The sequence below is a fragment of the Klebsiella sp. JN_Kp121 genome (assembly GCF_040062145.1).
GTDB classification, from domain to species: Bacteria; Pseudomonadota; Gammaproteobacteria; order Enterobacterales; family Enterobacteriaceae; genus Klebsiella; species Klebsiella aerogenes.
On the sequence record NZ_JBEAHX010000002.1, the window covers coordinates 398,278 to 513,620 of the forward strand.

The following is a 115,343-nucleotide window of genomic DNA, read 5'->3' on the forward strand; positions in this document are numbered from 1 at the left end:
CAGATCGAAGCGGCCAAACGTTTCGGCTTCAGCGCCCAGAACGTGCTGGATATCTGCCAGAAGCTGTATGAGACCCACAAACTGATTACCTATCCGCGCTCGGATAGCCGCTACCTGCCGGAGGAACATTTTGCCGGCCGCCATGCGGTACTGAATGCGATTAGCGTCCATGCGCCGGATCTGCTGCCGCAGCCGGTGATGGATCCGGAGATCCGCAACCGTTGTTGGGATGATAAAAAGGTCGATGCGCACCACGCCATTATCCCGACCGCGCGCAGCAGTCAGGTCAAACTCAACGATAACGAAGAGAAGGTATACAACCTGATCGCTCGTCAGTATCTGATGCAGTTCTGCCCGGATGCGGTGTTCCGCAAGTGCCAGATTGACCTGGATATTGCTAACGGCAAATTTGTCGCCAAGGCGCGCTTCCTCGCCGAAGCGGGCTGGCGCGCGCTGCTTGGTAACAAAGAGCGCGACGAAGAGAACGACGGTACGCCGCTGCCGGTGGTCGCCAAAGGCGATGAGCTATTGTGCGAAAAAGGTGAAGTGGTGGAGCGACAAACCCAGCCGCCGCGCCACTTTACCGACGCGACGTTACTGTCGGCGATGACCGGTATTGCCCGCTTCGTGCAGGATAAAGAACTGAAAAAGATCCTCCGCGCAACCGACGGTCTGGGGACGGAAGCGACCCGCGCCGGGATTATTGAGCTGCTGTTTAAGCGCGGTTTCCTGAATAAAAAGGGGCGCTATATCCACTCATCGGATGCCGGTCGGGCGCTAATCCATTCTCTGCCGGAAATGGCCGCGCGCCCGGATATGACCGCCCACTGGGAATCGGTATTGACGCAAATCAGCGAAAAACAGTGCCGCTATCAGGACTTTATGCAGCCGCTGGTGGGGACGCTGTTCCAGCTTATCGATCAGGCGCGGAGCACGCCGGTGCGCCAGTTCCGCGGGCTGGTCGCGCCAGGCGGAGCGAAAAAGTCGTTTAGTAAAGGGAAAGGCAAGCCGAAAGGGAAAAAGCCGGAGGCGGACATCGCGCCGGAAAGTCCGCAATAATTTTCTTCGCCCCTCGCCACGAGGGGCTTAGCTAAAACGCACTTCCGCCTGAGGGCGCTTAACCCGGATGAGGGTTTTCCCACATATCATTTCTGCCTCCCTGCTCTAAAATAGGGTTATTGATGTTAAAGAAGGGATAAAAAGGAAAAGATGATGAGCGAACAAATCAGTAAACAACCGCAAGTTGACCACGCTGAAGAGAATGCTTTTTTCCCTTCAGCCTACTCCCTTAGTCAGTTTACCAGCCCGGTGTCCGATCTCAGCGGCGCTGATTATGCATCAGGGTATCGCGGGCGGCGGAAAGTGCTGGTTATCGCCGCCGATGAACGTTACCTGCCTACCGATAACGGCACGCTCTTTTCGACCGGTAATCATCCGGTAGAGACGCTGCTGCCGATGTACCATCTGCACGCCGCAGGTTTCGATTTTGATATTGCGACGCTCTCCGGGCAAATGGTCAAGTTCGAATACTGGGCGATGCCGCGCGAAGACCAAAAGATTATGCCGTTCTTCGAGCGTTATCTGCCGCAGTTCCGCCAGCCGCTGGCGCTTTCAGATGTTGTGGGGCAACTGGGGGCTGATAGCGACTATGCGGCGGTATTTATTCCCGGCGGCCACGGTGCGCTTATCGGCCTGCCGGAGAGCGAAGCCGTCGCCGAAACGCTGCGCTGGGCGCTGCGGCACGATCGGTTTGTGATTTCGCTCTGTCACGGCCCGGCGGCGTTTCTCGCATTACGTCATGGGGAGAATCCGTTAAACGGTTATGCCATTTGCGCGTTTCCGGATGCTGCCGATAAACAAACGCCGGATATCGGCTATATGCCCGGTCACCTGACCTGGTATTTTGGCGAAGCGCTGAAAGCGATGGGGCTGGAAATCGTAAACAGCGATATTAAAGGTCGTGTGCATCAGGATCGTAAAGTGCTGACCGGGGACAGTCCTTTTGCGGCAAATGCGCTCGGTCAACTGGCGGCAAAAGCGTTGCTCGACGAATATGCAAAGTAACAGCAATCTGATGAGGGGGAGCAGTGAAATATATCTCAATTAGTCACCCGGGCGGCCCGGAGGTTCTTCAGATTGGTGAAGGCGACATCCCTTCGGTTGGTGATAACGACGTCCTGATCCAGGTGAAAGCCGCTGGCGTCAATCGGCCGGATATCTTACAGCGGCAGGGCGTTTATCCGATGCCGGAAGGAGTAACGCCGATACCCGGGCTGGAAGTCGCTGGAGTGGTCGCGGCGGTAGGAGCGCAGGTGACGGATTTTCATCCCGGCGATAAAGTTTGCGCTCTGACCAACGGCGGAGGCTATGCGGAGTATTGCGCGGTACCGGCGGGGCAAACGTTGCCAATACCGCCTGGGCTGAGTTTTAGCGAAGCGGCGGCGATACCTGAAACTTTCTTTACCGTGTGGGCCAACCTGTTTCAGATGGGCAGGGCGCAACCTCATGAAAGCGTACTGATTCACGGCGGGGCCAGCGGCATCGGGACAACGGCGATCCTGCTGTGTCATGAGTTAGGTATGAAAGTCTATACCACCGTTGGGCAGGAAGAAAAAGTGGCGGCGTTGCGTCCTTATGCCACGGCTATCAATTACAAAACCGATGATTTCGCTGAGAAAATCAATCAGCTGACCGATGGTAAAGGCGTCGACGTTATTCTCGATATCGTGGGTGGCCCCTATTTTAATCGTAATCTGGAACTGCTGAAGCGAGATGGGCGGCTGGTGATTATTGGCTTTATGGGCGGGCGAATCGCCCATGATGTTGATATTCAAACCTTGATGCTCAAGCGCGCGACCGTGACCGGTTCAACGATGCGCGGACGAAGCGCGGAAGAAAAAAGGCAGATCGCTCAGGCGCTACAGCACCATGTCTGGCCGCTGCTGTCGCAGGGTAAATGTAAACCGCTGATTTACGCCAGCTATCCGATGGCTGAAATCGCGCAGGCGCATGCCTGCCTCGATAGCGGTAATCACCTGGGGAAAGTGGTGATTACCATGGAGTAGCGTTGATATCCCCGACGCCGGGCGTCGGGGATAAAGACACAGATTAAATCACACCCTGCGCCAGCATGGCGTCAGCGACCTTGACGAAGCCGGCGATATTGGCGCCGCGGACGTAGTTGATCTGCTTCTCTTCACCGCCGTATTCGACGCAGGCGTGGTGAATATCCAACATGATGTGATGCAAACGCGCATCCACTTTCTCCGCTTTCCAGCCCATACGCGCGGCGTTCTGCGCCATTTCAAGGCCGGATGTGGCGACGCCGCCGGCGTTGGCAGCTTTGCCCGGCGCGAACAGCACGCCAGCATCGAGGAATAGATCGGTGGCGGCAATGGTGGTGGGCATGTTAGCGCCTTCGGCAACCGCTTTAACGCCATTGGCGATCAGCATTTGCGCGGCATCGACATCCAGTTCGTTCTGGGTCGCGCACGGCAGCGCGATATCTACCGGCACTGACCACGGCTGCTGGCCTTCGAGGTAGGTCAGACCGAATTCGCGCGCGTAATCGGCAACGCGACCGTGGCTGCGCTCTTTAATGTCGATCAGACGGGCCAGTTTTTCTTTAGTGAAGCCGGCTTCGTCTACCACCGTACCGTTGGAATCGGAAGCGGTAATGACGCGCGCGCCGAATTCCATGGCTTTCTCAATGGCGAACTGCGCCACGTTGCCGGATCCGGATACCGCGACGCGCATCCCTTCGAAGCCCAGGCCGTGGCGCTTGAGCATCGCTTCTGTAAAGTAAACCAGACCGTAACCGGTAGCCTCCGGGCGGATGAGACTGCCGCCGAAGGAGAGACCTTTGCCGGTGAAGACGCAGGCGCTATTGTTGGAAAGCTTGCGCATCATGCCGGCCATAAAGCCGACTTCGCGGCCGCCAACGCCGATGTCGCCCGCGGGTACGTCGGTGTCCGGGCCGAGGTGACGATACAGTTCCGTCATCAAGGCCTGGCAGAAGCGCATCACTTCGCCGTCGCTTTTACCTTTCGGGTCGAAATCGCTGCCGCCTTTACCGCCGCCCATCGGCAGCGTGGTGAGGGCGTTTTTGAAGGTCTGTTCGAAGCCCAGGAACTTAAGGATCGACAGGTTGACCGACGGGTGGAAGCGCATGCCGCCTTTGTATGGGCCAATCGCGGAGTTAAACTGCACGCGCCAGGCGCGGTTAACCTGCACCTGATTGCGATCGTCAACCCAGACGACGCGGAACTGGATGACGCGCTCCGGTTCGACCAGGCGTTCCAGCAAATTGAGCTGACGATAGCGCGGATTCTGTTCAAGGAACGGCCACAGAGTGGTCATCACTTCGCGGACGGCTTGGGCGAATTCAGTTTGATGCGGGTCGCGCTGTTGAACGCGGGCGAGAAAACTTTCCAGAGTACACGCCTGATCCATAGATGTAATTTCCCCTTACGGTTGTGGTTGCTTGTTATTTTTTATACACGGCCTTGAAAAAGCCAATTTTCCGACTATAACACCGGAAATAGTTAGGCTGACAAGGAAAAATTGAGCGCGGAGAAAAATTTATAATCCGACAAGGGTCATAACTAAAAACGATGACCCAGGCCGAAGATGGGAGGAGAAACTAACCTGCCTGTTGAGCGATAAAGGCATTCAGCAGAGGAATATCCGCCGGCGCCAGATCAAATTCTAATGCTTGCGACGGCGTACACCAGCGCAGTTCGCTATGGTAATGAGCGACCGGTTCACCGCTAAACTCGCCAATCCACCAGGCATGCAGGTGGATCAAACGTCCGGAGACTTCCCGTTGATGGCTGGCGATATAGCGGGTTGGCCTCGCAACGATAGCCAACTCCTCTTCCAGTTCGCGCGCTAACGCCTGCGGCTGGCTTTCGCCATGTTCGACTTTGCCGCCGGCGAACTCCCACAGCCCAGGCTGATCGGCATGCGGCGGGCGCTGCGCCAGCAGGATTTTACCGTCGCGTTCGATAATCGCGGCGACAACATCAATGATTTTTTGCATAGTTGTCCTGAATCATTCAAATACCGGCCTTGCTTATAATGGCGTATTATCTCCGTCTTTCCCCTGTACCGACAACCTTTTAGCCTGATGGAGCGTCACCGTGCTTGATAGCCGCCTGCATCCCCGATTGAAGCCCGTCCTGAATGCCATCGCCCGCGGGCTCGATCGTCCGGGGATCTCCCCTGACGGCCTGACGCTTTTCGGTTTTGCTATCGGCGTGCTGGCGCTGCCGTTTCTGGCGCTCGGCTGGTACGGCGCCGCGCTGGCGGCCATTGTGCTGAACCGGTTGCTGGATGGCCTGGATGGCGCGCTGGCGCGGCGGCGTGGTCTCACCGACGCCGGCGGATTTCTGGATATCTCGCTCGATTTTTTGTTTTACGCGCTGGTGCCGTTCGGTTTTATTGTTGCCGACCCGGCGCAAAATGCGCTGGCGGGCGGCTGGCTGCTGTTTGCGTTTATCGGCACCGGCAGCAGTTTCCTGGCGTTTGCGACACTCGCGGCAAAGCATCAAATTGCCAATCCGGGCTATGCGCATAAATCATTTTATTATCTTGGCGGGTTGACTGAAGGAACGGAGACAATCCTGCTATTTGTGCTGTGTTGCCTGTTTCCGGCGCACTTCACCTGGCTGGCGTGGTGTTTCGGCGCGTTATGCTGGCTGACGACCTTCACCCGTATCTGGAGCGGCTACCTGACGCTGAGGGAGGCGCAAAGCCACAACCTCCCTCAGTAGGCGGATTATTTGCTGCTGTCCGGGCCGCGTTCGCCGGTGGCTACCGGATTTTGCGGATTAGCGCTCCATTCGTACCAGCCGCCGTCGTAAACGGAGACGTTTTTCCAGCCCATCGCTCTGGCGTACATGAAGGTCTCTGAGGCGCGCCAGCCTGTGCCACAGTAAAACGAGACCTGCTGGTTGGGCAGAATGTTCCACTGTTTCCACATCGCCGCGATATCGTCGGCGCTGCGCATCGTGCCGTCCGGATTATGGAAGTCTTCCATATGGGTGGAATCGCTGCCGGCATGGCCCCAGCGGGCGCCGGCAATATCGCCCTTCGGCTTGATGTAGCTGTAGCCGCTGGTGGTGCCGATAAATTCCGGCCACGAACGGACGCTGACCAGCGACGCATCCTGGCGGTGTAGTAACCCACGCGCCTGTTCGGTATTGAGCATTAACTGCGGCTGACCGGGGATCGGCGCGCCGAAATCGGTCACCGCTTTTTCTGCGTCTGGCATACCGCGCTCGACCGGCAGATTCGCGTCGGACCAGCTTTTCCAACCGCCGTCGAGCAGGCGGACATCTTTCACCCCGGCATACAGCATGATCTGCGCGACGCGCGCGGCGGCGTAGACGTCGCGGCCGTACAGAATCACCGTGGTGTCATGGCGAATACCGTGTTTAGCCAGCATCGCTTTTAGCTGTTCATCGGACACTTTGTTCCACAGCGGCTCGCTTTCCACTTCATTGGTATCGATATAACCGGCGCCGGGAATGTGATTCAGCAGATAAAATTTCGGCGCGCCCCAGGCCACTTCAAACAGTTTCCAGTCGCCCTGCGGGGCGGCGGTAACGGTTTTACCTTGCTGTAAATCGTGGATCCACTGCGGATAGACCAGCTGCTCAAAGTGCGGCAGCTTCTGCAGGCGCTCGCCCTGACTGAAAGCGTCGCTAAGCGTGCTGAGTTTGGTGAATCCGGCTTCTTTCAGGCGCGCCGCAACCCTGGCGTTATCGTCAGCGCCGCCATATAACGCGATTGGCGTATCGGCCTGCAGCCGGTGCTGAGTAGCCCAAGCACGCAGTTGTTCGTCGCTCATTGCGCCAAGCCAGGTAGCGGAGAGGTTTAGCGCCTGCGGTTCATGGCCCTGTGGGCCGTTGGCGCTTTGCGGCCAACCGTTATAGAAAGCGCTGAAGCGGGTGTCTATCGCTACGCCGTGCAGCTGTTGCAGCGTTGAAAAGTCCAGCGTTGGCATGGTATCAGCAGCGAAAGTAGAGGAAGCAGCAAGCCCCATGAGCAGGGCGAGTGCGGTCAATTGAGAAACACGTTTCATCGAAATGCCCGACGGTAGAAAGAGGAGGGCTCATTCTCTGCTCCTGATAAGGGAATTTCTTTGCGATAACGCAGGTTAGGCGGAATTTGCCTGCCAGGCGGCAATATTAATACAGCGTCCGCCCGGTGGGAGATCCTGGCTGTCGTGAGTCACCAGCACCGCCGGGATTGCCAGCCGGTCAATTTCCGCAAACACCCACTGGCGAAAATCGGCGCGAAGTTCTGCATCCAGGCGATTAAAAGGCTCATCCAGCAGCAGCGCTTGCGGCCTCGCCAGCAGGGCGCGCAGCAGGCTGACGCGCGCGCGCTGTCCGCCGGAGAGCGTGGCCGGATCGCGCGAGGCGAACCCCGGCATGCCAGCGCGCGCCAGCGCTTGCTCAACTTCGCTCTGGCGCGCCGCGCCGCGGATCTCAGCGGGCAGGGCGAGCTGTAAATTGTGCCCCACGCTGAAGTGGTCAAACAGTAGCGCATCCTGAAACAGGATGCCAATGCGTCGCGCTTCAGTGGCGAGCCCGTCGCAGCGGCGTTTGTTGAGCCATAATTCACCTTCGGCGCGAAAGGTGTCGGCAAGCGCGCCGATCATCCAGGCGAAAAGGGTTGATTTACCGCTGCCGGAAGGGCCCATCAGCGCCAACACCTCGCCGGGGGCGACAGAAAAATTTACCCCACACAACAGCGGTTGGCGGTGGAGGGTTAATGTCAGATTGTGAACGGTTAGCATTAGCGTAATCCCCGGCGGCGACGGCCTATAAACCAGGCTATCAGCGCAGTAACCATAAAACAGATCGCCGGTAGCAGCAATTGCCACAGCGCTTGTGCGGCAAGCCGCGTACTGTCGCCGCCGCTGCTCAGCGCGACCGCTTCGCTGGTCAACGTCGGCGTCCGTCCGCCGCCGAGCCACACGGTCGGCAGATATTGCGCGATACTCACCGAAAACCCGACCGCCAGCGCGGTAAGCAGCGGTCGCGCCATTGACGGCAGTTTGACCCACCAGAACAGGCGTCCGCGCCGCCAGCCAAGCGTACGGGCAATCAATAGCAACCGTGGATCCAGATTACGCCACGCCGGGGAGAGGATAAACAGCATCCATGGCACGACCCATAACAGATGCCCCCATAATACCGTCATCAATTGACCATCGAGCCAGCCCACAAGCGCTAATTGATATTGACCATCGGCAAGCGGCAGCGACGGCACGATTAATGGCAGCCATAGTCCGTTATATCTGACGGGACCGAACTCCAGCCACAGCAGGCACAGCGCGGCCCCCAGTATCGCCGCGCCTAACGCCAGCCAGAGGCTGTTGCCGATCGCCTCAGCCGTTGGCTGCGTCCATTGTGAAATGCCAGCCAACAACAACGCGCAAACCAGACCGCAGGCGGGTACCGCCTGCGCCAGAATACGTCCGGTCGCAGCGTTGGCGGGGGCGGCGCGCTTGCCGCATAGTGCGGGAATAGTTTGCCGCCAGCGGCGCCAGCCTACCGAGGCGATGGCCGCGAAGATTAACGTGAACGCCAGCAGCAGCAGGCTGGCCAGCGCGCCTTTCGCCTGTTGCAGCGGATCGCCCTGATTAAGCCATTGCCACGCCAGTACCGCCAGCGTTGGCGGATTTCCCGGACCGATCACCAAAGCGACATCCACCGCCGACAAACTCCAGGCGACGGTGGCCAGCAGAACAAGGCTCATCGATGGCAGCAGTGCCGGCACAATAATCCACTGCAGACATTGCCAGCGGTTGTAGCCGAGGGTTTTCATCACTACGCTTTGGGCCGCCAGCTGTTTTTCACCCAGTACGCCATACGCCACCCACAGTAAAAAAGCGCTCTCTTTAACCGCCATTGTCAGGCCCAGCCCGATACCGTAGCGATCGACCGGTGGGCTCAACGCGGGAAACAGACGATACAGCCAGCCGCCTTCGGCAAATAGCAGCAAGGCGGCGGTGGCGAAGGCGACATGGGGTACCGCCAGCAGCAGCGGTAATCTTCTCGCCAGGCGCTGCCAGCCAGTAGCTGGCCATAATGCGCCAATCACCATCAGGGTGATGAACAGCGCGCCGCCCACCGCCAACAGCGTAGAGACTAGCGTCGCCGCCAGCGCCTGCGGCAACTGCGGATCGCTAAATAGCGCCCGCCAGGCCGCGGCGTCGACGGCAGGTATCGCCATCAGCGCGGCGGCGGGAAGCAGGGGGAGGTAGATAAGCGCTATCGCTCCCCATGTCAGCGCAATTAGTGGGTACCGTAGCGGCGCAACCATTCCTGCTCCAGCGCGTCAACCCAGGCGGCGTGCGGTTCAGCCAGCATTGGCGGCGTCGCTTTCGGCTGCACGGCGTAAAATGCGGCGCGCTGAGCGTCGTTGAGTTTTTCGGGATCGAGTACGCTGGGATCGCCCCAGATCTGCGGATCGGCTTTGCGTAGCTGAGCCTGCGGCGACAGCAGGAAGTTAGCCACCACCTGTGCGCCCGCCGTCGCGCGGGCGTTGGCGGGGATGGCGACAAAATGCACGTTGCCGAGCATCCCTTGTTTAAAACCGAAGCTATAACTGTCTGGCGGAAGTTCGCCGCTGGCGGCTTTTTGCTGCCCATGCAGCGGATTGAAGGTCAGCGATAGTTGTAGCGTGCCTTGCGCCAGCATCGCGTCCATCCGCGCCGGCGACAGCGGAAAATCGCGGCCCTGGCGCCAGAGCAGCGGGTGTAGCCTGTCGAGATAGGCCCAAAGCGGAGCGGTCACCGCGGCGAAACTTGTCTCCTGCGGCGGCTGGCGCAGGGCCTCTGGCCGATCGGTCAACGCAACCAGCAACTGCTCAAGGAAAGCGGTGCCGGTAAAATCCGGCGGCCGCGGATAGGTGACGCTGCCTGGATGTGCTGTGGCGAAAGCCAGTAGCGCTTGTGCGCTGTCCGGTGGTTGAGCCAGCTGCGATCGGCGGGCGATAAAAGTCAGCTGCGCGCTGCCCCACGGGGATTCCGCTCCGTCGGTGGCGATGGAGAAATCTTCCCGAACCGGTTTTCGCGTATCGACGTAGCGCCAGTTAGGCAGCTTCTCGGCCCAGTCGCTGCGCAGTAAATTCGCCTGCTTCAATGTGCGGAAATTCTCGCCATTAATCCACAATAAATCGATTGAACCGCCGCGGGAACGCCCGGCACGCGCCTCGGTCTGAATACGCTTGACCGCATCGGCGGCATCGGCGATATGTACAATACGCAGATCGACGGCGTAATCCCGTTTCACTTCGGCGCAGACCCAGTCGAGGTAACGGTTAACCGCCGGGTCTCCGCCCCAGGCGTTGAACCACACCGTCTGGCCGCGTGCCTGCTGGCTGATGCTCTGCCAGTTCTCGTCGGCGTTGGCGAGAGTCGGGGCCAGCAGCAGTGCGGCAAGCCAAATTAAACAATAACGCAGACTGCGCATATTGACTCCTTAGGGATGAGTGTCGGAAACATCGGGCTTCGGGATTTGGCACAGGCCCTGCGCCGGGATCGCCAGCGCGGAATTAAAGCGTGCGGATAAATTTTGCAGGCCGATCAGTGCGGTTAGCTCGGTTAACGCCTGGGCATCGAACTGCTGCGCTAGCCGGGCGCGCAGCGCATCATCGACGGCGGGCGGCGTCATGCTCGCCGCTTCGGCATATTCCAGCGCCAACCGTTCGCTATCGCTGAATAATCCGCTATTGCGCCAGTCGTTAACCGCCAATAGTTTTTCGCTGCCGCCTGCGCGCTGCGCCAGTTTCATGCTGGTGATATCAATGCAAAATTCACAGTGACACAGCTGGGCGATACGGGCGCTCACCAACGAGCGTAGCAGCGGATCGAGCGGCGAGCGTCGGCGTTCCAGATATCCGACAAACATGGAGACCAGATAAAACGCCAGCGGGATGCGCCCCCACCAGCGGATAGGGCTGAGCACCGCGCCATAATGGCGACGGTGTAGCCACGCCTGCGGGCGCAGGATCAATGGAATCGACGTTAACGGCGGTAGATTCATGGCGATTTCCTGTTGTGATGCGCAACGTATTGCGCTTTGACTATCGCGACTACGATAGCTAAAGCGAACAAAATAGATAAACCGCTGAGCAGCCAGAACAGCCCCCCCGTCAGCAGGCTTCCGGCCCACGAGTAGACGATAGTCGCCGGTAATTGGCCGACGCCGGTGGCAAACATAAAATGGCGAAAGCGGATTGAGGTTAGCCCAGCGGCGTAACTCACCGGATCGAAAGGGACGAAGGGCAGCAGGCGGCAAACCAGGATGGTGTGCTTGCCGTAGCGCCTAAAAAAACCATCTACGCTCTGTAATACCGCCTTGCCGGTTAGTTTTTCTACCACTTCACGGCCCAGTACGCGGGCAATAAAAAAGCACAACGCCGCGCCAGCCATCGCGCTGACCCATGACAATACACCGCCCCACAGTGCGCCGAACAGCGAAGCGTTGGCAAAGGTAATTAAAAATGCCGGCAGCGGCGCGACAATCGCCTGCAGGATCATCAGCCCGAAAGAGACCAGGGCTGCCAGCGGACCATAAGCGTGAATAAAACGCTCCAGCGCTTGCTGATCGAGGGTGGCAAACGCGCTGAAGCTATGTTGCACAAAGGAGCGTACGCCCGGTATTAACCACCAGCCGACGAGCGCTGCCAGTGCCAGCAGGATGATAGCGCCGCGTAAGAGCCACAGCCGTTTTCTGTTATCCATTTTTATCGCTTACCGCGGATGTTGCGACACTAATGCGTTTATAGCGGCCATAACGTCTGGCGGCCTGAGTTAATACAAAGAGCATCAGGCCGGCAATGCTGAGTTTGCCAATAAAAGCCAGGGTGATGCCATCGCGGGCCAGTTCGCTAGCCATAAAAGTATAAATAAACAATCCCGGTAGGGTGGCGATGGTGGAGATAAACGTAAAGGACCAGAAGGGGATCGCCGTCAGCCCATAAGCATAATTCTGCAGATTATAAGGGAACAGCGGCACCAGCCTGGTGAAAATCAGAAAATCGCAGCCGCTGTGGGCAATACCGCGCTCGAACGCCTGAAAAACGGCGTGGTGACCGCAATAGCGCTGTAGCGCTTCGCGACCCAGCCAGCGGGCCAGCAGGAACGACAGCGATGAGGCGACAGTCGCGGCGATAAGCGAGAGTAGCGTGCCCAACCAGGGGCCGAATATCATACCGCCGACGATGACTAACGCGCTGCCTGGCATCAGACACAAGGTGGCGATGATAAACAGCAGGATATAAAGCGCATAACCTGCGCTACCGCTGTGCAGAATAAGCAATTGAAGATCGTGAAGGTGGCTGAACAGTCTCGTCAGCCCGGCGTGCTGAACAAGCCATGCCAGTAGGGCAAACAGGAGTACGGCAAACAGCAGTTTATAGCGTGTCGGGTAACGGCTTCTTTTGCATGAGGGTCTCCTGTCTTCGTTTTGTCCGGCAGGAAACGCCGGGTGCGCGCGACAGTATAGTAAATTGCCGCGAGCGACAATGTATACCGTTCACTTTATTGATTTTGCTCAGGATAGCGGGGCTCCGCGCCGGAGCCCCAAAGAAGAGTTATGGTTTAAAGGTTGCCCATACCGGCGCATGATCGGAAGGCTTTTCCATCCCGCGGATGTCGTAATCGATGCCGGTTTCGACGCAGCGCTGAGCCAGCGGCGAGCTTGCCAGCAGCAGGTCGATACGCAGACCGCGGTTGTCATCAAAACCTTTAGAGCGGTAATCGAACCATGAAAAGCGGTCATGATTATCGGGGTTGGCGTGACGCCAGGTATCGACCAGGCCCCAGCCCAGCAGGCGATCCATCCATTCACGCTCTTCCGGCAGGAAGGAACATTTACCGGTGCGCAGCCAGCGCTTACGGTTCTCTTCGCCAATGCCGATATCAAGATCGGTAGGGCTAATGTTCATATCGCCCATGATAAGCACCGGATTTTCTTTGTTCAACTCGGTATCGAGGTAGTTCTGCAGATTCTGATAAAACGCCGCTTTCGCCGGAAATTTAGTCTCGTGGTCACGGCTCTCTCCTTGCGGGAAATAGCCGTTAATTACCGTGACATTACCAAACGGCGAGGGAATTTCCGCCATGATGATGCGGCGTTGCGCATCTTCGCCGTCGCCCGGGAAGCCGCGACGCACGGCTATCGGAGTCTCTTTGGTCAGCAGCGCGACGCCGTAATGGCCTTTTTGCCCATGGTAAAAGACGTTGTAACCCAGCTTTGCCACCTCTTCGAGAGGAAACATATCGTCGTGTACTTTGGTTTCCTGGAGGCCGATAACATCGGGCTGATGTTTATCGACGATGGCGGCCAGTTGATGGGGGCGGGCACGCAGGCCGTTGATATTAAAAGAGATGAATTTCATAGTCGCTGCCACTGTGCAAGGTGAATAGTGCAAGGATGTTAGCAGAATTTCATCATGGTGGCTGCCGACAGGTGGTTAATTCTACCGATTACTGCGGTTGGCGAGCGAATCGCACAAATTATGCACCGTTTTGGCGCATGTCGCGCCAAAAAAGCGCAGATATCTACGATAAATTTCGTAGAGGATCACAATTACAGAATTATATCTTATCGCTGCATAACTTCTCGTCGTTTTCCTCTATCCAGCGCCGTTTATTTGATGATTATTCACTAATTATGCATTTTTATTGAATAGTTAGTATCTGTAACTCATTGATATCGCGTGATTGAGCTCAATTTATGCATTTTTGCCTCTGGCTGGCACGATGCGTGCAATCTACATTTACAGCGTAATAACTCATAAATTTTAACATTGTGCTTACTTTTAATTTACCGGAAGAGGTCGATATGTCTCAGTCAATTACGCGTAGCAATTTTGATCAATGGATGATGCCGGTATATGCGCCGGCGGCTTTTATTCCGGTACGCGGCGAAGGTTCACGGTTGTGGGATCAGCAGGGGAAAGAGTATATCGATTTTGCCGGCGGTATCGCGGTGAATGCGCTGGGACACGCTAATCCACAGCTAGTAAAAGCGCTGACCGAGCAGGCGGGAAAATTCTGGCATACCGGTAACGGCTATACCAACGAACCGGCGCTGCGCCTTGCCAAAAAGCTTATCGACGCCACTTTTGCCGACCGCGTTTTCTTTTGTAACTCCGGCGCCGAAGCCAACGAAGCGGCGCTGAAACTGGCGCGTAAATACGCCCACGATCATTACGGCAGCCACAAAAGCGGCATTGTCGCGTTCAAAAACGCCTTCCACGGACGCACGTTGTTCACCGTATCTGCAGGTGGCCAACCTTCCTATTCGCAGGATTTTGCGCCGCTGCCGCCGCAGATCCAACATGCTACCTATAACGACCTCGACTCGGCGCGGGCGCTGATTAATGACGACACCTGCGCGGTGATCGTCGAGCCGATGCAGGGCGAGGGCGGCGTGGTGCCGGCGAAAGCGGAATTTTTGCGCGGCCTGCGTGAACTGTGCGATCAGCACAACGCGCTACTGATTTTTGATGAGGTTCAAACTGGCGTCGGTCGTACCGGCGAATTGTATGCCTATATGCACTACGGGGTGACGCCGGATGTCCTGTCGACGGCGAAAGCGCTGGGCGGCGGCTTCCCGATCGGCGCGCTGTTGGCGACGGAAAAATGCGCCAGCGTGATGACCGTCGGCACCCATGGCACGACCTACGGTGGTAACCCACTCGCCACCGCTGTTGCCGGGGAGTTACTGTCTATCGTCAATACCCCGACGCTTTTGAACGGCGTTAAACAGCGTCACCAGTGGTTTAGCGAACGCCTGAGCGCGATTAACGCCAAATACGGCCTGTTCAAGGAAATTCGCGGACTGGGGCTGCTGATTGGCTGTGTACTGAACGACGAATATGCCGGGAAAGCTAAAGCCATTAGTACCCAGGCGGCGGAAGACGGGCTGATGGTACTGATTGCCGGGGCAAACGTCGTTCGCTTCGCTCCGGCCCTTAACGTGAGCGAGGAAGAGGTGAACACCGGTCTCGATCGCTTTGAGCTGGCCTGCCGTCACTTCCTTGCGGGAGTTTCATCATGATGGTGATCCGACCGGTTGAAAAAGCCGATTTGCCGGGGCTGATGGCCCTGGCGGGAGAAACCGGCGGCGGCCTGACGTCGCTGCCGGCGGACGAACCCACGTTGGCTGCCCGCATTGAACGCTCCCAGCGGACCTGGCGCGGCGAACTGCCGAAAAGCGAACAGGGCTATGTCTTTGTGCTGGAAGATAGCGTCAGCGGCGCGGTCGTTGGGATCTGCGCGATTGAAGTCGCCGTTGGCCTCAACGATCCCTGGTACAACTATCGGGTCGGCACGCAGGTACATGCATCAAAAGAGCTCAACGTTTATCACGCGCTGCCGACGCTGTTCCTTAGCAACGATCACACCGGCTGTAGCGAACTCTGCACGCTGTTTCTCGATCCGGCATGGCGTAAAGAGGGTAACGGCTACCTGTTGTCGAAATCGCGACTGCTGTTTATGGCCGGTTTCCGCGACCGCTTTAATGACAAAGTGGTTGCCGAGATGCGCGGCGTGATTGATGAGCATGGCTATTCGCCGTTCTGGGAAAGCCTCGGCAAGCGCTTCTTCGCGATTGAATTTTCCCGCGCCGACTATCTCTCCGGCACCGGTAAAAAAGCGTTTATCGCCGCACTAATGCCAAAACATCCGTTATATATCGACTTTCTCTCCGATGAAGCGCGGGCGGTCATCGGCCAGGTTCATCCGCAAACGGCGCCTGCGCGTGCGGTACTGGAAAAAGAAGGCTTCCGTTTTAACAACTACATCGACATTTTCGACGGCGGCCCGACGCTGGAGTGCGAAATCGACCGGGTGCGGGCGATACGCAAAAGCCGCCTGCTGACGGTGGAAGAAGGGCAGCCTGCGCCTGGAGAGTGGCCGCAGTGTCTGGTCACCAACGAGCAGTATCAGCAGTTCCGCGCCATCCTGGTCCATGCCGACCCGGATAGCGAAACGTTGCTGCTGAGCGCGCGTGAGCTGGATACGCTGAAATGCCATCCAGGCGACCGCGTACGGATGGTCCGCCTGATCCCGGAGGAGAAAGCATCATGAGTTTATGGATTAACGGCGAATGGCAAAGCGGGCGTGGCCCGCAGCGCAGTAAATATAACCCGGTCAACCAGGCGCTGCTGTGGCAGGGAAATGACGCCGACGCCGGGCAGGTCGCGCTGGCGGTTAGCGCCGCGCGTCAGGCTTTTCCCGCCTGGGCCCGCCTGCCATTTAGCGCGCGTCAGGGGATCGTCGAGAAGTTTGCGGCGCTGCTGGAAGCGAACAAAAGCCAGCTGACGGCGATTATTGCCGCTGAGACCGGTAAACCACGCTGGGAGGCGGCCACGGAAATTACCGCCATGATAAATAAGGTGGCAATCTCAGTGCGCGCCTACCATAGCCGCACCGGCGAGAGCGAGACGGCGATGGCCGACGGCGCCGCCACCCTGCGCCACCGTCCCCACGGGGTACTGGCGGTGTTCGGGCCGTATAACTTCCCGGGCCATTTACCTAACGGACACATCGTACCGGCGCTACTCGCCGGTAATACCATCGTCTTTAAACCCAGCGAGCTTACGCCGCAAAGTGGCGAAGCGGTGGTTAAACTGTGGGCTGAGGCGGGCTTACCCGCTGGAGTCGTGAATCTACTGCAGGGCGGCCGGGAGACCGGCGAGGCGCTGAGCGGGCAGGCGGATATCGACGGTCTCTTGTTCACCGGCAGCTCCGCGACCGGTTTCCAACTGCATCGTCAACTGGCCGGGCAGCCGCAAAAAATCCTCGCCCTTGAAATGGGCGGCAATAACCCGCTGATTGTTGACGAGCCGCAGGATATTGACGCAGCGGTTCACCTGACTATCCAGTCGGCATTTATCACCGCCGGGCAGCGTTGTACCTGCGCGCGCCGCCTATTGGTCAAGCGCGGCACGACGGGCGATGCGTTTTTGCAGCGTTTAGTGACGGTGTCACAACGTCTTATTCCCGGCGAGTGGGATGCGCAGCCGCAGCCGTTCCTGGGCGGGCTGGTATCGCCGCAGGCCGCGCAAAAGGTGCATCAGGCCTGGCTTGGGCACGTGGCGAGCGGCGGACAGACGTTACTGGAGCCGCGTCTGTTGCGCGACGGCACTTCGCTGCTGACGCCGGGGATCATCGACATGAGCAACGTGCAGCAGGTGGCGGATGAAGAAGTCTTTGGCCCGCTGTTGTGCGTGTGGCGCTATGACGATTTCGCGCAAGCGATCGCGATGGCTAACGCCACCCGTTTTGGTCTCTCCTGCGGATTGATTTCCGCCGAGCGCGATAAGTTCGAGCGCCTGTTGCTGGAAGCCCGCGCCGGGATAGTCAACTGGAACAAGCCGCTGACCGGCGCCGCCAGTACCGCGCCGTTTGGCGGAACCGGCGCCTCGGGAAATCATCGTCCAGGCGCCTGGTACGCCGCCGATTATTGCGCCTGGCCGATGGCCAGCCTGGAATCTGCCGAACTGGCGCTACCGGAGACGCTCAGTCCGGGTCTGGATTTTTCATCGCAGGCAAGTTGATGAAAGTTCGCGGGGCCGGGATTCTCGGCCCTGCGAGTTTTCCTCGATCCGTTTCAGTAATAGAGGAGGCGTCGTGGACGACTTTCTGGCACTAACTCTGGCGGGGCGCTGGCCGCATCATTTTCATGGCGAAACCGCCCATTTTCGTTGGCACTGGATCGATTGCGGCATCCTGCTGCTGACCCCGCATGCGCGCTGCGAACGTTCACTGGTACTCTCCTGCGGTATTCACGGCAATGAAACCGCGCCGGTGGAGATAGTCAACGCTTTGCTTCAGCAGTTGTTTAGCGGCGAACTCCCGCTGCGCTGGCGTGTGTTGGTGATATTCGGCAACCCGCCGGCGCTGCGGCAAAATAAACGCTATCTCGATAGCGATATGAACCGCATGTTCGGCGAACGCTGGCGCAAGTTCGCGCCCAGTGGGGAAACGGTGCGGGCGCGGCAGTTAGAAAGCGCTGTGACGCGTTTCTTTAGCGATAGCCATGGCGCGCGCTGGCATCTGGATATGCATACCGCTATTCGCGGCTCGCTGCATCCGCGCTTTGGGGTGTTGCCGGCACGCGAGGAGCCGTGGAGCGAAGATTTTCTCAGCTGGCTTGGCGCGGCCGGGCTGGAGGCGCTGGTGTTCCATCAACAACCGGCGGGAACCTTTACCCACTTTAGTTGCGAACGTTTTGCCGCGCTGGCCTGTACGCTGGAGTTGGGCAAAGCGCTGCCTTTTGGCGACAACGATTTAACCCAGTTCTCAGCGACGCAGCGGGCGTTAAGCAGGCTGTTGGTGGGCGATTTGGCGGTGGAAGAAGCGACTGCGCCGCTGCGCTACCGGGTGGTGCAGCAGATCACGCGCCACAGTGACCAGTTCCAGTTGCATATGTCGGGGGAGACGCTCAATTTTACGCCGTTCAGCGCCGGGACGCTGCTGGCGGAGGATGGCGAAACGCGCTATGTCGTCGAAAAGGCGCAAGAGTACGTGCTGTTTCCCAACCCCGGCGTGGCGCCAGGGCTACGGGCTGGGCTGATGCTGGAGCGGTTGTAATTTCCTTTCTTAACTATTCACAGCCGTTGCAGTTCGCGGTTGTGAATATCGAGTGAAATATCACTGCGCGCCAATCTTATTTATTTGTGCCATTGATATGGTTTGCAGATTATTCCTGGTTAAATGCTTTGTTTTTAATCTCCACTGTTTTATAATCTTCACAGTTTCCTTATAAAACAGCCTGTTATTTATTTTTTGTTGCATATCCCTCCTCATTTTCCTTATTTTCTCCACAATTGGTGAGAAAATGTTTTTTACACTTTCATTGTTTTACGCTTGCACTGACTAATTGACGATAAAGCGCGTAAAGTTAATCTCGTCAACACGGCAATGCGCCGTCAGAATAACTGATAGTAAGGACATAACCATGAAGAAGATTACTGCTCTGTTTGTTGCCTCTACGCTGGCTCTGGGTGCTGCTAACCTGGCTCACGCAGCCGATACTACCGCTACCACCCAAACCGACAGCAAACCGATGATGCACCATAAAGGTATGCCGGGTCATCACGATATGATGTTCAAAGACTTGAACCTGACCGATGCGCAAAAGCAGCAGGTTCGCGACATCATGAAAAGCCAACGCCAGAACATGAAACGTCCGTCCCTTGACGAACGTCGCGCCATGCACGATCTGATCGCCAGCGATACTTTCGACAAAGCGAAAGCCAGCGCGCAGATTGATAAGATGGAAGCACAGCATAAAGAGATGATGCTTTCCCGCATGGAAACCCAGAACAAGATTTACAACATCCTGACGCCAGAACAGAAAAAACAGTTCAATGCGAATTTTGAGAAGCATCTGACAGAACGTAAAGCGCCGGAAGGTAAAATGCCTGCACCTGCTGAGTAACTCAGCGCGCGGAATGAAGACCGCCGGTCTTGCCCAATCATTGCCATTAGGCTTTGGGCAGGGCCGGCGGTTTTTTACGTTTGCGAAATCATTAGCCAAGAAGGTGCAGCGGATACTCACCGCTGAGCAATGGCTTACAAAGAATCTTGTAGCCATCGTGATCGAAACCGGCAGGCAGTGTGGTGAGTTTAGCGGCTTGCGCCAGTGAATCTACCGCGCCCAGCCACAGCCAGTTATGAATGATATGGTACTGAACCATATCCGGGCCGCGCTCTTCCAACGCCACCGGACCCGCCCACGGCCAGCACACCAGCCGAAGCTTACTCATTTGCGCCAGCAGCCGCTGGTTATGATCTTCGACGCTCTCTTTACCACAGCAGGCGCCGGCGCAGCGCCCCAGTGCGGAACGAAAACAGGCGCGCCCGCGACTCAGCGGCTCCAGCCCCAGAATGCCATAACACAGACGGTGCTCATCGGCGATGGTTTGTAGCGCCTGTAATGCCGCGCGGCGGTTAGCGAACAGGCCGTACAGGTGCTGCTGATGGGAGAAATCGACTTCTCGCGCATACACAACTTGCGGTTTACCCGACTCCAGCAGCCAGGAGCAGAGCTGTTTATTACGCCGCAGTCGTTTATTAAACAGCGGCTGCTGTTCTTTAATTAACCGCGCTTCAAGTAACAGCGCGCCTAATTCACCGGCGGTGCGTTGCCAACTGATGCGTCGCGCCTGGCGCAACATGGAGGCCTCATCAGCGGTACGCAAATGCGACAGCACCCGGCTGCGGATATTCACGCTCTTACCGATATAAAGCGGCAGCGTCTCGCTTTCACCATGGAACTGATACACCCCAGGCAGCTTTGGCAAGGCCTCCAGCCATGGGCGCAAATGTTCGGGATACTCATAGATTGCCGCCGCTTCAAACTCCAGACGCGGGGCAGATTGTTTTCTGGCCACAACAACTCCTGATACTGTGCATGCATCCAGTATAGCAGGCGAGTTTTGCGGCGAAAAGGACAAAAAATAACCCCGGCGCTGGCCGGGGTGTCGGGAAGCCGTTACTTCTTCCAGAAATCGTCGAAGACGGTGATTGGCGGGCGGCGCTTATGCTCGGTTTTCAGATACCAGCCTTCGATGGTTTTGGCGATGTTCTCATCCAGCGTTTTGCCTTCCAGATAGTCATCAATATTTTCGTAGGTTACGCCCAGCGCGACTTCATCCGGCAGAGAAGGGCGGTCATCTTCGAGGTCGGCGGTCGGCTGCTTCATATAAAGGTGCTCAGGACAGCCCAACTGCGCCAGTAGTTGTTTGCCCTGACGTTTATTGAGACGGAAGATCGGGTTAATGTCGGTACCGCCATCGCCGTATTTGGTAAAGAAGCCGGTGATCGCTTCTGCGGCATGGTCTGTTCCCACGACCACGCCTTTGGTCATGCCGGCGATACTGTATTGCGCTTTCATTCGCTCACGGGCTTTCTCGTTGCCGCGAACAAAGTCGCTCAGCTCAATACCCGCTTCACGCAACGCCTGCTCGCTGGCCAGCACCGCGCCTTTGATATTGACGGTCAGCACACGGTCAGGCTGGATAAATTCGATGGCATCCTGGCAATCCTGCTCATCGGCCTGGATGCCATAGGGCAGGCGTACGGCGATAAATTGCAGGCTCCGATCGCCGCTTTCAGCCCGCAGCTCATCGATCGCCATCTGGCATAGTTTGCCGGTAAGGGTGGAATCCTGGCCGCCGCTAATGCCGAGCACCAGTGATTTAATGAACGGATAGGTCTGCAGATAGGATTTCAGGAAATCCACGCTGCGTCGAATTTCGCCTTCGACATCAATCTGCGGCTTCGCGCCCAGCGCCTGGATAATTTGTTGTTGAAGCGTCATTACGCCCTCCGGAAAGTGAGCCTGTATGGCAACCAGCATGGTCTAAAACTACCTCTTTGCTGCCGAAACGACAAGGCTGGTACCGCTGACTGACGGAAAAGAAGGCAACCAATGGCATAGCATTTATTTATGGTGCGGGAAAACATCGGTAGTGGAGTACGTTCCGTCGCTGATTTTTTGCTCACATCTGGTTACCAGAAAAGTTCTGAATTTACATGAATTCGACGTTTGGCTTGAAAAATAACGCTTTTTATTCCAGGCTTAAAACACGCCGATTACATAATGAGGACGGAATATGAACAAAAAATTAGCAGGATTGATGGGCGCAGCAGCAGTATTAACCATGCTGGCAGGGTGTACGGCCTATGACCGCACCAAAGACCAGTTCACACAGCCAGTTGTTAAGGATGTCAAAAAAGGCATGACCCGTAGCCAGGTTATGCAGATTGCCGGTAAACCGTCGTCTGAAGTCACCATGATTCACGCGCGCGGAACCTGCCAGACTTATATCCTGGGTCAACGGGATGGTAAAATTGAAACCTACTTTGTCGCGCTGGACGAGACCGGCCACGTGATGAACTCCGGCTACCAGACCTGCGCCGAGTACGACACCGATCCGCGTAACAACAAATAACTACGCGTCACAAGCTGAGAGCTACGAAAGCCCGACTATTGGTCGGGCTTTTTTATGGCGGCTAATGCTTATTTAATTGCGCGAATTATTTGGGGGAAATGTGAGGGTAGTCAAAACGCGAGGTCAATGAGAGACAATTCTGTTCAACAGGGAATTATCCTGCCGCCAAATGTTGCCGTATACTCAATGCATAAACAAAACTAACCGCAAGTTACCAGTCTTACCGGCTCTCAGCCATTGCTGAAGCCCAGGTCCTACACATTGAGGAAGCGTTCATGGAAAAGAAACATATCTATCTGTTCTGCTCGGCTGGCATGTCCACTTCATTACTGGTCTCCAAAATGCGCGCCCAGGCGGAAAAGTATGAAGTCCCGGTAATTATTGAAGCGTATCCTGAAACGCTGGCCGGTGAAAAAGGACCGGAAGCTGATGTTGTATTATTAGGACCCCAAATCGCTTATATGCTGCCGGAAATTCAACGTCTGCTGCCAAACAAGCCGGTAGAGGTCATTGATTCCATTCTGTACGGTAAAGTCGATGGTTTAGGTGTATTGAAGGCGGCCGTCGCGGCCATTAAGAAAGCTGCAGCACAATAATTTTATTTTTTAAACTCGCGATATGTTGGCGTCTGGTCGTTAATTAATACTAGCCGCCACTATATTCAACAGTTTATTTTCCCGTCAAAGAGTAATTTCATACATCATCGCCGTAATATTTTATTGCGGCTTTTAAGGGTATTGACTATGAGTAAAGTGATCGATTCGCTTGAAAAGGTACTCCTTCCTTTTGCAGTTAAAATAGGAAAGCAACCGCACATTAATGCGATTAAAAACGGCTTTATTAAATTAATGCCGCTGACCCTCGCCGGGGCCATGTTCGTATTAATCAACAACGTTTTTCTGAGCTTTGGTGAAGGTTCTTTCTTTTATTCAATGGGGATTCGCCTGGATGCCTCCACCATTGAAACCTTAAACGGCTTTAAAGCCATCGGCGGTAATGTTTACAACGGTACGTTGGGCATTATGTCGCTGATGGCGCCGTTCTTTATCGGCGCCGCGCTGGCCGAAGAGCGTAAAGTCGACCCTATGGCAGCTGGTCTGCTGGCGGTCGCCGCCTTTATGACCGTCACGCCTTATAGCGTGGGTGAAGCCTATGCCGTCGGCGCCAACTGGCTCGGCGGGCAGAACATCATCTCCGGGATGATTATCGGCCTGGTGGTGGCGGAACTGTTCACCTTTGTCATTCGCCGCAACTGGGTCATCAAACTGCCGGATAGCGTGCCGTCATCGGTATCGCGCTCCTTCTCGGCGCTGATCCCGGGCTTCCTGATTTTGTCGGTCTTCGGCATTATTTCGTGGATTCTGTCAAACTACGGCAGCAACTTCCATCAGATCATCATGGACTCCATCTCCACGCCGCTGGCGGCGATGGGCAGCGTCGTTGGCTGGGCGTACGTTATCTTTAACTCCCTGCTGTGGTTCTTCGGGGTGCACGGTTCGCTGGCGCTGACGGCGCTGGATAACGGCATTATGACGCCGTGGGCGCTGGAAAACATCGCGCTGTATAACCAGTATGGCTCTGTCGACGCGGCCATTGAAGCCGGAAAACAGTTCCACTTCTGGGCGAAGCCGATGCTCGACTCCTACATCCTGCTGGGTGGTTCCGGTGCGACGCTGGGTCTGATTATCGCCATCTTCATCGCTTCTCGCCGTGCCGATCATCGTCAGGTGGCTAAACTGGCGCTGCCGTCAGGCATCTTCCAGATTAACGAACCGATTCTGTTCGGCCTGCCGATCATCATGAACCCGGTCATGTTCATCCCGTTCGTGCTGGTACAACCGATTCTGGCCGCGATTACGCTGGCCGCTTACAGCCTGGGCATTATCCCACCAGTGACCAACCTGGCGCCGTGGACGATGCCAACCGGTTTGGGGGCCTTCTTTAACAGTAACGGTAGCGTTGCTGCCCTGTTGGTCGCGCTCTTCAACCTTTGTGTCGCTACTGCCGTGTACCTGCCGTTCGTCATCCTGTCGAACAAAGCGCAGAGCACCATCGAGCAGGAAGAAAGCGAAGAAGATATTGCTAACGCACTGAAATTCTGATGTCGAGCGGTACGGGCTCTCCCCGTACCGCCTGAGAAACGAGGGAAATATTATGTTTGATCTGGATAACATCGACGCGGTAGAAACCCCGGAAAATGACCTCGAAGAGGTGGTGATGGGGCTGATTATCAACTCCGGACAGGCGCGTAGCCTGGCCTATGCGGCGCTGAAGCAGGCGAAGCAGGGAGATTTTGCCGCCGCGAAATCGATGATGGAGCAATCGCGAATGGCGCTGAGTGAAGCGCATCGCGTCCAGACCCAGCTTATTGAAAGCGATGAAGGCGAGGGCAAGATGAAGGTGAGTCTGGTGCTGGTTCATGCGCAGGATCATCTGATGACCTCAATGCTGGCCCGTGAACTGGTGGCCGAATTGATCGAGCTGCACGAGAAGGTACAATAGGCTATCCGAACGATGAGGCAGCCGAAAATGATGACCACAGAGATCAGTACCGCCAGGGAACAACAGCTCTTCAACGGGAAAAACTTTCATGTGGTCATCTATAACAAAACGGAGAGCGTGAGCGGGCTTCACCAGCATGATTACTACGAGTTCACTATCGTTTTAACCGGGCGCTATTATCAGGAAATTAATGGCAAACGGGTGCTGCTGGAGCGCGGGGATTTTGTTTTCATCCCAATGGGGTCGCACCATCAGAGCTTTTATGAATTTGGTGCGACGCGCATTCTTAACGTTGGCATCAGCAGACGCTTCTTTGAGAAACATTATCTGCCGCTGCTGCCGTTCGGGCTGGTCGCCTCTCAGGTCTATGCGGTGCAAAGCGCCTTTCTCAGCTATATCGAGTCGGTTATTGCTTCACTGAATTTTCGCGAGACTGAATTTGACGAATTTATTGAACTGGTCTCGTTTTACACCATTAACCGCTTGCGTCATTATCGTGAAGAGCCCGTTGAAGATGTGATCCCTCACTGGCTGAAAAATACCGTAGAGGATATGCACGATAAAAATAAATTTGGCGAAAGCGCGCTGGAAAATATGGTGCAATTGTCCGGGAAAACGCAAGAATATTTAACCCGGGCGACCCAGCGCTATTATGGTAAGACGCCGATGCAGATCATTAATGATATCCGCATCAATTTCGCGAAAAAACAGCTGGAAATCACCAACTATTCGGTCACTGATATTGCGTATGAATCAGGATATAGCAGCCCAAGTCTGTTTATTAAAACGTTCAAAAGGCTGACTTCATTTACGCCAAGCAGTTATCGCAAACAACTGACCAATATTAATTAACTCGCAGCGGTATTTACCGCGCGGTTTATTCATTCAAGTTAACTGTCCGCATTTATGCGGAGAGCGGTCTACGTCTACGCGTAGCGCCTAAGGGAGAGAGATATGAGCCAGAAATTAAAAGTCGTGACTATTGGCGGCGGCAGCAGCTATACCCCGGAATTACTGGAAGGTTTCCTCAAACGCTATCACGAGCTGCCGGTAACGGAACTGTGGCTGGTGGACGTGGAAGAAGGGCAGGAAAAGCTCGATATCATCCATGCGCTGTGCCAGCGGATGGTGGAAAAAGCCGGCGTGCCGATGAAAGTCTACAAAACTCTCGATCGCCGCGCGGCGCTGGAAGGGGCGGATTTCGTCACCACGCAGCTGCGCGTTGGCCAGCTGAAAGCGCGTGAAAAAGATGAACGTATCCCGCTAAGCCATGGCTATCTTGGCCAGGAAACCAACGGTGCGGGCGGTCTGTTTAAAGGTCTGCGTACCATCCCGGTGATTTTCGATATCGTCAAAGATGTGCAGGAAATTTGCCCCGATGCGTGGATCATTAACTTTACCAACCCGGCGGGTATGGTCACCGAGGCGGTATACCGCCATACCAATTTCAAACGCTTTATCGGCGTGTGCAACATTCCAATCGGTATGAAGATGTTTATTACCGATGTGCTGCAACTGAGCCCGAGCGATGAGTTGAATATCGATCTGTTCGGCCTTAACCACCTGGTGTTCGTTCGCGATGTGCTGGTCAATGGCGTGTCGCGCTTCGATGAACTACTGGACGGCGTGGCTTCTGGCCGTCTGACCGCGAACTCGGTGAAAAATATCTTCGACCTGCCGTTTAGCGAAGGGCTGATTCGCTCACTGCGCCTGATCCCATGCTCATATCTGCTTTATTACTTCAAGCCGAAAGAGATGCTGGCGATTGAGATGGGCGAGTACTACAAAGGCGGCGCGCGCGCTCAGGTCGTACAGAAGGTTGAAAAGCAGCTGTTCGAACTGTACAAAAATCCGGATCTGAACATTAAGCCGAAGGAGCTTGAGCAGCGCGGCGGGGCTTACTACTCTGATGCCGCCTGCGAGGTGATTAATGCCATCTACAATGATAAGCAGGCCGAGCACTATGTGAATATTCCGCACCATGGCCATGTTGATAATATTCCGGCCGACTGGGCGGTAGAAATGACCTGCACGCTGGGCCGCGACGGCGCGAAGCCCACGCCGCGAATCACGCATTTTGATGAAAAAGTGTTGGGGCTGATTTATACCATCAAAGGCTTTGAAGTGGCGGCCAGCCAGGCGGCAATGAGCGGTGAGCTCAATGATGTGCTGCTGGCGCTCAATTTAAGCCCGCTGATTCATTCGGATCGTGATGCCGAACAGTTGGCGCGGGAGATGATCCTCGCCCATGAGAAGTGGCTGCCGAACTTTGCAGCGACTATCGAAAAACTGAAACAGTAACGGGAGCGGCCGATGGAACGCGTATTGATCGTTAACGCCGATGATTATGGCCTGAGCAAAGGGCAGAATTACGGCATTATCGAAGCCTGCAAGAATGGACTGGTGACATCGACTACGGCGTTGGTCAACGGCGCGGCTATCGGCCACGCCGCCCAATTAAGCCGTAGCCTGCCTGAGCTGGCGGTAGGCATGCACTTTGTGTTGACGCTGGGCGAGCCATTATCGGCGATGCCGGGGTTAACCCGCGACGGGCGGTTGGGCAAATGGATTTGGCAGATGGCGGAAGAGGACAGCCTGCCGTTGGATGAGATCGCCCACGAACTGGAGTGTCAGTACCGGCGTTTTATCGAACTGTTTGGTTGCGAACCAACGCATATCGACAGCCACCACCATGTGCATATGATCGCGCAGATCTATCCCATTGTCGCCGCCTTTGTGCGCGAAAAGGGCGTCGCTTTGCGTATCGATCGTCAGGTGGCGGCGCTGAATGGCCTCGACCAGGATGCGGCGCGCAGTAGCGATGGCTTCAGCAGCGAATTTTATGGTGAAGCGGTTTCACAAGCGCTGTTCCTGCAGACGCTGGATGCGTCGATTGAACGGCAGGAAAACTCGCTGGAAGTGATGTGTCATCCGGCATTTGTCGATAACACCATTATGTGCAGCGCTTACTGCTATCCGCGGCTGACCGAACTGGACGTGCTGACGTCCGGCGAACTGAAGTACGCTATTGCGGAACGTGGCTACCGGCTCGGAAACTATCGCGACGTATAAAGAGAGGAAAGCCCGGCAGCCATAACTGCCGGGCTTTTTGTTACGCGGGTATGGCCGCAACTTTACTGCTTCTTGACCAGACGCGATGCGCGGCCAGTAGCGTCAGCAGTTTATCGACGCTAAGCGTGTTAATCGCGTCGCATTCGGTAACCCCTTCTTCACCCGTAGCGGGCACCTGTAGCAGCGAACTAAACTGCCGCGCATCGCCCGCCAGTAAAATGGGCTTCAGATGCTTATAGGCTTCCAGCAGATAGTAGCGGGCATCGCCGTTATCGCTGATGCTGCTCAGATCGCCGCCGGGAACGATAACCGCATCAACCGTCAACGACGGCGAGCCAGCGAAGGTTCCGGCGATCGGTAGCATCGATCCATCATCGGCGCTGACTTCGCCCATACGCGAATAGAGCAGTTTGCTGTGAACGCCTCTGGCCTGTAGCGCCTGTAGCAGGTTGAGTACATCCTGCGCGCAGGTCTTCTCGTTGAGTAATACCGCGACAATTCGTCCTTTTACGTCGCCATCGCCATCGGCGTAAAGGCTGAGGGTCGGGTCTTTCTCCACGCCGTTAACCGGCGCAGGCGGCGCTATATTCCGCTGCTCATCGCTGAGTTCGATACCGAGATTGTTGGCTACCGCTTCCGCCAGCCCGATATCAATATGCTCCAGATGATCGACCACCCGCTCGCGGATCCAGACTCTGACCACTTTGCTCAGCTCAAAACTAAAGCCGCCGATAATGTGCTGCTGCTCAATCGGCGTCTGGCTGAGCCAGAACAGGCGAGGCTGGGCGTAGTACTCGCCGAAGGAGGGGCTACGGTTACGGATTTTCTCGCCATCAACGCGTTCCGCCAGCGATTCAAAGCCGCCGCGTTTCGGCGCCGGCGGCGTTTCACGAGGCCAGTTATCGTTGATAGAGTTGGGTTCATAGTTTGCCGGATTGGTATCAATCTCCATTCGGTGCATGCCGTCACGCTGGAAATTATGATACGGGCAGGTAGGGCGGTTAATCGGAATTTCGTGGAAATTTGGCCCACCGAGGCGGCTAATTTGCGTATCGGTATAGGAGAAGAGTCGCCCTTGTAACAGCGGATCGTTACTAAAATCGATACCCGGCACAATATGACCCGGATGGAATGCCGCCTGTTCGTTCTCAGCGAAGAAGTTGTCGGGGTTACGGTTAAGCACCATTTTGCCGACTCGTTGAACGGGCACCAGCGCTTCCGGAATGAGCTTGGTCGGATCCAGCAGATCGAAGTCAAAATTGAACTCGTTTTCCTCCGGAATTAACTGCAGGCCGAGCTCGAATTCCGGATAATCGCCAGCCTCGATGGCTTCCCACAGATCGCGGCGATGGAAGTCCGGATCGCGGCCTGTTAATTTCTGCGCCTCATCCCATACCAGTGATGCTTTACCGGCCACCGGCTTCCAGTGGAAGCGCACAAAGGTAGCCTTCCCTTCGGCGTTAATCAGGCGGAAGGTATGAATACCGAAACCTTCCATCGTGCGATAGCTGCGCGGCAGGCCGCGGTCGGACATCGCCCACATGACGTTATGCAGCGTTTCCGGCTGTAGCGAAACATAATCCCAGAAGGTGTCATGGGCGCTTTGTCCCTGCGGGATTGCCCAGTGCGGTTCGGGTTTCACCGCATGAACAAAGTCGGGAAATTTAATCGCATCCTGGATAAAGAAAATTGGCGTGTTGTTGCCCACCAGGTCGAAAATGCCCTCTTCGGTATAGAATTTGGTGGCGAAGCCGCGGATATCGCGCACGGTATCGGCTGAACCCGCGCCGCCCTGAACGGTAGAGAAGCGGACAAAAACGGGGGTGATTTTTTCCGGCGCGGACAGAAAATCGGCTTTGGTAATTTCTTTCAGGCTTTTGTAAGGCTGGAAATAGCCGTGTGCGGCGGAACCGCGAGCATGAACGATACGCTCGGGAATGCGTTCATGGTCAAAGTGGGTAATTTTCTCACGCAGGATAAAATCTTCCAGCAACGTTGGTCCGCGGTTGCCGGCGCGCAACGAATTTTGATCGTCGGCGATGCGTACCCCCTGATTGGTGGTCAGCGGGAAGTTTTCACCACCTTTACGCTGCGGCTCGAGGGTATCTAATTTAATGCTGTGGGTATCCGGCGCTTTCAGGCTACCCGGCGCCGTCGGCTCTTCCCCGGGGGCGGTTGGCTGGGGGGTAGGGCGCCACTCACGGTCTTCTGGCGCCAGTGAATCGAGGCCCGGTTTTGCTTCGTCGCTATCGTGTACCGGAGCCTGTCGGCTGTGTGGGTCGTGGTGTTTTTCTGACATCTGCTCGTCTCCTGCTTTCATTGCTAAAAGTGGTCGTTGCTAAACCAAAACCCTTCTAACTATAGAACATTGTGCTGAGGATGCTGCTCAGGTAGGAATAGAGTTATCCTAAAATGCGCATTGGCCCATGGGGGGCGACGAAAAGGGAGGCGATCGGTTATGATAGGGGTTTATGTTCCCGCTTTGCTTAGTGAATCCATCTGTTATGAAATCATTGCGCCAACAAAATCGCCCTATCATTAGCTACGTGCCGCGCGTCGAGCCTGCGCCGCCGGATCATGCCGTTAAAATGGACCATTTTCGCGATGTCTGGATATTGCGGGGCAAATATGTCGCCTTTGTACTGATGGGCGAGCGTTTCCGCCGTTCACCGGCGTTCACCGTGCCGGAATCGGCGCAGCGTTGGGCTAATCAGATACGCCAGGAAGGTGAATTAGAGGCCTGACCTCGTGGGTAAAATAAAAAAGCCGCTGAAATTCAGCGGCTTTTTTGTGGCTGTTAACGTTAGCGATGCGCCAGTTCGGCGTCTTCTTCGCTATCGAGGATGGCTTTATCCGTCTGGCGCAGCCACTGACTGGTCAGCGTGCCGGCGGTCATTGAACCGTTAACGTTGAGGGCGGTACGGCCCATATCAATCAGCGGCTCGACGGAAATCAACAGTGCGACCAGCGTGACCGGCAGACCCATCGCCGGCAGCACGATCAAGGCCGCGAAGGTGGCGCCGCCGCCAACGCCGGCTACGCCCGCGGAGCTCACGGTGACGATACCCACGAGGGTGGCAATCCACATTGGATCCAGCGGGTTGATGCCAACGGTTGGCGCGACCATTACCGCCAGCATTGCCGGATAGATACCGGCGCAGCCGTTCTGGCCAATCGTCGCGCCGAATGAGGCGGAGAAGCTGGCAATGGATTCCGGTACGCCCAGACGGCGCGTCTGCGCTTCCACGTTCAGCGGAATAGAAGCCGCGCTGGAACGGCTGGTGAAGGCGAAGGTAATCACCGGCCAGACTTTACGGAAATACTTCAGCGGACTGACGCCATTGACGGCTAACAGCAGACCGTGCACCACAAACATGATGCCCAGCGCGATGTAAGAAGCCACTACGAAACCGCCGAGCTTGATGATGTCGTGCAGGTTGGAACCGGCAACCACTTTGGTCATCAGCGCCAGCACGCCGTACGGAGTTAACTGCATCACCAGACGCACCAGCTTCATCACCCAGCCCTGCAGCGTGTCGATGGCGGTCAGGACGCGTTGGCCTTTCTCCACATCGTCTTTCAGCAGCTTCAGCGCCGCGACGCCAAGGAACGCCGAGAAGATAACGATACTGATGATCGAGGTCGGGTTTGCGCCGGTCAGATCGGCAAACGGGTTTTTCGGCACAAACGACAGGATCAGCTGCGGAACGCTCAGATCTGATACTTTACCGACATAGTTGCTCTGGATGGCGTTCAGACGGGCGGTTTCCGCGCTGCCCTGTACCAGGCCTTCAGCGGTGAGGCCAAACAGGTTGGTCACCAGTACGCCGACCAGCGCGGCGATAAGGGTGGTGAACAACAGCGTACCGATGCTCAGGAAACTGATTTTACCCAGCTGTGAGGCATTGTGCAGGCGCGCCACCGCGCTCAGAATAGAGGCGAAGACCAGCGGCATAACGATCATCTGCAGCAGTTGCACATAGCCGTTACCGACGATATTGAACCACTGAATAGAATCTTTCAGAACCTGGCTGTCGGAGCCGTAAACCAGCTGCAGGCCGAGACCAAAGATAACGCCGATAACGAGACCGACCAGTACTTTTTTAGCGAGGCTCCACTGTTTGTGGCGGGTTTGAGCCAGCGCAAACAGTAAAACCGCGAACACGACAACGTTCGCTATTAATGGAAAATTCATCCCCGTTCTCCTGATATCTTGTTACCTGGGTTGGTCTGAAACCAACTCTTATGGCGCCAAGAGTAGCAGAAGGCCTTATTGCTTTCTTATACTCAAATGGAATGGGTTATAACCAAAAAATCATTTAGCGTATTTATCGTTCAGCCTGATGGCTAATAAAGCGATTAAAGGTTATTTGCAGCGAATTAATCATATTTGATGACCAGCGCACGGCGCTATTTTCGGCCATGCTTTGCGGCATCCAGACGGCGTAAATGAACAGCGCCATGCACAGCGCGCGTTCTAATTGATTGCCTTTGCGCGGCGCGAGGATCGGTAGGCGGAACCGCCAGCGGCAGGGCCACAACAGCGGTACGCCGGCCGGGGTGAGCATATCGGCGAGTATATGACTGAGGTAGCCGAGCACTAAACCCTGCAGCGCATCGGCCGGGATAATCCAGCTATCAGGCACTTTAAGATAGAACAGCGCCAGCGCGCCGAATACCGCCAGCAGGCTGTGGGTAAAACCGCGATGGCCGAAGGCGCGGGCTACCGGTTTTGAGACCCAGCTTAAACGCTGCCCGAGGAAAGATTTCGGATGATCGATATCGGGCAGCAGGCAGGTCAGCACGGCGGAAGGAACGATATGCCACCAGTCCCCCTGCGCCAGCACGGGGGTTAATTCTGCATTTTTTGCAAATACCGCACAGGCGATAGAAAAGAAGAGGTGGCCTTCCGCCGTCATGATAAAAACCCTAAACTGTCAATTCATACAGTATAGGGTTTTTATACAGTATACGGAAGAGGTGACGGTGTAACTCTTTGTCACAAGGTTGACACATTTTGACGACGCCAATGTCAGCGCACGCCGCTTAGCCGCGCAGATCTGATACCGTCAGCTGCTGCAGAGACGTCAGTTTCACATCGGCCAGTACAAAACGCGGATCGCGGCTGTTTTCTGCTTCCGGAACCACAATTGAGCGCATTCGCGCCGCTTTGCTGGCGATCATGCCGTTAACAGAATCCTCCAGCGCCACGCAAGACATCGGCGCGATGCCAAGCTTAGCGGCGCAATCGAGATAGACCTGGGGGTGCGGTTTGCTGTATGGCAGATGTTCGGCGGAAGCCAGCGCGTCAAACTGGTCGCGTAGTTCAAACATTTCCAGCACTTTTTCCAGCATATGCAGCGGCGACGCCGAAGCGAGACCGATTTTTAGTCCCTGGGCTTTACACAGCGCCACGGCTTCACGCACGCCGGGCAGCAACGGCCGCGACTCCTCGACCAGTTGAATGGCGCGGCGGATAATGCTGGCGGTTACCTCTGCGCGGTCCGGGCCGCGCCAGGGCTGTTGCGCAAACCACAAATCGACCACCAGGTCGATGCGCAGCCCCAGCAGGTCCGGCAATTCATCACGGCGGCTAATATCCACTCCGAGGCTGTCCAGTACCTCCAGCTCTGCGCGGTCCCATAGCGGCTCTGAATCGATAAGCAGGCCATCCATATCGAAAATAGCGGCAAGAATCTGACGCTTCGCTGACATAAGTTCCTCTCCATTGGCGTAAGTAGATAACGAAATTGTCCATATGGTATATCATACCGCGCTGAAGCAGGCGAAATTCGCTGACGAAGATAGACTTATACCTGACTCTATGGCGGCATGGAGAGTCTGGCGTTTTAAACAAGGGGAACTCATGACGTATCAACAAGCTGGACGCATTGCGGTCATTAAACGCATTTTGGGATGGGTCATCTTCATTCCAGCCGTGCTGTCTACGCTGATTTCCGTACTGAAATTTATGTACGAGCATAGCGAAAAGAAACCGGGTATTGATGCGGTGATGATGGATTTCGCCCACCTGATGATTGAGATGGTGCGTTTTAATACGCCGTTCCTGAATTTCTTCTGGTACAACTCGCCGCTGCCGGAGTTCAAACATGCGTTGAACATCGGTTTCTGGATTATCTACGCGCTGGTGTTTGTTGGCATGGCGTTGCAGGCTTCCGGCGCGCGGATGGGCCGCCAGGCGAAGTTTCTACGCGAAGGGGTGGAAGATCAGTTGATTCTGGAACAGGCTAAAGGAGCGGAAGGCCTGTCTCGTGAACAGCTTGCCGAACGTATTGTCGTACCGCGTCATACCATCCTGAAGCAGTATTTTACGCTTTACGTGCTGCCGATTGTGGTGATTGTGATTGGCTATGTTTTCTTCTCACTGCTTGGCTTCCTGTAAATAGACAAACGGCCCGGGTAACCGGGCCATTTATCATTCGGCAGGCAGCGCTCGCGGCTTGCCTTCATTGTCTACCGCCACATAAATAAACAGGGCTTCCGTCGCCTTGTAACGCTGGCCCAGCGGTTCCGTCGATACTTTTTTCACCCATACCTCAATATTAATGGTGATTGAGGTGTTGCCGCGTTTTACGCAGCGGGCATAGCAGCACACGACATCGCCAACGGCGACCGGGCGTAAAAAAGTCATACCATCAACACGGACGGTCACAACGCGGCCGCGGGCAATCTCTTTGGCCATAATCGCGCCGCCGATATCCATCTGCGACATCAACCAGCCGCCAAAAATATCGCCGTTCGCGTTGGTATCCGCCGGCATGGCCAGGGTGCGTAAAACCAATTCGCCCTTCGGGGCGAGATCTGTTGTTGTCATTCTATACTCTGTACTAGTCAAAGAAGATCAGGCGCGATGCTACTATGAAAACGGCGCAGAGAGAATAGGGGAATACGCCCGTCGGTACGGTTAAAACGGGGTTTTGGCAAAGGTCGGGACGCAAGTTGATAAAAGAAGGCGGTACGCGCCGGCCAGCGCGTACCGTTGAGAGGGATTAGTGCTTATCGTCCTGCGGCATGTGGCGGTAGATATAGACGCCGCTCAACAGGGTAAAGACCAGGGTCAATGCCGTTAAACCGAAGACTTTGAAGTTGACCCAGATATTTTGCGGCAGCCAGAACGCGATGTAGATATTGGCCAGCCCGCAGAGAATAAAGAACAGCGCCCAGGCCAGATTCAGCCGTGACCACACCTGCTGCGGCAGCGTCAGCTCTTTGCCAAGCATGCGTTGGATAAGCGGTTTTTTCATTACCCACTGGCTGAACAGCAGGGCGCCAGCAAACAGGGCGTAGATGACGGTCACTTTCCACTTAATGAATTCATCGTTGTGGAAGAAGATAGTCAGACCGCCGAAGACGGCGACCAGCACAAAAGTGATCAGCGCCATCTTTTCAACTTTACGATAGCGCACCCAGCTATAAATGAGGACCACCGCGGTGGCGACGATCAGCGCGGTGGTTGCGGCGTAGATATCGTAAATCTTATAAAAAGCGAAGAAGACTACGAGCGGTAAAAAATCGAGAAACTGCTTCATACATCAATTCCGTCGTTCAGGAAGGACCGGAATACCCGGCCCAGATTAAAGTTAGTTGCGAATAAGCATATACAAGCGGAACAAATAGATCAGCAACAGCGCAGAGAACAGATTGCTGATGGTATTAATGACCACGGCGGCGACGTTTGGCGACAGCGTTGCGAAGCTTGAAGCAAGCAGCAGCAGCGCCGTTTTTGCCAGCAGCCAGCCCAGTACCGCTGGCGCCACCAGACGCATATTAGCCCACGCCAGACGCATACTGCCGCGCATTGCGCTAAAGATGCCGATTTTATCCTGCACCAGCATCACCGGCGCGAACGCCAGGACAATCGCCAGCAGCACGCCCGGCACCAGCACCAGCATCATCCCCATCTGTACCACGAAGGTGGTGAACAGGATAAGCAGCAACAATTTCGGCAGAACCGGCGCCGCGGCGCCGATCGCCCGCAGCGCGCTGACGCGATGCCCGGCGGAGATCAACTGGATCAGCAACAGTACGCCGCCGACGAGGATGGCATTCCCCACCAGGCCGGAGAAGGTTGAGGCTGCCGACGCGCGCAGCAAGATCTGCTGCTGTTCCGGCGTCATGTTCTGCACCAGCTCAAACAAGCCGGCGCTGCCCGCCAGGTTATCGCCTTCGCTGAGGATCGATAACTGCTCGTCACTGGGCGAAAAGGCATGGCCAATGACTACCGTGATGAACGCGCATAACAACGCAATCAGCAGAATAGTAACGAACTGATTACGAAAAAAATTCCCCGTGTCACGGTAGACGGACTTCGCCGTGATAGACATGCATTCTCCTTGAGTCTTGCAGGTGTTTTAACTAGCCGGGGATTGTACCGCAAAACGTGGTTGGGTAGCAGTCTCTGCCGCTGTCACGGTAAGTATATCTTTGTAAAGAGTTCCCAGCGGCGGCAGGCCGTAGCGGGCACGGGCGCGATCGCACGCTTCGTTGAGTTCGCCGCCTTCGCCTGACATAGCAAACTCGCGGCAGGGGGAAGGCCGCTGATGATAGATGGTGCAGTGCACCGATTCGCCGATTTCGCCGCTTAAGGCTGTGCAGCGGCTTTGCCGCTGATTGGTGCCGCTCATGCAGCGCAGAAAAGGGGTAAGGGGTTCGGTGAGCTGCGTAGGTACCACGCCGCCGGCGTCGTCGGCTTCAGCCCAATAGAAGGAGACTCGAAAATACGCACAACAGGCACCGCACGTCATGCACGGGTTGATTTCACTCATAATTACACCTGAAAAAAACGCATCAACACAAATTGTCGGCAATTAAATTAGCTATCCGCACGATCGGCGACAAGAGGGGGACGCAAAAATTTTTCTCACGGGTAAAAATTGATGTAAGGACAAATCAGAACGTTACTGAGTGCTGCAAAAATTAATCTGGATCAATAAATGTTAAATCTAATGGCCTGGTGTGATCTAAAACAGATCAAAACTAACTCATTGTAGGTATATTTGCTGCCGCTGATAAAAACCATAATGGGGACATGGATATGAAGAAAATTGCAGCGGCGGCATTGATCTTAGGTACGCTTTCTGGTGGTAGCGCCTGGGCGCATGAAGCGGGGGAGTTTTTTATTCGCGCGGGTTCGGCGACGGTTCGCCCGACTGAAGGTTCTGACAACGTACTGGGTAGCCTCGGCGGTTTTAACGTCAGTAATAACACCCAGTTAGGTTTAACCTTTACCTATATGGCGACCGACAATATCGGTATCGAACTGCTGGCGGCAACGCCGTTCCGCCACAAGGTCGGTACCGGGCCGACGGGCACCATCGCTACCGTACACCAGTTACCGCCGACGCTGATGGCGCAGTGGTACTTTGGCGATGCGCAAAGCAAAGTGCGCCCGTATGTCGGCGCCGGTATTAACTATACAACCTTCTTTAACAATGATTTCAACGATACCGGTAAGGACGCCGGGCTTTCCGACCTGAGCCTGAAGGATTCATGGGGCGCGGCAGGACAGGTTGGCCTGGATTATCTGATTGACCGCAATTGGCTGCTGAACATGTCGGTCTGGTACATGGATATCGACACCGATGTGAAATTTAAAGCTAACGGCGTTAACCAGAAAGTCAGTACCCGTCTGGATCCGTGGGTGTTTATGTTCTCCGCGGGCTATCGATTCTAATGGTTTAAAAAACTGGCCGTTCGCGGCCAGTTTTATCCTCTTCAGACCAGCCGATGGGCGTGCAGTTTGGCGCTTTCCATAATGCTATCCATAATCACCTGCACGCGATGCGGCAACACGCCTCGCTGACGATAAATCAACCACGCCTGCATATTCACGCCGCGTTCCCGTGGCAGACAGGGCCGTAACGTACCGGCCTCTAATTCTGCGGCAACGGAGTAAAAAGGGGCATAAACGATGCCCAGCCCCTGTTTGGCAAGCTCAATGGCCGGCAAAATGTTATCGCATACGCTGGAACCGTTGATCTCTACCTGAATACTCTCACCCGCGGCGTTATAGCAATGCCAACTGTTGCGGATCCCGCCCAGCGTACGCAAAGTGATGCAGCGGTGCTGCGCAAGCTCGTCAAGATCGTGCAGGGGCGACTGCGCAATATAATCCGCGCAGGCAAACAGCCCCATGCGAAAACGGGTGAGAGGCCTTGCGATCAGGCTTTCGTCCTGCGGTTGGAAAAAGCTAATCAGTAGGTCGCAATCGCTATCGAAAAGCGTCCCGTGTTTCTGTTCGCGCTCGTCGGGATTGCGGGTGAGAATATTGACGGTTAATTCCGGCGCCGAACGTAGCACCGGCGGCAAAAGGTATCGGGCAAGGAAAGCCTGAATGCCGATCGGCGCGCCGAGCGTCACCATGCCGTTGAGGCTGCGTTTCCAGGTACCGGACATATCCAGCAGATCATTATGCTTATCCAGCAGAATGTCCGCCCGGCGCAGGAACTGCTCTCCAAATTCGCTCAGGATTAACGCCCGTGGATGGCGGATAAAGATCTCCAGCCCCAGGCGCCGTTCCAGCGCATTCAGCGCCCGCGACACATTCGACTGCGGCATGTCCAGTAGTTGGGCGGCTTTGCTCACGCTTGCCGTTTCGGCAATCACGCGGACGATGCGGAGTTCGTCAATGCGCAGGTCTTTTTCTTTCACAAGGTAGGTTCTTTTGGTTTGCTATATCAAAAATGATATACATCTTTGCCGTCATTGTCATATGACTTCTGGTCAGTAGCTGAGTATTATTTGCGTGGATTATTTATTACAGCCGAAGAATACAGAGAAATAATTCGATGAAAATAACAACAATGGCTGCGTTATCTGCAATGTTGCTGCTGGCGGCGTGCGCTTCCAGCAAAACCGAAAAAGAAAAAAAGATTGAATATGACGATATTATCAGAGGGCTATCGGTTTCAGGGGAAGAGATTTTATACCGGAAAGATAAAAGTACTGATTTTTACCGTTATCAATATTTGGTCTATCAGTCGGCAAACTATCATTCGTGGCTGAGTCCCGAGATTAAACCGAGTGGCGCGCCTAATTATAAAACAGCGTAATCAGTACTGTTTTACCGTTTCTTATTACCAGGTGTTATTATGTTTCTTAACTATTTCGCCTTAGGCGTGTTAGTTGCCGTGTTTTTAATTTTATTTTACGGCATTATTATTATTCATGATATTCCCTATTTATTGGCCAAGAAACGCCAGCATCCTCACCAGGATGCGATCCATGTCGCCGGCTGGGTGAGCCTGTTCACCCTACATGCGATTTGGCCGCTGTTGTGGATCTGGGCGACGCTGTATCGCCCCGAGCGCGGGTGGGGAATGGCGCATAAAGGCGAAGATAATGCCGAAATGCATCAGCGAATCAGGCAACTTGAAAGCGAGCTCAAGCGTCTGCAGGAACAACAAATAACTGTTACGACAAACTCGTCAAATAAACGCTGAGGCCAATGTATGGATTTACTCATTATTCTTAGCTATGTGGCGTTGGCCTATGGCGTATTTAAAATTTTCCGTATCCCGGTAAATAAATGGACGGTACCGACGGCGGTCCTTGGTGGGGTGTTTATTGTCGGCGCGCTAATTCTGACCATGAATTATAATCACCCGTACACCGACCGGGCGCAAAAAATAGCTCTGTCGATCCCGATTGTGCCGCAGGTGTCGGGGGCCATCGTAGAAGTTACCGATAAAACGAATGTGTTATTACGCAAAGGCGAGGTACTGTTTCGTCTTGATGATAGCCGCTATCGCGCGCGACTGAATAAACTGGAGGCGGATCTCAGTGCCGCCGAAGCGGATATCAGAACCCGGAAAGCGGCATTAAGTGAATCCGCCGCTAACGTCCAGCGGATGACGGCGGAATATGAACGTGCCCGTCAGGATTATCAACGCTATGCGAAAGGCGCGGCCATGCCGGTTAACCCTTTTTCTGAGCAGGACGTGAATCACGCCGAGCAGCAATATCAAGCGCAATCTGCGGCCCTGCGGGCGGCTAAAGCCCAGTATCAACAGGAGTTCGAAAGACTTTCGGCGCGTTTCAATGGCGAGGATGCGCAAATCGCCAGCCTGAAATCGCAGATTGCCGAGGCGCGTTATGACCTTGAACAGACGGTATTCCGCGCGCCCAGCGATGGTTATGTCACTCAGGTGCTGGCGCGTCCGGGAACCACGGCAGTTCGTCTGCCGTTCAAACCGGTGATGATTTTTATTCCGCAGCAGAAACGCCAGGTGGTGGCGGTATTTCGCCAGAACGCCATCCTGCGCCTGGAGCAGGGGGACGAGGCAGAGGTGGTGTTTAATGGCTTACCGGGGCAGGTGTATGCCGGCAAGGTCACAAAGGTACTGCCAACCATTCCCGACGGTAGTTACCAGGCGAGCGGCGCATTACAGGGTTTAAGCGCCACGCCCGGTCGGGAAGGGGTTTATGTGATGATTGACCTGGCGGCGAGCCGCGATCTTGCCCATTTACCTGATGGGGTCAGTGCCCAGGCGGCGGTGTATACCGACCATTTTGCCCACGTGTCGGTGATGCGTAAGGTGCTGTTACGGATGACCAGCTGGTTGCATTATCTGTATCTCGACCACTAAAAGCTGAAGTTGAGTCAAAAAAAAGCCCGCGATAAACGCGGGCAAAAATACTGGAAGCAATGTGAGCAATGTCGTACCGAATACCTGAGTTGTTCACTCAACTATTCGGTAATGAGAAAGATAATATTTCTCATTTAAGATATCAACCCCAGAGTTTGTGCGGAGGTGCATTTTTTTAATCAAGAGTGAAAACCGTGCGTTTCTGACTATTATCACGCGGCCATGCCGTAGCGACATCGCGGAGCGGCAGCGGCGTGGTGGCGATGGTAAACTGACCGGGAACCGCCGCCTGCAGCATCTCCCCGGTTGCCGCCAGCAGTTGCGGCATGGTCAGGCTGCCGATGCCGCTGCCCATGAGCTGTAGCGGCGCGGCGCGCAACACGGCGCCATTTAACGCGATATCCGCCCCGGCAAGGGAACCCACCTGCACATAACGCACCGGCTTATCGCCGGGGGTATATTTCGCCAGCATGGGCAGCAGCAACTCTGCGCTGCGTCCCCACAAATAATCCACGATCGCATCAACTTGCCCGGCGCTGGCGGCGGCGAATTGTGCGCTAAGCGTCTGCTCATCGGCGGTTAAATCAATACACTCATCGGCTGCGAGGGCGGCCAGCGCTTGCGCATTGCGCCCGGTGGCAATGATTTTTTTCGCACCGAGGTGGCGGGCAATCTGCACCGCCAGCTGCCCGGCGCTGCCGGTGGCGCCGTTAATCAGTACCGTTTCGCCGGCCTGAAACTGCGCCCGCTTTACAAGCGCAGCCCAGGCAGACATGCCCGGATTGGCCATGGCCGCGGCGCTGATATCGTCAAGTTCATCCGGCAGCGGCAGGCAATTCTGCATTGCGACCGGCGCGCGTTGCGCCATACTGCCGAACGGGGCGCTGGGGAAAGCAAAATAGACGCGCTGGCCGTCAGGGGTCATACCGACGCCATCGATACCGACGACAAACGGCAGAGTGCCGTCAAAACTATAATGATGTCCTGATGCCCGGCCCTTTACCACGTGGCTAATGGCGGCGGCGCGAACGTCGATCAGCGTGTGTCCGACGGCGGGCTGCGGTTCGCTAAAATCGGCCCATACCGGGCCTTCGCTTAGATCAAATACCACGGCGGCTTTCATAACATTATCTCCTGATGATAATTATGTGTAATATGCACATATTCTTCAGGAGCACTATACGCGGTTAACTAATATATGCAATATGCACATAATAATTACGACATCACCGACTTTCACGGCGCGCTGCTGGATATCATTAGCGTGATGAATCAACCTCTGCGCGATGAGCAGATATTGCAGGCGGCAGGGGTGCAGCTTGAACAGATACTATTTCCGCTACTGGTGGCGGTAGGGCGCTATGGCCCGGTGGGGGTAGTTGAGCTGGCGGATCATTTAGGCCGCGATTACACCACCGTCAGTCGTCAGGTGAAAAAGCTGGAGGCTCAGGGGCTTGCCTGCAAGCAGGCCAATGCCAAAGACCGGCGGATTAGCGAGGTGACGCTCAGCGAAAAGGGGCAGCGGATGATCGACGCTATTGCCGTTGCGCGGCGGCGGTTAATGAATCAGGTGCTGGCTGGATGGTCAGAAGATGAGGTGCTGGCGCTGTTTCGCTTAACGCGAAAATATGCCAACAGCCTGCAGCGGAAATAGCCGCCCGGCGTGAGGCCGGGCGACAAAGGGTCAGGCGGTTTTGGTCGCCGCTTTCAGGCTCTGCACGAAGGTTTTTAGCTCTGCGAGCATGTTTTGCGGCTGCTCAAGGTTGCGCTCGATAATCTTGACGATGGCCGAGCCGGATATTGCCCCGGCGGCGCCGGCGTCAATGGCGGCGGAAACCTGCTCCGGCGCCGAGATGCCAAAGCCCTGCAGCGGCGGCGCGGCGTTATATTCCGCCAATTTTTCAATCAGATGATGCAGCGGCAGCGCGGCGCGGTTTTCCGCGCCTGTCACGCCAGCGCGCGATAGCAGGTAGGTATAGCCGCGGCCATAGGAGGCAATCTGGCGCAGTAAATCGTCATCGGCATTTGGCGGGCAGATGAAAATCGGCGCAATGTTATGGCGCAGCGCTGCCTGACGGAACGGGGCGGACTCTTCGACCGGCACGTCGGCGACCAGCACGGAATCCACGCCGACACGCGCGCATTCGGCGTAGAACTCATCAATCCCCGGGCTGAACACCAGGTTCGCGTACATCAAAAGGCCGATTGGGATTGTCGGATGCTTGTGACGGATTGCCGCCAGCATTTCGAAGCACTGCGCCGGGGTGACGCCGGCGGCAAAAGCGCGCAATGTGGCGCCCTGAATCGTCGGGCCGTCGGCCAGCGGGTCGGAGAAGGGGATCCCCAGTTCCAGCGCATCGGCGCCGGCTTCAATCAGCGCATCGATGATTTTCAGCGACTGCTCCGGCCCCGGATCGCCAAGGGTGACGAAGGGAACAAAGGCGCCTTCCTGGCGGTTTTTTAACTGTGCAAATAGCGTCTCGTAACGTTCCATCAGATTTCCCCTCGCGCTTTCAAAATGTCGTGTACGGTGAAGATGTCTTTATCGCCGCGGCCAGACAGGTTAACCACCAGCAGCTGCTCTTTATCCGGATTCTCGCGCATCATCTTCAGCGCGTGCGCCAGAGCGTGCGACGACTCCAGCGCCGGAATAATGCCTTCATGGCGGGAGAGCGCTTTAAAGGCATCCAGCGCTTCGTTGTCGGTAATTGACACATACTCGGCGCGCCCGGTGCTGTTAAGGAACGCATGCTGCGGACCCACTGACGGGAAATCCAGCCCGGCGGAGATAGAATAAGATTCTTCGATCTGCCCGTCGGAAGTTTGCATCATCGGCGACTTCATGCCGAAGTAAATGCCGACGCGACCGTGCTTCAGCGGTGCGCCGTGCTCGCCGGTTTCGATACCGTGGCCGGCAGGCTCGACGCCAATCAGGCCAACGCGGGATTCATCAATGAAATCAGCGAACATGCCGATGGCGTTAGAACCACCGCCAACGCAGGCGATCACCGCGTCCGGCAGGCGTCCTTCTTTCTCAAGGATCTGCGCTTTGGTTTCTTCGCCGATCATGCGCTGGAATTCACGCACGATAGTCGGGAATGGATGCGGGCCAGCGGCAGTGCCGAGCATATAGTGCGCCTTCTCGTAGCTGCCGGACCAGTCGCGCAGCGCTTCGTTACAGGCATCTTTCAGGGTGGCGGAACCGCTGTGCACTGGAATGACCTCCGCACCCATCAGGCGCATGCGGAAGACGTTCGGCGACTGGCGCTCGACGTCTTTGGCGCCCATATAGATGCGGCATTTCAGACCGAGCAGGGCGCTGGCCAGCGCCGAGGCGACGCCGTGTTGGCCGGCGCCGGTTTCGGCGATAATTTCCGTTTTGCCCATACGTTTGGCGAGTAGCGCCTGGCCCAGCACCTGGTTGGTTTTGTGCGCGCCGCCGTGGAGCAGATCTTCACGCTTGAGGTACAGCGTGGTGCGGGTGCCTTCGGTCAGATTGCGGCATTTGGTCAGCGCCGTCGGACGACCCGCGTAGTTTTTCAGCAGGTCGGTGAATTCAGCCTGAAATTCAGGATCTTTTTGCGCGCTGACGAAAGCTTCTTCCAGCTGGCGCAGGGCGGGCATCAGGATCTGCGGAACGTACATACCGCCGAATTCGCCGAAATACGGGTTCAGTAAAGTGCTCATTATTGCATTGCTCCTTAATATGCGCGCAGCGTCTGGAAAACGGCAGCCACCAGGCTTGCCTCTTTTATTCCCGGCTGCGACTCTACGCCTGAGTTGAAATCGAGTCCGGCACAGCCGCTTTTCGCGGCTTCTACGCAGTTATCGGCGCTAAGGCCGCCTGCCAGCATCACGTTACGCAGGTCCTGGCCCTGCAGCAGCGACCAGTCGAAACGTTGTCCGCTCCCGCCCTGACCGTTGTCAAAGACATATCTGGCCACATGGTTCAGGTTACGCGGCGGCAGCGTTTCGCCTACGCTCAGCGCCTTCCAGATTTGGATCTGCTCCGGCAGCGCCGCGCGCAGGGCATCAATCCAGGCCTGATCTTCGCTCCCATGAAGCTGTACCGCGGCGAGTTTCAATTTGGTCGCGCGGGTGACGACCTCTTCAATGGCTGCATCACGGAACACGCCAACGTAGCTAAGCGGCGCGGCGGCCATTACCGCCTGTGCCTGCTGGTCGTTAACGGCACGCGGCGAACTATCGACGAAAATCAGGCCGCCGTAGATGGCGCCCGCCTCCCAGGCGACTTGCGCATCCTGCGGACGAGTCAGGCCGCAGACCTTGTTCTCACCTAACAGCACGCGCTTCACCGCAGCGCTGAGGTCCGGTTGTTCCATCAGCGCCGAGCCAATCAGGAAGCCGTTGGCGAAGTGGCTAAGCTCGCGGACTTCGCCATAGGTATGGATTCCGGATTCGCTGATCACGGTGACATCCGGGCCGAGACGCGGCGCCAATTGCCGCGTGCGGTTCAGATCAATCGACATATCGCGCAGATCGCGGTTGTTAATGCCGACGACTTTGGCCTTCAGCGCAATCGCGCGCTCCAGCTCCTCTTCATTGCTGACCTCGGTCAGGACGCCCATATTGAGACTGTGGGCGACGGCGGCGAGCTGGCGATATTGATCGTCATCGAGCACCGAAAGCATCAACAGGCAGGCATCGGCCTGGTAGTAACGCGCGAGGTAAATCTGGTAAGGATCGATGGTGAAGTCTTTACACAGAATCGGCTGCGGCGCGACTTTGCTGACGATCGGCAGAAAATCAAAGCTGCCCTGAAAATATTTCTCATCGCACAGTACCGAAATTGCCGAGGCGTAGTGCTTATAAATCCCGGCGATGGTCGCCGGGTCGAAATCTTCCCGAATCAGTCCCTTCGACGGCGACGCCTTTTTGCACTCGAGAATAAAAGCGGTGCGGGCGCCGGCCAGCGCATCGTAAAAATGGCGTTCGGACGGCACGATGTCATTCTGAAAACTGGCTAACGGTTGTTGTTGTTTGCGGGCTTCTACCCAAATCGCTTTGTCGGCAACGATTTTTGCTAAAACGGTCTGCATTATTTACCCTCTTGCCGCTAATGCGGTCACTCTGTCATAGGCCGCTCCGCTGTGCAGCACATCCAGCACCTGCCGGGCGTTGGCTTTCAGGTCTTCATGCCCGTGTAAACGCATCAACATGGCGACGTTGGCGGCGACGGCGGCTTCATGAGCGGCTTCACCTTTACCTTGTAGCAAGCGCGTGAGAATGTCACGGTTTTCTTCCGGCGTGCCGCCGGCCAGTTGATCCTGATGATATGGCGTCAGGCCGAAGTCGGCGGCGGTCAGCTGATAGCTTTGGATTTCGCCGTTATTGAGTTCGGCGACCACGGTCGGCGCATGCAACGAGACTTCGTCCATGCCGCCGCTGTGTACCACGGCGGCACGTTGATAACCGAGTACGCGCAAGGTTTCTGCAATCGGCAACACCAGTTCCGGGCTGTAGACGCCAATCAACGCCAGCGGCGGGTGCGCCGGATTGATAAGCGGCCCCAACACGTTAAACAAGGTGCGCGTTTTCAACTGCTGGCGGACCGGCATCGCGTGGCGGAAACCGGTGTGGTATTTCGGCGCGAACAGGAAGCAGACGCCCAGTTCATCCAGCGCGGCGCGCGATTTATCGGCATTCATATCCAGGTTGATGCCAAACGCGGCCAGCAGATCGGACGAGCCAGATTTACTGGAGACGCTGCGGTTACCGTGTTTCGCCACCTTTAAACCGCAGGCGGCGGCGACAAAGGCGCTGGCGGTTGAGATATTGATACTGTTGCTGCCATCGCCGCCGGTACCGACGATATCGGCAAACTGATAATCCGGGCGCGGGAACGGCGCGGCGTTTTCCAGCAGCGCGGTAGCGGCGCCGGCAATTTCCTGTGGTTGTTCGCCGCGCACTTTCATGCTTACCAGCGCGGCGGCCAGCTGTTCCGGCTTCACTTCGCCGCGCACGACGGCGGAAAACAGCACGTGGCTCTCCTGCTGGCTCAGCGTCTCGGCCTGGTACAGTTTTTCCAGAATCGGCTGTACGACATTGGTCTGCTCCAGTTTCTGCAGCGCCCATGCCAGCGTTTGCTCCAGCAGTAGCGCTCCCTGGGTAGTCAGAATCGACTCCGGATGGAACTGGAAGCCGCAGACGCGATCGGCGTCGTGGCGAACCGCCATCACCATACCGTTGAAATTGGCGTTGATGGTGAGCCCGGCCGGAATATTGCTGCCGACAAGAGAATGGTAGCGGGCCACCGGCAGCGGGTTGGCGAGACCGGCGAACATCGCCTGGCCGTCATGCTCAATGCTTGACGCTTTGCCGTGAAGGATTTCTCCCGCCTGGCCGACATAGCCGCCGTAGGCTTCCACGATGGCCTGGTGGCCGAGGCAGATACCGATAATCGGTAACTTGCCGCGCAGGCGGGTCAGCAGCTCGGGCATGCAGCCGGCTTCGCTTGGGGTTCCCGGCCCCGGAGAGAGCATCAGCACCGGATTATCCATGGTGCCGATACGTTCAATCAGCGATTGCGCCGGTACGGTATTACGATAAATAACCACGTTGTGGCCGTTAGCCCGCAGCTGGTCGGCGAGGTTATAGGTAAAGGAGTCGATATTATCGAGCAGCAGGATGTCGGCCATTAGAAAGTCTCCTTCGCGTGGTGGGCCTGAGCAATGGCGCGCAGCACGGCGCGAGCTTTATTACGGGTTTCATCCGCCTCGGATTGCGGAACGGAATCGAGCACGATACCGGCGCCCGCCTGCACGGTGGCAATGCCATCCTCAACGTAGGCTGAGCGGATCACGATGCAGGTATCGAGGTCGCCATGGGCGGTAAAGTAGCCGACCGCGCCGCCGTAGCTACCGCGACGCTTGCCTTCCGCGGCGGCGATTAGCTGCATGGCGCGAACTTTCGGCGCGCCGCTAAGGGTGCCCATATTCATGCAGGCGCGGTAGGCGTGCAGGACATCAAGGTCGCGGCGCAGTTCGCCGACCACGCGGGAAACCAGATGCATCACAAAAGAGTAGCGATCGACTTTGGTCAAATCCGCTACGTAGCGGCTACCCGGGGTACAGATGCGGGCCAGATCGTTACGGGCCAGGTCAACCAGCATCAGATGTTCAGAAAGCTCTTTGTGGTCGGTACGCATCTCCAGCTCAATACGGCTATCGAGATCGCGATCCAGTGAACCATCGGCGCGGCGGCCGCGAGAACGGGTGCCGGCAATGGGGTAGATCTCAATCTGGCGGCTGACGGCGTCGTATTTCAACGAGCTTTCCGGCGATGCGCCAAACAGGGTGAAATCGTTATCCTGCATAAAGAACATATACGGGCTGGGATTGCTCTTTTTCAGCACATCGTACGAGGCCAGCGGCGACGGGCAGGGAAGTGAGAAACGGCGCGACGGCACGACCTGGAAAATTTCGCCCGCGCGAATGGCGCGCTGCATTTTGCGCACCACGGCGCCGTACTCTTCATCGCTCTGATCGACGTCGCAGCGCATTTCGGCAACCGTCGTTACCGGCAGCGGCGCGGGCGGTTCATTTAACTGCTGGCGAAGCTGGGCGATACGTTGCAGAAGACGCTGTTTCTCATTCTCCAGCGGCGTGAACAGGCTCGCCTGAATGCGGGTGCTTTTGGTCTGGTGATCGATAACCAGCAGCGTCTCCGCCAGGTAGAAACAGTAATCCGGGCAGGCGGTATCGGTATTGAGCGGGGGTAAATCCTCAAAACCGGCCACCAGGTCGTAAGCGAACAGGCCGCCAAAGAACATCGCTTCGCGCTCGGCCTGCGGGACGCTGACCAAATCCTGTAACAGACGAAACGCATCGAACACCGATAACGAGCACAGGCGAGCGTCTTCATCCAACAGGGCGCTAACCGGTGGGAAGGTGAGTACCCGGCTGTTCGGCTGGCGCAGATTCTCAATGCCGGACGGCAATGCGTTATCCAGCAGTTCAAGCAGCGCGGCGCCGTTCGCTGACAGCGCCTGAACAGTGACGGTATTGCCAAGAGCGGTAATGCGCAGGGCGCTATCGACCAGTAGCAGGCTTTTTAAATCGTCTTTACTATCGATGTCGGCCGATTCCAGCAGCAAGGTTGCCGGGCGCGCGCCGCATAATTGATGGAATAACGCCGTCGGGTTTTCGCGATAGATGGCGTCGCTGGTGAGAAGCTCGAGCGCTGGTTTTGATGTTTGCATTATCATTCTCGCCTGTTCTGTTCATTATTTTGTTCAAAAAAAAGCCCGCTCAGTGGCGGGCCCGGTATCTGTTTGCTGAGTGCAAAACGCGATCACGCCGCCCGATTCCAGGAACGACGCCACCAGCTATGAAGAGTAATAATTTGCGCTTTCATCAGAGATACCCGTTGTGTGAACTTGCGTACTAGTTAACTAGTCCATGAAAATAAAGTCAACCCTTGTTTGCAGATTTTCTTTCTCAGTCGTTATCATAATGCGCTTATTTCAGTTCAGGTCCACCAGGAGCCATTTTGAGCGACACTAATTACGCGGTCATTTATGACCTGCACAGCCATACCGTCGCCTCCGATGGGCGATTGACTCCAGAAGAGCTGGTACATCGCGCGCATGAGATGCGGGTGGGGACGCTGGCAATCACCGATCACGATAGCGTGGCGGCCATTCCGGCAGCGCGTGCCGAAATAGCGCGGGCTGAACTGCCGCTCACGCTTATCACCGGGGTAGAAATTTCCACCCTGTGGGAAAATCACGAAATTCATATCGTCGGACTGAATATTGATATCAACCATCCGGCGATGACGCAACTGCTCTGTGAACAGAAAGAGCGGCGCAACCAGCGCGGGCAGATGATTGCCGAACGGTTGGAGAAAGCGCGTATCCCCGGTGCCTGGGAAGGGGCGTTAAAGCTCGCCAATGGCGGCGCGGTCACCCGCGGCCATTTTGCCCGCTTTTTAGTTGAAGCCGGCTTTGCGAGCAATATTGCCGATGTATTCAAAAAATATCTCGCCCGCGGGAAAACCGGATACGTTCCGCCGCAGTGGTGTACAATAAAACAAGCGATTGATGTCATTCATCATTCTGGCGGCAAAGCGGTGATCGCCCATCCGGGGCGTTACGATCTTTCCGCCAAATGGTTGAAACGGCTGTTGGCCCATTTTAGCGAGCAGGGCGGCGACGCGATGGAGGTCGCCCAATGCCAGCAGGCGCCGCATGAGCGCGCGCAGCTGGCGAGCTACGCGAAACAGTTTGGTTTGATGGCGTCGCAGGGTTCGGATTTCCACCAGCCCTGCCCGTGGATTGAACTGGGGCGCAAACTTTGGCTACCCGCTGGCGTGGAAGGGATCTGGCGCAGTTGGGAAGTGGCCGCTGAACAAATTGAGAGGGAAGTATGAGCCAGTTTTTCTATATCCATCCCGATAATCCGCAGGCGCGTTTGATTAATCAGGCGGTGGAAATTGTGCGTAAGGGCGGGGTTATCGTTTATCCAACGGACTCTGGCTATGCCCTGGGTTGCAAAATCGAAGATAAAGGGGCGATGGAGCGGATCTGCCGTATCCGTCAGTTGCCGGATGGCCACAATTTCACCCTGATGTGCCGCGATCTCTCCGAGTTATCGACCTACGCGTTTGTCGATAACGTGGCGTTTCGTCTTATCAAAAACAATACGCCGGGCAACTACACGTTCATTCTTAAGGGAACAAAAGAGGTGCCGCGCCGCCTGTTGCAAGAAAAGCGTAAAACCATTGGGATGCGCGTGCCGGCGAACCCCATCGCCCAGATGCTGCTGGAAACGCTTGGCGAACCGATGCTCTCGACATCCTTGATGCTGCCGGGTAATGAATTCACGGAGTCCGATCCGGAAGAGATTAAAGACCGTCTGGAGAAGGTGGTCGATCTGATTATTCACGGCGGTTATCTTGGCCAGCAGCCGACGACGGTTATCGACCTGACCGAAGACGCGCCGGTGGTGCTTCGTGAAGGCGTCGGTGATATCAAACCTTTCCTGTGATGCTTCTCGCGGGTGGCGTTTCACGCGTCGCCCGCGGCTTAAATTTATTTTAAAATTCTTTCCGCATTGAGTCGCTCCTTTCTTATTTATATTATTAGTCCGCTTACGATATCACTCACTGATATTGCTTCCAGAAAGAAATTCAACATTATGCATAAGCTGACTATTCAACCCTCTGACGCGTTTAAGAGGAAGAAAGTACTGTTAAATTTTTTCATGCTTTCTAGTGTTACCGTTAATATATGCCAAAGCTGACCCCAAATACCTATTCCATCACCCTGGTAAAAAGCGTGCTGGTGGTTTCACTGCTGGCGCTAATACTGATTATTATCAGTTTGACTGGCTTGTTTAACTATCAGTCGCGTCAGGTCAGTAGTGCCATTGATAAAAAAATCATTGGTTCTCAGTATACGTTTGTTCAGCTTAAACTTGAGGATGCTGTCGATCGCCCACGACAAATAACGAATCTATTTTTACAATATATTCAGGGCGAAAGTAACAACATCGATAAGGATACTTTAGTTCCTGAAATGGTGTATTTGACGGCGAGCGCGTTTAAAACCATGCCCGCCTTCCAGAGCCTGTCGTGGTTTGCGGAAAATGGCTCCAGTATTGCTGTTATTCGTGACAATCATAGTAATCAAATTTATTTACAACGAACCCAGCGTGATAATCATCACTCCCTGGTTAAATACAGCGGGTTAAGCCCGCAGACCAATATTGTCAACGTCAATAACGCGTTTAATGTTGCTGATTTACCGCAGTTTCGCCGCGCTCGCCAGCAAACGCACGGTTTCTGGCAACGCTCTCTCTCTACCGGCAGTTTGATCATGAGCTGGAACCAGCCAGTGTACGATAAACAAGGCCGCTTCGTCGGGGCGATTGCCAGCGGCGCCACACCTGCAGATATGACCGCTTATTTACAGAGTCTCCTGCCGGATAAAAGCTATGCTCTCCTGCTTATCGATGACAACAATCGCATTGTCGCGCGTTCCGGCAACCAACATAAATGGCAGCAAGATCGCCAACTGATAGCAAAGCTTACCTCGGCGCAGCCGTCGCCGACGTCATTTTCCTTGCGTACTGAGGACGAGTCTTTGTTGGCGACCGCCTTTAGCGTGCAGGACTGCCAACATCTGCTGAACTGGAAGGCGGTACTTATCGCGCCACAGCATGCGGAAATGGCGGAAATGAATAAACAGCGTTTACTTGTGACCTTCGCCACGACACTGTTTATTTTTATTCTGATGTTGGTTCTTCTGATGATTATTTCTCATTTCACCGGCGCCTTAAAGGACGTTGCAGATAAAGTGCGTCTGGGGTTAATGCCGTGGAAGAAACCAACTAAACGCGTATTTCCGGAAATAGCCTCGTTGGATGCAGCATTGAGCAACCTTTATGCAATTATTCCAGACACTTTCGAATCTAAACGCCGCAAACTGGAAGAAGATAGCGAAACCGGTTTTTTAACCCGTAGCGGTTTACTGCATTGTGAGTCGCTGTACCGTCATCGCAATATGCTGGCGATGGTACACGTTAACAACTACAACTCGGTTAAGAATGTGCTCGGTACGACTCAGGCCCGACAGTTTATTCACCAGTTTACTTTACGCCTTCGCAAAATATTGCCTGAAGGGGCACTATGTTGTCGTGATCGAGAAGACTTGTTCATTATCGCTTTTGATGGCATGTATGCCGAAAAGGATGTCGACTGGTACAGCGCGCTACTTGCTTCTGTTTTTCGTATGTCTGCTTCTGATATGCCCGGCGAATCGCATATATTTACTGGCCATATTGGCATGTTGATTGAATCATTAACCCCAGAGAACATCGGCGAATGTCTGATGAATGTTAGTCTGGCTTTACAGCATGCCCAGATGGAGCGTAGCGGCACGAGTAAACTTTTCACGGCCGCCATGCGTGAAGAGGAAGTGAATAATCTGCGTCTGCATCAGGCGTTATGCGACGATCTCCATTCGGAAGGTTTCCATCTGGTTTTGCAGCCGATCGTTTCATTTGAATCGCAGCGGCCTTGTAAAGAAGGTGAATGCCTGATCCGCTGGCAATCAAATGTGTTGGGTTTCGTGCCGCCCGACAAATTTATCGCCCTTGCCGAGCACACCGGCATGATTGTGCCGTTAGGGAAATGGATAATTGAAACCGCCTGTCGTGAACTTGCCGCGTTTATCACGCGCGGCGCGCCGCGTGATTTTAAACTGCACGTCAATATCTCGGCAATTCAGCTTCAGCAACCTGATTTTGCTCAGCATCTGCTGGAATCAATTCACGCTAATGATTTGATGAACAGCAATATTTGTCTTGAAATCACCGAAAGCGTCTTGCTGCATGACACGTGGCGAATTGTCGAAATACTGGCTTATCTACGTCGTCTTGGCGTATGTATCGCGATTGATGATTTTGGTTCCGGTTATTCCAGCCTCTCGTATCTGCATTCGCTGCCATTTGATTGTCTGAAGATTGACCGCGGGTTTGTCAGCAATGTGCTTGATGATAAAAAAAACGAAGCGGTTATCGCCTCGGTGTTAATGTTGGCGCGAAGTTTTTCCGTGCCGCTGGTGGCCGAAGGCGTTGAAACGCGCGAAATGGCAGAAAAACTGCAGGAGATGGGCTGTGATTTCGCCCAGGGATATTATTATTCCCGGCCGAAAACGTTTGATAGTTTTGACGTCGCCAATGGGTTTTTCGTTGTTGAACCGGAATGATGAGATAGACCAACGGCGATAATAACGATGCAAATATTAAAAAAACAGCTTTCGGTCAACAGCTACCCGTTCACCCTAACTCAGGCCATCATATTTACCTTAGCCACGACAATTCTCGTCGTGCTGCTGACGACATATGCTTTTCTCTACTACGAAGGTTATGCTTTTTTTGATGAGGTGAGTGAGGATATTCTGCGTGCGAAAAGAGTCAATATCGAGGAAGTCATCCACGATTATATTGATGTTCCCGCGCAATCGAACGCGATACTGGTTCATGCGATCGGACGTCAATCCAGTACTGCGATCCCGGTTCGCAGCCTGATCGGCGAAATGGTCAATACCACCAATAACGTCTTCAGCAACAAACATTATCTGAATCTGGTCGGATTTGGCGCGGTCAATGGCGATTTTATTCAAGTGGCGCGCGGCCAGGCCGAGTCGAATGATTATCTTGCGGTAAAAGATGCGCAAACAGATCACCATCTGACGGCGTATAGTCACCTGACGGTGAACTCATTGGAAAAAGCGGTGCTTGCGGATTATCAAATAACGCAGCGCGAATGGTATGCGGCGGTTGCCAAAGACCAGCGTCCGCACTGGACAAAACCCTTTCGCGATTATGAATATGAAAATGAAATTGGCGTTGCGTTCAGCTCGCCCGCATTCAATCGCCAGGGACAGTTTGTTGGCGTCGTCGCCAGCGAGTTGCACCTCAACGAACTAAATAAAAGTCTGGAAAATTTTAAACCCCATCCTGAAAGTATTCTGCTGATTGTTAATGAAAAAAATGAGCTCATTTCTTCATCAGTGCCATCATTGACGCGAAATATGCTGGCCGGGGGAAAACACTCACGGCTGAATCTACAAACGCTTGAAAACACTCATTTACCGGTTGTTGTGGCAGCCAGTCGCACGTTAAAAGCGAATCACCATACGGGATTGCAGTTTTTCAGTTCCGGCAAAGAAGAATATTATGTTGATGCTTTTCCAATCACCGACCGTGATGACATATTGCACTGGACGGGGATTGTGATTAGCCCGGCGAGAATGATTACCCATACCATCATTAAATATATAGCCATTACCATGAGCATGCTGTTTGTCATTTTTGTACTTGGTCTGCTGGTGGTTTTCTATGGCCTGGCGAAGGTGGTAAAACCTCTGCGAGATATTGTCCGTAAAGCGGATCAGCTTGCGACGCACCGCTGGACGCCGCCAGATAATAAGCGACATTTCCCGGAAATAGCCTCTCTGGAAACCACATTTATGGCGCTATCGCATAAGCTGGCAGAAAGTTTCGACGCCCAACGGCGTGAAATAGAGGAGGATAAAACCACCGGGTTATTCTCACGGACAGGGTTACTGCGTCAGACATCGCTATATCAAGGTAGAAACCTGCTCGCGCTGGTGCATATCAGTAATATGAACTCTATTATCAATTCCTTAAGTACGGAGTATGGTGAAAAATTTATTAGCGATTATATTCTTCGCCTGCATAATTTACTGCCGACGAATACGCTGATTGCCCGCGATACAGTGGATAAGCTCATCGTGGTTTTTCCAGGACAAACTCAGCCAAAAGAGCGTCAGCGCTACAGAGAACTGCTCTCCTCACTATTTATCGACGTCAATAATGAAGCGTCTCCTACGGCAAGCAAATACGTTTATACCGGCAATATTGGCCTGGTGACGACTGAGATCCACGCAGAGAATATTGAACAAACGTTGCGTGAGGCATGGATTGCATTACGCCATGCGCAGAAACAGGGAAACGGCGTTGCGACGTTTTTCAGCGGCGAGATGCATGAGGCTGAGCTTTATAATATCCAACTCCATGAGCATCTTCATGATGCGATCCAGCAACATGAATTTCATCTGATGCTACAGCCAATTGTGGATTTGCAGGATCAAAGCGCTTTTCAGGAAGGAGAATGTTTGCTTCGCTGGTGCTCCGAAACGGTAGGCGAAATTCCTCCCGATCGTTTCCTCCCCTTGGCGGAAGAGAGCGGGTTGATAATCCCGCTGGGACGCTGGATTATTGAACAGGCCTGTCGGGAACTTTCCGCGATGATTCTCCGCGGGGCGCCGGCGAACTTTATTCTGCATATCAACGTATCGGCGATTCAACTCCTGCAACAGGATTTTGCCTGGCATTTAATGGATGCAATTTATCGTCATGGGCTGGTCGCGGGCAATATTTGTCTTGAGATAACCGAACGGTTATTGATGAATGATGCTGTGCGAATTAGCCGGATGATTGCTTATCTCCGCCGCCATGGTATTGCCGTCGCGCTGGATGATTTTGGCGTCAATTTATCCAGTTTGCCTTATTTACATACGCTGTCATTTGATAGCATCAAAATTGACCGCCGTCTGATTTGCCAATTTGCCGATGATGATAAAGCAGAATCGATGATTGCATCGCTGATTGTGCTGGCTCAGGGGTTTAAGGTACCCGTCGTTGCTGAGGGTATTGAAGATGAGGCGATAAAAAACCAGTTACGCGACCTCGGTTGCCAGAAAGCGCAAGGTTATCTGTTTGGTCACCCGGCGCCATTTGCCGACTTTCCCTTCCTGGCAAGTGCATTGACGGCGAGCGATAATCTATAGACAGAGAAATGTATCGCAGTGAAGCATTCATTTTGAAGTTAGTGTAGTATGTTCGCCCACGCAGGCGCGCGCGCTGTTTTACAGTGCTGACGAATGGCGCCTTAAAATGTGTAAAGTATTTATATAACAACAGGTTGGTGATTTTATATGGCCTGTTGTTGCCAAAGCATATCAGACGCCTGGGAAGGCCATAAAACTATATAATAAATCAAGTCGTTAGCGTTAACTCTATGAAATTTATAACAAAAGGGTCAACGCAATGGGTAACAGAGTGGACAACAAAGCCCCCAAATTCACTACCAAACGCGGCAACACTTTCTACATCAACTTTCGTCTCCCGGATGGGACTTTCTTTCGTCGTAGCCTAGGTACGGACTCTTTAAAAGCTGTGCAGGTGACTATGAGTCGCCTAAGCCCTTACATTCCCCTGGTTCAAAATGGCTCGCTGTCTGTCGCACAATTCAAAATGCACATAGATGGTTTCCGTGAGGCCACTCAGCGCGATTTTGATACTTATCTGTTGGACTGGTTGAGAATGGGGGTTGAGGAGGCTAAGCGGATGCCTGACCTGGGGCGTTTCCAGCGTAAAATAGACTCTGAAACTGCTATCTCACCTGCTGCTACAGTCACAGAGGCAAAAGGCCGTGCCGATATACATTTGAATCGGGTTTATAGCGGGGACGATTCTACCGCTCGCATGCTGCTTGCTACTTTGCACCAGAAGAAAGTTTCTTTCGGTCAACGAGATTTAGACCAGGCTTATGAGGTGGCGGGGCAGATTGATATGCATCAGGCCATGCTACACCAAGCTTATGAGGCGTTTTATGCTGGTGACATTGTCCGTTATCGTGCCCTTGTTGACTCCATGCAATCACAATTGGTTGAAACTGAGAGACGTAAAAAACCAGCAACTAAACAGGCTGTAGTAACTGTTGAAGCTCCTGACGATGACAATACACCGTTACTTTCTGAGGCCTGGAAGCTGTTTGTGGCAGAGAAGGGGAAAACATGGGCTATCACCATATCTCGCGAAAATAATCGTTTCTATGAAGTGTTGATGCATGTTCTGGGGGATGTTCCCGTAGGTAGCATTACCAAACAGCATATACGCCAAACACTTGCAGTGATTGAGAACCTTCCACGGCGTAATCTCAAACCATATTCAGAGATGAGCCTCTCGGAGTGCATAGATTGTGATGTGCCAGAGGACGATCTGATCAGTAGTGCCAATGTTAAAAAGCATCTCAAGATTTATTCCTCATTTTTCAAAGTGTTCCTTAAAGATGAGAAGGATATCTTAGAAAAATCCCCTACTGAGGGGATCAAGTATGAGGTGCAGGAAAACAAGGGCGGTCATTACTCAAAACCAGAAATGAAACGCTTAATAGAACGGTTATCAACTTATACTGATTGGCGTAAAGATTACTTCCTGACCTTGATCTACACAGGTGCTCGCCGGGGTGAACTGGCGGCTATCCGTAAAGAGCATATACGCAAGGATGAGGAAACAGGGCGTTATTACATATTTATTGAGGGAGGTAAAACTGAGCATGCGCAGCGGCAGATTCCCCTTAGTAAAGAGATAGAAACGCTGCTGTTAGCGCGTATCAAGCCCCTTAAGCCAGATGATCTTGTGTTTGGAGACCTGCCAACTTACGAGCATATTGCTCTCGTGTGGCGTAGCCTAATGGATGATTGCAACGTTCCGAAATATAACGAATTTGGACAGAAACGTGTGATTCATGCCTTGCGCCACACTTTCATATCTGAGGCTATAGCTAAAACTGGCAATGCAGCACTGGTGCAGTTTGTAGTAGGGCATAGTCGTACTCAGTCTTTGGGGATCACGGCAAGATACACGCATAGACCAGCGCTGAGCCAACTGCTAACAGTGGTGGATTGCATTAGCTAGTGAAAGGGTTACTCTGATATTTGATTATGGACATTTGATGAGTAGAGGAAGGTGAAAATGACAGCTAGTAAAGAATTAAAAGTTCGTTACACCCGAGGCGGTAAACCGCTCGAAAAATCAATTACATGGGATGGCTGTGATCCTGTTGGAAGTACATTAGGTTGTATAGTTGAAGAACATAATCTGGCGAATTTAATCTTAGGTGAGGAAAGGGCTGAATTCGGTGGGATTAGAAACCTTCGTAAACCAATAAATCTTCTCGAACACGGTATTGATGATGTGTTCTTCTTTGACGATGAAATAAACGACTGGCAAGAAATCTCCCCTGATTGGCTTACGGATGCTTAATTAGGTGGCTGCTGAGAGAAAAGAATAATAAAGAACAAAACCAGCAACTGAATCTGGAGAGTAAGTTGGGTTCTCCAGATTCATTTGTTAGTTGATTATATCAGATGTTGTTTTTTATAAAATTTTCATGGTAAATGTAACGTACAAAGGAAGGGAGTCAAATGAGTATATCTGATGGAGTAAAGGTTCTTATTATAACAGTGTGTGGCTATACCTTCACATATGCTTATTATTTGGGATATTATGCCGCTAAAGAAATTCCTGTCGAGTTTATTGATGTTTCTTTATTAAGCATGATGAAAATTGGTTTTGGTACATGTGCTATATTATCTTTTGCACTATATTTTCTTGATTTTTTTAAAGAGGAAATAGAAGATCCTGTTAGTGTCAGTGTAAATACAAAAAGATTTCTAATTCGACACTCGATAGGCATTATTACAATGTTATTGTTTACTGTTAATATGACATTGTCAGGAAAGTGGCTTTCTCTTATCCCACCATTTATGATCTGGTATGTTTGTTTAAAGCAGGATATTACCATTTCGTTTAAAGATTCAGAGACGAAACGCTTTAAATTTAAAGTTTCCATAAATCCATTGAAAAAGTTAGGTAGTACTATAGTTGCAGAAAAACTTAATGTCCGTTCATATTATGCATGCTTTAGTTGGTATTTGGCTTTGTTATTTTTATTGTTTAATGTTGGCGGTGTTTTTTCTCATATGATAAAAGATACACTTGTTTGCAATAAGGATATTCATGTTGTCAGTGTAGGTGATTCTGATGTACTCGTAACAAGAGATCATAAAAATTTTGAATTCATGGATAAGAAAGATTGTAAGTTTTCAATTCCAGAAATTAAATAAAAACAGCGAAGATTATTTCTCATTCTCGTCTGTATTAAAGATTTGGCATAGAGACAAGAGCCTTTAGTGATGTACGTGAATGTGTAATTACTGTTCTCATAGATGCATAACGTGTTCCTCCTGTGGATTGGTCATCGTAATCTGTGCGCCATTTGCTAGGGTTGGCAGCAGTGCCAGCATTACCCATGGTAAGGCCAATAAATTTTCTATTCATCCTTGAACCTTAGCATTTTTCCAATGATACGTTGGCTGAAGAAAAACATTATTCCTCCGCCGATGACGGCGAGAATAAACCGTGAATCCTTGTCCCCCTCAAAATAACCCAGCCCACGATCTAACAAAAATGTAGTGCCCCAAAATGTAATAAGTGGAATCACAAACAACAAGATCATTTTCACCGCAACTAGCGGCTTTTTGATAGCCTTTATGATTAAACCGATACCAAGCACCATGATTATGATTGAAAGGAATGCATATCCGAAGCTGTTTAATGGATACATTCTAACCCCGCCCCTGTGGGTGTCCCGTCTCTGTTCGTTCCAGTTTACATCTTTATGCTGAAAATATCCCTAGCTCTACATTCTCACGCTCAGTAAAAATTACATGATTTTATAAAGAATTAACCACCAATTAACCCCTATTTAAATCGATTAAAATTGGCTGTTTTTGCTCTACATCCGAGCTTCTAAGCAAGCTAACTCGATGATTGATTACCACGCTAATAATTTCAAAATATCATGATGCCGCATGATAACTACATGCATAAGAACTGAATACAACATGCATATAACAGGTCAAACGGGTGTTTGGTAACTGTTATATATAAACAAACAATGTAACCTATTGTATTTATTATGTTTTTGTTCTTGATGTGAACTACACGCCAAGGTAGGCGACTAAGAAACTCACCTGATCACCACGCAACAACTCTCTCATTCCACGCAAATCTACCGACATCGCGTCATGATATTCCCTCATTGATCACCACTCAATCAAGAATTATTCTCACCTAAAATACTGATCATTTATACAAGAAAAAATTTATTCAAAAATTGAGATTTTTATAATTGTTATATTATAACAATGAGAGAAGAGATAATGTTGTTTAGCAAATTGGTAGTTAACTAAAATGTGGTTATTTTGGTTTACAAATAAAATGTTCTACTTTTAACATTTTGCCGTGTACAATGAAAATAAAATGAATAACGAAGATGGATTTATTCAAATGAAATTTATTATAGTCTTTTTATTATCAGTTGTAGCCTTCAATATCAATGCTAAAGAAAAAGGTTTCACAGGAGTATGCAGTGAAGGAAGAGAGTTAACTGGTAAGATTCTTAATGATTTTGATAACGCAGCATCATGTAACAATGATGATTCTTTTTCCAGAGAATTTAAGCGAGTTCAAGATTATTATCCTACATACACAGCATCAGAATTACATAAGATAGTTAAAGAAAATGAATTTACTTTGCAGAAAGATATTAAAGCAAAAGCTTATTTTCTTGTTGTAAAGGTAAAAAAGATAGAGAAAACCCAAATTGGTGAAAAATATGTGGTATATAATGGTGATCGAAACCCATATGCTGATTCGTTTGTTTTCACCGCATCCCAAGATTTTGATTTAGTCTTCGGGAAGACGTTCTTTGGCAGACTTATGAAAAACTCTCGTGAAAATGACTTGCCAACAATAGGGAAGGGAGATGTTCTTACATTCATTTGCCCTAGTACCACTCCGAAATCTGTAGGTTCTTTATCAGAAAAATACACTGGGTGTTTTTATTTCTCGAAGAACTGAATTTATTTTAGTCGTGCGGCTTTAGTTGAATTTATGCTTCTCTAACGAGAAGCATAATTCACCATGCTATAAAATGTATAATGGATAGATCTCCATAGCATAATAGGTAATGCATAGTTTACCATAGTTAATAATCATATAATGCATTAAAGGTAATACGCGATGCTGGAGCAATAGCGAACAGGTCAGCGTATAGTTATTAATCATAATAGTTAATAAGTTTAATTATATTAACTTTATTTTATTTATAAACTATTAACTATGATCATCATACGCGACTCCACTGTCGCGGGAACATTCAGGCTATATCAAAGGATAAAACCATTAACATAGCCTGATGATATGCACCATAGCGTCATAGCTAATGATTGAACGATACGACCATTCAATCTATTAACTATTCCTGATATAACCACACTAACACTATTAACAATCAAACGTGGTAAACCTTACTTATTGTTAATACTATTATTGTGATAACTGATTCTATGTTGCTAACTCATTTCATTCGTGATCAACCAACAATCAGTCACGTTCTCTATCCTCTCCTAAATTAAAAAGGGGTAATTTTAATTCTTAAGTATCTTTAGATTTATTTTTACCCTTTTTAGTGATGCTGTGATCTACCGGAGAGGAGAACGTAAACGTCAACTAAAGCCGCCCAGGCTCCTCAGCCCACAACCTTAAACCCAACTCAAGATTTATAACAGGTCAAAGGGTTGACAGCCAGCATCATAATTTGATATAGTGCGTTATGGGTTACTTTAATAAATTAATTATTGACTAACGTTAGAATATCGTATACAATAATTACATAGGCACAGAAAAAGCCTCAACTCACCGCACTTTGAGCCGTCAGGCTGCAAGGTGTTTTTATTTTTGTAGTAAAAGGAGGTTTATTGAAGTTCTTTAGTATCGAGCAAATTTTAACATCACTCCAAGAGGGTACATCTACCCGATATCAAATCTACCAAAACTTCATGATGGCCAAACAGCGTGGCTATACCGCACGCGCCGATTTGTTCAGAGAGGCTTTGAGGATTTATGACCGTCAGCAAGAGGAAGCAAAAAAGTGAATATTAATTTCAAATCTGAAGTGTTTAGCAAGCTCTACCAGATGGCAGAGAAACAGGATACCAGCATCCCTGTACTCATTAACAAACTAATCGAAAAAGTCCTTAGCGAAGAGGAAAAAAATGAAGAAAACGGAACAATCCTTAAAAATACAAATCGTTAACGCCATCTGTGGCAGTGGAAAAAGTTACAAACTCAAACAATATATAAGGAACAATCCTGATAAACGAATCCTAATAGCTGTCCCAACTCACGATTTAGCTTCTCAAACACAATCAGACCTTCAGAAACTCGGCATCCCCGCATATCATAATCAGGTAGATAAGGGGGAGAGCGCAACACGATCATTAATAAACGCGCTGGATGATGATTTTGGGCGAAACGTTGTTATTGTGACCCACGAATGCCTTCTACATTTTTGTCAATATGCGTATCGTGATGAGAAAACCCAGAATAAATTACGTCTATTTGACATCTATATTGATGAGATCCCCTCTGCCTGGTACGGGGCAGAGATAGACTACAAGGATGAGGAATATAAAAAATCAAACTTTCCATTTTTAGAATGGATAGAGGAACAGAACGGTTTATATTTTATTCGTGATGAGCACAGAGAAAAGTTTCTTGCATATTACGAAAGTGAACACGCCAACAGCAAACTTCTGAAACAAGCTCTGTTCTCTATGCTAACAGGTCAGGGAATGCTCCTGGAAGAGGACAAATATTTTTTCTCATTTACTGCTAACCCAATCCTGTATAGCGCCCTGTGGGCTAAATCATTCACCGTGTTAGGGGCTAATGTCGGAATTAGTGAGTTTGCCTACGCCGCTAAAACTATTCTGAATGCAGAAATCTCGCTGGCTGATGATGAGTTGCAGCCAGACCTGATGCGCCGCATTCATACTGACACAAAGAGAATTGAACTGATCCCAGTGTTTAACCAGAAATGTACTAAAAAACTACTGAGTGACTACTACAGCGATATCCTGAACAGGACACGCAGAGTACTGAGGGACGAATTTATCTATACCAGCAACAACGATGAGCAGTACAGCAACGGTTTTTACTACGCCTCACATGCTGATGACGTGTTAGAAGGTGGTGAACGTGTTTCAATGGCCTCATACGGATTAAACCATTACCAGCACCTGCATAAAGCTGCATTCTTGGGATGTGCAAACCTCGACAAAACAACCATTGGACACTGGCGCAAATATTGCGATCTTAATGGCTGGGACTGGCGGGAGTTAGAAGAAAAACGGCAGGCAGCGCTGAACTACGAAAAGGTTTATCAGTTTGTTTCCCGCTGTTCTGTCCGTGTCAGAGGGAACAACAATAAACAGGTTTATATTGTTCCTGATGTCGGTTGTGCTGAATATCTCAAACAACATTATTTTCCAGATGCAGTGATCAAACCAGAAATGATAAAAACTGAGAGAAAAAAAAGAAACACAAGCAAAGGGGATGATAAATTTAACTTGGTTAAATCTCTAGTTGATCAAGGTTTGAAGAGAAAAGATATCGTAGAAAAAACCGGATTCAAAATAGATACTGTTAAATTTTATTTAAAACAAATCAAAAAAGCAGCTTAAACAACAGGAGGCCTATTGGCGCTAGCGAGAAATGTGGTATTTGAAGAATCAATTGAATTAGGATTTAACAACAGAAATAAAAAAGTTCGAGTTTCTAAAAAACTAAAACCCTTAGCAATAATCAAACTTTACGAACCATCCCCACCACTAACACCAGAAGAACAATCAATAATTAATTCCATGCAAGGTGTTAAATGGAAGCCTCGCCAACGGTATACCGGATTCAGGTTCAATCGTGAACCGCTCAAGTTTGAATGTCTCTTTGATAACATCAATGAGTACGAGGGCTGGTTAGAATTCAATCGCCTTGAGAATGAAAACTTCACAGGCAATGATCTAGGGCTTTATTTTGATGCCCCAGGCATCATCGACTAATAACAATAATAAAGGAAGGTAAAATGATCGATTTTGAACAGCATAAAAATATTGTAGAAGATTTTGTAGAGCAGTACTACCCACTGGCACATAGCTTGATGATTGATAGCTATATTGACCCAGCAGCCTATTACTCAAACTACCAAATGCTACTAGAAGCGATGAATAAATTGCCTGAACATCCTGAGTACTTTTTAGAGTGGCTCTTAGAAGATGACGCAGCTTTATATATAAATCTGATGGAGTTAGTTGTCATCACCAGAACCATTGATAACGTGTTTGAACAAGTAACGGCATAAAAGTTATCACCTAAATATTAAAACCTCTCAGAATTCGTTACAGGCGCTCTGAGAGGCATATTTTAACACAATGGAGGATAGGTTGAAATATGATGAAAACTGTATAAGGGTTTTAACAGATGAGGAACTGGAATCCCATTCAGCGGACTCCATTTTAGAAATTCTTCTGGATGAATACCCGAATACATCACCTGACCATCTGGCAAAAATGGCTGAGTGTCTGGTTACTTTGGGGTATAGTGTCAATGAATACAGAGAATATAAAACTGGAACTTTGGATAATATTAAATTCCAGACAATGCAGGAGTGGTTTAGAGAAAGAAATAAAATCAAAAAATATTAAAAAGATCTCTAAATAGAGACTCTATTTATTGACAAAATAACGTTTTAATGGTATTATAAATATGTAGACAATAATCAAAGGATGCTATACCTAGAATATTGTGTACTACAAAGACATAGGCGTTATTGGCATTACGCCTTCCTTGGGAATCCTCACAGTAAACTCCGGGCCTAATTCACCCATCCACGATAACCGTGAGGCAATTCCCAATACACATTTTGCGTGAGTGTGCATTGGGGATTAAATCCTCCAAAAAGTTTAATTCAAGTTAGTCAATTTTCTCTTCTGTATCAAGGCCACTATCTCCGTGGCCTTTCTTTTATTTCAATTTGCAAAATGAAATGGATTTAAAAATTATGGTAACTATCACAAAAGGCGTCCAAACATATGACGGAAAAATCCCCGTTACGCTGTTGGTTGATGACGTCGAAACCGCTAACGAGCTAATTAAACTCGCTAAAGCTGCTAATGTTCCTGTAGTGGAACAGGACGAAGATTTAAATAAATCTAAAAATAAAACTACTCAAGATAAACTAAAACAGATTATTAAAAATAAAGGAGTCCCTGATGGCACTAGTTAAATTCCCACAGCCTAACCTCAGCGTCTGCGACGTTCTTAGCCGTGAATTAAACGGCTATAGCCGAAAAGTTAAAGTTTTTCCAAAGATTCCTGATTGCGTCCCAGGTACCGTGATTGATGATGGTGGCGAAATTGTCGGTTCGGCTTCTACCTCTGCAAACGTTGTCCTTGAGTATAAGGATGCTGACACTACGCCTGTCGCTGTTCTGGTAGCAAATACGAACATTCATATTAAGGATTTCAGCCTAATTTGTGATGATGTAGCGAAAGCAAAAGAGCTACTTTCTGCTGATCCTGCTGTTTATTTCAGTACTGGCAATGATTTGCCAACTACCTGATTAAAACTAATCCACAAACTAAAATAATAAAGGAAAATAATATGTTTTCATACGATGCCTATAAAATGGTAGACCTTGCCCCGATTTTTGAAGTCGCCCCTAGCGAGGGTTATCTGCTACAGAACTTGAATATTTTCGATAAATCTTCGAGTAATGGTATTTACGTTATGCTCGATCGCCTTATTGAGGATAATAAAACCCTCCTGAACCAACCGAAAAAACGTTACAGTTTTGAACACGATTCAACGGCTCGGACTCCTGCAAACAGCTTCCCTGTAGAGCTTCTGCATCTGCATCGCGAGGATACTGCGAGCGCTGTTGATTTTCAGAAAGCTGGACGCAAACCGGGGACAGATGTTCAGGAAACCATGCTCGACATCGTCGCAGACTACACCCTCAAACACGCCAAGGCGTACAGACGTTATATCGAGGCTGCATACGGTGATGCTCTGTTTCGTGGGCTGGTTCAGACTCCATACACTCAGGAAGCGCCAGTTATTGATTATGCGGACAGTTTCGATGCTCCGATGATGGCGGACACTATTACCCTGTCCAACGGCTCTACCGATGCGCTGGAGGTGTTTAACGGGTTCCTGGATAAAATTAGCACTGCTACAGATGGTTTATGGACTGATGTTCGCCGTGTTGTCTGTTTTGCATCTGCAAGTTTCTATAATAGTTTGCGTTTCCATGCTTCTATGAAAAGTGCCTACCAGTACGTTGATCCATTCAACGAGATGAACATTGTTTATCAGCGTAAGGAGGTTCTCCCAAATGTGCAGACCTTCACCTTGCCAGGACTGAGCATCGACGTAATCAAGGTTACGGATCCGCTCCTGACTCCGTTTATCGCTGATGGTACAGCGGTTATGCTGCCAGTATTTCAGGCTAATACGAACGTTTACCAGCATCTGTATGGTCCTGCCTCAGTTGATACTAATTTAGCGGCGTCTGGCATTACTCAAGAATATTTCTCCTATCAGTACGAGAAAGAGCGCGGCGAGGTTGAAATTGTATCAGAGGCGTCGGTGTTGCCCGTAAACCACGGTACCAATTTCAGTCTGGTTATTACTGCCAATTAATGATCTTCGCAGCAGCATTAACCGTGCTGCTTGTTGAATTATGGATTGGTGAGCAAATTCCAGTTCATATAATAATTATTCTATTGTGGAGATTGTTAAAAAATGACAGCACAAATAATTCTTAAAGATGAAAACGGAAACTTCGCTACTATTGACAATCTCAGCGATTGGGATCTATTTAGGTTAATCAATATTACACGGTTAGCTGAGAAAACTGGTGGGAATCGTCATACTATTGCAGCTAGGGTATGCCGTCAATATCCCGATGGTGAGTATAGAAGTCTCGTTACAGCATTGAACAAATAAAAATAAATTATACAAAGCCTCTGCCCTCAATACCCCCGCTTGCGGGTGAGCAAAGCTCATTCCTGTTTAGGAAGGTTTACGGGTCAGGGGCTTTTTTTATATGGAGCAAATAAAAATGAATGGAACACAGATTACCGCCAGTACATTGGTAAATAAAATAGTTTACCGAACAGATTTAAATAGTCTGAAAAAAGTCAGAAACGATATGAGGAAACTCCAACAGGAATTCTCTAAATCAAACAACCAAGTAGCTAAAGCGAAACAGGCAGCAGATAAACAGGCGTACACTGCACAAATGCAGCAGCAGAAACAGGTTCAACAACAGCAGAAACAAGCTGCAAAACAGGCGGCTGTAGATGCTAAAGCTAAACAGAATGAACAGAAAAAATTAGCGGCAGCGCAAGCACGCGCTTTAAAAATTCAACAGCAGCAGCAAGCTAAAACAGCCAAAATCAGCGAGAATGCTGACCTAGCAAGAAAACGCGCCGCATTCCAGCTTGGACGCCTCCAGGGAATGGATGGAGCCTCCAGATATCAGGCAATAAAACAGGCTAATGCTATTGTAGATGCCTATGCACGAGGAAATCAAAGTCTCAAATCGATGAATCAAGCCCTGAGCCAGCATCTGGTCACCCAACGCAGTATTGCTAGAAGTAATTCAAAACAACAAAAACAATCTGGTAAAAAACCTAAATCTGGGCGAACTGGTAGTTCTGGTTGGTTATCTCAAAACGTTAACGCGATTGTCCCACAGCAATTATTATCAGGAGCAGCAGGTGTATATCTAGGACAACAAATGTACGCCATTTCCTCACAGGCAATTTCTGATTCACTCGCCAGAAATCAGGATAGGAAAATGGTTAGTTCAATGGGTTTAAATCCCCTTGAAGCCGATGCGGCTATTATGGAGACGCTAAAACGAACTGGATTTGTTATGTCCGGTGCTAAGATTTCTGATATTGCAAAGGATGTCCAGGACAAGATCGGACAGTTGAGTCTTGGCGAATGGAAAACTGATAAAAAAACAGGGCAATCGTCATATTCAGGCGGTGGGGAGATGGGAGATTGGCTCCAGATGATGGTTAGTCGTGGAGGCTATACCCAACAGGGAGCATTAAAAACTCTTCAAAATGTTAAAGGTCCCGTTGAATTAGCTGTACTTTTAAAATCCCTTCAGAAGAGTGCAAAACTAACTGAATCTGAGTTTACCGCGCTAGCAGAAACAATAAATGACTTTTCTTACCTAGCAAAATCGGTAGATGCATCTGGTCAGAATGTCATCGCCACAATGAATATGATGGTAGAAAATGGATTAGCACTGAACGATGCTCAACAGAAAACTATTGATGGATTAAATCAAATGGGGATTGTCTGGAGCGCTATTAAAGATTCAGGCGCTGATCACTTTACGTTAGGATTTGCTGAGGCGATGAAAGAGGCCAATTTAAATTCTGACAACCTCGCTAAATCGTTCTCGGGTTTAAACCCTCTGATGGAGAATCTAGGCCAATCTGCTGGTGAACTCTCAAGAGTATTTCTGGATTTTGCAAACAAAATTGGTTTAAACGTTGGGAAAGGGCAAACGTTGCCAGATGCTGTTTATAATACCGTGGTTGATAGCAGTGCGAATAGTGCCGCTGACTGGATACAAAATATGATCGGATTTGATCCTCGCAGTGTTGGGCGCTTTTTTGGTTCAGGTTCCTCAGTCGCAGCACAAGTGCAGTCTGGAACGCTAATGAATCAAATGATGGTACAGACCCCAGCTATGAGTTATCAACCTGTGATCCCAGATTTAAAAGCTGATTTTAACCTTACTGTGAATCCTAGTCCTGAATTTGGAATGATGGTAGAGGCGGTAGCTGATAAACGCATAGAGTGGGCATTTGATGACCAGAATTTCCAAATAAATCAAAGTATTTTAGGTGAATAGCAGGGGCATTACGCCCCTTTTTTGTTTCTTATTTTGTTGATTGAGCTAACACCGTTGCTGCAAGCTGTTTGGTCTTTTCGCTTGAGCGCGGATTATCGAGTGCCTTAGCTGCAACCGTTTCCATAGTTTCGCTGGTATGGCTGGAGGGGGCTCGCTGAGAAAGTGCGGAGGCTGCCAACCGTTTTTGCACCTTTGAAGCATTGGGATCGTTTAAGGTTTGACCAGCAACAGAAGCGATTTTACTTGATGTTTGCTTAGGATTCTTTGCCATGCTATCAGCCCTTTGATGGTTGTGATGGTTACATGTGGTGTTTGTATTTATTTTCAACCACCACATATAGTGTTAAAGATAATCCTCACCGCTTCGCTTTGCAACGATGAAAATCAACTTTACTGGATAAATTCACAGATAACAAAACGTGCGGTGTTTTATGCTGTAATTTTGGGTTTATTTACGTTCTTAACAGAGGATAACACTGGTTTTATAGGTCGGTATTTGTTCTTAACGCACGATATCAAGTTAACTCTCCCATGCTCATCTTTTCATGTCTAAAATCCACCTTAGATCTAAACTCTTTTTTACCAACGTACTGCACAACAAACTGGGTTACAAACTGGTGAAAAGTGCGTATAATAGCATGCAATGAAATGTGCTAACGCATTGATTTATATAGATTTATATAAAATATCCCGACGCCTGGGAAGGCGACACCTAAAGGAAGCTCTATGAGCGAGAAATTACAGAAAGTGCTGGCTCGTGCTGGCCATGGCTCCCGCCGCGAAATTGAAACTATCATCGAAGCTGGACGCGTCAGCGTGGATGGTAAGATCGCAACCCTCGGCGATCGTGTTGAAATCGTACCTGGTTTGAAAATCCGTATCGACGGTCATCTTATTTCGGTAAAAGAATCTGCCGAGCAAATTTGTCGGGTATTGGCCTATTACAAACCAGAAGGCGAACTCTGCACCCGTAACGATCCGGAAGGGCGCCCAACGGTTTTCGACCGTCTGCCGAAACTGCGCGGCGCGCGCTGGATTGCGGTAGGTCGCCTCGATGTGAACACCTGCGGCCTGCTGCTGTTTACCACCGATGGTGAACTGGCGAACCGTTTGATGCACCCAAGCCGCGAAGTTGAGCGTGAATACGCCGTCCGCGTTTTCGGCCAGGTCGATGAAGACAAACTGCGCCAGCTGGCGCGTGGCGTACAGTTAGAAGATGGCCCTGCAGCGTTTAAAACGATTAAGTTCACCGGCGGTGAAGGGATCAACCAATGGTATAACGTTACCTTGACCGAAGGGCGCAACCGCGAAGTGCGTCGCCTGTGGGAAGCCGTCGGCGTTCAGGTTAGCCGTCTTATCCGCGTACGCTACGGCGATATTCTGCTGCCGAAAGGCCTGCCGCGCGGCGGCTGGACTGAACTGGATCTGGCGCAAACCAACTATCTTCGTGAACTGGTGGAGCTGCCGGCGGAAACCGAAAGCAAAGTAGCGGTGGAGAAAGATCGCCGTCGTATGAAAGCGAATCAAATCCGCCGCGCCGTCAAGCGTCATAGCCAGACCAGCGGCAATCCTCGCCAGGGGAATAACGGCAACCGCCGTTCCAGCACCCGCAACAAGACTAACGGCTAATGCTGTACATTCCGGCGGGTTCCCGCCGGGATGCTCCTCTTTTCCCTCGCTTGTGACATTTTTCACACTTTCGCATAAAGACAAGAAACAGGAATTACGCAGACAAATAACGCAAAGTGATGTTATTAGCGTCGCCATATACTGTCGGCACTGATTACAAAACAGGTAGCCCGCAATGAGTACAACAACAAAGTTATCGGCAAGCTATGTGGTCATCGGCGTAAAAGAAAAGATAGGCTATGGCTTAGGCGATTTCGCCTCTAATTTATCGTTCGGTTTTGTCTCGTTATTCTTACTATTTTTTTATACTAATGTTTATGGCATCAGCGCGGTACAGGCGAGTCTGATCTTTGTGATTGCCCGAGTGATTGACGCAATTTTTAATATCCTGATTGGCTTTGCAATTGATAAAACGCAGAGTAAATATGGCAAATTGCGTCCCTGGCTATTATATGGTGCGATACCGTTAGGCTTTTTAACCGTGTTGTGTTTTGTGCCATTTGGTGGGGAAGCTAAATTTTATTTCGCGCTGGCCTCCTATACCATCTATTGCCTGGCCTATACGGCGGTTAACACACCTTATTCGGCATTGACCAACCGCTTGACGCAGCATGAGGCCTCGCGTTCGTCGCTGTCGGTATATCGCTTTGTGTTGGCTATTGTCGGGTATCTGATTGTTTCCACAACGGCAGACTGGCTGATTTCGCCCTTTAACGACAAACAAATGGGCTATGTCTTTGCCGTTTCCTGCTTTGCGCTGTTAGCGACTTTTATGTTTCTTGCCTGTTTTGGCATGACCAAAGAACGCGTTGGCGAAGAGGATAAAATGAATGCGCCGACGCTTCGCGAAATGTTCCGTGCGGTATTAGGTAATGCACCACTGATTCATCTTTCATTATTTACCGTGTTTTTCTATATCGCCTATACAGTCTGGATGGCGATCGCCATTTACTTTATTAAATACATTATCGGCAGCGAAGGGTTTACCGCTACTTTCTTCATGATTCAGTCTGGTGCTTATATTATTGGAACCATTATCTCTGAGAAAGTGATTGCGTTAATGGGGAAAAAGAAAATGGCGCTTCTGGCGTTGTTAATTGGCGTGCTGGGGGTACTGATGCAATATTTCATCGCTGGTAATAACCTGTGGCTGATAATGATCGGCGTGTGTCTTTACAGTATTACGCTTGGCATGGGCTTTGTCGCCATGTGGTCGATGATTGCCGACACCGTCGAATATGCTGAATGGCATCACGGTATACGCTCTGAGGGGGCCATCTACGGTTTCTTTAACTTCATCACCAAAATTGCGATGGCGATTGGCGGCGGCTGCGCGGGCTGGATGCTGGATCTTTATCACTATGATGCGGGTAATGTGACCAGCGATGCGATTAATGGCATCAATATTCTGATGACGCTTTTCCCCGGCGCAATGTTCGCCATCAGCGCCATCTTCGTGGCCTGCTATGCGTTAGATGAAAATACCTATCGCGATATCGTGCAGAAAATCAGCCTGCGTAAGCAAAACGCGCTTTAACCTCAAGGAGTCAGAGAGATGAACAACGATTTTAGTACCGTTATCGCCGCCATGTCGGTAGAGGAAAAAGTGGCGCTGCTGACCGGCAGCGGCCTGTGGCGCACGGCATCGATGCCGCAGCACGGTATCCCCGATATCGTGATGACCGATGGTACCTACGGCGTGCGCTATAGCAGCGCGCAAATAGATGGCAATGAAAAGTGGAGCATGGATGACTTCATCTCGGTGATTACCCAAACCGCCGACCAGGCCAGCGCCGACGAGCCTGTCGCCAAGGGCGGCAGCGAAGCGTTGTTCAGCGCCTCGCTGCCGGCCACCTGTTTTCCGAATGGCTCCAGTCTGGCCTGTAGCTGGGATGTTGAACTGGTACGGGAGATGGGCGAAGCGCTGGGTCGCGAATGCCAACAGATGGGGGTGGGTATTCTATTGGGGCCGGGAATTAACATTCGGCGCACCCCGCTGGCTGGACGCGGCTATGAATACTATTCAGAGGACCCGGTCGTTAGTGGGGATATCGCCGCGGCGCTGATTAACGGCTTACAGGCCGAAGGCGTCGGCGCCAGCCTTAAACATTTTGCCGCCAATAACTCCGAGTATCGGCGTACCGAAATGGATTCGATTATTGAGGAGCGGGCGCTGCGTGAAATCTATCTCGCCGGATTTCAACGAGCGATCGCCAAATCCCAGCCCTGGACGGTGATGTCTTCTTATAATCGTCTTAATGGCGTTCAAACATCGCAGGATCCGTTCTTACTGACCCAGGTATTGCGTGATGAATGGGGGTATGACGGTCTGGTGATGTCCGACTGGTACGGTATTAAAGATCGCCCGGCATCGCTGCTTGCCGGCAATGACCTGGCAATGCCGGAAACCCGCCGGGAGAAACAAACCCTGCTGGCGGCAATCTCCTGCGGGGAGGTACCGATGCCGGTGGTCGACCGGGCGTGTCTGCGGATGCTGGAACTGGTTGATAAAGTGCAACGACATCGCCGGCCGCACACGCGTGCTGACTTTGCCGCACATCATGCGTTATCGCAGCGTTTAGCGGCAGAATCCATCGTATTACTGAAAAATGAAGACAACCTGCTGCCGCTGAAGCCACACAAAACGCCGCGCATCGCGGTGATCGGTAAACCCGCTCAGGAGCCGGTTATTCAGGGCTCGGGTTGCGCCACTACGGTTCCCTATTTACTCGACCGTCCGCTGGATGAGATTTTCGATCTTGCCGGGGATGACTTTAAGGTCACGTGGGCGCCGGGCGCGCCAGACGACAATCAAAGCGACGAGCAGGCGCTGGCGCAGGCGCGTGACGTCGCCGGAGCCGCCGATGTGGCAGTGATTTTTGTCAGTACGGCGGTCGGTGAAGATGGCGAGAATGGCGATCGCCAGGATCTGAATATTCTTCCCGCGCACGAACAGCTGATCCGTGAGGTCGCCGGGGTACAGCCAAACGTGGTTGTGGTGTTGGCCAACAGCGATGCGGTGGTGATGCCATGGCTTGGCGAATGCCGGGCGCTGCTGGAAACCTTCTTTGCCGGACAGGGGATGGGGCGCGCCGTGGCTGAAATTCTCTTCGGTAAGCGCAACCCCTGCGGTAAGCTAACCGTCACAGTGCCAAATACTCTCGAAGAGACGCCTGCCTGGCTGCAGTATCCAGGGGAAAACCTGCGCCATCACTATGGCGAGGGTCTGTTTGTCGGCTATCGCTATTACGATAAACGCCTTCTTTCGCCGCGTTTCCCGTTTGGCTTTGGCCTGAGCTATACCCAATTCAGCTATGCCAATCTTGCGCTTTCCGCATCGCGGCTTGCCGAAGGCGAAACCCTGCATGTCGCCTTTGATTTAACGAATATCGGCGATTGCGAGGGCAAGGAGATTGTACAGCTGTATGTTACGGCCCCGAAGGGGGAGCTGATCCGCGAGGTTCGCGCGCTGAAAGCCTTTAGCAAAGTGTCGTTGCTGGCAGGGGAAACGCGTCGCGTTGAGCTTGCGCTGCCCGTCGCTGATTTAGCCTGCTATCATCCGGGGCTGGCGGATTGGCTGGTGACCCCTGGGCAGTGGCAAATCTACGTGGGCGCCTCGTCTCGCGATCTTCCCTTAACGGCAAGCGTTGAGATTGATTGCCCTGCGCGCTACGTACCGCTGCGCGACGACAATTCTCTGCAGCAGCTTATTCAACAGCCGGAAGCCTTTGCCCGCGTGGTGGCGCTGATATCGGCGAAGAGCGGGGTAGCGCCTGACCTGGTACGTGAAAAGCTTATCCGCCTGGCGCCGGATCTGTTCTGTGGTTTGCTGATTGCATTGACTGAGTTCCTGGCGCTGGATATCGATCGCGACGAACTCAATGCCGTGCTGGCGGGTCATTAATCAACAAAAGTTCAGGAGGTACTCCGTGTTCCCGTTTTCAGTGACGCATCCCCGTCAGGTGACACAAAGCGGGCAGCCGGCGACCAATAGCGGCTACGAGCTGATCGCCTTCGACGCTGAGAAACTCAACGTCTTCGCCGCCGAGGTGCGCTACTGCGAACCTCACTGGCACCCGGCGCCGGAGCTTATCACCGTCCTGCATGGCGGTTTCACGCTGGCCGTCGGCCAGCGGGAGTGGCAATTGCGCGCGGGCGATATGTTGTATATCAACGCGGAGGAAGTGCATTCACTCAGCGCGGAGATGCCCGGTAGCCAACTGGTCACCGTGCAGTTTTCGCCAGGTCTGTTTGATGAAATGCATCCCTCTCCGCGGCTGGAGTGGTGTACCGCCGGGCGTATTGCGCAGAGCGTGGATTGGCAGGTGCGCCAGCGGTTAACGGCGCTGCTGCAACAGCTTGTCGATAACCGTACGCCATTCCAGCGTATCGCGGCGATATATTTGCTGCTTGATGCATTGGTGACGGCAGGAGAGCCTCAGGAGCGTGAGGAGAGCTCGCTACGCGAAGAGTCGATGATTAAAAAAGGTATTGATTATATTAATCTGCATTACGACCGGCCATTGACCTTGAGCGAAGTGGCAGAGCACAGCGGCATGAGCTATTCGTGGTTTTCCCGGCTGTTTAAGCGGGTGAGTCGTTACAACTTTAAAGAGTATCTGACCCTGGTGCGGCTGAATAAGGCTCGCAATCTACTGCGTGATACGCGTACGCCGATCACCGAAATCAGCCATAGCTGCGGTTTTCAGGAGCACAAATACCTGATCGCCGCTTTTAACAAATACTGCGGACTGACGCCGACCGAGTACCGCAAACGCTTTGTTTCGCGGCAAAACGTCCTCGACCAACAGCTGGCGCTCGGCGAGGACTGCGTATGCCTGCCATTAAACGGCCAACTGCTGGCGAGGCTGGCGGTTAGTAATCAATCCCCATCTGCGCTTTGACCCCGGCGTCAAAGGCGTGCTTTACCGGGCGTAGTTCGCTGACGGTGTCAGCTATCTCGATAATCTCGCGGTGGCAGCCGCGGCCGGTAATCATCACCGTTTGATGCGCTGGGCGGTTGCGCAGCGCCGTCAGCACCTCTTCCAGCGGCAGATAGTCGTAAGCCACCATGTAGGTCAGTTCATCCAGCAGTACCAGATCCAGGCTATCGTCGGCGAGCATTCGGCGCCCGTGCTGCCAGACATCGAGACAGGCGGCGGTATCGCTGTCGCGATTTTGCGTATCCCAGGTAAAGCCGGTGGCCATCACCTGGAACTCGACGCCGTGCGGCTCCAGCAAATTACGCTCACCGTTAGGCCAGGTACCTTTGATGAATTGCACCACGCCGGCTTTTTTACCGTGTCCAACCGCACGGGTGACGGTACCGAAGGCGGCGGTGGTTTTGCCTTTGCCGTTACCGGTAAATACCATGATCAGCCCGCGTTCTTGCTGGGCGGCCGCGACCCGCGCATCGACTTTGTCTTTTACCCGCTGCTGGCGCTCGCGGTAGCGTTGATCGCTCATTGGGAGATCCCTGGTTTACGCCCCGGCTGGGCATCGAAGGTCATACCGGTTTTGCGCCGGCTATCGTCGCCCATCAGCCATAAATAGACCGGCATGATATCGGCGGGGGTTTTCAGCTTTTGCGGATCTTCTGTCGGGAAGGCGCTGGCGCGCATTTTGGTACGCGTCCCGCCGGGATTAATACAATTTACCCGCAGATGACGGCTTTGGTACTCTTCGGCCAGGACCTGCATCATCCCTTCGGTAGCGAATTTAGAGGCCGCGTAGGCGCCCCAGTTGGCGCGGCCCTGGCGGCCAACGCTGGAAGAGGTAAACACCAGCGAGCCGGAATCGGACTTGAGTAATAAAGGAAGAAGCGCCTGGGTAAGCATAAACGTGCCATTAACATTCACCTGCATCACCTGCTGCCATACCTCAGGATCCTGCTGGTCCATGGGACAGACGTCGCCAAGCAGGCCGGCATTGTGCAGCACGCCGTCAAGGCGCGGGTAGTGAATCGCGATTTTCTGCGCCAGCTGCTGGCACTCCTGCGGCGTGCAGGTCAACAGGTCGAGGGTGAACCAGCGTGCCGCAATACCGCCAGCCTGTTCAATTTCTTGCGCGACGCCGCGCAGTTTTTCTTCATTGCGGCCAACCAGGACCACGCTTGCGCTGTAGCGCGCATAGGTGAGGGCGGCTTCACGGCCAATGCCGTCGCTGGCGCCGGTGACCAGAATGATACGGTCTTTAAGTAGGTGATATTGCGGTTGATAGTGCACGGCGACTCCTCTGCTGGCCTGCGTACGGCCATGTCTTATTCGGTATCTTACTTTTGCGCTTTATGCCTCAAACGATTGATGATTGCAATCAGTCAAAGGGAAACTCTTCGCAGAATTAATATCTTGCAACGATTTCATTGCGACAAAAAAAACGGGAATGCGCCTCGCAGCGCACGGAAAGCGCAGAGACTTGATGATAAAGGCTGATGTACACTGTGCGTCAACGTCAGTGCTTTACACAAGGTGAAAACGTGGAATTACTTGCTCAGTACGGCTTATTTTTAGCCAAGGCTGCGACTATCGTCGTCGCCATTGCGGTTATCGCCGCCATTATCGTTAATCTGACTCAGCGTAAGAAGCAGCGCGGCGAGCTGCGGGTAACGAATCTTAGCGAGCAATATAAGGAGATGAAAGAAGAGCTGGCGGTGGCGCTGCTGGATGGCCCGCAGCAAAAACTCTGGCATAAAGCGCAGAAGAAAAAACATAAGCAGGAAGCCAAAGAGGCCAAAGCGCGGGCAAAATTGGGTACCGCGGAACCCAGCGGCAAGGCGCGTGTCTGGGTGCTGGATTTCAAAGGCAGTATGGATGCTCACGAGGTAAGCGGCCTGCGCGAAGAAATTACGGCGGTGCTGGCTTCGGCGAAGGCGCGCGACCAGGTGGTGGTGCGTCTGGAAAGCCCTGGCGGAGTGGTTCACGGCTATGGCCTGGCGGCTTCGCAGCTGCAGCGCTTACGTGATAAACAAATCCCGCTAACGGTCGCGGTCGATAAGGTCGCTGCCAGCGGCGGCTATATGATGGCCTGCGTGGCGAACAAAATCGTCTGCGCGCCGTTTGCTATCCTTGGCTCGATTGGTGTAGTGGCGCAGATCCCCAACATCAATCGCTTCCTGAGAAACAAAGACATCGATATTGAACTCCATACCGCCGGGCAATATAAACGCACGTTAACCATGTTGGGCGAGAACACCGAGGAAGGTCGACAGAAGTTCCGCGACGATCTCAATGAAACCCATCAGCTTTTTAAAGATTTCGTCCATCAGATGCGCCCGTCGCTGGATATCGAAAAGGTGGCGACCGGCGAGCACTGGTACGGCGTGCAGGCGCTGGAAAAAGGGCTGGCGGATGCGGTACAAACCAGCGATGAACTCCTGTTGAGCATGATGGATAATCACGATGTGATTAGCGTGCGTTATCAGCAGCGTAAGAAATTGCTCGATCGCGTTACCGGGAGCGCGGCGGAAAGCGCTGACCGTCTATTGTTGCGCTGGTGGCAGCGTGGACAAAAACCGTTAATGTAATAAAAACAACGCGAGGCTGATACCTCGCGTTGTTGTTTCTGGCTGGCTTAAGCCGAGAGCCGGCCCATCAATGACTGGCGATTAATTAACCAGGTGATACTTATCTGACAACTCATGAGCGAGATACTTGAACATGTTAAATACGGCAGTGCTCTTCGCTGTCGGCAAACCTTGTTCATCAAGATAAAACTCGCCGCTGAACACCAAAACCCCGTTACGCTGAACGACGTTGGTGGCTTCAATTCCGGCTAACGTATCTTCATGATCGCGAATGAGTTGGTTGGCAATTTCAAGTAACGCCTGGCGTTCGATGGGTTGGGTTGTACCTTGCATAACGGACTCCTGTAGTTCTTCGCCGGTAGTCTACGCCGCGAGAGGGCAACGGGCAAATTTTCCATTGATTGTGCAGGGGTAATTGCAACTGGCTAAGAAACATCACTTTACTGGCGGAGTTAGCTTTTGCATGCTAATAAAGTTGCGTAACGAATTTTATCAGGTACAGTGTGACGCTTTCAGCGATCTGGCAACAGATTTGCTTGACATTCGGCCAAAAATTCTTCGTGCTATGCAACCTGGCTCGCAAAAGCCAGCAAACTCAGCTATCTGGTTTTATGGATGTGAAACTGGGCGTGCAGAGGGTTGATATCCATCGACGTGGCCGCAACATATCAGGCACGTCGCTAGTGGATGGTGAATCAATGTGCGATGTATTCCTGGATGAATTAAATTAGGTAAAGGTGAATATGGGTAAAGCTCTCGTTATCGTTGAGTCCCCGGCAAAAGCCAAAACGATCAATAAGTATCTGGGTAATGACTACGTGGTGAAATCCAGCGTCGGTCATATCCGCGATTTGCCGACCAGTGGCTCAGCTTCCAAAAAGAGCGCCGACTCTACCTCCACCAAAGGGGCTAAAAAGCCTAAAAAGGATGAACGTGGCGCTCTGGTCAACCGCATGGGCGTAGACCCATGGCACGACTGGAATGCGCATTATGAAGTACTTCCGGGTAAAGAAAAGGTAGTTTCAGAACTCAAACAGTTGGCGGAAAAAGCCGACCACATCTATCTCGCAACCGACCTTGACCGCGAAGGGGAAGCCATTGCCTGGCACCTGCGGGAAGTTATCGGTGGTGATGAGCAACGGTACAGCCGCGTGGTGTTTAACGAAATCACCAAAAACGCGATTCGTCAGGCTTTTGAGAAGCCGGGCGAGCTGAATATCGATCGTGTTAATGCCCAGCAGGCGCGTCGCTTTATGGACCGCGTGGTGGGGTATATGGTTTCTCCACTGCTGTGGAAAAAAATTGCCCGCGGTCTGTCCGCAGGACGCGTGCAGTCTGTCGCAGTCCGCCTGGTCGTTGAACGCGAGCGCGAAATTAAAGCCTTCGTTCCGGAAGAGTTCTGGGAGATCGACGCCAGTACTACCACGCCGGGCGGCGATGCATTACCGCTGCAGGTGACTCACAAGAATGACAAGCCGTTCCGTCCGGTTAACCGCGACGAAACCATGGCTGCCGTCGCGCTGCTGGAAAAAGCGCGCTATAGCGTGCTGGAGCGCGAAGATAAGCCGACCAGCAGCAAGCCGGGCGCGCCGTTTATCACCTCCACGCTGCAGCAGGCCGCCAGTACCCGTCTTGGCTTCGGCGTGAAGAAAACCATGATGATGGCCCAGCGTTTGTATGAAGCCGGCCATATTACCTACATGCGTACCGACTCAACCAACCTGAGTCAGGATGCGCTGAACATGGTTCGCGGCTATATCGGCGATAACTTCGGCAAAAAATACCTGCCTGAAAACGCGAATCAGTACGCCAGCAAAGAAAATTCGCAGGAAGCGCACGAAGCGATTCGTCCTTCTGACGTGAACGTGATGGCGGAATCGCTGAAAGACATGGAAGCCGATGCGCAGAAATTATATCAACTGATTTGGCGTCAGTTCGTCGCCTGTCAGATGACCCCGGCAAAATACGACTCAACCACCCTGACGGTACAGGCTGGCGAGTTCAAACTGAAAGCCCGCGGACGTACGCTGCGCTTTGACGGCTGGACGAAAGTAATGCCCGCGCTGCGTAAAGGCGATGAAGACCGTACGTTACCGGTGGTCAATCAGGGCGACAGCCTGAGCCTGGTGGAACTGACCCCAGCGCAGCACTTCACCAAACCGCCTGCGCGTTTCAGCGAAGCCTCGCTGGTGAAAGAGCTGGAAAAACGCGGCATTGGTCGTCCGTCCACTTATGCGTCGATCATTTCGACCATCCAGGACCGCGGCTATGTACGCGCCGAGAACCGTCGTTTTTACGCTGAAAAGATGGGTGAAATCGTCACCGACCGTCTGGAAGAGAACTTCCGCGATCTGATGAACTACGATTTTACCGCCCAGATGGAAGACCGCCTCGATCAGGTGGCTAATCATCAGGCCGAGTGGAAACAGGTACTGGATAACTTCTTTGGCGATTTCACTTCTCAGCTACAGACTGCTGAGAAGGATCCTGAAGAAGGCGGCATGCAGCCGAACCCAATGGTGCTGACCAGCATCGACTGTCCGACCTGCGGGCGTAAAATGGGCATTCGTACCGCCAGTACCGGGGTATTCCTCGGCTGCTCTGGCTACGCGCTGTCGCCGAAAGAGCGTTGCAAAACCACTATTAACCTGGTACCGGAAAACGAAGTCCTCAACGTGCTGGAAGGCGATGATGCCGAAACCAACGCGCTGCGCGCTAAACGTCGCTGTCAGAAATGCGGCACCGCGATGGACAGTTACCTTATCGATCCGAAGCGCAAACTGCATGTCTGCGGCAACAACCCGACCTGCGATGGCTATGAGATTGAAGAGGGCGAGTTCCGTATCAAAGGCTATGACGGCCCTATCGTGGAGTGTGAGAAATGCGGCTCCGAAATGCACCTGAAAATGGGGCGTTTTGGTAAGTACATGGCTTGTACCAACGACGAGTGTAAAAATACGCGTAAGATCCTGCGTAATGGCGAAGTGGCTCCGCCGAAGGAAGATCCGGTGCCTTTACCGGAACTGCCATGCGAGAAGTCCGACGCTTACTTCGTCCTGCGCGATGGCGCGGCGGGCGTTTTCCTGGCGGCAAACACCTTCCCGAAATCACGTGAAACGCGTGCGCCATTAGTGGAAGAGTTGTACCGCTTCCGCGATCGCCTGCCTGAAAAGCTGCGTTATCTGGCCGATGCGCCGCAGCAGGATCCGGAAGGCAATAAAACGCTGGTACGCTTTAGTCGTAAGACCAAGCAACAGTACGTCTCCTCCGAGAAAGAGGGCAAAGCGACCGGCTGGTCCGCTTTCTTTATCGACGGCAAATGGACTGAAGCGAAAAAGTAACCTTCTGAATGGGCCGCAATGCGGCCCATTTTCTCTTCGATTATCCACGCGCACCGCCTCGTCGCTCCCGCTTTATAACCGACTTATTATTTTTTGTTACCATCTATACACTGTAGATATAAATGATATAGTGGTTATAGCGAATCACTTTTTTATTATCAAATCGTCTTATACATCATCGGTTTCAGGACGCGTTGTGGCGCTGGTTCGGCGCGCCGCAGGGAATGTCTGGCATTTTGCCGCCAGCAGGCAGCAGTCTGAACGTAATGTGTATTAAGCGGATTCATTTTACGCGTTTACGGATATCAGCCATGAAACTACAGCAACTCCGCTACATCGTTGAGGTTGTTAACCATAACCTGAATGTCTCCTCTACCGCCGAAGGTTTGTATACTTCGCAGCCAGGCATCAGCAAGCAGGTGCGGATGCTGGAAGATGAGTTAGGGATTCAGATATTTGCCCGCAGCGGCAAGCATTTAACTCAGGTCACTCCAGCCGGGCAGGAAATTATCCGCATCGCGCGCGAAGTGCTGTCCAAAGTTGAGGCCATTAAATCCGTGGCAGGGGAGCACACCTGGCCGGATAAAGGCTCATTGTACGTCGCCACCACCCATACTCAGGCGCGTTACGCGCTGCCTGGGGTGATTAAGGGCTTTATTGAGCGTTATCCGCGGGTCTCTTTGCATATGCATCAGGGGTCGCCGACGCAGATTGCTGAAGCGGTTTCGAAGGGCAATGCCGACTTTGCCATTGCTACCGAAGCGCTGCATCTGTACGACGATTTGGTGATGCTGCCGTGTTACCACTGGAACCGCTCAATTGTGGTGACCCCGGATCACCCGCTCGCTTCTAAAGGCTCGGTGACCATTGAAGAGCTGGCGCAGTACCCGCTGGTGACTTATACCTTCGGCTTCACCGGACGTTCCGAACTGGATACCGCGTTTAATCGCGCCGGGCTAACTCCGCGTATCGTCTTCACCGCGACTGATGCCGATGTTATCAAAACCTATGTGCGTTTAGGGCTTGGTGTTGGGGTCATTGCCAGCATGGCGGTCGATCCAGTGTCCGATCCGGACCTGGTAAAACTTGATGCCAATGGTATTTTCAGCCACAGCACCACCAAGATAGGCTTCCGCCGAAGCACCTTCCTCAGAAGTTATATGTATGATTTTATTCAGCGTTTTGCGCCACATTTGACGCGGGATGTGGTAGACACAGCCGTGGCGCTACGTTCGAATGAGGATATTGAGGCGATGTTCAAAGATATTAAACTGCCGGAAAAATAATCGTATTGCTAAATGGCATTTCCTCCGGGGAGTGCCATTTTCTATTATGGACCTTATCAGAACTTATAAACCTCGTTGTAATCACATTTCTGCGTATTTCACTTCATTATTTTTTCATTATACCCGCTGCGATCAAAATAACGGCTAAAAGCCTTTTACCTGTTCCTGAATTAGCTGGATCTATTTTATATATCTTATTAAGATTTATCTGTACCTGATGATTTTAGCAATTGGTGGTGATGAAATGATAAACAATATCGATTATACAAAGCTCGCGATGGCATACCAAAGTGACAAAGCGGAAATCGATCCAACGCTGCGCAGTCAGGTCTGGGGCTCACTACTGGTGGGACTTAGCGCTTTCTGGTGCATCGTTGCATTATTCATCTGGATTATTAGCTAAAGCAGTTTATCAGAGAAAGTTATATTTCACTTTTGTGACAAAAGGAGGTTGGTAAAATTAGCACCCGGAATTGTGAAACACTGTGGAAGAAATTATTTTCCGACTTATCAGCTTTAAATGTTAATCCATCCTGAGCTAATCACGACAAGCCGTGATTAGCTCTTTTTCGATCACACTTGTTTAGCTGTTTGGAACTTACTTAACCTCATCAAATATCTCCTCGTTGTAATATCGCTATCATCAAATTTTCTGAATTGTACGGTTTTGTCAATTTTAGCAATTTGAGTTGTTATCAAAGTGTTATGTCAGGTTTGTGTTATCTTTAATAAAGACCCTGAGGAGTTCAGGGCATGCATCCCTGTGATAAAGGAGGAGCTATGTCGTCAACATTACGAGCAGCCAGTAAGGATACGCTACAGGTCAAAGACAAAACCTACCATTACTACAGCCTGGCGCTGGCCGCTAAACAACTGGGCGATCTCACTCGACTGCCCAAATCTCTCAAAGTTCTGCTTGAAAACCTCCTGCGCTGGCAGGACGGCGATTCGGTCACCGAACAGGACATTCAGGCGCTGGCCGGCTGGCTGGCGACAGCGCATGCTGACCGCGAAATCGCTTATCGCCCGGCACGCGTGCTGATGCAGGATTTCACCGGCGTACCGGCGGTGGTCGATTTAGCTGCCATGCGCGAAGCGGTAAAACGTCTGGGCGGCGATACGGCGAAAGTGAATCCGCTCTCGCCGGTTGACCTGGTGATTGACCACTCGGTGACGGTGGACCGTTTTGGTAATGAAAACGCTTTTGAAGACAACGTGCGTCTTGAAATGGAGCGGAACCACGAGCGTTATGCTTTCCTGCGCTGGGGACAGCAGGCCTTTAGCCGCTTTAGCGTTGTGCCGCCGGGTACCGGGATCTGCCACCAGGTGAACCTTGAATATCTCGGCCGTGCCGTCTGGAGCGAACTGCAGAATGGCGAATGGGTGGCGTACCCGGATACGCTGGTGGGTACCGATTCGCACACCACCATGATCAACGGCCTTGGCGTATTAGGGTGGGGCGTCGGTGGGATTGAAGCGGAGGCCGCGATGCTTGGCCAGCCGGTATCCATGCTCATTCCCGATGTCGTTGGTTTCAAGCTGACCGGTAAACTGCGTGAAGGGATCACCGCGACCGACCTGGTGCTGACAGTGACCCAGATGCTGCGCAAACACGGTGTGGTAGGCAAGTTCGTCGAATTCTATGGCGATGGTCTCGACTCGTTACCGCTGGCCGACCGGGCGACCATTGCGAATATGTCGCCGGAATATGGCGCGACCTGCGGATTCTTCCCGATCGATGCAGTGACCCTCAGCTATATGCGCCTGAGCGGGCGCAGCGAAGAGCAGGTGGCGTTGGTTGAAGCTTATGCCAAAGCGCAGGGTATGTGGCGGCAGACGGGCGATGAGCCGGTCTTTACCAGCACCCTGGCGCTGGATATGGGCACGGTTGAGGCCAGCCTCGCCGGGCCGAAACGGCCGCAGGATCGCGTCGCGTTGGGCGATGTGCCGAAAGCGTTTGCCGCCAGTAACGAACTGGAAGTGAATCAAACGCAAAAATCGCGCCAGCCGGTTGATTATACGCTCAATGGGCAACGCTATTCGCTGCCGGAAGGCGCGGTGGCGATTGCGGCAATCACCTCATGTACCAATACCTCCAACCCGAGCGTGCTGATGGCCGCCGGCCTGCTGGCGAAGAACGCCGTTGAGCGCGGCCTGAAACCGCAGCCGTGGGTGAAAGCCTCGCTGGCGCCGGGTTCGAAAGTGGTTTCTGATTATCTGGCGCATGCCGGGTTGACGCCTTATCTTGATGAGTTGGGCTTTAACCTCGTAGGGTACGGTTGCACAACCTGTATCGGTAACTCCGGGCCGCTGCCGGAACCTATCGAAGAGGCAATCAAAAAAGGTGACCTGACCGTCGGCGCAGTGCTCTCCGGCAACCGTAACTTCGAAGGTCGTATCCATCCGCTGGTGAAAACCAACTGGCTGGCGTCGCCACCGCTGGTCGTGGCTTATGCGCTGGCTGGCAATATGAACATTGACCTGACCCGTGAACCGCTCGGCGTCGGTAAAGACGGTAAGCCGGTGTTCCTGAAGGATATCTGGCCGAGCGGCGAGGAGATTGCTCGCGCGGTGCAGCAGGTTTCCACCGACATGTTCCGTAAAGAGTATGCCGAAGTCTTCGAAGGCACCGAGGAGTGGAAAGCGATTCAGGTTGAGCGTTCCGATACCTATCGCTGGCAGGATGACTCTACCTATATTCGCCTGTCGCCGTTCTTTGATGAGATGGAGGTTGAGCCGAAACCGGTAGAAGATATTCACGGCGCCCGGATCCTGGCGATGTTAGGCGATTCAGTGACCACCGACCATATCTCTCCGGCAGGAAGCATCAAGGCAGATAGCCCGGCAGGACGCTATTTGCAGGAGCACGGCGTGGCGCGCGGTGATTTCAACTCTTATGGGTCGCGACGCGGTAACCATGAAGTCATGATGCGCGGCACCTTTGCGAATATCCGTATCCGCAACGAAATGGTGCCGGGCGTGGAAGGGGGGATGACGCGTCATTTGCCGGACACGCAGCCTATCGCCATCTACGATGCGGCTATGCTGTACAAAGCTGAAGGTACCCCTCTGGCGGTGATCGCCGGTAAAGAGTATGGCTCAGGCTCCAGCCGCGACTGGGCGGCAAAAGGGCCGCGTCTGTTGGGCGTGCGGGTGGTCATTGCCGAGTCCTTCGAGCGTATTCACCGCTCCAACCTCATTGGCATGGGGATATTACCGCTGGAGTTCCCGCAGGGCGTGACGCGTAAAACGCTACAGCTGACCGGCGAAGAGCGGATCGATATCAGTAACCTGCAGGCGCTGCATCCTGCGGCAACGGTTCCAGTCACGATTACCCGCGCCGATGGACAGCAGGAGGTCATTCAGTGTCGCTGTCGTATCGATACTGCGACAGAACTGACTTACTATCAGAACGACGGCATTCTGCATTATGTGATTCGTAATATGCTGTAAAAGAAAGGGCCAGCGAATGCTGGCCCTGATTCATTCTGGAGCTGATTTATTTATTCAGCAGATGCCCCATCTTGGCAGCTTTGGTATCGAGATAGTGTTCGTTTTTCGGGTTACGCCCGACGATGAGCGGCACGCGCTCGACGATATTGATCCCCGCCTCGGTCAGAATTTCGACTTTCTTCGGGTTGTTGGTCAACAGGCGAACCTGCTCTACGCCAAGTAGTTTGAACATGTCGGCGCATAGCGTAAAGTCGCGCTCATCGGCGGCAAAGCCGAGCTGGTGGTTGGCTTCGACGGTATCGTAGCCTTGATCCTGTAGCGCGTAAGCGCGAATTTTATTTAGCAAACCGATATTTCGGCCTTCCTGACGGTGATAGAGCAGGATCCCGCGTCCCTCTTCAGCGATGTGCGACAGCGCCGCTTCCAGCTGAAAACCGCAATCACAACGCAGACTAAAAAGGGCATCGCCCGTCAGACATTCTGAGTGTACGCGAGCCAGTACCGGGGCTTGCCCCGAAATATCGCCATACACCAGCGCGACATGATCCTGCCCGGTTGCCAGTTCTTCAAAGCCCACCATCAGGAAATCGCCCCAGGGGGTTGGCAGTTTGGCTTCTGCCACACGTTTAAGCTGCATGTGATTCTCCAGATTCTGACAGCACCTGAATGTGCTTTCTGTTTACTACTATTTTGCCACAACGCCGCGACGTTCTCCTAATTACCAACGACCGCCTGCGCGGAAAGCGCACAAACGATCTACTTTCCGTTATGATATTCAGAAGGAAAGAGAAGGAGATACGATGCTGTTGATTGCCAAAAGGACCGCCATCGGGGCGGCGCTATTGCTTGTTATGCCCGTTATAGTCTGGCTCTCCGGCTGGCAGTGGCAGCCGGGTCAAGCACCGGCCATGTTGAAAATGTGGTACTGGGTGACTGAAACCGTCACCCAGCCGTGGGGAATAATTACTCACGTAGCGCTATTTGGCTGGTTTTTGTGGTGTTTACGTTTTCGTCTGCGCGAAGCGCTGGTGCTGTTTCTCATTCTCGGCGCCGCTATCCTGGCAGGACAGGGGCTTAAATCCTGGATCAAAGAACGGGTGCAGGAACCACGGCCGTTTGTGATTTGGTTAGAAAGAACCCAACAGGTTCCGGTGGCGCAATTCTATGAGTTAAAACGTAAAGAACGCGCTAAACTGGTGCATGAGCAATTGGCTGAGCAACAGACAATACCGGGGTTCTTGCGTAAACACTGGCAAAAAGAGACCGGTTTTGCCTTTCCGTCCGGCCATACCATGTTTGCCGCCAGTTGGGCGCTACTGGGGGTCGGGCTGTTGTGGCCGCGCCGGCGCTGGGTAACTATCGGTTTGCTGTTGGGTTGGGCTACTGCGGTCATGGGCAGTCGTCTGGCGTTGGGTATGCACTGGCCGCAGGATCTTATCGTGGCGACCAGCCTTTCATGGCTGCTGGTTACCGCGGCGACCTGGCTCACGCAGCGTTTTTGCGGCCCGTTAACCCCGCCTGTTGAAGAGGCGAGCGATATCAAAAAACGCGCAACCTGACGGCGTTTATGTTGAATTTCGCGGCATCTGGCCGCATATCATGATGGGTGTCATGCTTTTCCATTTCACCACTGCGGTGAAAATGATACTTTATAGGGCTTGAACGCGTTTTACTCGCGCCACCCACAGAACGGGAAGTCATGTGAAATATTTACTTATTTTCTTACTGGTATTAGCTATCTTCGTCATCTCTGTGACGCTGGGCGCGCAAAATGACCAACTGGTCACGTTCAACTATTTGCTTGCCCAGGGTGAGTTCCGTATCTCCACGCTGCTGGCGGTACTGTTTGCTGGCGGATTTGCCATTGGTTGGCTGATCTGTGGTCTGTTCTGGCTGCGGGTACGTGTGTCGTTGGCGCGCGCCGAGCGTAAAATTAAACGCCTGGAGCAGCAGATCGCGCCAGTGGCCGCGGCGCCCGCTGATGCCGGCGTCCCTGCGGTCAAGGAATAACCTTCTATGCTGGAGTTGTTGTTTCTGCTTCTTCCCGTTGCCGCTGCCTATGGATGGTATATGGGGCGCAGGAGCGCACAACAGTCCAAACAGGACGATGCTAGTCGCCTGTCGCGTGATTACGTGGCCGGGGTCAACTTCCTGCTGAGCAATCAGCAGGACAAAGCCGTAGATCTGTTCCTCGATATGTTAAAAGAGGACACCGGCACCGTTGAAGCTCATCTGACGCTTGGCAACCTGTTTCGTTCCCGTGGCGAAGTTGACCGCGCCATCCGTATTCACCAAAGCCTGATGGAGAGCGCCTCGCTCACCTACGATCAACGCCTGCTCGCCGTCCAACAGCTGGGGCGCGATTATATGGCCGCTGGCCTGTACGATCGCGCGGAAGATATGTTCAAGCAACTGGTGGATGAAACCGACTTCCGCCTGGGCGCGCTACAACAACTGCTGCAGATTTATCAACTGACCAGCGATTGGCAGTCCGCCATCGAAGTCGCCGAGCGGCTGGTAAAATTGGGCAAAGAAAAACATCGCAGCGACATCGCCAACTTCTGGTGTGAGCTGGCGCTACAGCAGATGGCCAGCAACGATCTCGATAAAGCGATGACGCTGCTGAAGAAAGGCGCGTCTGCGGACCGCAACAGCGCCCGCGTCTCGATTATGATGGGGCGCGTGTGGATGGAAAAAGGCGACTACGCGAAAGCGGTAGAAAGCCTGGAACGGGTGATTGGCCAGGATAAAGAACTGGTGGGTGAAACCCTGGAAATGCTGCAAACCTGTTATCAGCAGTTGGGTAAGCATGCGGAGTGGGAAGCGTTTTTGCGCCGCTGTGTAGAAGAGAACACCGGTGCGACGGCGGAACTCATGCTGGCGCAGATTATCGAGCAGCAGGAAGGGGCGGAAGCGGCGCAAAGCTATGTAACTCGCCAGTTGGAACGTCACCCAACGATGCGCGTGTTCCATAAACTGATGGACTACCATCTTAATGAGGCGGAAGAAGGGCGCGCGAAGGCGAGTCTGGGGGTTTTGCGTAACATGGTTGGTGAACAGGTGCGGAGCAAACCGCGCTACCGCTGCCAGAAGTGCGGTTTTACTTCCCACACCCTGTACTGGCACTGCCCGTCCTGCCGCTCGTGGGCGACTATCAAGCCGATTCGCGGCCTGGATGGTCAGTAACTTCTAAAAAAAGCCAGACTTTAGTTACAACATACTTATCTGGGTTTTACCATGCCCAATCCTGTTGCCGCGTGCCCGTTTTTGTCTGTAGAGGGGCAAAAGCAGCCTGTCATTTTCCCCACTTCGCAGGTAGAATGCTGCCCGTTTACCTTTTTTGCGCCCTGGCGGCGCTCATCCACAATTAAGGTCCGGTCATGACGTCTACTGCTACCTCTTCTCCTCGTGTTATCACATCCTCTCCCGTCGTTGTTGCGCTTGATTATGATAACCGTGACAAGGCGTTAGCCTTTGTTGATCGAATCGATCCCCGCGACTGCCGGTTGAAAGTAGGTAAGGAGATGTTCACGCTGCTGGGGCCGCAGTTTGTTCGCGACCTGCATCAACGCGGCTTTGAAGTGTTCCTCGACCTGAAATTCCACGATATTCCTAATACCACCGCACGTGCGGTCGCCGCTGCGGCGGAACTCGGCGTATGGATGGTGAACGTTCACGCCTCCGGCGGCGCGCGTATGATGACGGCTGCCCGCGAGGCGCTGTTGCCGTTCGGAAAAGAGGCGCCGTTACTGATTGCGGTCACCGTATTGACCAGCATGGAAGCCAGCGATTTGCAGGACCTTGGCATCACGCTTTCTCCTGCCGATCATGCCGCTAAACTGGCTGCGCTAACCAAACGCTGTGGTCTCGACGGCGTAGTCTGTTCCGCGCAGGAAGCCGTCCGCTTTAAGCAGGAGTTAGGGCAGGAATTTAAGTTAGTCACGCCAGGGATCCGCCCTACAGGCAGCGATGCTGGCGACCAGCGCCGAATCATGACCCCGGAACAGGCGCAGCAGGCGGGAGTTGATTATATGGTGATTGGTCGCCCGGTTACCCAGTCTGCCGATCCGGCGGCAACGCTTGCGGCAATCAACGCATCGCTGAAGCAGGGGGCGTAATGAGTGATTCTAATAGCCGCCTGGTTTACTCCACCGATAGCGGCCGTATCGAAGAGCCGAAAGCGGCGCCGCAACGAGCGAAAGGCGATGGCATCGTGCGTATTCAACGCCAGACCAGCGGGCGCAAAGGAAAGGGCGTCTGCCTGATTACCGGCATCGATCTGGATGACGACGCGCTGGCGAAGCTGGCCGCTGAGCTGAAAAAGAAATGCGGCTGCGGCGGTTCACTGAAAGATGGAGTGATTGAAATTCAGGGGGATAAACGCGACTTGCTGAAATCACTGCTGGAAGCCAAAGGGATGAAAGTGAAATTAGCGGGTGGCTAAGATAATTTCTATGAAATAAACAACAAGGCCACGGTATTTACCGTGGCCTTAATTATTTGTAGATGCGTGAGTCAGTAACTACGAAATTATTATTAATTTAATATGCGGGGTGGTTATTTGCCAACCTGGTGGCCAATGATGCCGCCAACCGCTGCGCCACCCAGGGTGCCCAGGGTGCTGCCGTCAGTTAATACCGCGCCGCCCAGTGCGCCGGCGCCGGCGCCGATTGCGGTGTTACGGTCGCGTTTAGACCAGTGAGAGCAAGCGCTCAGAGACATTACTACAGTAACCGCCAGTACGGCCGCAGCCATTTTTTTGCTCATCGAAGTCATCATTTTATTCTCCTGAATAATCTATTCATGGATACAACTTCCTTTAAGCATAGCAACAGGCTATGACTTACGGGTTATTCCATGAAACTTAAGTTGCGCAGGTGTTGCTCTAATCACGCAGGTGATAGTCACTTCCTGTTATATCGCTAATAATAATTCTACTTATTTTAAAATTTAACGTCAGGTAAAAAATCTTAATTGCGGGTCGGAATACTCTCAGACGCAGAAGGGACGCCAACGCCATTTTATCGGGCGCTGGCGGAAGCGATCAGGCGGGGTTAACAATATCGACGGTTAAACCGCTGTCGGTGAGCTGCTGGCGGATAGTGTCGTGCAAATTATTATCGGTAATGATGCGATTGAAACGGGAAATCGGGCCCAGCGGATAGGGATGCACAACGCTGAATTTCGAGCTGTCGCTCAGCACAATGGCTTCGCACTGTTTTTCCAGCACCGCATTAACCACATCGGCGCGCATCATGTCGCGGCCGGTGAAGCCGGTTTCGCTCTGCCAGCCGTCAACGCCGATAAATGCCTTGCTAAAGTGTACCTGCTGAATGCACTGGCGGGTTAACGGGCCGACCATGCTTTCACTGCGCTTCTGATAAATACCGCCCAGCAGAATCACCTCGCCCGGCGTTTCCTTGAGTAAATGCGCGATATAGCTGCTCACGGTGATGATGGTGATATCGCCGCGTTCCGCCAATGTGCGAGCCAGAAGGGCGTTTGAACTGCCATTTTCGATGAACACCGTCTCTCCGGCTGCCACCAGCGACGCGGCGCGCGCGGCGAGTTCACGCTTAATGGCAAAGTTGGTCATCATCCGGGTTTCGACGTCTTCACTATCCAGCGGTACCGCAAAGCCGTGGGTACGGCGCAGGTAGCTTTGTTTTTCCAGAGAATTCAGATCCTGACGAATAGTGACTTCTGAGACACCGGTCATCCTGGCCAGATCGGCTACGCTCATACGGCCTTTATCGATGACCATTTGCAAAATACTTTGTTGTCGGGCGTTCATAGCTACATCACAGTTAGAGGTCTATACGGCGCCCAGCAGGCCTTAAGGCGTGCTGGGGGACAGGAATGATTTAGATTTCCCACGGCGCTTTCGATTGCCCTGAGTCCTTCTCTGGCTCGTCGTGAGACAACGCCTGCAGCTCGGCTTTGAGGATCTCCAGATTATGGATCGCCGAGTGATAATCTCCGGCAACCAGAATATCCAGCACGGTATCGATACGTTGGGCGAGCAGGCGGGCATTCAGATCAGACATAGCATTATCCTGGTTACAAAAATGAATGAAATCAATGATGCAAAAAACAGTTGCAAAAGAGAAGCGAAAAAAACGCACATCCTTGCGCGGCTGGCGATATTCACTCAAAACGAGAAATGTATGGCCCCTGGGCAGGGGCCATAAAAGCGTTACGCCGCCGGACGGGCGATGACGCTGCGGGTTTCCATACGGACTTCAGCGATAGTCACGTCGATAACATCGGTGACTTTGTAAACGACTTCACCTTTAATCTGTACGGTTCCGTTCTCCTGACTGCAGACCAGTTCATCGCGCACCGCGTGCAGGAAAGGTGCCGGGATAAAGGCGACAGCGCCGTTATCGACCAGGCGCACGCGCATGCCGCCGCGGCTGACATCAATGATTTCTGCCGCGTAGCGGGTATCGGTTCCGGCTTTATCATTGAGGAAGCGAGCATACAGCCAATCTGCGACGTCGCGTTCCGCCATCCGGTTCAGACGACGGCGTTCCGCCATCTGCACGGTGACGTCATCCTGCGGGCGACCAATGGTCTCGCCTTTGATGACGGCTTTTAACAGACGGTGGTTGATCATATCGCCGTATTTACGGATTGGCGAAGTCCAGGTGGCGTAAGCTTCCAGCCCAAGGCCGAAGTGCGGGCCCGGTTCGGTACTGATTTCGGCGAACGACTGGAAGCGGCGGATGCGGCTATCAAGGAAACCTGAAGGCTGAGCATCCAGTTCGCGGCGCAGTTTACAGAAACCGTCGAGTGTCAGGACTTCCTGCGGATCGACGTGCACATCGTGCGTCTTCAGCAGCGCGGCCAGTTGTTCGGTGTTGGCCGGATCGAAACCGGTGTGCACGTTATAAACGCCAAAGCCCAGGTTATCTCGCAGCACGCGTGCCGCGCAGATATTAGCGGCAATCATTGACTCTTCAACGATGCGGTTGGCGATGCGGCGCGGTTCGGCAACGATATCCAGCACTTCACCTTTCTCACCCAACACGAAGCGATAATCAGGGCGGTCTTTGAATACCAGCGCGTGGGTTTGACGCCATTCGCTGCGGCGCTGGCAGACTTCCTGCAGCAGTTTGATTTGCTGCGCGATAGCGTCATCAGCAGGCTGCCATGAGCCGATATTTTCCAGCCAGTTGGAGACGTCGTCATAAGCCAGTTTGGCTTTAGATTCGATAGTTGCTGCGAAGAATTCGATATTATCTTCAATGGCGCCGTCAGCCGCCAGAGTCATGCGGCAGGCGAGTACCGGACGCACTTCGTTGGCGCGCAGCGAACACAAATCGTCAGACAGCTCGCGCGGCAACATTGGGATATTAAAGCCCGGCAGATAGTTGGTGAAGGCGCGGATTTTCGCCGCGTTGTCCAGTTTACTGCCCTCGGCAATCCACGCTGTCGGATCGGCGATAGCGACGGTCAGCAGCAGTTTACCGTCGTCGGCGCGCTCGACATACAGCGCATCGTCCATATCTTCGGTGCTGGCGCTGTCGATGGTTACGAACTCAAGCGGCGTCAGATCGCGGCGTTCCAGTCCTTCATCGAGCATCTCGGTGGCAACGCCATTCGGCGCTTCTTTTTCCAGGTTATGACGCGCCAGCGTCACCCACCACGGCACGAAATGATCGTCGCTAAAGGTGATGAATTGCGTTAATTCGGCATAGAAACCGCGGTCGCCTTTCAGCGGATGGCGACGCATTTCAGCCACCGCCCAGTCACCCTGTTTGAAGTCGTGTTCTACGCCGCGCGCGGCGCGGCAAGGGATGGCGTCTTTCAGCAGCGGATGATCAGGAACAATAGACAGACGATCGTCTTTTTTCTGCACTTTACCGACAAAACGGGTCAGGAAAGGCTCAACCAGCTCTTCCGGCTCGGCGCTTTCACGTTCTTTTTCGGTATGGACCACAGCGATAATACGATCGCCATGCATCACTTTTTTCATTTGCGGCGGCGGAATGAAGTAGCTTTTTTGCGAGTCGACTTCAAGGAAGCCAAAACCTTTTTCCGTGCCTTTAACGACCCCTTCAACGCGGGGAGTCTGGGAATGCAATTGCTGTTTAAGCTGCGCTAGCAGCGGGTTGTCCTGAAACATAATTAGGTTTTTTCGTGGCTAAAAGAGCGGCTGACATTTTTACGCGAATATGCCTGCCTCAGCAAGCGCTGTTTCAGCATTTTACGTCGCTTGACGTACCTCACCGAGGGCGATTTTAAGCCGGTTCAGCCACCCGCAGAGGCCGCACCACGCCAGCAGATCGATAGCCTCAACGCGGGAAAGCCCATATTCAGTGAGGGGAGTTAGCTGCGCGGCGCTAAAACGGTCCGGCGCACGAGTCAATAGCTGCGCCGCCTGTAGGAAAACGTGTTCCAAAGAATGGCTTCGCGCCCAGTGCTGAACCGTTCGTTCATCGCCGCGCAATGCCTGCAACAATCCGTTGTCACCTGTCCAGCGAGCTCTCCAGGCGTTAAAACAGCTGACGCTGCCGTTGATTCGCGCCGCGAGTAACGCCGCCATTGCGCTTAAGGGCTGCGCAGAATTATCCAGTTGATTCAGCAGTTGATGTAGCAGGGCCAACGCGCCTTCATCCGTTGCCAGAAGGGGGGCGAGAGGCTGCAGGCCGGGATGACGGTTCCATGCGGCGAGCCTGACTTGCTTGTCATCATTGGCGTAACGCAGGTCGGCATCATCGATATCCAGGGACCACTCTCCAGTAACATCAGTAAAGCGTTCTGCCGGGGCATCATTCTGCTGCGGCATACCGGGAAGCCAGCGTACCGGTTGCCCAAGCGCGGCCTGAAATGCGGCCACCGCGCGGGCCTGAAAGCCCACGAAGCCGATAATTTGGTTAATTAACACAATATCGCGGCTGGTCAGCCCGACCTCCTCAAGCTGGCGGCGGGAGACCTCGTTGATAACCGAGGGAGAACTGGCTAACTGGCGGGCGTACTGGGTTATCTGCGCCAACCGGTGATTACTTTCTCGTGAGGAGTCAGGGCCAGGCAACGGCGCCAGACGGGCGGCGTAGTGGTTACACAAGCGCTGTATGCCGTAGACCTGAGCGACGGTCAGGGCGGTGCTAAGACGGTCGTAGGCGCTGAAGGTTTGTAATCGGGTTACCGTGACGTTGTCCGGGAAAAGGACCTTTGTCAACTGACGCGCGGGCGCCAGCCAGCCTTCATGAGGGTGGCTGAGATCGGCTGCGAGTGGCAGATCGAGCAAAAAACGGTCATCAACGTCAGCGGCCTCCGGGACCAGAGGAAGAATCTCGACCGGGCTATTGGTTGACTGGGTCTCGTGATACCAGTGGTTTTTGCCATACACGCGGCGTTGCTCCATGGGCGTTCCTTGTTCGGTAGGTGGCGAACCGCCGTTTCGCGGTACCTCTATGCACAACTATCCTGGCGTAACCCTGAAGCAGGAGAAAATATTGATACGTACTAACAAATAGCGGATTGGAATAACAGAAGAGAAGCGTAAGCAGAGAAAGGAGAGAGATCCTCCTCACCGGGGTGAGGAGGATAGGGAACTTATTTCAGTTCCAGTTCGTTCATCGCAGCGATGCTGAAACCGCCGTCAACGTGAACGACTTCACCAGAGATGCCCGCAGACAGGTTAGAGCACAGGAAGGCCGCGCTGTTGCCGACGTCTTCGATGGTGACGGTGCGACGGATCGGGGTGACCGCTTCGCAGTGCGCCAGCATTTTACGGAAATCTTTGATACCGGATGCCGCCAGGGTGCGGATCGGACCTGCGGAGATGGCGTTAACGCGAATACCTTCCGGACCCATCGCGTTCGCCATATAGCGTACGTTGGCTTCCAGAGACGCTTTTGCCAGACCCATCACGTTATAGTTCGGGATAGCGCGCTCAGCGCCCAGATAGGAGAGGGTCAGCAGCGCGGAGCCCGGGTTCAGCATCGAGCGGCAAGCTTTCGCCATCGCCACGAAGCTGTAAGCGCTGATGTCGTGGGCAATTTTGAAACCTTCGCGGGTGACGGCATTGACGTAGTCGCCATCTAACTGGTCAGCCGGCGCATAACCGATAGAGTGCACGAAACCATCAAATTTCGGCCATACTTTTTCAAGCTCAGTGAACAGCGCGGTGATGCTTTCGTCTTCAGCCACGTCGCACTGCAGCACAATGTTAGAACCCAGCGCAGCAGCAAACTCTTCTACGCGGCCTTTCAGTTTTTCGTTCTGATAGGTGAATGCCAGTTCAGCCCCTTCACGGTGCATTGCTTGCGCAATACCGTAGGCGATGGACAGTTTACTGGCCACGCCAGTGATCAGAATGCGCTTACCGGAAAGAAAACCCATAGCTTTAATCCTTATCGTTATTGCTTATTTTTACTCTAACAATCAAACGGTTAACGTTGTTATTTCAAAATAACTCAAATTTAGCCGGGAATTATATCCCACTGAAGACCCCTTGTGTCACGATTTTTTGTGCCGCCTATCGCAACGCAGCGCGTAATGATAAATGCGCTTACCCCAGTATATCACCGGATAATCACTACGTTTTACCGTGAGATCACGACGCGTTACCGATATTTCTGCGGTTAACGGCGCACGATCGTGGTGAGTAACAGTAGAGCGTCCGTCGTGAGCGGCGCGAGTTCGCCCGGCGTTTGCTGATGCCAGAAAATACCCGATTGCGCTTCACATTGCCGTTCACCAAGTTGCCAGCGCCCCTGTAATACCCAAGCGACGCCTTCGTCGCCGGGAGTCTGTATATCATCAACGACCCGTACCTCGGCGGCGGCGCGGTTGCGCTGGGTCATGATATTAAAGTCGAGACCGGGTTCGCGGATCCCTTCGCTACGCAACGGCCACTCGCCGGCAAAAGCCCAGGGTTGCCAAAGCGTTAAAGCGTGATCGATAGCTTCGCCTTTCAGGCGCAGCGGCTGCCCGGCCAGTAGAGTAATGACCCGGTCGACGCCGGGAAAGCAGGAAAACGGGCCATCATTTTGCAGGGTGGCAATGCTGGCTCGCCATAAAAAAGGGGCGTCAGGAGAGGGGACACAGACTATCTCACGGGTCTCGCCTGCGCCATTTTTCCAGGGCGTGACGGGCAGAGTGGATAGTTGGACGGGAACGATCATGAGCGTTACACCTCGGTTTAGCGCGGTATGCGCAGGCGTTATCAACGTTATTGTTATGGTTTTGTTACTTTTTGCAATACAAAGAATTTACATATTCATCACAAAAATAGGATGCGTGCGGTGCGGGCAGTTGTCAATGCTTGTATATACAGGATCGGTCAGATGGGGAGTGAATAAATAATAATAGCGAGGTACCTATGTCTTCTTTTTCATCTACAGATGGGCAGTCAAAAAATAGTCAGGCTGGATTAAGTGAAACGCGGTCGATTGATTACATCCCCGAGCGCGAAAGGCATGGGCATCCGTTTAGCCAGTTTACCCTGTGGTTTGGCGGCAACCTGCAGATTACCGCTATTGTCACCGGCGCTTTAGCCGTGGTGCTGGGCGGCGACGTGGTGTGGTCGCTGATAGGTCTTCTCCTCGGTCAGGTGCTGGGGGCGGCGGTAATGTCGCTGCATGCGCTGCAGGGACCACGGCTGGGTTTGCCGCAGATGATAATAAGCCGCGCCCAGTTTGGCGTCTTTGGCGCAGTAGTGCCGTTGGTACTGGTCTGCATTATGTATGTCGGTTTCTCCGCCAGCGGTACCGTACTGGCGGGGCAGGCGATGGCAAAACTGTTGAGTATCAGCAATGTAGCCGGAATGCTACTATTCAGCGCAATTATTATTGTTATTGCGGTGCTGGGTTATAAGGTAATTCATAAGCTGGGTAAACTGGCGAGCATTATCGGCATTCTGGCCTTCGTCTATATGTTCGTTACCCTGCTGATGTCGGCGGATCTCGCGGCCCTGGCGCAAAATAACCATTTCTCCCTGCCGATGTTCCTGCTGGCGGTGTCGCTGTCCTCGTCGTGGCAAATCGCTTTCTGCCCGTATGTGTCCGACTATTCGCGCTATTTGCCACGCAATGTATCGGCAACGAAAACGTTTTGCTCGGTGTTTTTCGGTACCGTATTGGGAACCCAGACATCTATGACGCTGGGGGTGTTTACCGCCGCGATTGCCGGCAGCGCTTTCCCCGGTCATGAAGTGAGTTATCTGGTGGGATTGGGTAAAAGCCAGGTGATGGCGATGGTTATCTACTTTGCTATTTGCTTTGGCAAGATCATCTTCACGACGCTTAACGCCTACGGCAGTTTTATGTCTCTGACCACCATTGTTTCCGGTTTCCGTCGCCAGACGGCGTTGTCGCAGAAATGCCGCGTTGCTTTCGTCGTCCTGATGGTCGCGGCTTCGTGTATTATCGCGCTGCTTAGCGAACCGGCTTTCTTAAAGCACTTCACCCATTTCCTGTTATTTCTGCTGGCCTTTTTCGTTCCCTGGAGCGCCATCAGCCTGACCGATTACTACATTATTTCTAAAGGCGCGGTCGATATTCCGGCGCTTAGCGATCCGCATCAGCGCTATGGTTTCTGGAATTTGTATGCCATTACCATTTATATCATTGGCGTGCTTATTCAACTGCCGTTTATTGAGAACCCGCTGTTCCATGGTTCGCTGACGTGGATATTCGCCGGCAATGATGTGTCATGGATTATCGGCTGGGTAGGTACCGGATGGTTGTATTATGCGCTGCGCCGCTTTGACCGCCGACCATTACCGGCGCAGAGTGTGTTTCTGCAGTGATAAATAGCAGGGGCTGCTATTATGCTGCCCCTGAAGGAAGGTTAACGCTATTTACCATCTTTTCGCCAGGCGTCGGCAGTCAGCGCCTCGCCGAAATGGCCGGCGATCAGCCGCTTGGTCAGTTCGTGGAGCGGCGAGGCGAGCACATCGGCGGTGCTGCCGCGTTCGACCACTTCACCCTCATGCATCACCAGCACCTGATCGCTGATATGCTTCATCATCCCCAGATGCTGGGTGACATAGATGTAGGATATTCCCTGTTTTTCCTGTAGTTCCAGCATCAGGTTGATTAGTTGCGAGCGCATTGACATATCCAACGAGGCCAGCGCCTCATCGCAGATAATCACTTTCGGACGCAGGATCAAGGCGCGAGCAAGACCCAGGCGCTGCTTTTGCCCCGGCGCCAGCATATGCGGATAGTAGCTGACGTGATCCGGTAGCAAGCCCACCATGCGCATCGTCTCGATAATCTGCTTTTCCCGGGCTTCTGGTTCAAGATCGGTATTGAGACGCAGCGGGAAATCGAGGATCTGCGAAATACGCTGACGTGGGTTGAGCGAGGTCGAGGGATCCTGAAAAATCATGCGAATACGCTGGCTGCGGAATGAGTAGTCGCCAAACTCCAGCGGATGGTCGTCAATCAACAGTTCGCCGGTGGTCGGCTCAACCATCCCGGCCAGCATTTTGGCCAGCGTTGATTTACCGGAGCCGTTTTCACCAATAATCGCCAGCGTCTGACGCTCGCGCAGGGTAAAGCTCAGCGGCTTCACCGCCTCTACCGTCTGACGGTGGAACCAGCCGGTGCGATAGCGAAAGGTCTTACTCAGATTGCGAACTTCCAGCAATGTTTCGACCATTTCACTCTTTCTCCATGTTCAGCGGGAAATGACAGGCGTACAGATGATTACGCGCGCCGGTCAAACGCGGCGTGACGATACACTCGCGTTGCGCATAGGGACAACGCGGCCCCAGCCGACAGCCGATCGGCAGTTGTTCCAGCAGCGGAATGGCGCCGGGCAGGGTATTCAGCCGGCTTTTATGCGGCATTGAGCTGCCGAAATCCGGGATGGCGCGAATCAATGCCTGAGTGTAGGGGTGATGAGGGATGGTCACCAGCTCCTCGCTCGGCGCGGTTTCTACCGTCTGCCCGCAATACATGACGTTAATTTTATCCGCCCATTTGCTGAGCATCTGCATATCGTGACTGATCAGCAAAATAGTGGTGTTGTTATTCTGGTTGAGCCGGGTCAACAGGCGAATAATCTGCGCCTGGGTGGTTGGCTCCATGGCGTTAGTGGGTTCATCAGCAATCAGCAAGCGCGGCTGGTTAGCAAGCGCGATGGCGATCATGACCTTCTGACATTCGCCGTCGGTCAGCTCGTAGGGGAAGCTGCGCATAATATCTTTGTGATCTTTAATTCCCACCCGGTGCAGCAGTTCAATAGCGCGGCGCTTACGCCAGCCAAAGCGTTGCCACCAGTGGCCTTTAAAGGTCCAGCCGGGGATATTTTGCATCAACTGCAGCCCAATACGCTCGGAAGGATCAAGACAGGATTGCGGCTCCTGGAAGATCATCGATACGTTGTGGCCAATCAGTTTTCGGCGCTCGCGGTTAGAGAGACGCAGCAGATCGATATCATCAAAACGCATACGGTCGGCGGTGACCCGCCAGTTATCTTTGGTGACGCCGCAAATCGCCTTGGCGATTAAGCTTTTGCCGGAACCTGATTCCCCCACCAGGCCACGGACTTCACCTTCAGCCAGCGTCAGGCTGACCCGATCGACGGCCTTTACCCAGCCCTCGTTGGTTTTAAACTCAATGGTTAGATTACGAATATCCAGTAACGGCATTATTGAACCCCGGCAATAATTGCGCGGCGAATACCGTCGCCCAGCAGATTGATGAGCAGTACGCTTATCATGATGGCCGCTCCCGGCAGCATGACCGTCCAGGGGGCGACGTAAATCAATTCCAGCGCGTCGCCGAGCATGGCGCCCCATTCCGGAGAGGGTAGCTGAGCGCCGAGGTCGAGAAAACCGAGCGCGGCAATGTCGAGGATCGCCATCGACAGCGCGCGGGTAATTTCGGTGACAAGCCCTGCGGTAATATTAGGCAGAACCGCAAACCAGAGAATATTGAGCGTGGAAGCGCCGTCGAGGCGGGCGGCAATCACGTACTCTTTTTCCAGTTCATCGTGCACCATGCTGTAGACCGAACGCACCATGCGCGGCAGCAGCGCCAGCCAGACGGCGAACATGGCATGGCTCAGATGCGGTCCGGCGAATGCGACGACGATAATCGCCAGCAGCAGCGACGGAATCGACAGCAGGGTGTCGAGAATGTGGTTCATTATCGCTGAACGCAAACCGTGGGTGGAACCAGCAATCACGCCGAGTACCAGGCCGAACAGCGCGGCGCCGAGCGTGACCACAAAGGCGCCGCCGACGGTCGGCGCCGCGCCGCTGAGCAGGCGACTTAGCACATCGCGACCAAGATCGTCGGTCCCGAGGAAGAACGACACTTCGCCATAGCGCGACCATGAAGGCGGCAGCAGCTGGTAGCCGAGGAACTGCTGATCGATGCCATAAGGCGCGAACCAGCCGCCGAATACGCACAGCAGCACCAGCGCGCCGCAGCCGTATAAACCAATCATCGCGGTGGTATCGCCGTAGAATTTACGCCATACGGTGCGCAATGCGCCGGGCGGGCGCTTTTCGAGATAGACGCTATCGTAGGGCATACCATTCCTTATGTTTCAGTGGGTTAGCCATGGCTCCTAAAATATCCGAGATCACGTTGACGATAATGACCAGCGCGCCGATCACCATCACTCCGGCGGAAATCGCTGCGTAATCCTGTTGGCGGATAGCGTTGATCAGCCAGCGCCCCAGTCCCGGCCAGCTGAAGACCATTTCGGTAATCATTGCCAGCGTTAGCATGGTGGAGAACTGCAGACCCAGGCGCGGGATCACCGGCGGCAGGGCATTGTGCAACACGTGACGATGCAGAATCGTCCTGCGGGTAACGCCGCGGGTCGCCGCCGCTTTAACATAGTTAGTATCGTAGACTTCACTGGTGCTGATACGCATCAGGCGAATCACTTCGGTGGTCGGCGCGACGGCCAGCGTCAACACCGGCAGCACCATATGCCGCGCGGCGCTGACGATCATCTCATGGCGCCACGGCGAATCAGAGAGCCAGGCATCAATGAGCGCGAAGCCGGTCACCGTCTTCACTTCGTACAACAGATCAAAGCGGCCGGAGACCGGCAACCATCCCAGCGTTAGCGAGAAGAACAGGGTGAACAGCAACGCCAGCCAGAACACCGGAATGGAGAACCCCACCAGCGCCAGGGCGCTAATGAGCGTGTCCGGCCATTTATTACGCATAATTCCGGCAATCATCCCCACGGGAATGCCGACCAGCAGCGCAAAACCAAACGCCAGAATGCACAGTTCCATCGTGGCAGGGAAGACCACCTTCAGCTGTTCGGAAATCAGCTGGCCGTTGATGCTGGAGACGCCAAAGTCCCAGTGCAGAACTCCTTTGAACCAGAACAGCCAGGCATTCCATAGCGATGCGCCCTGCAGCGGCGCGTGCGGCGTAAAGTAGCTGAGGCTAAAGCCAATAAAGGTGAGAAAAAACAGCGTCACAAGTAACAGCAGCAGGCGGCGCAGGGTAAAAATAATCATGGTTTTTTCACCTCTTCTTTTTCGCGCGACACGCCTGCGAAGGAGGCGTTGCCAAACGGACTCAGCACCAGTCCTTTCATATCATAGCGATAAGCCTGCAGACGCAGCGAAGAGGCCAGCGGCAGCACCGGTAATTCACGGGCGAGAATATGCTGAGCCTCTTTGTAGGCCTCGATACGCGACGCCAGCTGTTGTGAAATCAGCGCTTTTTGTAATACCTCGTCAAACTCGCGGTTGCACCAGTGGGCGAGGTTGGTCTGCGAACCAATCGCCGCGCAGCTTAACAGCGGGCGGAAGAAGCTATCCGGGTCATTACTGTCGGTCGCCCAGCCGGAAAGCGTTAAATCGTGGCTCATATCCATTAAACGCGCCTCCTGGAAGCGGCCTTCAACCGGAATAATAATCACTTTGACACCCACTTGCGCCATATCCGCCTGTATCAGCTCGGCGGTTTTCAATGGGCTGGGGTTCCACGCCTGGGAACTGGTCGGCACCCACAATTTTAGCGTGAGATTACTGAGCCCCAGCGCCTGCAGACGACGGCGCGCCTCCGCGGGGTTGTATTCGGTAATTTTAGCGTCGTTATCATAAGCCCACGAGGCGCGTGGTAGCATTGAGGCCGCGGTTTCCGCGGTGCCGTAGTAGATCGATTGCATCAGACGCTGGTTGTTGATCGCCAGCGCCAGCGCGTGGCGAACTTCCGGATTATCCAGCGGCGGTTTAGCAGTGTTAAAAGCCAGCCAGGCGATATTCATACCCGGGCGCAGCGTCAGACGCAGGCGCGGATCGTCGCGCAGGATGGTGAGCTGGCTGGCGGCGGGCCAGGCCAGCACGTCGCATTCGCCGGTCAGCAGTTTTGACAGACGGCCGGTGCCGCCGGAACCGAGATCCACCACCACCTGTGGCATCAATGGCTTGCCGCGCCAGTAGGCCGCGTGGCGCTGCAGGCGGATGTACTGCCCGGTGCGATACTCTTCCAGTTTAAACGGGCCGGTGCCGACGGGCTGGCGGTCGAGTTGTTCTTCGCGGTCGCTTTTGGTCAGCTGCGCGGCATACTCCGCCGACATGACTGAAGCATAGTGTGTTGCCAGGTGCCACAGGAATGAGGCATCCGGGCGTTTCAAGCGAAACTCGACGGTATGGTTATCCAGCTTACGAACGCTTTCTACGGTGTCGGCGAACTGCAGGCTATCGAAATAGGGGAAGCTACTGCCGTTAACGCTGTGCCACGGGTCGTCGCGGTTAAAGATGCGCCCGAAGGTAAAAATGACATCATCAGCGTTAAAGGCGCGGGTCGGTTTAAACCAGTCGGTGGTCTGGAACTGGACCTTATCGCGCAGATGGAAGCGGTAGGTGGCGCCGTTATCAAGCACTTCCCAGCTTTCCGCCAGTTCAGGCACCAGACGATAGGTATAAGGGTCGACGTCGAGCAGGCGATCGTAGATCTGGGCGGCGAGGGTGTCGACAATCAGGCCGCTGCTGACTTTTTGCGGGTTAAAGGTATTTACCTGCCCGCTGACGCAATAGACAAACCCGCTATCGCGGATATCGGCATTAGCCGGCAGCGCCGGGGCCGGTGCGGCAAAAGCCTGCCCGCACAGCATCGAGGCTGCCGCTAAAAGAGAGGACAATTTCAGGCGCATATTTTCTTTTTGATCATAGAGCAGAGCTCTATCTTATTAATATTAAATGACATTTACCACCACCTTTACGACATCGAGGGGGATAATGCGGTCACCGGCAGCGCATGTTGTCCAGCCAGTTGGTCAAAATAGTGTCGGAAATAAACCAGTATTAAGAAACATGGTATCTTTTTATTGCCGATTTCTCCAGTTAGCCATCTGTATGCGTTCTGTAGAGGGGGGGTGTGAATTGCGGGATCAGAGCGGAAGGAGTTGATTATAGCGGGCGATATAATCCTTTGGCGTGATCTCCAGTTCTCCGCCGTCGCGATGGATAGCGACAAAGGTACGCAGCACCAGTCCGCTTTTACGTTCTGATATTTCCCATCCTTGTTCGCTGTAGGCATCGCGCGTGGAGCGCACGCAGAGATCCGAGAAAATCATCATTAAAGAGAGGGCTGGGGCATGATGATTTTTCATGGTGTGGATCAAACTGGCATGGGCGGCATAGCGGGTTAGCGTATGAGAATTAACCGGAATCACGTGAATTTTCAGTCCATTGAATATAATTGCCGCCGATGATAATTCACATTAAGACATCTTACCAGTTACATATTATTAACTCCTCGCGTTTTCATACATGAAATGATAGTGACGTTGTCACGCTTCAATCATCCAGCGGTGTGAATTCATATAATGCCAGCGCATTGCTCTGCAGTGAATCCACCCGAAGCCAGCCATCATCCATCTGTTCCTCATGCACGCTCAGCGCCGGGCGGGCGTGGTGCTGGAGCCAGCGATAATCTTCTTCGTCCGGGCCGCTGCGGCTGCGGAATGCCTCAAACAGCGGAAATAGCGCGCCGTGATGTTGATCGAACAGATGCTGTTTGATGCGCCAGCGTCCCTCCAGCCCTTCAAGCCGCAGGGTATAGGGCTGGCGAAACCGCTGAGTAAAGGCCTCTTCGCTCGACAGCCAGGGGTTGAAAATCACCGTATTGCGCAGCAGCAACTGGTAGTGTCCGTTATGGCGCAATAACAACAGGTTTTTGTCATTGATTAAGACTTCGCCGCGCAGACGCCGCCACAGCCATAATACCCAGTAAACCGGGCGCGGCAGACCATGCAGGTAATGCAGCGCCAGGCTGGAGGTATCAAGTTTACCGTTGTCCCGCGCCTCCCCCTGCAGCCCGGAATTAAGCCAGAAGCCGGCCAGCCACACCTGTTCGGCAATGCCCAGCAGGTTATCCATCAATAGCGCGCCGCGGAAAAAACGTCCGTTGGTATCGCGGGTATCACCGGTCAACGTATTCCACGATAGCAGCCACAGCGGCAACGAGAGCTGCCGTTGCCGTAGGGCATTATGTATTTGGCGTAATTTCTGTCGCGGATAGCTTTCACTGGCGGCCAGCTTGCTGCTATCGGCCTGCGCCAGGTCAAGCAGTTCATTCGCATCCGCCTGGCAGGCGAGAAAATCGGCTTCGCTGAGCAGCGGGGAATGCAGTAGCGGATCGTCGGCAATATCGCTTTGCGGGAAACGATGCCAGATCCCCATTTGCGGTTGTTGCAAGGTGGACGCGAGCACTTCGCGCTGTTGTCGCCAGGCCTGCTGTCGCGCCGCTTCACTGGCCTGCGGCGACCAGTGCCAGACAAAACGCCAGCTCGCAAGCGTCGTGGGTGAAAAGTGATTGGCGGCAAGTTGCAGAAAACGCTGTAGTAAATCGCAGCGGGTGGTTAAACCGGTGTGGAGTAGCACCGTCCAGCCTTTCTGCGCCAGCCAGCTAAACAGCTGCTGAAGATTGTACCAACAGGCATAACCCGCGAGCGTCGGGTCGTCCCAGCCTTCGCCAAACAGGCGGCTACTGAGAAACGGATCGTGAATATCGATGCCGTAGACGGGTAGCGTCTGCTGCAGTTGCTCCAGCTCGCGGCGGACATCTTCGCGGAGTAAATCATCGAGTTCTCGGACAGTAACGATGGTACGGGTATGGCGCAATACCGGCGCGCGCGCTGGCAACTGGCGGATATCCACCAGCCTGGTCTGACGCGGGTTGAGCAGCAGCGGCGGCGTATTATCGCTGTTTTTTTCCGCCTCATTCAGGCGGGCGTAAAGTCGCTCAACCGCGACCGGATGCCAGACTTCACTGGCGCTGACTCGCGGACGAGCGGCGGGCTGCGGCTGCTGTTGGCGAAATTGCCGTGGTGTGACGCCATGCTGGCGCTTAAACAGATCGCTCATAATGCGGGCACTGGCGAAGCCGTTGTCCTGCGCCACCTGCTGAACCGAGCGCCGGGTGGCCAGCAGTTGCTCGGCGGCTTTGCCGAGACGCAGGGCGGTAATGTACTGCACGAAGCTGACGCCGACCTCTTTATGAAACAGGCGGGAAAGCCAGGCCTCCGAGACAAACTCAGCGGCGGCCACTTCCTGCAGCGAGATCCGCCGCTGATAGTTGGCTTCAATGCGCGCTACTACGTTGATAATTCGTCGGCTCCAGTTTTCGGCACCGCGGCGCAGGCTGGGTACGATGGGCTGCGTAAAGCGGGTCGCCAGCAGCAGGGCGATTTCGCTGAGCCAGCGGTTGGCCTCTAAGCGGTAACGCGACTGATGATTAACCAGCCCGGCTACCAGCAACTGGCGCATCAGCTGGCGCAGGTTATCTGCCGCATCCATGTTTTCGCCGTTAACCCGAAAATCACAGGCAAAAAAATCGCTATCAAGGCGGGTGAGCCAACCGGCGGCAAGGTTGAGGATCATGACCGCATTGGCCTCTTCGCCGGTAATCTGCCAGCGCTGGCGGCGGTTAACGATCGCCAGTTCATCAACCCGCATCGGTTGCGGCGCTTCGCCGAGTTGCAACCGCGCGCTGCCTTCCAGTAGCCACAGCAGCGTTAATCCGTCGCTTTCCGGCGGGCTGAGGTGGCGAATATCGCGAACCGTGAGGCTGAAATCGCCGAGATGGTGTTCCATGCGCCGCTCCTTAAAAGACAAAAAATAACAGGGTGTTTTTTGTCATAACAGAATTGTATAGAAAACAGTCATTGATAATTCGTCAATATAAAACAAAAAAGCGCATTTTAAAGCCGGGTGGGGCGCATAAACTCGAAAGTGTCGTGCAAACACAACACAGGAATAATAAAAATGACACATCCATTGATTGAATCTTTGCAAGTTAATGAAGCGCAGTTTGTGGCGTTACGTCGCCGCTTCCACCAACAGCCCGAGATTGGCTTTGAAGAACATAAAACCAGCGATGAAGTCGCCAGGCTGCTTGCTGAGTGGGGGTATGAAGTGCATCGCGGCCTCGCCGGTACCGGCGTGGTCGGGACACTGAAAGTCGGCAGCGGCGAAAAACGTCTGGGTCTACGCGCGGATATGGATGCGCTGCCGATGCAGGAAATGAGCGGTAAAGCATGGGCAAGCCAGGTCGACGGGCGTTTTCACGGCTGCGGCCATGACGGTCACACCACCACGCTGCTGTATGCGGCGGAATATCTGGCGCGCACGCGTCAGTTTAACGGTACGCTGCAGTTAATTTTCCAACCGGCAGAAGAGCTGCTGTACGGCGGACGGGTGATGGTCGAAGATGGCCTGTTCACAAAATTCCCCTGCGATGCCATCTTTGGCCTGCATAACATGCCGGGCCAGAAACTGGGCAAAATCGGCCTGCGAGACGGCGCGATGATGGCCTCTTCCGATACGCTGCATATAGAAGTGAAGGGCGTTGGCGGCCATGGCGCGGTACCGGAACATACCGTCGACGCGACGCTGGTTGCCTGCCACATTACCCTCGCGCTGCAATCGATCGTTTCACGCAACATCACGCCATTTGAACCTGCGGTAGTCACCGTCGGCAGCATTCAGGCTGGTCACGCGCCGAACATCATCAACGATAAAGTGTTGATGAAGCTGACGGTCCGTACCCTTAACCAGCAGGTGCGCGAGACGGTGCTGCAGCGCATTCACGATATTGCGGTCGCTCAGGCGGAAAGTTTTAACGCCAGCGCTACCTTAACCCACGTCAACGGCAGCCCGGTTTTACGTAACGATCCGGCGGCTAATGAGCTGGTCCGTGAAGTGGCGACCTCGCTGTTTGGCAAAGAACAGGTTGGTACCGTGAATCCATTTATGGGTAGCGAAGATTTCGCCTTCATGCTGGAGAGCAATCCCAACGGCTGCTACTTCACTATCGGCGCGGGTGATGAAGCCGACCGCTGCATGGTGCATAACCCGGGATACGATTTTAACGATCAAATCCTGCTTACCGGCGCAGCGCTGTGGTGCGGCCTGACGGAACGCTATCTGCGTTAACCTATCGCGACGGGGGGACCCGATTATGAGTTCTGTATCGTTAAGCGAATCTCGTTTCGTCGGTAGCGATCGCCTGCTGGCGGGTATTGTGCTCAGCGTGCTGACGTTCTGGCTGTTTGCGCAATCGGTTATCAATGTTGTTCCGGCGATGAAAAGCAGCCTCGATATTTCACTGGAGACGCTAACCCTGGCGGTGAGTCTCAGCGCCTTATTTAGCGGCTGCTTCGTGGTGGCCAGCGGCGGGCTGGCGGATAAATTCGGCAGGGTGCGGATGACCTATCTCGGCCTGGCGTTGAGTATTATCGGCAGCGCGTTTCTGGCGGCGTCGCAGGGGCCGGGTCTGTTTATCACCGGTCGTATCCTGCAAGGGCTTTCGGCGGCCTGCATTATGCCGGCGACGCTGGCGCTGATTAAAACCTGGTATGAAGGTAGGGCGCGGCAGCGGGCGGTGAGTTTCTGGGTCATTGGTTCCTGGGGCGGCAGCGGGCTTTGCTCGTTTGTCGGCGGCGCGATTGCCACCGGTCTTGGCTGGCGGTGGATCTTCGTGTTCTCGATTGCTGTGGCGCTGCTGGCGTTGCTGCTGCTGCGCGGCACGCCGGAGAGTCGAAGCGCCAGCGCCGATCGGCATAAGCTGGATGTGGGCGGACTATTAAGCCTGATCGCGTCGCTGGTGCTGCTTAATCTGTTTATCAGCAAGGGCCATCAATGGGGCTGGAGCAGTGGCTTATCGCTGTCGATGCTGGGCGGCGCGGTAATTACGGGTGGTTTGTTTATCCGTAGCGGTTTGCGTAAAGGTGAAGCGGCGCTGATCGACTTCGCTTTATTTCGCAACCGGGCCTACGGCGCGGCGGTGCTGTCGAACTTCATGCTTAATGGCGCTATCGGCACCATGATGATCACCAGCATCTGGCTGCAGCAGGGGCATCATCTTACCCCGCTGGAAACCGGCATGATGACGCTGGGGTATCTGGTGACGGTACTGGCGATGATTCGCGTCGGGGAAAAGTTGCTCCAGCGCTACGGCGCGCGGTTGCCGATGATGACCGGGCCGGTCTTCACCGCCATCGGCATTTTGCTGATCTCCTGTACCTTCCTTGATAAGTCGCTGTATATCGGGACCGTCTTCTTCAGCAATATTCTGTTTGGCCTCGGGCTCGGCTGTTACGCCACACCTTCGACCGATACCGCCGTCGCCAATGCGCCGGAGAACAAGATCGGCGTCGCGTCAGGGGTTTATAAGATGGGAAGCTCGCTTGGCGGCGCGATGGGTATTGCCGTGACGGCGTCACTTTTCGCGCTGTTCCTGCCGTTGGGAATGGCCAGCGCCGCGCAATACGCGTTGTGGTTTAACGCCGCGCTGTGTTTAGGCTCAATGGTGGTGAGCGCGACGATGCTGCCGCGCGCCGCTCATAGCTGATGCTTCTTCAACAAGGCGCGTAGCTGGTGGTAGGTTAGCCCCAGCAGCTCCGCTGACTGCTTTTGATTGTACTTCGCCTGCTGCAGGCTCAACTGCAGCAGGCTTTTTTCTTGCTCCAGTTGAAAGGCCCGCAGGTCCAGTGGCAACGCGGGAAGCGCATGTTCAACGACCGGTGCAGGCGCAGGCGTCGCGCTGTTAAATGGGTTGATAATGATATTATCCAGCTCGCTATCACTGCTGCCGTGGCGGTAAACCGAACGTTCAACCACATTTTTCAGCTCACGAATATTGCCCGGCCAGCGGTATGCGAGCAGCGTGTCGACGGCTCGCTCGCTAAAGCCGGGAAACAGAGGAAGCCCCAGTTCGCGGCACATCTGAATGGCAAACTGGTTGGCAAGCAGCATGATGTCGCTCTGGCGCTCGCGCAATGGCGGTAGTTGCACGACATCAAACGCCAGCCGGTCGAGCAGGTCGGCGCGGAAATGACCTTCCTCGACCATTTTGGGCAGATCGGCGTTGGTGGCGCACACCAGCCGTACGTTAACCTGCAGCGGCTGGCTGCCGCCGACGCGTTCCAGTTCGCCGTATTCAATTACCCGCAGCAATTTTTCCTGCACCAGCATCGGAGCGGTGGCCAGCTCATCGAGAAACAGCGTGCCGCCGTCGGCACGTTCAAAGCGCCCCGGATGTCGTTTGCTGGCGCCGGTAAAGGCGCCGGCTTCATGACCGAACAATTCGGAATCGAGAAGGTTTTCATTCAGCGCCGCGCAATTCAGTGAAATAAACGGTCCCTGCCAGCGCGAAGAGAGAAAGTGCAGTCGGTTGGCAATGAGCTCTTTGCCGGTCCCGCGCTCGCCGATCACCAGCACCGGTTTATCCAGCGGTGCCAGCTGCGAGACCTGTTCGAGCACCTCCAGAAAGCTGTTAGCCTCGCCCAGCAGGTTATCCTTGTATTCCGCCATGATGAATTTCGCCATTAAGTAGTGTGATTCGCCAACTCACTGTAGCAAGCAGGCGGCCATATCTCAACCACCTTGTTTAAAATCAATAAGATAAAAAGTTGGCACGCCATTTGTATTAACTACTGCACAGGCCGCTGCCTGCTATCAGAACTATGAGGATTGAAATTATGGGTATTTTTTCTCGCTTTGCCGACATCGTGAACGCCAACATCAACTCCCTGCTGGAGAAAGCGGAGGATCCGCAGAAGCTGGTCCGTCTGATGATTCAGGAGATGGAAGACACGCTGGTTGAAGTGCGTTCTACCTCCGCCCGCGCGCTGGCGGAAAAGAAACAGCTGACCCGCCGTATCGAACAGGCGCAGGCGCAGCAGGTGGAATGGCAAGAAAAGGCCGAGCTGGCCCTGCGTAAAGAGAAAGAAGATCTGGCGCGTGCGGCGCTGATCGAAAAACAGAAGCTGACTGACCTTATCGGCAGCCTGGAACACGAAGCGCAACTGGTGGATGAAACCCTGGCGCGGATGAAAAAAGAGATTGGCGAGCTGGAGAATAAGCTCAGCGAAACCCGCGCTCGTCAGCAGGCGCTGATGCTGCGTCATCAGGCGGCCAGCTCTTCGCGTGATGTTCGCCGCCAGCTGGATAGCGGTAAAATGGATGAAGCGATGGCGCGTTTTGAGTCTTTCGAACGCCGTATTGACCAAATGGAAGCCGAGGCGGAGAGCCATCGTTTTGGCAAACAACAATCGCTGGATCAGCAGTTTGCCGAATTGAAAGCGGATGATGAAATCAGCGAGCAACTGGCGGCGCTGAAAGCCAAAATGAATCAGAATAACCAGTAATGCATATTACGCGGCGCGGTGTTGCGCCGCGGCTCACCACCTGTAAGGAGTACACATGAGCATGCTTTTTCTTGCCATCCCGCTCACGCTGTTTGTGCTGTTCGTGTTGCCGGTCTGGTTATGGCTGCACTACAACAATCGCTCGGCGGACGGGGCGTTAACCCAGAACGAACAGCAGCGCCTGCTGCAGCTGACCGATGACGCGAAACGGATGCGCGAACGCATTCAGGCGCTGGAAGCGATCCTTGACGCGGAACATCCGAACTGGAGAGACAAATAATGGCCGGATTGGACTTTAATAAAAAACTGTGGCGTATCCCGCAGCGCGGAATGGTGAAGGGGGTCTGCGCCGGTATCGCGCAGCACCTGGATGTGCCGGTGAAGCTGGTGCGTCTGATAACCGTACTGGCGATGATTTTTGGCCTCTTCTTTTTCGTGCTGGTGGCCTACATCATTCTGACTTTCGCGCTGGATCCGATACCGGATAGCGAACTGTACGGCGAAAAAGGGCCGAGCAATGGCGATTTACTGGCCGCCGTGGATGCCGAACTGGCTTCCGGCGAACAGCGCCTGCGTGATATGGAGCGTTATATCACCTCCGATACCTTCACGCTGCGCAGCCGTTTTCGTCAGCTGTAAAATTTTTCCATGTAACCAACGAGGCAACGCATGAATATGAAATGGCAACAGGCAGGGCAAAAAGTGAAACCGGGTCTTAAGATCGCCGGTAAGCTGGTGCTACTGACCGCGCTGCGATACGGCCCGGCGGGCGTTGCCGGTTGGGCGGTGAAATCGGTGGCGCGTCGGCCGCTGAAAATGTTGCTGGCGGTAGCGCTTGAGCCGCTGCTCAGTCGGCTGGCCAATCGTTTTGCCCGCGGCATGAAATAATTCCTCAGGGGGAGGAATACCGGCGCGCTTTATATTGGCCCTGATTATCCCCATCTAAATAGCTTATCATTAAACGACATTCCTTCTGGGCATAACGGACTGGCGATGAAGCGACTCAAAACTGAATTCAATGCGCTGGTCAACCGCGGGGTTGACCGGCATTTACGTCTTGCCGTAACCGGACTCAGCCGCAGCGGCAAAACGGCTTTTATCACCGCGATGGTTAATCAACTGCTGAATATCCACGCCGGAGCGCGACTGCCGCTGCTGAGCGCGGCGCGCGAAGAACGCCTGTTGGGTGTGAAGCGGGTTCCGCAGCGTGATTTCGGCATTCCGCGTTTTACCTATGATGAAGGCCTGGCGCAGCTTTATGGCCAGCCGCCGGCCTGGCCGACGCCGACCCGTGGGGTGAGCGAAATTCGCCTTGCGCTGCGCTATCGCTCTAACGATTCTCTGCTGCGTCATTTCAAAGACACTTCTACTCTGTATCTGGAAATCGTGGATTATCCGGGAGAATGGTTGCTCGACCTGCCGATGCTGGCGCAGGATTATTTAAGCTGGTCACGGCAAATGACCGGGCTGTTGCAGGGGCCACGTGGGGAGTGGTCTGCCCGCTGGCGGCAGCTGTGTGATGGGCTCGATCCGCTGGCGCCCGCCGACGAAACCCGGCTGGCGGAGATCGCCGCCGCCTGGACCGATTATCTGCACGCCTGCAAGCGCGAGGGATTGCACTTTATTCAGCCAGGGCGTTTTGTGCTTCCCGGTGACATGGCGGGGGCTCCGGCGCTGCAGTTCTTCCCCTGGCCGGATGTCGATGCGGTTGGCGAAGCCAGGCTGGCGCAGGCGGACAAACACACCAATGCCGGAATGCTGCGCGAGCGCTTCAAATACTACTGCGAGAAAGTGGTGAAAGGCTTTTATAAAGACCACTTTCTGCGCTTTGACCGCCAGATCGTACTGGTGGACTGTCTGCAGCCGTTAAACAGCGGGCCGCAGGCGTTTAATGATATGCGTCTGGCGCTGACCCAGTTGATGCAAAGCTTCCATTACGGCCAGCGAACGCTGTTTCGCCGCCTGTTTTCACCGGTTATTGACAAGCTACTGTTTGCCGCCACTAAAGCCGATCACGTGACCGTCGATCAGCACGGCAACATGGTGTCGCTACTTCAGCAACTGATTCAGGACGCCTGGCAGAATGCCGCCTTTGAAGGCATCAGCATGGATTGTCTGGGGCTGGCATCCATTCAGGCCACCCAGGGAGGGCTTATCGAGGTTAACGGCGAGAAGATCCCAGCGCTGCGCGGCGATCGTCTGAGCGATGGGCAACCGCTTACCATTTTCCCAGGGGAGGTGCCGGCGCGGCTGCCGGGCCAGGCCTTCTGGGAACAGCAGGGCTTCCAGTTTGAGAACTTCCGCCCGAGAGCGATGGATGTCGATAAACCGCTGCCGCATATTCGCCTCGACGCGGCGCTGGAATTTTTGATTGGAGATAAATTGCGATGAGCGAGCCGATAAAACCGCGGATCGATTTCGATGGCCCACTGGAAACGGAAAAGAGCCAGACCTTAAAATCGGCCCGCGCCTTTGACGCGGCCGATGCGCAAACCTTCTCTCCGATGCTGCCTGAAATGGTTGCTGAAGAGGAGGGGGCCGCCGAAGCGGTGGTGGAATCGGTACTGCGCCCGAAACGCAGCCTGTGGCGGCGGATGGTTAGTGCCGGGCTGGCAATTTTTGGTATTAGCGTGGTGGCGCAGGGCGTGCAGTGGACGGTGACGGCCTGGCAGACTCAGGACTGGATTGCGCTCGGCGGCTGCGCGGCCGGGGCGCTGATTGTCGGCGCGGGCGTGGGGTCGGTAGCGACTGAATGGCGTCGCCTGTGGCGTCTGCGCCAGCGCGCGCACGAACGCGATGAAGCGAGGGATCTGATGCATAGCCACGCGGTGGGCAAAGGGCGCGCGTTCTGTGAGAAACTGGCGCAGCAGGCCGGGCTGGATCAATCGCATCCGGCGCTGCAGCGCTGGTATGCAGCGATCCATGAAACGCAAAACGATCGCGAAGTGGTGAGCCTGTACGCGCAACTGGTGCAGCCGGTGTTGGATGCGCAGGCGCGGCGGGAAATCAGCCGCTCGGCGGCGGAATCGACGCTGATGATCGCTGTCAGCCCGCTGGCGCTGGTCGATATGGCGTTTATCGCCTGGCGTAACCTGAGATTGATTAACCGTATCGCCACCCTCTATGGTATTGAACTTGGCTATTACAGCCGCCTGCGTTTATTCCGCCTGGTGTTGCTGAATATCGCCTTTGCCGGCGCCAGCGAGCTGGTGCGCGAAGTCGGCATGGACTGGATGTCGCAGGATCTGGCGGCCCGCTTATCGGCGCGCGCCGCACAGGGTATCGGCGCCGGATTGTTGACCGCCCGTCTGGGGATTAAGGCAATGGAGCTGTGTCGTCCGCTACCGTGGATCGCCGATGATAAACCGCGGCTCGGCGATTTCCGCCGCGAACTGATCGGCCAGTTAAAAGAGACGCTGCAGAAAAGCAAAACCGGCGCGGAGAAATAACGTCGGCAAGCGTAAATGCCGGGTGGCGGCTGCGCCTTACCCGGCCTACGGTTCGTGCGGCCTGCCGTTAATGTCTTCACCGCGCTGGATCCCCCGGTGGCGCTGCCACTTACCGGGGCTACAGCGCTTTGCGATTTGGTAGCCCGGAGAAGGCGCAACGCGCCGCCTCCGGGAAACCCCCTGGCGCCCAGCGCCCTCTGTGCCATGCGAGCCATAACGCAAAAGAAATGCCCGCATAACTTTACGGCATAAAGCCCATTTTTCCGCCATACTGTCAATAATTGTTGACAGCTATCTTCACGTAAGCCCATATCTGTCCTATCATTCATCCGTCATTGGCCTTTTTAGGGTGAAAACTCCTATGCGTCTGGAAGTCTTTTGTCAGGACCGTCTTGGTCTGACCCGTGAATTACTCGATTTGCTGGTGCTGCGCGGTATTGATCTGCGCGGTATCGATATCGACCCGATTGGCCGAATCTACCTTAATTTCGCCGAACTGGAGTTCGCCAGTTTCAGCAGTTTAATGGCGGAAATCCGCCGTATCTCCGGCGTAACCGATGTTCGTACCGTGGCGTGGATGCCGTCAGAGCGGGAACATCTGGCGCTGAGCGCGCTGCTGGTGGCAATGCCGGAACCGGTGCTGTCGCTCGATGCCAAAGGTAAAGTAGAACTTGCCAACCCGGCCAGCTGCCAACTGTTT

112 protein-coding genes, 1 pseudogene and 1 other annotated feature (2 of these 114 only partly in view) are annotated in these 115,343 nt (G+C 53.4%); of the genes and pseudogenes, 65 read left to right on the top strand and 48 right to left on the bottom strand.

The window, feature by feature from the left end; all coding sequences use genetic code 11:
• From ABLU86_RS04540 to ABLU86_RS04550, 3 genes are all read left to right on the top strand, one after another.
• Positions 1-1,059 carry the 3' portion of a DNA topoisomerase III gene (locus ABLU86_RS04540; protein WP_015705779.1) on the top strand. The gene continues 891 nt to the left of window position 1, outside the view, so 1,059 of the gene's 1,950 nt are visible here — the last part of the coding sequence; its start codon lies beyond the left edge, outside the window; the stop codon is at positions 1,057-1,059.
• Positions 1,060-1,212: 153 nt separating this feature from the next.
• Positions 1,213-2,064, top strand: a complete 852-nt coding sequence (gene hchA, locus ABLU86_RS04545) for a glyoxalase III HchA (protein ID WP_015366159.1) — start codon at positions 1,213-1,215, stop codon at positions 2,062-2,064.
• A 23-nt stretch (positions 2,065-2,087) separates the two neighbouring features.
• Complete coding sequence (locus ABLU86_RS04550; RefSeq protein WP_047057950.1) at positions 2,088-3,065, top strand: NAD(P)H-quinone oxidoreductase; 978 nt, start codon at positions 2,088-2,090, stop codon at positions 3,063-3,065.
• A 43-nt stretch (positions 3,066-3,108) separates the two neighbouring features.
• Here ABLU86_RS04550 and gdhA read toward each other — a convergent pair whose 3' ends face one another.
• Positions 3,109-4,452: an NADP-specific glutamate dehydrogenase gene (gdhA, locus tag ABLU86_RS04555; RefSeq protein WP_348795957.1), complete on the bottom strand. Its 1,344-nt coding sequence runs from the start codon at positions 4,450-4,452 to the stop codon at positions 3,109-3,111.
• A 190-nt stretch (positions 4,453-4,642) separates the two neighbouring features.
• Positions 4,643-5,041 carry a pyrimidine (deoxy)nucleoside triphosphate diphosphatase gene (locus ABLU86_RS04560; protein ID WP_015366162.1) on the bottom strand — a complete coding sequence of 133 codons (399 nt, stop codon included), beginning with the start codon at positions 5,039-5,041 and terminating at the stop codon, positions 4,643-4,645.
• Between the two features lie 100 nt (positions 5,042-5,141).
• On the opposite strand from ABLU86_RS04560, the gene ABLU86_RS04565 reads away from it, so the two are divergent.
• On the top strand, positions 5,142-5,774 hold the full coding sequence (locus tag ABLU86_RS04565; RefSeq protein WP_020078548.1) for a CDP-alcohol phosphatidyltransferase family protein: 633 nt from the start codon (positions 5,142-5,144) through the stop codon (positions 5,772-5,774).
• Between the two features lie 5 nt (positions 5,775-5,779).
• Here ABLU86_RS04565 and ABLU86_RS04570 read toward each other — a convergent pair whose 3' ends face one another.
• The 8 genes from ABLU86_RS04570 to xthA all read right to left on the bottom strand — a co-directional run bounded on the left by ABLU86_RS04570 (position 5,780) and on the right by xthA (position 13,422).
• A complete protein-coding gene (locus ABLU86_RS04570; protein WP_042892712.1) occupies positions 5,780-7,087 on the bottom strand; it encodes a rhodanese-like domain-containing protein in 1,308 nt (435 codons plus the stop codon).
• A gap of 75 nt (positions 7,088-7,162) precedes the next feature.
• Positions 7,163-7,807 (bottom strand): ATP-binding cassette domain-containing protein, encoded by a 645-nt coding sequence (locus tag ABLU86_RS04575; RefSeq protein ID WP_032711855.1) that lies wholly within the window; start codon positions 7,805-7,807, stop codon positions 7,163-7,165.
• Positions 7,807-9,339: a thiamine ABC transporter permease gene (locus ABLU86_RS04580; protein WP_042892709.1), complete on the bottom strand. Its 1,533-nt coding sequence runs from the start codon at positions 9,337-9,339 to the stop codon at positions 7,807-7,809. Before ABLU86_RS04580 ends, ABLU86_RS04575 begins: the two co-directional genes overlap by 1 nt.
• A complete protein-coding gene (locus ABLU86_RS04585) occupies positions 9,312-10,490 on the bottom strand; it encodes an ABC transporter substrate-binding protein (protein ID WP_348795958.1) in 1,179 nt (392 codons plus the stop codon). Before ABLU86_RS04585 ends, ABLU86_RS04580 begins: the two co-directional genes overlap by 28 nt.
• Before the next feature lie 9 nt (positions 10,491-10,499).
• Complete coding sequence (locus tag ABLU86_RS04590; protein ID WP_015366168.1) at positions 10,500-11,063, bottom strand: carboxymuconolactone decarboxylase family protein; 564 nt, start codon at positions 11,061-11,063, stop codon at positions 10,500-10,502.
• Positions 11,060-11,764: a TVP38/TMEM64 family protein gene (locus tag ABLU86_RS04595; protein WP_015366169.1), complete on the bottom strand. Its 705-nt coding sequence runs from the start codon at positions 11,762-11,764 to the stop codon at positions 11,060-11,062. The genes ABLU86_RS04590 and ABLU86_RS04595 overlap by 4 nt, the downstream gene beginning before the upstream one ends.
• Entirely contained in the window at positions 11,757-12,416 is a 660-nt protein-coding gene (locus ABLU86_RS04600) for a TVP38/TMEM64 family protein (protein WP_045360465.1), read from the bottom strand. Before ABLU86_RS04600 ends, ABLU86_RS04595 begins: the two co-directional genes overlap by 8 nt.
• Positions 12,417-12,615: 199 nt before the next feature.
• A complete protein-coding gene (xthA, locus tag ABLU86_RS04605; RefSeq protein WP_015366172.1) occupies positions 12,616-13,422 on the bottom strand; it encodes an exodeoxyribonuclease III in 807 nt (268 codons plus the stop codon).
• Positions 13,423-13,868: 446 nt separating this feature from the next.
• On the opposite strand from xthA, the gene ABLU86_RS04610 reads away from it, so the two are divergent.
• From ABLU86_RS04610 to spy, 5 genes are all read left to right on the top strand, one after another.
• Entirely contained in the window at positions 13,869-15,089 is a 1,221-nt protein-coding gene (locus ABLU86_RS04610) for an aspartate aminotransferase family protein (RefSeq protein WP_015705769.1), read from the top strand.
• A complete protein-coding gene (gene astA, locus ABLU86_RS04615; RefSeq protein WP_015366175.1) occupies positions 15,086-16,120 on the top strand; it encodes an arginine N-succinyltransferase in 1,035 nt (344 codons plus the stop codon). The genes ABLU86_RS04610 and astA overlap by 4 nt, the downstream gene beginning before the upstream one ends.
• Positions 16,117-17,592 (top strand): succinylglutamate-semialdehyde dehydrogenase, encoded by a 1,476-nt coding sequence (gene astD, locus ABLU86_RS04620; protein ID WP_048228879.1) that lies wholly within the window; start codon positions 16,117-16,119, stop codon positions 17,590-17,592. Before astA ends, astD begins: the two co-directional genes overlap by 4 nt.
• A gap of 73 nt (positions 17,593-17,665) precedes the next feature.
• Entirely contained in the window at positions 17,666-18,628 is a 963-nt protein-coding gene (gene astE, locus ABLU86_RS04625; protein WP_348795959.1) for a succinylglutamate desuccinylase, read from the top strand.
• Positions 18,629-18,995: 367 nt separating this feature from the next.
• Positions 18,996-19,478: an ATP-independent periplasmic protein-refolding chaperone Spy gene (gene spy / locus ABLU86_RS04630; RefSeq protein WP_015366179.1), complete on the top strand. Its 483-nt coding sequence runs from the start codon at positions 18,996-18,998 to the stop codon at positions 19,476-19,478.
• Between the two features lie 91 nt (positions 19,479-19,569).
• On the opposite strand, the gene cho is transcribed toward spy, so the two are convergent.
• Together cho and nadE are read right to left on the bottom strand one after the other, a co-directional pair.
• A complete protein-coding gene (gene cho / locus ABLU86_RS04635) occupies positions 19,570-20,433 on the bottom strand; it encodes an excinuclease Cho (RefSeq protein ID WP_348795960.1) in 864 nt (287 codons plus the stop codon).
• A 101-nt stretch (positions 20,434-20,534) separates the two neighbouring features.
• The gene (gene nadE, locus ABLU86_RS04640) at positions 20,535-21,362 is read right to left on the bottom strand and encodes an ammonia-dependent NAD(+) synthetase (RefSeq protein ID WP_015366181.1); all 828 of its coding nucleotides are present in this window, start codon (positions 21,360-21,362) and stop codon (positions 20,535-20,537) included.
• A 295-nt stretch (positions 21,363-21,657) separates the two neighbouring features.
• On the opposite strand from nadE, the gene osmE reads away from it, so the two are divergent.
• The 8 genes and pseudogenes from osmE (at position 21,658) to chbG (ending at position 27,570) form a co-directional block, all read left to right on the top strand.
• Positions 21,658-21,996, top strand: coding sequence for an osmotically-inducible lipoprotein OsmE (osmE, locus tag ABLU86_RS04645; RefSeq protein WP_015366182.1), 339 nt, complete (start codon positions 21,658-21,660; stop codon positions 21,994-21,996).
• Positions 21,997-22,271: 275 nt separating this feature from the next.
• Entirely contained in the window at positions 22,272-22,592 is a 321-nt protein-coding gene (gene chbB, locus ABLU86_RS04650) for a PTS N,N'-diacetylchitobiose transporter subunit IIB (RefSeq protein ID WP_015366183.1), read from the top strand.
• Between the two features lie 70 nt (positions 22,593-22,662).
• A pseudogene (locus ABLU86_RS04655) lies at positions 22,663-22,728 on the top strand (hypothetical protein); the annotation flags it as partial.
• 11 nt (positions 22,729-22,739) lie between these two features.
• Positions 22,740-24,098: a PTS N,N'-diacetylchitobiose transporter subunit IIC gene (chbC, locus tag ABLU86_RS04660; protein ID WP_015366184.1), complete on the top strand. Its 1,359-nt coding sequence runs from the start codon at positions 22,740-22,742 to the stop codon at positions 24,096-24,098.
• A 52-nt stretch (positions 24,099-24,150) separates the two neighbouring features.
• A complete protein-coding gene (gene chbA, locus ABLU86_RS04665) occupies positions 24,151-24,498 on the top strand; it encodes a PTS N,N'-diacetylchitobiose transporter subunit IIA (RefSeq protein WP_015366185.1) in 348 nt (115 codons plus the stop codon).
• A 12-nt stretch (positions 24,499-24,510) separates the two neighbouring features.
• Positions 24,511-25,350: a transcriptional regulator ChbR gene (gene chbR / locus ABLU86_RS04670; protein WP_026612280.1), complete on the top strand. Its 840-nt coding sequence runs from the start codon at positions 24,511-24,513 to the stop codon at positions 25,348-25,350.
• Positions 25,351-25,452: 102 nt separating this feature from the next.
• On the top strand, positions 25,453-26,799 hold the full coding sequence (locus ABLU86_RS04675) for a 6-phospho-beta-glucosidase (RefSeq protein WP_015366187.1): 1,347 nt from the start codon (positions 25,453-25,455) through the stop codon (positions 26,797-26,799).
• Positions 26,800-26,811: 12 nt separating this feature from the next.
• Positions 26,812-27,570 (top strand): chitin disaccharide deacetylase, encoded by a 759-nt coding sequence (gene chbG, locus ABLU86_RS04680; protein ID WP_116289335.1) that lies wholly within the window; start codon positions 26,812-26,814, stop codon positions 27,568-27,570.
• A 40-nt stretch (positions 27,571-27,610) separates the two neighbouring features.
• On the opposite strand, the gene katE is transcribed toward chbG, so the two are convergent.
• Positions 27,611-29,869 carry a catalase HPII gene (gene katE, locus ABLU86_RS04685; protein WP_348795961.1) on the bottom strand — a complete coding sequence of 753 codons (2,259 nt, stop codon included), beginning with the start codon at positions 29,867-29,869 and terminating at the stop codon, positions 27,611-27,613.
• Between the two features lie 172 nt (positions 29,870-30,041).
• Here katE and cedA point away from each other — a divergent pair, with 172 nt between their 5' ends.
• Positions 30,042-30,314 (top strand): cell division activator CedA, encoded by a 273-nt coding sequence (gene cedA / locus ABLU86_RS04690; protein WP_071609828.1) that lies wholly within the window; start codon positions 30,042-30,044, stop codon positions 30,312-30,314.
• 59 nt (positions 30,315-30,373) lie between these two features.
• On the opposite strand, the gene ABLU86_RS04695 is transcribed toward cedA, so the two are convergent.
• The 3 genes from ABLU86_RS04695 to hxpB all read right to left on the bottom strand — a co-directional run bounded on the left by ABLU86_RS04695 (position 30,374) and on the right by hxpB (position 33,285).
• On the bottom strand, positions 30,374-31,765 hold the full coding sequence (locus tag ABLU86_RS04695) for an L-cystine transporter (protein ID WP_015366191.1): 1,392 nt from the start codon (positions 31,763-31,765) through the stop codon (positions 30,374-30,376).
• A 133-nt stretch (positions 31,766-31,898) separates the two neighbouring features.
• Positions 31,899-32,489: a metal-dependent hydrolase gene (locus ABLU86_RS04700; protein WP_015366192.1), complete on the bottom strand. Its 591-nt coding sequence runs from the start codon at positions 32,487-32,489 to the stop codon at positions 31,899-31,901.
• 127 nt (positions 32,490-32,616) lie between these two features.
• Positions 32,617-33,285: a hexitol phosphatase HxpB gene (hxpB, locus tag ABLU86_RS04705; protein ID WP_046883187.1), complete on the bottom strand. Its 669-nt coding sequence runs from the start codon at positions 33,283-33,285 to the stop codon at positions 32,617-32,619.
• 151 nt (positions 33,286-33,436) lie between these two features.
• Here hxpB and ABLU86_RS04710 point away from each other — a divergent pair, with 151 nt between their 5' ends.
• Positions 33,437-33,973, top strand: a complete 537-nt coding sequence (locus ABLU86_RS04710; RefSeq protein WP_015705757.1) for a YniB family protein — start codon at positions 33,437-33,439, stop codon at positions 33,971-33,973.
• A gap of 33 nt (positions 33,974-34,006) precedes the next feature.
• On the opposite strand, the gene yciA is transcribed toward ABLU86_RS04710, so the two are convergent.
• The 4 genes from yciA to ABLU86_RS04730 form a co-directional block, all read right to left on the bottom strand.
• Positions 34,007-34,405 carry an acyl-CoA thioester hydrolase YciA gene (yciA, locus tag ABLU86_RS04715; protein WP_015705756.1) on the bottom strand — a complete coding sequence of 133 codons (399 nt, stop codon included), beginning with the start codon at positions 34,403-34,405 and terminating at the stop codon, positions 34,007-34,009.
• A 175-nt stretch (positions 34,406-34,580) separates the two neighbouring features.
• Positions 34,581-35,120, bottom strand: a complete 540-nt coding sequence (locus tag ABLU86_RS04720) for a septation protein A (RefSeq protein ID WP_015366196.1) — start codon at positions 35,118-35,120, stop codon at positions 34,581-34,583.
• A gap of 51 nt (positions 35,121-35,171) precedes the next feature.
• Positions 35,172-35,915, bottom strand: a complete 744-nt coding sequence (locus ABLU86_RS04725) for a YciC family protein (RefSeq protein WP_015366197.1) — start codon at positions 35,913-35,915, stop codon at positions 35,172-35,174.
• 27 nt (positions 35,916-35,942) lie between these two features.
• On the bottom strand, positions 35,943-36,356 hold the full coding sequence (locus tag ABLU86_RS04730; RefSeq protein ID WP_015366198.1) for a YkgJ family cysteine cluster protein: 414 nt from the start codon (positions 36,354-36,356) through the stop codon (positions 35,943-35,945).
• Between the two features lie 269 nt (positions 36,357-36,625).
• Here ABLU86_RS04730 and ompW point away from each other — a divergent pair, with 269 nt between their 5' ends.
• Positions 36,626-37,264: an outer membrane protein OmpW gene (gene ompW / locus ABLU86_RS04735; RefSeq protein WP_032706228.1), complete on the top strand. Its 639-nt coding sequence runs from the start codon at positions 36,626-36,628 to the stop codon at positions 37,262-37,264.
• Positions 37,265-37,305: 41 nt separating this feature from the next.
• Here the strand turns inward: ompW and ABLU86_RS04740 are convergent, their stop codons facing one another.
• Positions 37,306-38,241, bottom strand: coding sequence for a LysR family transcriptional regulator (locus ABLU86_RS04740; protein WP_063410682.1), 936 nt, complete (start codon positions 38,239-38,241; stop codon positions 37,306-37,308).
• Between the two features lie 137 nt (positions 38,242-38,378).
• Between ABLU86_RS04740 and ABLU86_RS04745 the strand changes: the two genes are divergently transcribed.
• Genes ABLU86_RS04745 through ABLU86_RS04755 form a run of 3 tightly spaced genes read left to right on the top strand, consistent with a single transcriptional unit; the run spans position 38,379 to position 40,178 of the window.
• On the top strand, positions 38,379-38,642 hold the full coding sequence (locus tag ABLU86_RS04745; protein ID WP_348795962.1) for a hypothetical protein: 264 nt from the start codon (positions 38,379-38,381) through the stop codon (positions 38,640-38,642).
• 39 nt (positions 38,643-38,681) lie between these two features.
• Positions 38,682-39,032 carry a DUF3302 domain-containing protein gene (locus tag ABLU86_RS04750; RefSeq protein WP_063410683.1) on the top strand — a complete coding sequence of 117 codons (351 nt, stop codon included), beginning with the start codon at positions 38,682-38,684 and terminating at the stop codon, positions 39,030-39,032.
• A 9-nt stretch (positions 39,033-39,041) separates the two neighbouring features.
• On the top strand, positions 39,042-40,178 hold the full coding sequence (locus tag ABLU86_RS04755; RefSeq protein ID WP_020078567.1) for an HlyD family secretion protein: 1,137 nt from the start codon (positions 39,042-39,044) through the stop codon (positions 40,176-40,178).
• Between the two features lie 175 nt (positions 40,179-40,353).
• On the opposite strand, the gene ABLU86_RS04760 is transcribed toward ABLU86_RS04755, so the two are convergent.
• Complete coding sequence (locus ABLU86_RS04760) at positions 40,354-41,301, bottom strand: zinc-binding alcohol dehydrogenase family protein (RefSeq protein ID WP_142689122.1); 948 nt, start codon at positions 41,299-41,301, stop codon at positions 40,354-40,356.
• 75 nt (positions 41,302-41,376) lie between these two features.
• Here ABLU86_RS04760 and ABLU86_RS04765 point away from each other — a divergent pair, with 75 nt between their 5' ends.
• Positions 41,377-41,832, top strand: a complete 456-nt coding sequence (locus ABLU86_RS04765; protein WP_348795963.1) for a MarR family winged helix-turn-helix transcriptional regulator — start codon at positions 41,377-41,379, stop codon at positions 41,830-41,832.
• Positions 41,833-41,862: 30 nt separating this feature from the next.
• Here the strand turns inward: ABLU86_RS04765 and trpA are convergent, their stop codons facing one another.
• From trpA to ABLU86_RS04790, 5 genes are read right to left on the bottom strand one after another with little or no spacing between them, the layout of a single operon-like run.
• The gene (gene trpA, locus ABLU86_RS04770; protein ID WP_047048428.1) at positions 41,863-42,672 is read right to left on the bottom strand and encodes a tryptophan synthase subunit alpha; all 810 of its coding nucleotides are present in this window, start codon (positions 42,670-42,672) and stop codon (positions 41,863-41,865) included.
• Positions 42,672-43,865, bottom strand: a complete 1,194-nt coding sequence (gene trpB, locus ABLU86_RS04775; RefSeq protein WP_015366207.1) for a tryptophan synthase subunit beta — start codon at positions 43,863-43,865, stop codon at positions 42,672-42,674. Before trpB ends, trpA begins: the two co-directional genes overlap by 1 nt.
• 14 nt (positions 43,866-43,879) lie before the next feature.
• Entirely contained in the window at positions 43,880-45,238 is a 1,359-nt protein-coding gene (gene trpCF / locus ABLU86_RS04780; protein WP_047041332.1) for a bifunctional indole-3-glycerol-phosphate synthase TrpC/phosphoribosylanthranilate isomerase TrpF, read from the bottom strand.
• 3 nt (positions 45,239-45,241) lie between these two features.
• On the bottom strand, positions 45,242-46,837 hold the full coding sequence (gene trpD / locus ABLU86_RS04785) for a bifunctional anthranilate synthase glutamate amidotransferase component TrpG/anthranilate phosphoribosyltransferase TrpD (protein WP_015366209.1): 1,596 nt from the start codon (positions 46,835-46,837) through the stop codon (positions 45,242-45,244).
• Entirely contained in the window at positions 46,837-48,399 is a 1,563-nt protein-coding gene (locus tag ABLU86_RS04790) for an anthranilate synthase component 1 (protein WP_348795964.1), read from the bottom strand. The genes trpD and ABLU86_RS04790 overlap by 1 nt, the downstream gene beginning before the upstream one ends.
• Before the next feature lie 35 nt (positions 48,400-48,434).
• Positions 48,435-48,530 (bottom strand) — a sequence feature (Trp leader region).
• Between the two features lie 159 nt (positions 48,531-48,689).
• Here ABLU86_RS04790 and rnm point away from each other — a divergent pair.
• From rnm to ABLU86_RS04825, 7 genes are all read left to right on the top strand, one after another.
• Positions 48,690-49,571 carry an RNase AM gene (rnm, locus tag ABLU86_RS04795; protein ID WP_020078570.1) on the top strand — a complete coding sequence of 294 codons (882 nt, stop codon included), beginning with the start codon at positions 48,690-48,692 and terminating at the stop codon, positions 49,569-49,571.
• Positions 49,568-50,188 (top strand): L-threonylcarbamoyladenylate synthase, encoded by a 621-nt coding sequence (locus tag ABLU86_RS04800; RefSeq protein ID WP_020078571.1) that lies wholly within the window; start codon positions 49,568-49,570, stop codon positions 50,186-50,188. Before rnm ends, ABLU86_RS04800 begins: the two co-directional genes overlap by 4 nt.
• A gap of 242 nt (positions 50,189-50,430) precedes the next feature.
• Complete coding sequence (locus ABLU86_RS04805) at positions 50,431-52,911, top strand: GGDEF domain-containing protein (protein WP_042892676.1); 2,481 nt, start codon at positions 50,431-50,433, stop codon at positions 52,909-52,911.
• Positions 52,912-52,938: 27 nt separating this feature from the next.
• Entirely contained in the window at positions 52,939-55,521 is a 2,583-nt protein-coding gene (locus ABLU86_RS04810; RefSeq protein WP_348795965.1) for an EAL domain-containing protein, read from the top strand.
• A gap of 259 nt (positions 55,522-55,780) precedes the next feature.
• Positions 55,781-57,433 (top strand): site-specific integrase, encoded by a 1,653-nt coding sequence (locus ABLU86_RS04815; RefSeq protein ID WP_348795966.1) that lies wholly within the window; start codon positions 55,781-55,783, stop codon positions 57,431-57,433.
• Between the two features lie 57 nt (positions 57,434-57,490).
• Positions 57,491-57,781: a hypothetical protein gene (locus tag ABLU86_RS04820; RefSeq protein WP_094315967.1), complete on the top strand. Its 291-nt coding sequence runs from the start codon at positions 57,491-57,493 to the stop codon at positions 57,779-57,781.
• A gap of 161 nt (positions 57,782-57,942) precedes the next feature.
• Positions 57,943-58,644: a hypothetical protein gene (locus ABLU86_RS04825; protein ID WP_064169492.1), complete on the top strand. Its 702-nt coding sequence runs from the start codon at positions 57,943-57,945 to the stop codon at positions 58,642-58,644.
• A 206-nt stretch (positions 58,645-58,850) separates the two neighbouring features.
• Here ABLU86_RS04825 and ABLU86_RS04830 read toward each other — a convergent pair whose 3' ends face one another.
• Entirely contained in the window at positions 58,851-59,144 is a 294-nt protein-coding gene (locus tag ABLU86_RS04830; protein WP_086557443.1) for a hypothetical protein, read from the bottom strand.
• 698 nt (positions 59,145-59,842) lie between these two features.
• Between ABLU86_RS04830 and ABLU86_RS04835 the strand changes: the two genes are divergently transcribed.
• The 10 genes from ABLU86_RS04835 (at position 59,843) to ABLU86_RS04880 (ending at position 68,364) form a co-directional block, all read left to right on the top strand.
• Positions 59,843-60,442, top strand: a complete 600-nt coding sequence (locus ABLU86_RS04835) for a hypothetical protein (protein ID WP_049103619.1) — start codon at positions 59,843-59,845, stop codon at positions 60,440-60,442.
• A gap of 1,072 nt (positions 60,443-61,514) precedes the next feature.
• Positions 61,515-61,679, top strand: coding sequence for a hypothetical protein (locus ABLU86_RS04840; RefSeq protein WP_077259286.1), 165 nt, complete (start codon positions 61,515-61,517; stop codon positions 61,677-61,679).
• A complete protein-coding gene (locus ABLU86_RS04845; RefSeq protein WP_049250782.1) occupies positions 61,639-63,108 on the top strand; it encodes a DEAD/DEAH box helicase family protein in 1,470 nt (489 codons plus the stop codon). Before ABLU86_RS04840 ends, ABLU86_RS04845 begins: the two co-directional genes overlap by 41 nt.
• A 15-nt stretch (positions 63,109-63,123) precedes the next feature.
• The gene (locus tag ABLU86_RS04850) at positions 63,124-63,483 is read left to right on the top strand and encodes a hypothetical protein (RefSeq protein ID WP_348795967.1); all 360 of its coding nucleotides are present in this window, start codon (positions 63,124-63,126) and stop codon (positions 63,481-63,483) included.
• A 23-nt stretch (positions 63,484-63,506) separates the two neighbouring features.
• The gene (locus tag ABLU86_RS04855) at positions 63,507-63,782 is read left to right on the top strand and encodes a hypothetical protein (RefSeq protein WP_348795968.1); all 276 of its coding nucleotides are present in this window, start codon (positions 63,507-63,509) and stop codon (positions 63,780-63,782) included.
• 82 nt (positions 63,783-63,864) lie between these two features.
• Positions 63,865-64,125, top strand: coding sequence for a hypothetical protein (locus ABLU86_RS04860; RefSeq protein WP_329502758.1), 261 nt, complete (start codon positions 63,865-63,867; stop codon positions 64,123-64,125).
• A 341-nt stretch (positions 64,126-64,466) separates the two neighbouring features.
• Positions 64,467-64,706: a hypothetical protein gene (locus tag ABLU86_RS04865; protein ID WP_348795969.1), complete on the top strand. Its 240-nt coding sequence runs from the start codon at positions 64,467-64,469 to the stop codon at positions 64,704-64,706.
• The gene (locus tag ABLU86_RS04870) at positions 64,693-65,043 is read left to right on the top strand and encodes a hypothetical protein (RefSeq protein ID WP_213706841.1); all 351 of its coding nucleotides are present in this window, start codon (positions 64,693-64,695) and stop codon (positions 65,041-65,043) included. Before ABLU86_RS04865 ends, ABLU86_RS04870 begins: the two co-directional genes overlap by 14 nt.
• 41 nt (positions 65,044-65,084) lie before the next feature.
• Positions 65,085-66,125, top strand: coding sequence for a major capsid protein (locus ABLU86_RS04875; RefSeq protein WP_329502760.1), 1,041 nt, complete (start codon positions 65,085-65,087; stop codon positions 66,123-66,125).
• Positions 66,126-66,531: 406 nt separating this feature from the next.
• Positions 66,532-68,364, top strand: a complete 1,833-nt coding sequence (locus ABLU86_RS04880) for a hypothetical protein (RefSeq protein WP_348795970.1) — start codon at positions 66,532-66,534, stop codon at positions 68,362-68,364.
• Positions 68,365-68,392: 28 nt separating this feature from the next.
• Here ABLU86_RS04880 and ABLU86_RS04885 read toward each other — a convergent pair whose 3' ends face one another.
• On the bottom strand, positions 68,393-68,635 hold the full coding sequence (locus tag ABLU86_RS04885; protein WP_074185811.1) for a hypothetical protein: 243 nt from the start codon (positions 68,633-68,635) through the stop codon (positions 68,393-68,395).
• Between the two features lie 455 nt (positions 68,636-69,090).
• On the opposite strand from ABLU86_RS04885, the gene rluB reads away from it, so the two are divergent.
• The 4 genes from rluB (at position 69,091) to ABLU86_RS04905 (ending at position 74,897) form a co-directional block, all read left to right on the top strand.
• Entirely contained in the window at positions 69,091-69,993 is a 903-nt protein-coding gene (gene rluB, locus ABLU86_RS04890) for a 23S rRNA pseudouridine(2605) synthase RluB (RefSeq protein ID WP_015366215.1), read from the top strand.
• Between the two features lie 175 nt (positions 69,994-70,168).
• The gene (locus ABLU86_RS04895; protein WP_348795971.1) at positions 70,169-71,530 is read left to right on the top strand and encodes an MFS transporter; all 1,362 of its coding nucleotides are present in this window, start codon (positions 70,169-70,171) and stop codon (positions 71,528-71,530) included.
• Between the two features lie 18 nt (positions 71,531-71,548).
• A complete protein-coding gene (locus ABLU86_RS04900) occupies positions 71,549-73,897 on the top strand; it encodes a glycoside hydrolase family 3 C-terminal domain-containing protein (protein WP_348795972.1) in 2,349 nt (782 codons plus the stop codon).
• Between the two features lie 25 nt (positions 73,898-73,922).
• Entirely contained in the window at positions 73,923-74,897 is a 975-nt protein-coding gene (locus ABLU86_RS04905; RefSeq protein ID WP_015366218.1) for an AraC family transcriptional regulator, read from the top strand.
• On the opposite strand, the gene cobO is transcribed toward ABLU86_RS04905, so the two are convergent.
• Both cobO and ABLU86_RS04915 read right to left on the bottom strand, forming a co-directional pair.
• Positions 74,869-75,459, bottom strand: coding sequence for a cob(I)yrinic acid a,c-diamide adenosyltransferase (gene cobO, locus ABLU86_RS04910; RefSeq protein WP_015366219.1), 591 nt, complete (start codon positions 75,457-75,459; stop codon positions 74,869-74,871). The two genes, ABLU86_RS04905 and cobO, sit on opposite strands and share 29 nt — an antisense overlap.
• Entirely contained in the window at positions 75,456-76,217 is a 762-nt protein-coding gene (locus ABLU86_RS04915; protein ID WP_015366220.1) for a YciK family oxidoreductase, read from the bottom strand. Before ABLU86_RS04915 ends, cobO begins: the two co-directional genes overlap by 4 nt.
• A gap of 251 nt (positions 76,218-76,468) precedes the next feature.
• Here ABLU86_RS04915 and sohB point away from each other — a divergent pair, with 251 nt between their 5' ends.
• Positions 76,469-77,515, top strand: a complete 1,047-nt coding sequence (gene sohB / locus ABLU86_RS04920) for a protease SohB (RefSeq protein ID WP_032714716.1) — start codon at positions 76,469-76,471, stop codon at positions 77,513-77,515.
• Between the two features lie 81 nt (positions 77,516-77,596).
• Here the strand turns inward: sohB and ABLU86_RS04925 are convergent, their stop codons facing one another.
• The gene (locus ABLU86_RS04925) at positions 77,597-77,848 is read right to left on the bottom strand and encodes a YciN family protein (protein ID WP_348795973.1); all 252 of its coding nucleotides are present in this window, start codon (positions 77,846-77,848) and stop codon (positions 77,597-77,599) included.
• Positions 77,849-78,258: 410 nt separating this feature from the next.
• Here ABLU86_RS04925 and topA point away from each other — a divergent pair, with 410 nt between their 5' ends.
• From topA to acnA, 4 genes are all read left to right on the top strand, one after another.
• Complete coding sequence (gene topA / locus ABLU86_RS04930; protein ID WP_015366223.1) at positions 78,259-80,856, top strand: type I DNA topoisomerase; 2,598 nt, start codon at positions 78,259-78,261, stop codon at positions 80,854-80,856.
• 311 nt (positions 80,857-81,167) lie between these two features.
• Entirely contained in the window at positions 81,168-82,142 is a 975-nt protein-coding gene (cysB, locus tag ABLU86_RS04935; protein ID WP_015705738.1) for an HTH-type transcriptional regulator CysB, read from the top strand.
• 244 nt (positions 82,143-82,386) lie between these two features.
• Positions 82,387-82,545 carry a YmiA family putative membrane protein gene (locus ABLU86_RS04940; protein ID WP_020078578.1) on the top strand — a complete coding sequence of 53 codons (159 nt, stop codon included), beginning with the start codon at positions 82,387-82,389 and terminating at the stop codon, positions 82,543-82,545.
• Positions 82,546-82,922: 377 nt separating this feature from the next.
• The gene (gene acnA, locus ABLU86_RS04945) at positions 82,923-85,595 is read left to right on the top strand and encodes an aconitate hydratase AcnA (protein WP_015705737.1); all 2,673 of its coding nucleotides are present in this window, start codon (positions 82,923-82,925) and stop codon (positions 85,593-85,595) included.
• Between the two features lie 46 nt (positions 85,596-85,641).
• Here the strand turns inward: acnA and ribA are convergent, their stop codons facing one another.
• A complete protein-coding gene (gene ribA / locus ABLU86_RS04950; protein WP_015366227.1) occupies positions 85,642-86,232 on the bottom strand; it encodes a GTP cyclohydrolase II in 591 nt (196 codons plus the stop codon).
• Positions 86,233-86,395: 163 nt separating this feature from the next.
• On the opposite strand from ribA, the gene pgpB reads away from it, so the two are divergent.
• From pgpB to yciH, 5 genes are all read left to right on the top strand, one after another.
• Positions 86,396-87,154: a phosphatidylglycerophosphatase B gene (gene pgpB, locus ABLU86_RS04955; protein ID WP_015366228.1), complete on the top strand. Its 759-nt coding sequence runs from the start codon at positions 86,396-86,398 to the stop codon at positions 87,152-87,154.
• A gap of 142 nt (positions 87,155-87,296) precedes the next feature.
• Entirely contained in the window at positions 87,297-87,605 is a 309-nt protein-coding gene (locus ABLU86_RS04960) for a LapA family protein (RefSeq protein WP_015366229.1), read from the top strand.
• 6 nt (positions 87,606-87,611) lie between these two features.
• Entirely contained in the window at positions 87,612-88,781 is a 1,170-nt protein-coding gene (gene lapB, locus ABLU86_RS04965; protein WP_015366230.1) for a lipopolysaccharide assembly protein LapB, read from the top strand.
• Positions 88,782-88,975: 194 nt separating this feature from the next.
• On the top strand, positions 88,976-89,713 hold the full coding sequence (gene pyrF / locus ABLU86_RS04970; protein ID WP_015705735.1) for an orotidine-5'-phosphate decarboxylase: 738 nt from the start codon (positions 88,976-88,978) through the stop codon (positions 89,711-89,713).
• The gene (gene yciH / locus ABLU86_RS04975) at positions 89,713-90,039 is read left to right on the top strand and encodes a stress response translation initiation inhibitor YciH (RefSeq protein ID WP_015705734.1); all 327 of its coding nucleotides are present in this window, start codon (positions 89,713-89,715) and stop codon (positions 90,037-90,039) included. The genes pyrF and yciH overlap by 1 nt, the downstream gene beginning before the upstream one ends.
• A gap of 113 nt (positions 90,040-90,152) precedes the next feature.
• On the opposite strand, the gene osmB is transcribed toward yciH, so the two are convergent.
• The 7 genes from osmB to ABLU86_RS05010 all read right to left on the bottom strand — a co-directional run bounded on the left by osmB (position 90,153) and on the right by ABLU86_RS05010 (position 96,733).
• Entirely contained in the window at positions 90,153-90,371 is a 219-nt protein-coding gene (osmB, locus tag ABLU86_RS04980; protein ID WP_026612282.1) for an osmotically-inducible lipoprotein OsmB, read from the bottom strand.
• 268 nt (positions 90,372-90,639) lie between these two features.
• Positions 90,640-91,389: a DNA-binding transcriptional regulator YciT gene (locus ABLU86_RS04985; RefSeq protein ID WP_015366234.1), complete on the bottom strand. Its 750-nt coding sequence runs from the start codon at positions 91,387-91,389 to the stop codon at positions 90,640-90,642.
• A gap of 70 nt (positions 91,390-91,459) precedes the next feature.
• Complete coding sequence (locus ABLU86_RS04990) at positions 91,460-91,642, bottom strand: hypothetical protein (protein ID WP_015366235.1); 183 nt, start codon at positions 91,640-91,642, stop codon at positions 91,460-91,462.
• Positions 91,643-91,791: 149 nt separating this feature from the next.
• Positions 91,792-93,726 carry an exoribonuclease II gene (locus tag ABLU86_RS04995; RefSeq protein ID WP_015705733.1) on the bottom strand — a complete coding sequence of 645 codons (1,935 nt, stop codon included), beginning with the start codon at positions 93,724-93,726 and terminating at the stop codon, positions 91,792-91,794.
• An 81-nt stretch (positions 93,727-93,807) separates the two neighbouring features.
• Entirely contained in the window at positions 93,808-94,968 is a 1,161-nt protein-coding gene (locus tag ABLU86_RS05000; protein WP_015705732.1) for a carboxymuconolactone decarboxylase family protein, read from the bottom strand.
• 191 nt (positions 94,969-95,159) lie between these two features.
• Entirely contained in the window at positions 95,160-95,948 is a 789-nt protein-coding gene (gene fabI / locus ABLU86_RS05005; RefSeq protein ID WP_015366239.1) for an enoyl-ACP reductase FabI, read from the bottom strand.
• A 242-nt stretch (positions 95,949-96,190) separates the two neighbouring features.
• Entirely contained in the window at positions 96,191-96,733 is a 543-nt protein-coding gene (locus ABLU86_RS05010) for a HutD family protein (protein ID WP_015705731.1), read from the bottom strand.
• Between the two features lie 197 nt (positions 96,734-96,930).
• Here ABLU86_RS05010 and ABLU86_RS05015 point away from each other — a divergent pair, with 197 nt between their 5' ends.
• A complete protein-coding gene (locus ABLU86_RS05015) occupies positions 96,931-98,358 on the top strand; it encodes a cytosine permease (RefSeq protein ID WP_348795974.1) in 1,428 nt (475 codons plus the stop codon).
• A gap of 47 nt (positions 98,359-98,405) precedes the next feature.
• Here the strand turns inward: ABLU86_RS05015 and sapF are convergent, their stop codons facing one another.
• The 7 genes from sapF to ABLU86_RS05050 all read right to left on the bottom strand — a co-directional run bounded on the left by sapF (position 98,406) and on the right by ABLU86_RS05050 (position 106,638).
• On the bottom strand, positions 98,406-99,215 hold the full coding sequence (gene sapF, locus ABLU86_RS05020; protein WP_015366242.1) for a peptide ABC transporter ATP-binding protein SapF: 810 nt from the start codon (positions 99,213-99,215) through the stop codon (positions 98,406-98,408).
• Between the two features lies 1 nt (position 99,216).
• Positions 99,217-100,209, bottom strand: a complete 993-nt coding sequence (sapD, locus tag ABLU86_RS05025) for a putrescine export ABC transporter ATP-binding protein SapD (protein ID WP_015366243.1) — start codon at positions 100,207-100,209, stop codon at positions 99,217-99,219.
• The gene (sapC, locus tag ABLU86_RS05030; protein ID WP_020078584.1) at positions 100,209-101,099 is read right to left on the bottom strand and encodes a putrescine export ABC transporter permease SapC; all 891 of its coding nucleotides are present in this window, start codon (positions 101,097-101,099) and stop codon (positions 100,209-100,211) included. The genes sapD and sapC overlap by 1 nt, the downstream gene beginning before the upstream one ends.
• Positions 101,086-102,051: a putrescine export ABC transporter permease SapB gene (gene sapB, locus ABLU86_RS05035; RefSeq protein ID WP_015366265.1), complete on the bottom strand. Its 966-nt coding sequence runs from the start codon at positions 102,049-102,051 to the stop codon at positions 101,086-101,088. Before sapB ends, sapC begins: the two co-directional genes overlap by 14 nt.
• On the bottom strand, positions 102,048-103,694 hold the full coding sequence (gene sapA / locus ABLU86_RS05040; RefSeq protein ID WP_015705667.1) for an ABC transporter substrate-binding protein SapA: 1,647 nt from the start codon (positions 103,692-103,694) through the stop codon (positions 102,048-102,050). The genes sapB and sapA overlap by 4 nt, the downstream gene beginning before the upstream one ends.
• Positions 103,695-103,931: 237 nt before the next feature.
• Positions 103,932-104,216: a hypothetical protein gene (locus tag ABLU86_RS05045; protein WP_015366267.1), complete on the bottom strand. Its 285-nt coding sequence runs from the start codon at positions 104,214-104,216 to the stop codon at positions 103,932-103,934.
• A 124-nt stretch (positions 104,217-104,340) separates the two neighbouring features.
• Positions 104,341-106,638, bottom strand: a complete 2,298-nt coding sequence (locus tag ABLU86_RS05050) for a helix-turn-helix domain-containing protein (RefSeq protein WP_049034624.1) — start codon at positions 106,636-106,638, stop codon at positions 104,341-104,343.
• 171 nt (positions 106,639-106,809) lie between these two features.
• Here ABLU86_RS05050 and ABLU86_RS05055 point away from each other — a divergent pair, with 171 nt between their 5' ends.
• Positions 106,810-107,979, top strand: a complete 1,170-nt coding sequence (locus ABLU86_RS05055) for a M20 aminoacylase family protein (protein ID WP_015366269.1) — start codon at positions 106,810-106,812, stop codon at positions 107,977-107,979.
• A gap of 25 nt (positions 107,980-108,004) precedes the next feature.
• Positions 108,005-109,396, top strand: coding sequence for an MFS transporter (locus tag ABLU86_RS05060; protein ID WP_020078603.1), 1,392 nt, complete (start codon positions 108,005-108,007; stop codon positions 109,394-109,396).
• Here the strand turns inward: ABLU86_RS05060 and pspF are convergent.
• A complete protein-coding gene (gene pspF, locus ABLU86_RS05065; RefSeq protein WP_161799847.1) occupies positions 109,387-110,373 on the bottom strand; it encodes a phage shock protein operon transcriptional activator in 987 nt (328 codons plus the stop codon). The genes ABLU86_RS05060 and pspF overlap by 10 nt on opposite strands.
• Before the next feature lie 152 nt (positions 110,374-110,525).
• Between pspF and pspA the strand changes: the two genes are divergently transcribed.
• The 7 genes from pspA to tyrR all read left to right on the top strand — a co-directional run.
• A complete protein-coding gene (gene pspA, locus ABLU86_RS05070) occupies positions 110,526-111,194 on the top strand; it encodes a phage shock protein PspA (protein ID WP_015366272.1) in 669 nt (222 codons plus the stop codon).
• Between the two features lie 55 nt (positions 111,195-111,249).
• Positions 111,250-111,474: an envelope stress response membrane protein PspB gene (gene pspB, locus ABLU86_RS05075; RefSeq protein WP_015366273.1), complete on the top strand. Its 225-nt coding sequence runs from the start codon at positions 111,250-111,252 to the stop codon at positions 111,472-111,474.
• Complete coding sequence (pspC, locus tag ABLU86_RS05080) at positions 111,474-111,833, top strand: envelope stress response membrane protein PspC (RefSeq protein WP_015366274.1); 360 nt, start codon at positions 111,474-111,476, stop codon at positions 111,831-111,833. The genes pspB and pspC overlap by 1 nt, the downstream gene beginning before the upstream one ends.
• Positions 111,834-111,863: 30 nt before the next feature.
• Positions 111,864-112,082, top strand: a complete 219-nt coding sequence (pspD, locus tag ABLU86_RS05085; RefSeq protein ID WP_015366275.1) for a phage shock protein PspD — start codon at positions 111,864-111,866, stop codon at positions 112,080-112,082.
• 105 nt (positions 112,083-112,187) lie between these two features.
• On the top strand, positions 112,188-113,585 hold the full coding sequence (locus tag ABLU86_RS05090) for a YcjX family protein (RefSeq protein ID WP_042892658.1): 1,398 nt from the start codon (positions 112,188-112,190) through the stop codon (positions 113,583-113,585).
• On the top strand, positions 113,582-114,643 hold the full coding sequence (locus tag ABLU86_RS05095) for a TIGR01620 family protein (RefSeq protein ID WP_032708268.1): 1,062 nt from the start codon (positions 113,582-113,584) through the stop codon (positions 114,641-114,643). Before ABLU86_RS05090 ends, ABLU86_RS05095 begins: the two co-directional genes overlap by 4 nt.
• Before the next feature lie 361 nt (positions 114,644-115,004).
• Positions 115,005-115,343, top strand: the 5' portion of a protein-coding gene (tyrR, locus tag ABLU86_RS05100; RefSeq protein ID WP_015366278.1) for a transcriptional regulator TyrR. Its footprint extends 1,203 nt past the window's final position; 339 of the gene's 1,542 nt are visible here — the first part of the coding sequence; its start codon is at positions 115,005-115,007; its stop codon lies beyond the right edge, outside the window.

Coding starts and splice junctions, on each gene's coding strand:
- ABLU86_RS04820 (WP_094315967.1), top strand. CDS start 57,491: ATGACAGCTAGTAAAGAATTAAAAGTTCGTTACACCCGAGGCGGTAAA.
- ABLU86_RS04925 (WP_348795973.1), bottom strand. CDS start 77,848: ATGCAAGGTACAACCCAACCCATCGAACGCCAGGCGTTACTTGAAATT.
- ABLU86_RS04830 (WP_086557443.1), bottom strand. CDS start 59,144: ATGTATCCATTAAACAGCTTCGGATATGCATTCCTTTCAATCATAATC.
- pspC (WP_015366274.1), top strand. CDS start 111,474: ATGGCCGGATTGGACTTTAATAAAAAACTGTGGCGTATCCCGCAGCGC.
- ABLU86_RS04790 (WP_348795964.1), bottom strand. CDS start 48,399: ATGCAAACATCAAAACCAGCGCTCGAGCTTCTCACCAGCGACGCCATC.
- acnA (WP_015705737.1), top strand. CDS start 82,923: ATGTCGTCAACATTACGAGCAGCCAGTAAGGATACGCTACAGGTCAAA.
- ABLU86_RS04745 (WP_348795962.1), top strand. CDS start 38,379: ATGAAAATAACAACAATGGCTGCGTTATCTGCAATGTTGCTGCTGGCG.
- ABLU86_RS04700 (WP_015366192.1), bottom strand. CDS start 32,489: ATGACGGCGGAAGGCCACCTCTTCTTTTCTATCGCCTGTGCGGTATTT.
- ABLU86_RS04815 (WP_348795966.1), top strand. CDS start 55,781: ATGGGTAACAGAGTGGACAACAAAGCCCCCAAATTCACTACCAAACGC.
- ABLU86_RS05090 (WP_042892658.1), top strand. CDS start 112,188: ATGAAGCGACTCAAAACTGAATTCAATGCGCTGGTCAACCGCGGGGTT.
- ABLU86_RS05055 (WP_015366269.1), top strand. CDS start 106,810: ATGACACATCCATTGATTGAATCTTTGCAAGTTAATGAAGCGCAGTTT.
- trpB (WP_015366207.1), bottom strand. CDS start 43,865: ATGAGCACTTTACTGAACCCGTATTTCGGCGAATTCGGCGGTATGTAC.
- astD (WP_048228879.1), top strand. CDS start 16,117: ATGAGTTTATGGATTAACGGCGAATGGCAAAGCGGGCGTGGCCCGCAG.
- ABLU86_RS05050 (WP_049034624.1), bottom strand. CDS start 106,638: ATGGAACACCATCTCGGCGATTTCAGCCTCACGGTTCGCGATATTCGC.
- osmE (WP_015366182.1), top strand. CDS start 21,658: ATGAACAAAAAATTAGCAGGATTGATGGGCGCAGCAGCAGTATTAACC.
- ABLU86_RS04825 (WP_064169492.1), top strand. CDS start 57,943: ATGAGTATATCTGATGGAGTAAAGGTTCTTATTATAACAGTGTGTGGC.
- ABLU86_RS04845 (WP_049250782.1), top strand. CDS start 61,639: ATGAAGAAAACGGAACAATCCTTAAAAATACAAATCGTTAACGCCATC.
- pspA (WP_015366272.1), top strand. CDS start 110,526: ATGGGTATTTTTTCTCGCTTTGCCGACATCGTGAACGCCAACATCAAC.
- topA (WP_015366223.1), top strand. CDS start 78,259: ATGGGTAAAGCTCTCGTTATCGTTGAGTCCCCGGCAAAAGCCAAAACG.
- ABLU86_RS04870 (WP_213706841.1), top strand. CDS start 64,693: ATGGCACTAGTTAAATTCCCACAGCCTAACCTCAGCGTCTGCGACGTT.
- ABLU86_RS04940 (WP_020078578.1), top strand. CDS start 82,387: ATGATAAACAATATCGATTATACAAAGCTCGCGATGGCATACCAAAGT.
- gdhA (WP_348795957.1), bottom strand. CDS start 4,452: ATGGATCAGGCGTGTACTCTGGAAAGTTTTCTCGCCCGCGTTCAACAG.
- hchA (WP_015366159.1), top strand. CDS start 1,213: ATGAGCGAACAAATCAGTAAACAACCGCAAGTTGACCACGCTGAAGAG.
- ABLU86_RS04880 (WP_348795970.1), top strand. CDS start 66,532: ATGGAGCAAATAAAAATGAATGGAACACAGATTACCGCCAGTACATTG.
- ABLU86_RS04750 (WP_063410683.1), top strand. CDS start 38,682: ATGTTTCTTAACTATTTCGCCTTAGGCGTGTTAGTTGCCGTGTTTTTA.
- yciA (WP_015705756.1), bottom strand. CDS start 34,405: ATGACAACAACAGATCTCGCCCCGAAGGGCGAATTGGTTTTACGCACC.
- ABLU86_RS05000 (WP_015705732.1), bottom strand. CDS start 94,968: ATGGAGCAACGCCGCGTGTATGGCAAAAACCACTGGTATCACGAGACC.
- hxpB (WP_046883187.1), bottom strand. CDS start 33,285: ATGTCAGCGAAGCGTCAGATTCTTGCCGCTATTTTCGATATGGATGGC.
- sapF (WP_015366242.1), bottom strand. CDS start 99,215: ATGGTCGAAACATTGCTGGAAGTTCGCAATCTGAGTAAGACCTTTCGC.
- nadE (WP_015366181.1), bottom strand. CDS start 21,362: ATGACGCTTCAACAACAAATTATCCAGGCGCTGGGCGCGAAGCCGCAG.
- ABLU86_RS04575 (WP_032711855.1), bottom strand. CDS start 7,807: ATGCTAACCGTTCACAATCTGACATTAACCCTCCACCGCCAACCGCTG.
- pyrF (WP_015705735.1), top strand. CDS start 88,976: ATGACGTCTACTGCTACCTCTTCTCCTCGTGTTATCACATCCTCTCCC.
- ABLU86_RS04725 (WP_015366197.1), bottom strand. CDS start 35,915: ATGTCTATCACGGCGAAGTCCGTCTACCGTGACACGGGGAATTTTTTT.
- pgpB (WP_015366228.1), top strand. CDS start 86,396: ATGCTGTTGATTGCCAAAAGGACCGCCATCGGGGCGGCGCTATTGCTT.
- trpA (WP_047048428.1), bottom strand. CDS start 42,672: ATGGAACGTTACGAGACGCTATTTGCACAGTTAAAAAACCGCCAGGAA.
- chbB (WP_015366183.1), top strand. CDS start 22,272: ATGGAAAAGAAACATATCTATCTGTTCTGCTCGGCTGGCATGTCCACT.
- ompW (WP_032706228.1), top strand. CDS start 36,626: ATGAAGAAAATTGCAGCGGCGGCATTGATCTTAGGTACGCTTTCTGGT.
- lapB (WP_015366230.1), top strand. CDS start 87,612: ATGCTGGAGTTGTTGTTTCTGCTTCTTCCCGTTGCCGCTGCCTATGGA.
- yciH (WP_015705734.1), top strand. CDS start 89,713: ATGAGTGATTCTAATAGCCGCCTGGTTTACTCCACCGATAGCGGCCGT.
- pspF (WP_161799847.1), bottom strand. CDS start 110,373: ATGGCGAAATTCATCATGGCGGAATACAAGGATAACCTGCTGGGCGAG.
- ABLU86_RS04855 (WP_348795968.1), top strand. CDS start 63,507: ATGATCGATTTTGAACAGCATAAAAATATTGTAGAAGATTTTGTAGAG.
- chbG (WP_116289335.1), top strand. CDS start 26,812: ATGGAACGCGTATTGATCGTTAACGCCGATGATTATGGCCTGAGCAAA.
- ABLU86_RS04585 (WP_348795958.1), bottom strand. CDS start 10,490: ATGCGCAGTCTGCGTTATTGTTTAATTTGGCTTGCCGCACTGCTGCTG.
- ABLU86_RS04865 (WP_348795969.1), top strand. CDS start 64,467: ATGGATTTAAAAATTATGGTAACTATCACAAAAGGCGTCCAAACATAT.
- sapB (WP_015366265.1), bottom strand. CDS start 102,051: ATGATTATTTTTACCCTGCGCCGCCTGCTGCTGTTACTTGTGACGCTG.
- cobO (WP_015366219.1), bottom strand. CDS start 75,459: ATGAGCGATCAACGCTACCGCGAGCGCCAGCAGCGGGTAAAAGACAAA.
- pspB (WP_015366273.1), top strand. CDS start 111,250: ATGAGCATGCTTTTTCTTGCCATCCCGCTCACGCTGTTTGTGCTGTTC.
- ABLU86_RS04580 (WP_042892709.1), bottom strand. CDS start 9,339: ATGGTTGCGCCGCTACGGTACCCACTAATTGCGCTGACATGGGGAGCG.
- ABLU86_RS04675 (WP_015366187.1), top strand. CDS start 25,453: ATGAGCCAGAAATTAAAAGTCGTGACTATTGGCGGCGGCAGCAGCTAT.
- ABLU86_RS04885 (WP_074185811.1), bottom strand. CDS start 68,635: ATGGCAAAGAATCCTAAGCAAACATCAAGTAAAATCGCTTCTGTTGCT.
- ABLU86_RS04730 (WP_015366198.1), bottom strand. CDS start 36,356: ATGAGTGAAATCAACCCGTGCATGACGTGCGGTGCCTGTTGTGCGTAT.
- osmB (WP_026612282.1), bottom strand. CDS start 90,371: ATGACTTCGATGAGCAAAAAAATGGCTGCGGCCGTACTGGCGGTTACT.
- cysB (WP_015705738.1), top strand. CDS start 81,168: ATGAAACTACAGCAACTCCGCTACATCGTTGAGGTTGTTAACCATAAC.
- ABLU86_RS04990 (WP_015366235.1), bottom strand. CDS start 91,642: ATGTCTGATCTGAATGCCCGCCTGCTCGCCCAACGTATCGATACCGTG.
- katE (WP_348795961.1), bottom strand. CDS start 29,869: ATGTCAGAAAAACACCACGACCCACACAGCCGACAGGCTCCGGTACAC.
- xthA (WP_015366172.1), bottom strand. CDS start 13,422: ATGAAATTCATCTCTTTTAATATCAACGGCCTGCGTGCCCGCCCCCAT.
- chbR (WP_026612280.1), top strand. CDS start 24,511: ATGAGGCAGCCGAAAATGATGACCACAGAGATCAGTACCGCCAGGGAA.
- ABLU86_RS04985 (WP_015366234.1), bottom strand. CDS start 91,389: ATGAACGCCCGACAACAAAGTATTTTGCAAATGGTCATCGATAAAGGC.
- spy (WP_015366179.1), top strand. CDS start 18,996: ATGAAGAAGATTACTGCTCTGTTTGTTGCCTCTACGCTGGCTCTGGGT.
- ABLU86_RS04835 (WP_049103619.1), top strand. CDS start 59,843: ATGAATAACGAAGATGGATTTATTCAAATGAAATTTATTATAGTCTTT.
- astA (WP_015366175.1), top strand. CDS start 15,086: ATGATGGTGATCCGACCGGTTGAAAAAGCCGATTTGCCGGGGCTGATG.
- pspD (WP_015366275.1), top strand. CDS start 111,864: ATGAATATGAAATGGCAACAGGCAGGGCAAAAAGTGAAACCGGGTCTT.
- ABLU86_RS04710 (WP_015705757.1), top strand. CDS start 33,437: ATGACGTATCAACAAGCTGGACGCATTGCGGTCATTAAACGCATTTTG.
- ABLU86_RS04800 (WP_020078571.1), top strand. CDS start 49,568: ATGAGCCAGTTTTTCTATATCCATCCCGATAATCCGCAGGCGCGTTTG.
- ABLU86_RS04695 (WP_015366191.1), bottom strand. CDS start 31,765: ATGAATTTTCCATTAATAGCGAACGTTGTCGTGTTCGCGGTTTTACTG.
- ABLU86_RS04765 (WP_348795963.1), top strand. CDS start 41,377: ATGCAATATGCACATAATAATTACGACATCACCGACTTTCACGGCGCG.
- ABLU86_RS04895 (WP_348795971.1), top strand. CDS start 70,169: ATGAGTACAACAACAAAGTTATCGGCAAGCTATGTGGTCATCGGCGTA.
- rluB (WP_015366215.1), top strand. CDS start 69,091: ATGAGCGAGAAATTACAGAAAGTGCTGGCTCGTGCTGGCCATGGCTCC.
- ABLU86_RS04875 (WP_329502760.1), top strand. CDS start 65,085: ATGTTTTCATACGATGCCTATAAAATGGTAGACCTTGCCCCGATTTTT.
- ABLU86_RS05095 (WP_032708268.1), top strand. CDS start 113,582: ATGAGCGAGCCGATAAAACCGCGGATCGATTTCGATGGCCCACTGGAA.
- ABLU86_RS04595 (WP_015366169.1), bottom strand. CDS start 11,764: ATGGATAACAGAAAACGGCTGTGGCTCTTACGCGGCGCTATCATCCTG.
- trpD (WP_015366209.1), bottom strand. CDS start 46,837: ATGGCCGACATCCTGCTGCTCGATAATATCGACTCCTTTACCTATAAC.
- sapC (WP_020078584.1), bottom strand. CDS start 101,099: ATGCCCTACGATAGCGTCTATCTCGAAAAGCGCCCGCCCGGCGCATTG.
- ABLU86_RS04805 (WP_042892676.1), top strand. CDS start 50,431: ATGCCAAAGCTGACCCCAAATACCTATTCCATCACCCTGGTAAAAAGC.
- chbC (WP_015366184.1), top strand. CDS start 22,740: ATGAGTAAAGTGATCGATTCGCTTGAAAAGGTACTCCTTCCTTTTGCA.
- ABLU86_RS04720 (WP_015366196.1), bottom strand. CDS start 35,120: ATGAAGCAGTTTCTCGATTTTTTACCGCTCGTAGTCTTCTTCGCTTTT.
- ABLU86_RS04760 (WP_142689122.1), bottom strand. CDS start 41,301: ATGAAAGCCGCCGTGGTATTTGATCTAAGCGAAGGCCCGGTATGGGCC.
- ABLU86_RS04900 (WP_348795972.1), top strand. CDS start 71,549: ATGAACAACGATTTTAGTACCGTTATCGCCGCCATGTCGGTAGAGGAA.
- ABLU86_RS05060 (WP_020078603.1), top strand. CDS start 108,005: ATGAGTTCTGTATCGTTAAGCGAATCTCGTTTCGTCGGTAGCGATCGC.
- ABLU86_RS04610 (WP_015705769.1), top strand. CDS start 13,869: ATGTCTCAGTCAATTACGCGTAGCAATTTTGATCAATGGATGATGCCG.
- ABLU86_RS04995 (WP_015705733.1), bottom strand. CDS start 93,726: ATGTTTCAGGACAACCCGCTGCTAGCGCAGCTTAAACAGCAATTGCAT.
- ABLU86_RS04570 (WP_042892712.1), bottom strand. CDS start 7,087: ATGAAACGTGTTTCTCAATTGACCGCACTCGCCCTGCTCATGGGGCTT.
- ABLU86_RS04560 (WP_015366162.1), bottom strand. CDS start 5,041: ATGCAAAAAATCATTGATGTTGTCGCCGCGATTATCGAACGCGACGGT.
- ABLU86_RS04590 (WP_015366168.1), bottom strand. CDS start 11,063: ATGAATCTACCGCCGTTAACGTCGATTCCATTGATCCTGCGCCCGCAG.
- chbA (WP_015366185.1), top strand. CDS start 24,151: ATGTTTGATCTGGATAACATCGACGCGGTAGAAACCCCGGAAAATGAC.
- ABLU86_RS05015 (WP_348795974.1), top strand. CDS start 96,931: ATGTCTTCTTTTTCATCTACAGATGGGCAGTCAAAAAATAGTCAGGCT.
- ABLU86_RS05010 (WP_015705731.1), bottom strand. CDS start 96,733: ATGATCGTTCCCGTCCAACTATCCACTCTGCCCGTCACGCCCTGGAAA.
- cedA (WP_071609828.1), top strand. CDS start 30,042: ATGTTCCCGCTTTGCTTAGTGAATCCATCTGTTATGAAATCATTGCGC.
- ABLU86_RS04810 (WP_348795965.1), top strand. CDS start 52,939: ATGCAAATATTAAAAAAACAGCTTTCGGTCAACAGCTACCCGTTCACC.
- fabI (WP_015366239.1), bottom strand. CDS start 95,948: ATGGGTTTTCTTTCCGGTAAGCGCATTCTGATCACTGGCGTGGCCAGT.
- ribA (WP_015366227.1), bottom strand. CDS start 86,232: ATGCAGCTTAAACGTGTGGCAGAAGCCAAACTGCCAACCCCCTGGGGC.
- sapA (WP_015705667.1), bottom strand. CDS start 103,694: ATGCGCCTGAAATTGTCCTCTCTTTTAGCGGCAGCCTCGATGCTGTGC.
- sapD (WP_015366243.1), bottom strand. CDS start 100,209: ATGCCGTTACTGGATATTCGTAATCTAACCATTGAGTTTAAAACCAAC.
- ABLU86_RS04755 (WP_020078567.1), top strand. CDS start 39,042: ATGGATTTACTCATTATTCTTAGCTATGTGGCGTTGGCCTATGGCGTA.
- trpCF (WP_047041332.1), bottom strand. CDS start 45,238: ATGCAGACCGTTTTAGCAAAAATCGTTGCCGACAAAGCGATTTGGGTA.